The sequence below is a fragment of the Lysinibacillus sp. NPDC096382 genome, from assembly GCF_044762845.1.
GTDB lineage: Bacteria > Bacillota > Bacilli > Bacillales_A > Planococcaceae > Lysinibacillus.
Map to the genome: position 1 here is coordinate 57158 of NZ_JBIWFC010000009.1, position 115343 is coordinate 172500.

Below are 115343 nucleotides of genomic sequence, written 5' to 3' on the forward strand. Positions count from 1 at the left end.
TTTTTTAAAGCACGTTTACGCAATATAGCTTCACCGAAAACTAAATCCTCTTGCGTCGTCATCTTTACATTCTCGTAGCTACTTTCCACAATATGCACCTCATGTCCGAGACGCTCAACAAGCATTGCTTCATCTGTGCCAAGGAAGCCTACCTTCTCAGCTACATCCTCTGCCTCTACAATCAAATCAAATTGAAATGCTTGTGGGGTTTGAATCATCCATAAGCTTTCTCGATCAATAGTCTCTTCAATAACACCATCGCGCACTTTTTTCATCGTATCCTTCGCACGAACACCCGCAATCGCAGCGCCAAAGTTATACGCACTTTGTACAAGATTCGCAATAATATCATGCGTAATAAACGGACGCGCAGCATCATGCACAAGCACAATACCAACCTGCTTCATTTCTTTCATGCACGAATGGACGGAATGCTGTCGTTCTGCACCACCATCAGGTAAACCTTTAACTTTAGTAATTCCATACCTCTCTAGCATTTCTTGAATAAATATACGCTCTTCCGGCTTCACTGCAAGCCAAATACCTGTACACTGGCTATCCTGTTCAAAAACCTCTAGTGTGTGTATGAGGATTGGTTTTTCTAAAAGATTTAAAAACAACTTATTTTGCCCTGCACCCATTCGCTTTCCGCTTCCCGCAGCAGGTAACACTACTTCATATTGCACATTTCCCACTTCCTAGTCATCCTTTGGTTTAGCAAAAATCATACGACCCGCTGATGTTTGAAGAACACTCGTTACGGTTACTGTAATTGCCTGTCCTATATAGCTACGTCCCCCTTCAACAACGATCATTGTGCCGTCATCTAAATAGGCAACCCCTTGATTATGCTCTTTGCCATCTTTAATGACCATCACTTGCATATCCTCACCTGGAATAACGACAGGCTTTACTGCATTTGCTAAATCATTAATATTCAGCACTTTAACGTGGTGGAGCTCACAAACTTTGTTCAGGTTAAAGTCGTTCGTAACAATTTGTGTATCGTGCCCCATTTTCTTTGCAAGGCGTACTAGTTTTAAATCAACCTCTTGCACATCCTCAAAGTCCTCTTCAGTAATCTGTACCTTCGTCATACGTTCATCTTGTAATTTCTTCAAAATATCTAAGCCACGGCGACCTCTTGTACGCTTTAATGTATCCGAAGAATCAGCAATATGCTGAAGCTCAGTAAGGACAAATTGAGGTACAACTAGAGTACCTTCTATAAAGCCTGTTTCAGAAATATCTGCAATACGACCATCAATAATAACACTAGTATCTAACAGTTTATAGCTTCCTCGCGCTTCTTGAGGCTCTACACCTTCCGTTAATTTTTTCTTCGCATTATTACCACGTAACGTAAATAGCTGGATTAATTCATCTCGCTTTTTAAAGCCTACACGGAACCCTAAATAGCCGAGCACAAATGACAGTATTATTGGTAAAACCTTTGTAAATTTCGGTAAATCCATACTATCAATTGCAAATCCTAAGAAATAAGCAACGATTAGCCCGATAATAAGGCCAAGTGTACCAAATAATAAATCCCCAACAGGTACTTTAAATAGCACCTCTTCCATCCAACTAAGAAGCCTTACGAAGTAATCTGAAAAGGCAAACGATAGTGTAAACAGTAAAAGCGCTCCTAAAGCTACTGATACGTAGGGATTATCAAGCCAAGGATTAGATGATAAATGAAGCAATTCGTATAATGGCGGTAAGAAAACAAGGCCTAATGCTCCTCCAATCAGTAAAAAAGCAATTTGAACAAATTTTTTCATAAACTGTCACCTCCCATTTTTAATATATAATTATACATAGTTTACTGTAGAAAATCTTTTATGAACCCATCAAAGTATCATTAATATCTCTTCTTGTGATCGACCATTTCGATTCTAATGAAAGAGGAAAATCAATTATTGAAATCCTTCACACTCAAATTAGAAATGCTTAAGCATCTGCTGGACATTAAAGATGCCTTTTCACAGACGTTATCTTAGACGCCGTTTCCCCCCTTAGAGTTTCCTACCTTCTATCTATGAATTACAAAAGCTTGCAAATCAATTATGCATCGGCATAATTGCGTCCGGAATCGGCTTTGTGCATGCACAAAGAACTCCTTGCCGATTTCCGTGACATCCGCCGGAGGCTTTAATTTATTTCAGCGGGTGTTTGTACACCCGCTGAAATAAATTAAAAGTGCATGTCAGAACATTGTCCAACATGCACAAGCTTCTTTATAGCTCTCTAAAGCAAGCATTCAATGCATCCTTTATCGTTTCCACACCAACTATCTCAATACCTTGCGGGAAATCCCATCCACCTATATTCGAAGCCGGTATGAAGGCCCGTTTAAATCCGAGCTTTGCTGCCTCAATCACACGTTGTTCAATACGAGATACACGACGCACCTCGCCTGTCAAACCTACTTCCCCAATCAAGCAGTCCGTTGCTCTGACAGCTTGATCCTTAAAACTTGAAACGATGCTTGTCAACACCGCTAAATCAATTGCAGGCTCATCAAGTTTCACGCCGCCAGCAACTTTAATATATGCATCTTGAGCCTGTAACATGAGGCCCATTCTCTTTTCAAGAACAGCCATAAGCAGTTGTACACGGTTTTGATCGACACCTGTTGCCATTCGTTTTGGATAATTAAAACTTGTTGGTGTTACAAGTGACTGAATTTCAACTAGAATTGGCCGTGTACCTTCCATTGAGGCTACGATTGTTGACCCTGCCGCTCCCTGTGAACGCTCCTGTAAGAACAACTCAGACGGGTTTAACACTTCCTTTAAGCCCCCCCGAAGCATTTCAAAGATAGCAATTTCATTCGTAGAGCCAAAACGGTTTTTTTGGCTGCGTAAAATACGGTGATTATGATGTCGTTCTCCTTCAAAATACAATACCGTATCAACCATATGCTCCAATATACGTGGCCCTGCAATTTGTCCCTCTTTTGTTACATGTCCAACTAAGAAAATTGCAATTCCCTTTGTTTTTGCAATTCGCATAAGTTCTGCTGTACATTCACGCACTTGTGATACACTACCAGGTGCACTCGTTACCTCCGGATGAAAAACAGTTTGAATAGAATCGACAATAACAAACTTTGGCTGCACATCGTCAATGGTCTGATTTAAAAACTCTAAATTCGTCTCAGAATATATATACAGCTCCTGTGATACCACCCCTAAACGTTCTGCACGTAGCTTTGTTTGACGGATGGATTCCTCACCAGAAATATAAAGCACACGATGCCCTTTATTCGAAAGCAACGCAGATACTTGTAATAACAACGTCGACTTCCCAATCCCAGGATCTCCCCCAATTAATACAAGAGAACCCGGCACGATGCCTCCACCTAACACTCGGTTAAGCTCACCCATTTCTGTTGCAACTCGTGATTCCTCAGCTGCTTCAATTTGCATAATAGGGAGAGCCTTTTGGGTAACCGTAGCAGAATGTTGGAATGCACCACGTGGCCCTTTCGCGACCACCTCCACCTCTTCAACCATCTTATTCCATTCCCCACACCCTGGACATCTTCCCATCCATTTTGCGGATTCATAGCCGCAGCTTGAGCATACAAATTTTGTTTTTTTCTTCGCCAAAATGCATCCACCTCGAATATTTGTTCTTATATATATTGTACATCAATTTAAGCCTTGGCGTAATTTCGTCCGGATTTTAAATTGTGCCCGCACAATTTATTCCTTTTAAAATCCGTGACATCCGCCGGGGGCTTTGGGCCAACGTGATGTTGGTCACTCAGTCGTTGCCACAGGACGTGGTACTCTTAGACTGAGTTCCTCTATTTCAGTAGGTGTTTGAATACCCTCTAAAAAGGAATCACATTTGCATTCATCTCACTACCTTCAGAGGTGGGAGTCTTCTTCTAAATGACGATAAAAAAGAACAGCTTGGCACTATAGCCTGGCTGTTCTTTTCAAATAAACATTTAATGGGCAGATGGAGGACGAAAGCCCCCACTGTTGAAGATTATTTAGAAGTAGAAACTTCCTCTTTTTTCTTCACAACAAACTCTTCATTCACGTAATCAATGATAACTTGATTACCCTTCTCTACATTGCCTTTCAGCAGCTCTTCCGATAAACGGTCTTCTACTTGTTTTTGCAATGAACGACGTAGTGGGCGAGCACCGTATTGAGGATCGTAGCCTTCCTCTGCAATTTTCTCGAGTGCCGAATCCGTTAACTCTAAGGAAATGTCTTGCTCTTTTAGACGTTTTGTTAAAGCATTCGCCATCATTGCGACGATTTCTTTTAAATGTTCTTTTTCTAGTGAGTGGAAGACAATCATTTCGTCGATACGGTTTAAGAACTCTGGACGGAATGCTTTTTTCAATTCCTCGAGCATTGTACCCTTCATATCTTTATACTTCGTATCCGTACCACCTACATTAAAGCCAAGGTTTTTCTGATATTTTAAAGCATCTGCACCGACGTTTGATGTCATAATAACAACGATATTGCGGAAATCGACCACTCGACCCTTAGAATCTGTTAAACGGCCATCTTCAAGTACTTGAAGTAAGATATTGAAAACATCTGGATGAGCCTTCTCAATTTCATCTAGTAATACTACTGAATACGGTTTACGACGAACCTTTTCTGTTAGTTGACCGCCATCATCAAAACCTACATAGCCTGGAGGTGAACCAACTAAACGTGAAGTCGAATGTTTTTCCATGTACTCAGACATATCAACGCGAATCATTGCGTCCTCATCGCCAAACATAACCTCAGCTAGTGCTCTTGCAAGCTCTGTTTTACCAACCCCTGTAGGGCCTAAGAAAATAAATGAGCCAATTGGTCGTTTCGGATCTTTCAAACCAGCTCTTGCACGACGTATTGCGCGAGAAATTGCCTCTACTGCTTCTCCTTGACCTACAACCCGTTTGTGCAACTCTTCTTCAAGTTGTAATAACTTAGAAGATTCTTCTGACGCAATTTTCGAAACTGGAATTCCAGTCCACATAGATACTACCGCTGCTACATCATCCACTGTCACTTTTGACTCGGCTTTACCCTGTTCTTCCTTCCAATTTTTTCTTGTAGTTTCGATTTCATCTTTTAGCTTTTGCTCTGTATCTCTTAATGATGCTGCCTTTTCAAATTCTTGACCTGAGACAGCTGCATTCTTTTCAGAGCGCACATTTTCAAGCTTATCTTCAAGTGCCTTTAAGTTTGGTGGCACTGCGAATGAACGTAAGCGGACTTTAGAACCGGCTTCATCGATTAAGTCAATCGCCTTATCTGGTAAGAAACGATCAGAAATATATCGATCACTCATTTTTGCTGCCGCTTCAATTGCTTCATCAGTGATTTTCACACGGTGATGTGCTTCATAACGATCGCGTAAGCCTTGAATAATTTGAATCGCTTCTTCTACAGTTGGTTCATCAACTTGAATTGGTTGGAAACGACGCTCTAATGCCGCATCCTTCTCAATATATTTGCGATACTCATCTAGTGTCGTTGCACCAATACATTGAAGCTCACCACGTGCTAAAGATGGTTTTAAAATATTTGATGCATCTATGGCACCTTCTGCACCACCTGCACCGATCAATGTGTGCAATTCATCGATGAATAAAATAACATTTCCTGCTTGGCGAATTTCATCCATTACCTTTTTCAAACGGTCCTCAAATTCACCACGATATTTTGTTCCAGCAACAACTGTCCCCATATCAAGTGTCATAACACGTTTATCACGAAGAATTTCTGGGACTTCATTATTAATAATTTGCTGTGCCAAGCCTTCAGCAATAGCTGTTTTACCAACACCTGGCTCCCCGATTAATACAGGGTTATTTTTTGTACGACGTGACAGAACCTCAATAACACGTGTAATTTCCTTGCTTCGACCAATGACTGGATCTAAAGTGCCTTCACGAGCAATTTGCGTTAAATCACGCGCAAGGCTATCTAATGTAGGTGTATTGGCAGCCTGTGCAGCTTGTTGACCAGATTGAGCATTATCGTTATTACCTAATAACAATAGCACTTGCTGACGAGCCTTATTCAATCCGACACCAGCATTATTTAATACACGGGCCGCTATACCTTCACCTTCACGAATAAGCGCTAATAGTAAATGCTCTGTGCCGATATAGGAATGACCTAATTTACGTGATTCATCGACTGATAGTTCTATTACCTTTTTAGCACGAGGTGTGTAGTGGACAATTGGACCAACATCTTCTTTACCTTTCCCTACAAGCTCTTCAATACCTGATTCAATCATTTGAGGACTAATATCAATGGCTTCTAATGCTTTTGCAGCAATACCGCCACCTTCACGGATAAGCCCTAATAGAATATGCTCTGTTCCAATTGATTCGTGTTTCCAACGAATTGCCTCTTCTTGTGCAAGCTGTAATACTTTTTGCGCGCGTTGTGTAAAACGATTAAACATCAAATGAATCCTCTCCTTTTCTCCGAATAATAGGCTTACTCATATTTTCTCGAGATAGTGCCTCACGAAGCATTTCCGCTCGTACGCGATCTCGCTCAGTAGGTGGCAAAACGTCACCTGCGTAATTCTGTAAAAATCCAGGTTGCATACTAACTACGCATTCGTTTAATTTAGTCGCTTTAATACCTTCAATTAACCGTAAATCTACTCCTAAACGAACATTGGAAAGACAGGTAGCAGCTTCCTCACTCGTTAAAATTCGAGCATGTGTTAATGTCCCTAAAGCGCGGTATACACGGTCTTCTAAGGCAAGCTCTGCTTTTTCCATTAACTTACCTCTTGCATGTCGTTCTTTTTGAATTATTTTTTCAGCGACACTTTGGATATCGGCTATAATATCATCCTCTGTTTTCCCTAGTGTAATCTGATTTGACACTTGGTAAACATTCCCTATATTTTCACTACCCTCCCCATATATTCCTCTTACCGTCATTCCTAATCGTGTCATCGCATTAATGATTTGATTCATCTGACCCGTAAGTGTAAGGGCAGGCAGGTGCATCATGACAGATGCTCGTAAACCAGTACCAATATTTGTTGGACAACTTGTTAAATAACCAAATGTATCTCGAAATGCGTAAGGCAAAGCTTTCTCTAAGGTACGATCAATTTTATTGGCTTGCTCGTATGCCTTTTGAAGTTGAAAACTCGCTGTCATACATTGAATGCGTAAATGGTCTTCTTCGTTCACCATAATGCTAGTTGATTCTTCATCAGATAAGAGCATGGAGCCAACTCGCTCTTTTTTGGCAAGCTGAGGACTAATCAAGTGCTTTTCCACAAGTATTTGACGCTGTAAAGACGTTAAGTCTTTAATAGCAAAATATGAATAATTTTCTCGAAGTTCTGTACTATCCTTGATTGCATGTGTAACTGCCTGTTCCACCTTTAATGCTTCATCCTCTGTAAAGGCTAATGGAAAACGATAACCATCTAAATTTCGAGCAAGGCGAATGCGTGTACTTATGACAATATCTGAATAATCGTCCTCTACACTCATCCATATCGGTGTAGCACGCTCTAAAAATGACTCAATCATCACGACACATCACCACCTTCAAATTGTAGCTGCTTCTCAAGTTCCTTCGCTTCATCACGAAGCTTTGCGGCCTCTTCAAATTGTTCTTCATCTACAGCGATCTTCATACGTTTACGAATATCTTCAATTTGCTTTTTGATAACATAGACATTGTTTCGGGCACCGGGCATTTTTCCTATATGTTGAGGACCAGCCTGTATACGGTTAAAGAGCTTCGGTAAGTGTTCACTAAAGGTGTCATAGCAGCTAGGGCATCCAAATTTACCTTCTTTTAAAAATTGTTTATACGTAAATCCACATTGTGGGCATGTTTGCGGTTGTGGTGGTGCCTGCTGTTTTTCACCCGCTTGTTGTTGCTGCCATGTAGGGGAGCCAAACCAATTGGATAATAGCTGCTGAATAGATATTGGCTCCTGCTTAAATTCAGCATGAAATGGATGGAACTGCGAGGCACAGACGTCACAATAATGATGCTCTACTTTTTGACCATTTTGAACTTGTGTTACGGTAACTGTCGCATTACGCTGCTTACAATGTTCGCATATCATTCCCATCACCTCTTTTATTTTTGCCGTTCATATTTAATCGTTGTTAGCATCGCTTGTAAAATTCTTGCTCGAATGATATCCCGTAACGGGAGTTGCAAATCGATAGTTGAGCGATCAACTGCTGCTAACATTAATTTCGCTTCTCTCTTTGAAATTACCTGCTCATCAATTAGTCGATACACTAAATCTTCTGCCATTGTTTGCGATGCCCCACCTTCTATTTGCGTGAGGACATCATCGATCAAATCAATTTGTGAATTCGCGCGGACACGTAAAATTCGAATGTATCCACCACCACCACGTTTGCTTTCAACAAGGTAACCTCGTTCGACAGTAAATCTAGTATTGATTACATAATTTATTTGTGAGGGCACGCATTGAAATTTATCTGCGATTTCACTACGTTTTATTTCAATATGCCCTTCTCCACCTAATTCAAGCACTTGCTTTAAGTAGCCTTCTATGATGTCTGATATATTACGCATTTTAGGAATACACCTCGCTTACTTCACTGACTTTGACTATCTTTGACTTTCTTTGAGTATATTATACAAAACGCTTGAAAATAATTGCAATTAATTCGCACTTAGAAAAAATCAATTATGCCTATGCCGAGGAATAATTGCGTCCGGAATCGGCTTTGTGGTTAGGCCAGCAGGATGTTTTTTGCGCGAAAGCGTAGCGTCAGCAGCTTGATGCAGGTCAGTTAGCCGTTATCGCATGGAAGCGATGATTTTAGGCTAACATCCTTTACTAACCTCCTTTGCGATTGACATCCGCCAGAGGCTTAACTTATTTCAGCGGATGTTTGGACAACCGCTAAAAAATAAGTTTCTTAGTTATAAGGTACCCTTTTCAGCTATAGAAAAAACGCAAGCATATGCAACTAGCATATACTTGCGTCTATAAAAATTATACCCATCGACCAACTATTGGATAACGCCAAGGCTCATCAGATAGAGCCTTCACAATACCGATAATTGGCGCAATAAAATACATGATACCAAAAACAATTAAGAACGGTATACCAATAAGTAGGAAGCTTAAAATCCCCGAAATTGTAATTAATACCCCCATCACAACTTGGAACAATAAGGCTTGCACGGAAATACTTTTTACCTCTTCATCTGAGCTAATTAAGAAAAATATAATCGGTACTAACCATGGCGCAAAAAACGCACTTGCGTGTATGATTACCTTAGACCATTTAGTTTCCATTTATACCAATCCTTCCATTTAATTTTTTATTTTATGTACTACTATTTACGGACCTATCCCTTAAATAGTTTCAAATATAAATTGGATTTTAAAATTTTTTGAAAGGCATGTGATAACCAATGGAATTTAATAACAAACTTGTAAACGAATACGAAAAAGGTATTCGTCGCACGCTCCCTAGCTATGATGCAATGCTACGTTTGACACAAACCTTTTACCAATCTGCGTTACATGAAACAGCTGAATTTTTAGTAGTTGGCTCCGGAAGCGGCAATGAGATTTTACAGCTTGCTGAGAAAAGTCCTCATTGGTCATTTGTTGGTATAGATCCGTCAGAAGCGATGCTACAAATCGCTGGTGAACGTTTAAAATCTCTACCTAATAATATTTCTTTATATCAAGGAACTATACTGGATACTCAGTTACCTGCAGTGAAGTTTGATGCAGCAAGCTGTGTATTAGTACTTCACTTTATACAAAATGATCAAGAGAAGCTTGCAACATTAAAAGAAATAGCGAATAATTTAAAGCCTGGTGCTCCCTTTGTCCTGGTCTCAAAATATGGGCAGCAAGGTTCCTTAGAAACTGAGCTACAATTTGATTTATGGCGTGCTTATTGGCTACAGCATACAAAGCTAACACCATCGGAAGTAGCGGAAATGGAGAAATCCATACGTTCTCTTTCATTTATGCGTGAAGAGGACATTTTATCACTATTACAGCAGGCAGGTTTTACAAAACCATCTAGATTCTTTGCGACTACTTTATTTGGTGGTTGGATATGTTATAAAGAAAGTTTGTTGTGAAGATATATATACCTGTTAAGTTATAATTAACAGAATTGAGGTGAATGCTGTGATACGTACAATTGGCATTACAAAAGACCAAAAGCTTATAAAGGATTTTCCGCTTGAAGATATACACAAAAACGAATTTGAATGGTACTGGGTCGATTTTAATTGTCCGACCGATGAGGAAGAACTACTGTTAGATACATTTTTCCATTTTCACCCACTTGCTATAGAAGATTGTTTAATGCGTTTACAGCGGCCAAAGCTCGATTTTTATGATGATTTCCATTTCTTTGTTATCCAAAGAGTTAACGAAGAATTAACAGCTGAAGAAGTAAACATTTTTGTTTCTAATAAATTTATTGTCACATTTCATAAAAATTCAGCACCGGAGATAGATCGAGTACAAATGATGTTAGAAAAACAGCCAAAGAATTGGGAACGTGGCACAATATATTTAACATACCAGGTAATCGATAAAATCGTTGATAACTATTTCCCACTTGTCTATAAGATTGAGGATCATTTAAATGCACTAGAAGATGAGCTTACCTATCAAAGTAACCTCAACGCTATGAAAATTGTGTTTGAATTCCGTAGTGATTTGCTTGATCTACGTCGCACCATATTACCAATGCGTGATCTATTATATCGTATCCTTAACTCTTACCGATTTTCACTAAAAAAATCAGAACGAGCTTATTTCGGAGATATTTACGATCATCTGCTTAAACTCACCGAAATGATCGAATCCAACCGTGAGCTCACTGCAGATATGCGTGATAGCTATATGGCGATGAGCTCTAGTCGCATGAATGGCATCATGATGACCCTAACAATTGTTTCAACAATCTTTATTCCGCTAACATTTATTGCCGGTGTTTATGGAATGAATTTCGAATATATGCCAGAGCTACACGGGAGATTTAGCTACTTTATCGTACTCGGAATTATGATTTTTATCGCTTTATTTATGCTGGCAGTCTTTAAGCTTAAAGGCTGGTTCAAATTATTTAAACCTTAATTCCTTCGGGACCATCGTCATCGATGACGAGAAGAGCCCGCGCAAAGCATTTGCTCGGACAACATACTAAAGGCACCTAAGATTTTTCTAAGGTGCCTTTCCACTGTCAGTAAGGACCACGATCATCAATTTTATCTTCGCCTTGCTGTGGAAATAAAAAGTAAGCGAGTACCCCAGATACTAATGGTGCACAGATAGTAATTAATAGCTGATCAAAGTCTGGTACTTCAGCATAGTAGTTTCTTAACATGTAAACCGAGCCAATCGCTACAATTACCATAACCGGAATAACAAATTTGAAACGCTTCTTTTCCATGTAATACCTCCTCAAAACTATTGTTACGTTCAATCTAAACAGTTCGTATTTTACAGGTTTCCTATTTCAAATTCAATTTACCTATTACCTTTTTAATAGTCTATTTCATGACTTTTAATCGACGGTCGTCTATAATGCCTATAAAAAAATAAAGAAATACACTAAAATTTTAACCAAATTTACGACAAAAAATAGTAGAATAGACTAAATACCATATATTCCAAAAAATTAACAAACTAAGCAATTCGATTTTTTATATACTACTATGCATTTATAAAGAATGGAGCAAAAGACAATGAGTTGGTTTACAAAAAAGAACGATTCTAGCTACTCAATTACATTAGCACCTGAAAATTATAAAAACAATGTACAATTGGATGTATCAAACTATCCAAAACTTCAAAAACAGTTGCAACTTTTAGATTTAACAATTGAGGATTTAGCCATCATTAAACAACTACAACCTTTAGCTAAGGATTTAGTTCCTGAAATGGTGGATCAATTTTATGCAGCTATTAGTTTGAGCCAAGATTTGTTAGATATTATAAACAGAACGTCACAAATCAATCGTTTAAAAGTTACTTTACATAAGCACTTGAGTGATATTTTCGAAAGTCATATTAACAACTCTTATATTGATGAACGGAAGGCAATCGCTGAAACCCATGTTCGAATTGGTCTACAATCAAAGTGGTATATCGCCTCATTCCAGTCATTAACAACGACATTTACACGCTTTACAAATGAGTTGGATTTATCGAAACATGATGCCATACGTGCTATCAATGCCTTCTGCAAAATCATTAACTTCGAGCAGCAACTTGTAATCGAAGCCTATGAAAAAGAAGAGGAACGCATTCGAGCAGCTGATGATGACACAAAACACGCACTTGTCACTACCATTCAAAAAACGGCAGAGGAGCTCAATGGGATTAGTGAAGAAACAGCAGCTTCTTTATTAGTCATTTCTTCTCAAACGGACGATATCGCAGTAGCGACTAAGCAAGGCTTATCCTTCGTTGCTGATACACAGGAAAAATCCAGACGCGGACAGCAGCAGCTACAAGATCAAAATGATTTAATACAAGTTATTTTGCAAAGTGTAAACAGTCTCGAAGTTACGATGAACCAGTTACGCACATCTTCTCAAAAAATATCAGAGATTGTAGGGCTAGTTACAGGAATTGCCGATCAAACCAACTTATTAGCATTGAATGCTTCTATCGAGGCAGCCCGTGCAGGTGAGCATGGTAAAGGTTTTGCTGTTGTAGCAGAGGAAGTTCGTAAGCTTGCAGAAGAGACAAAAAATGCTGTACAAAATGTTTCTCATCTCATTAAAGAAACAGAAAGTAATATTACAACAATGTCTAATTCAGTTATTAACGTGGATCAAAAGATTCAACATAGCGTAGATACACAAAACAGTTTATCTAAATCATTTAATGATATCGCCGACGCTGTTTCTGGAATTCAACAGCAGTACGTAAATACATCCAGAGATATTTCAACAATCTCTAACTTGATTACTGAACTGTCACAAGGGGCTACACTAGTTTCTTCTTCTTCCGATTCACTGATTAATGTGGTAAATGAGTTAAAAATGTAAGCACAAAAAGGGAAACTGACAGTATACGTCAATTTCCCTTTTCACTTTTAATGCGGTAATTCCCGCTTTTGCTTACGATGTTCTCGTCTTGCAGGGCCGGTTTCAAACAGACGTTTTTCTGCATCTGTTTCAGGATAAATTGCAGGAACTGGCTTAGGTTTACCGTCATCATCTACTGCAACCATCGTTACAAAGGATTCCGTCGTTAATTTTTCCTCACGAGTTTCAATGTTTCGTGAAATAACCCGAACGTAAACTTCCATTGAAGAACGTCCAGTTGACGAAACAATACTTTCAATTTCTAAAATATCCCCTACATGTGCTGCCGATAAAAAATCGACTGAATCAATAGAGGCTGTAACTACATGCCCTTTCGCATGCTTCATTGCCGTAATTGCAGCAATTTCATCAATATAAGCTAACACTCTTCCACCAAAAATGGAGTTGTGATTATTTGTATCTGGCGGTAATACGAGACGCGTTTGAACAGTACGTGACTGACCCATCGGTATTGCGTTGTTTGTCATAGTTCTTGCAACTTCCCTTCATGAATGTTCTTTCGCCATCGTATCGTAGAAAAAGAGTTGATGCAAATTAGAACGATTTTTTCATTGTTATAAATTTCATATCTGTCATTTCCTCAATTGCCCACTTAATACCTTCGCGTCCGTAGCCACTCATTTTTACGCCACCGTATGGCATATTATCGACCCTAAATGTCGGAATATCATTAATAATAACAGCACCTGCTTGTATTTCATCTGCTGCACGTAATGCATCAGGTAACACATTCGTATAAATGCCAGCATTTAAACCAAGTTCCGACTCATTCACTAGTCGAATAGCGTCGTCTAATGTTTCATATGAAACAATTGAGACGATTGGCGCGAATGTTTCCTGGCAAACAACTTTCATATCCGACGTCACATTCGTCATAACAGTTGGCGTTAAAGTACGTTCCGTGAATGTTCCTCCTGTTGCAACTATCGCACCTTGTGACTTTGCTTCGTCAATCCATTGACGAATACGTTCAACTTCTTTTGGATGAATCATTGCACTAACATCCGTATTTGTATCTAGTGGATCACCTACCAATAATTTTTCTGTCTCAGCTACAAATGCCTGTGTAAATTCATCAATTATAGATGCGTGTACATAAATACGTTGTAAAGAGATACAAACTTGTCCAGCAAAATTAAAAGCACCACCGACACAACGCGCAATAATTTTATCAATCGGTGTCGATGGCTCGACAATTACTGCCGCATTGGAACCAAGCTCTAAAGTGACTTTACGCAAGCCTACTTTTTCTTTAATGCCCAAACCAACCTTACCACTTCCCGTGAATGTCACCTTTTTCACAAGTGGGTGGGTCACTAGTGTATCACTTAGCTCCCCTCCGCTACCTGTAATAATTTGAAGCGCACCATTAGGTAGACCCGCTTGCTGGAAAATTTCCGCCATCACGATAGAGCTTAATGGCGTTTGCGTCGCTGGCTTTAAAACTACCGTATTTCCAACTGCAAAAGCAGGTCCTAATTTATGTGCCACTAAATTGAATGGAAAATTAAATGGTGTAATGGCTGAAATTACACCTAGAGGTTCTCGTTTTGTCCAGCCGATACGATCTCCTGCCCCGGGTGCAGCATCCATCGGTACCGTTTCACCATTTGCTTGCTTAGCACCCTCCGCAGCAAATTGATAAGTTGCTATTGTACGTTCTATTTCAGTTAAACCTGCCGATATTGGCTTACCTGCCTCTAATGCCAAAATTTCAGCTAATTCCTCTTTCCGCTGGCGCATTATGTCAACCACTTTATATAATATTTCGGCACGTTCGTAGGCTGTTGTCTTTTTAAATGTTTGGAATGCCTCCTGTGCACCTTCAATTGCTTGCTCAACGTCAGAAATTGATGCCTTAGCTACCTTTGCAATAACCTCACCACTATAGGGCGATCTCAGTTCATATGTTTCCTTTGCGTTCTGCCATTGGCCATTCATCCAAAGCTTTGTTTCCTTCATCCTTCAAATGCACCTCCAAAATCAAGTTCTTCTTTATTTTATCACGAAGAACTTGATGCTACAGCTGCTGCACTCATTGCTGCGAACATCGCTGCTTGCTGTGCTTGAATCAATAATTCAATTGATGACATGATCGTCATTGATAAGGATTGTTGTACCTGCGCCATATCATAAATTGCAATTTGTATAGCCATAAATAACACAAATTCACGATGCCATTTTAAAAGTTTCATATCCTTTAACTCATTATATAAATCAACAATCTGTTGAAGCTGTACTTGATTCACTTTAAGGATTGCTAAAAAACCAAGTAAAGGATAATGCATCGTCTTGACCTTTACATCCTGATTCTTTAGTGTGTCACGGATTGTTACAACACTTGGCACTAGATTATTATCATATTGAGCTGATAAGAAAGTCAGTAATTGCGATAGCCATTGAAGCTCATTACCCGCATTAAAATTATACGTACGTAATTCTTTATAATAACGATTCATTGTTTCCGCACGTAGCTCTACATCATCAGATGAGCTACTTAGCAATACTGCATAAGGAATATCATCGTATGACGTTAAAAACTTATGATGTTTACGGATTGCATCAAATAATGCACGTGCTGCCTGTGCATGTGCACGCTTCTCACTTTCCTCTTCAGTTAAAAACTGTGCACCAATAAAACTAAAGTTCCCACTTCTAAATTTCGCTTCCTTCATTATATTAACGTTGTTCAGTAAATTTTTTACTGCTTGTTCTGTATCTTCTTGCTCCAATAAATTTGCAGCAATACTATAACCTATCGTTGTTCTTAACGGAGATGTCCATGAAGTTTGCTTTTTCATTTCTTGTAATACTTCTTTATATTTAACAGAATCAAAAGGTTTTCCAGATGCCACATATTTGCCAGCTATAGCTAACACAATTTTACGATCCACTGTCCGGCCAACAGCCTTCGAGACATCCTCCACCATATTTGTAAACTGATTTTCAATCATAACGAAATCCATGTTTAACACGCTCCTTTTCCATATTTACGTAATTAAACAAAAAAGGATTCATCCATTTTGGCTCATCATCATAACGTTGGATTGGTTTCATTCCTTCTAGCGTAGTGCTAACGAAGCGACAGCAGCAAATGTTTTTTGCGCGAAAGCGTAGTGTCAACGAAGCGACAGCAGCAAATGTTTTTTGCGCGAAAGCGTAGTGTCAACGAAGCGACAGCAGCATTTTTTTAGAAAAGCCCTATCAAGCAGCAATATAGCCTCACATAAACTTTTCAAATAAATCAACATAAAAAAACAGCGGCAATACTTTTTGCCGCTGTCACTAAAGTCTTTAAATTAAACCTAATTCCTTTAACTCCTCTGTTGAAAAGGCTCTTGATCTTGTTAAGAATCGTTTCCCTTCAACGCCTTCAAGTGAAAACATACCACCTCTACCCTCGACAACGTCCAAGATTATTTGTGTATGCTTCCAGTAGTCATATTGATTTTTATGCATATAGAAGGGGGCACCACCAATCTCTCCTAGGCAAACATCTTGATCACCTAATAGTAAGTCGCCCTCTGGATAACACATTGGCGAAGAGCCGTCGCAGCATCCACCTGATTGATGAAATATAACAGGACCATGCTTTTCTTTCAATAATTCTTTTAGTGCTAGCGCTTCTTCTGTTGCTATAACTCGCTCGACCAAGCTCATGCACCTCCCTATTGATTAGAAGAAACCAAGTTTGTTTTCACTGTAGCTAACTAATAGGTTTTTCGTTTGTTGATAGTGAGATAACATCATCTTATGGTTTTCACGACCAACACCCGACATTTTATAGCCACCGAATGCTGCATGTGCAGGATAAGCGTGGTAGCAGTTTGTCCAAACACGTCCTGCTTGAATACCACGACCAAAGCGATAGGCTGTATTCATATCACGTGTCCATACACCTGCACCCAAACCGTATAATGTGTCATTCGCAATTTCTAACGCTTCTTCTTTTGTTTTAAATGTTGTTACAGCAACAACCGGCCCGAAAATTTCTTCTTGGAAAATACGCATTTTATTGTGTCCTTTGAAGACAGTTGGCTTAATGTAGTAACCATTTTCAAAGCCTGATCCTACATTATTTTTCTCTCCGCCAATTAGACATTCTGCACCTTCTTGCTTACCAATATCTAAGTAAGAAAGGATTTTTTCCATTTGCTCACTTGAAGCTTGCGCACCCATCATCGTATTCGGATCAAGTGGATTTCCAACTTTAATCGCTTCAACACGCTGTAGGACGCGCTCCATAAATTTATCGTAAATAGATTCTTGAATTAATGCACGGGAAGGACATGTACATACTTCACCTTGGTTTAATGCGAATAATACAAAGCCCTCTACTGCTTTATCTAAAAAGGCATCATCTTCGTCCATAATATCCTCAAAGAAGATGTTTGGCGATTTGCCGCCCAATTCTAATGTAACTGGAATAAGATTTTGTGAAGCATATTGCATAATTAAGCGACCTGTCGTAGTCTCACCAGTAAAGGCAATTTTACCGATGCGTGGATTGGATGCTAGCGGCTTCCCTGCCTCTAAGCCAAAGCCATTGACAACATTTAGTACACCTGAAGGCAATAAATCTTCTATTAATTCAACGAGCACCATAATTGAAGTTGGTGTTTGCTCTGCAGGTTTTAACACCACACAGTTTCCAGCTGCAAGTGCTGGTGCTAGCTTCCAAACAGCCATTAATAACGGGAAGTTCCATGGGATAATTTGACCTACTACCCCAATTGGCTCATGGAAATGATAAGCGACAGTATCATTATCGATTTGGCTTACTGCGCCTTCTTGTGCACGTAAAGCTCCCGCAAAATAACGGAAATGATCAATTGCAAGAGGGATATCTGCATTTAATGTTTCACGTACCGCTTTTCCGTTATCCCATGTTTCGGCAACGGCTAGCTTTTCTAAGTTTTGTTCTATGCGGTCCGCAATTTTAAGTAAAATGTTTGCACGCTCTGTTGCGGATGTTTTCCCCCATGCATCTTTTGCGGCATGTGCTGCATCAAGTGCAAGTTCAATATCCTCAGTAGTAGAACGAGCTACTTGTGTAAAAACTTGTCCAGTAACAGGTGTCACATTGTCAAAGTATTGTCCTTTCACTGGAGGTGTCCATTCCCCACCAATGTAATTTTCATATTTCTCTTTGAATTGAACTACCGACCCTTCAGTGTTTGGAAATGCATAAACCATTTTACTTCTCCCCTTTACACAAAATGATGAGAAAATAATCTACAAATATCGTCATTTTTTATCGAAATAACGATATTTTCATAGATACCCTCTTACACAATATATTGTCAGAAACGAAAAATAATTTCAACTTTTTTAAATTTTTTTAGATTTATATTAAAATTCGTTTGTGATTAAGGAAGTAAGTTGGTATGAAAGCACAAGGAATGAAGTATGAACGACGAGGAGACCCACGAAAGTTGTTTTCCTAGAGTGAGTTATATTTCCTAGAAAAGCTTCTAGAATTCACGGTGTGACCAACTATAATGTATACTTAAAAATAATATAAATGTATAGGAGAACAGTATGCGCATTAATAAATATTTGAGTGAAACAGGCATCGTATCTCGTCGCGGTGCGGATAAATGGGTAGAAGAAGGTAAAGTAACAATTAATGGTGAACTTGCTACAGTCGGTAGTCAAGTAGAAGCTGGTGATATGGTTTGTGTTGATGGAAAAGAGGTAAAGAAAGAAGAACAGCTCGTATATATTGCCTTAAACAAACCAGTAGGAATTACAAGTACAACTGAACGTCATATAAAAGGAAATGTCGTTGATTTTGTCAATCACCCTCTTCGCATTTTCCATATTGGACGACTAGATAAAGAGTCAGAAGGGCTATTATTACTGACAAATGATGGTGACATCGTCAATAAAATTTTACGTGCTGAAAACCATCACGAAAAAGAATATATCGTGCAAGTCGATAAACCCATTACGGAGCAATTCATCAAAGAAATGGGAGCGGGTGTAGATATTTTAGATACTACAACCCTACCTTGTCATGTTGAAAAAATATCTGATAAAGTCTTTAAAATCATTTTAGAGCAAGGTTTAAATCGCCAAATACGTCGTATGTGTTCAGCACTTGGCTACTCCGTTAAGCGTCTACAACGCATTCGTATTATGAATATTAAGCTTGGCAATTTAAAAGTTGGACAGTGGCGCGATTTAACAGATAAAGAACGCACAGAACTATTTAGACTACTTAAATACACACCAAAATAAAGCAGTTTAAGGGGATAGAACTATGCTGTCAATTCACAGTACTGAGCAGTTAACTGGAGCACGTGTTAGCGGGGATTTTTGGGATTTAGATGAGCTTATTAATGCTATTTACAAAATAACTGGTGATGAAAACAAGTATTATGATTATCAAGGAGCGCGCCTTCGCATTCTTAGTGTTTGTTATAATCTACGTCAAGCTGCCCAGGGAGAGCATCAGCTTGAGTTTGTTAGCAATGGACTCAATAAAAGTGTTTTGCTACAGCATGAACTAATTTTTCCACACAAAAATGCTTATTTCGCAGCAGAGATTCTTTGGCCTGAGCTGATCTTTACTGCTATCGCTTTAAACGATTTCATTCGCCTACATCAGGAGCTAATTGATTCTTCTGATTGGAATATCGATGTTGCCGCCATTCGTAAATTCCAGGCAGCGGTTGCTAATTGTTTAGAGCAGGAGCTTAATGAGGAAGAATACTTAGTATTTTTAAGAATGCTCCATACTAAAAGTCCATTAACATTCCGGTATGCAACACAGTACATCGATGTTTTGAACTTAGAGTATATTCAACTAAGATCGGAGGAACGTAAAGCTCATTTAGCATCATTTGCTCTCCGATTAATGTTAGAAGACGATGAATATGTAATGCTAAAATCACAACTCATGGAAGCCGCGATTACTACAAAAAAATCGTTACATGAAATCGAAATTAAAGCGAAATATCCTGAAACTATTTTGTGGTAAATAGGAAGCGCCGTCTCAACTAATTTTGAGACGGCGCTTGTAAATAAAGTATGGCGATTGGGCTAAACGAGTAGCCCGGAACGAAAACTATCCTCATCTAGGTAAACAATATTTCCTTGATCATTTTGTCTTTCAACACTATGAGCCGACTCACCTAACTTTGAAACAGCTATCTTTCTTCCTTTAAATTGTTGTGTAAGCCATTTTTCTAATAACTTCCTCGTGCTGTGGATAGTCCTCTAAAAGCTCATCTTGTGTAAATAATTCGAAGTCTTCAAAATCAAAGCCTGGTGCAACCATACAGCCTACTAAACTAAATGCATCTGCATCTTCTACGGATGAGCCAAATATAGTATTTTTCGGTACTGCTATTTGTGGTACTTCTCCTGACTCGACATCTAATCCAAGCTTCTTCGCCTCATATGTACCATCAGGGAAAATCATATGGACTGTTAGCGGACTGCCAGCATGATAATACCAAAGCTCGTCCGATTTTAAACGATGCAAATGCGATATATCCTGTGAACGAAGTAAGAAATAAATACTCGTATAAATTGGTCTCTGTACATCTCTTACAGCCATATCCTCAGCTGCTCTAAACGAGGATATGTAATATCCTCCCTCAGGATGCTCTGCTAAATTTAATTTCTCAATAAAATATTGTGCTGTATACTTCATAAAACATCACTCCTTTTGTCCACATTACCAAATAATAAATGATGAATGCTACTGCTATCTGTTATTTTCAAACATCTATCTATAATATAAAAGGCATCTCATCTTCCGAGATGCCCTCATCTTTTATAAACCACCTAAATAAGCAGCCTTTACTTGTTCACTCTCTTGAAGCTCTTTTGCTGTGCCCGATAATACTATACGTCCTGTTTCAAGTACGTACGCACGATTTGCTACTGATAAAGCCATATTGGCATTTTGCTCAACAAGTAGTACGGTTGTACCTTCTTTATTAACTTGCTCAATAATATTAAAAATATTTTTTACCATGAGTGGCGCAAGCCCCATTGAAGGTTCATCCATTAATAACAATTTTGGTCTTGCCATTAATGCTCGACCCATCGCTAGCATCTGTTGCTCACCACCAGATAATGTACCTGATTGCTGTTTACGGCGCTCCAAAAGACGCGGGAATAATTCATACACATGCTCTAGATCCTTTTTGATGCCTGCTTTATCGTTACGGAGATATGCTCCAAGCTCTAAGTTTTCTTCAACGGACATATTTGCAAAAACACGGCGCCCCTCTGGAACATGTGAAATTCCTGATTTTACAATTGTCTGTGCAGCTTTCCCTGCGATAGAGAAGCCCTCATATTCAATGATGCCACCCTTTGGTTTTAATAAGCCTGACAATGTTTTTAATAATGTACTTTTACCAGCACCATTTGCACCAATTAACGTTACGATTTCACCCTCATTTACTTCTAAAGAGAGGCCCTTTAATGCTTGAATGTTATCGTAAAATACATCTATATTTTGTACTTTTAGCATTAGCTGATAACCTCCTCGCCAAGGTAAGCTTCAATTACCTTTGGATTGTTGCGGATTTCTTCTGGTGTCCCATCAGCGATTAATTGACCGTGATCGAGCACGTATATACGTTCACAAATTCCCATAACTAAGCTCATATCATGCTCAATTAGAAGAATTGTTAAGCCAAACTCTTTACGAATAAACGCTATTAATTCCATTAAATCATGCGTCTCCTGTGGGTTCATCCCTGCTGCTGGCTCATCTAATAAAAGTAGCTTAGGTTTCGTAGCTAGAGCACGAGCAATTTCTAGACGGCGCTGCATCCCATAAGGTAAATTTTTCGCAACTTCATCCTTATAAACATCTAAGCCAAAGATTTTTAGAAACTCAATAGATTGATGCTCCATTTCTGTCTCACCTTTAAAATGATTCGGCAAGCGGAAAATAGAAGACCACATGGAATGCTTTGCAAGTGAATGGTTCGCTACCTTAACATTATCTAAAACAGATAGCTCTTTAAATAAACGAATATTTTGGAATGTACGACTAATACCTTTTTGCGTTACTTGATATGGCGCAAGCCCGTTTAACTTTATACTGTCAAATGTAATCGTGCCCTCAGTTGGCTTATACACCCCAGTAAGCATGTTAAAGCTCGTTGTTTTACCAGCACCATTAGGCCCTATAAGACCTACTAGTTCTCCTTGATTTAGGTACATATTAACGCCCTGTACCGCCTTTAAACCACCGAATTGAATGCCCATGTTTTCAACATTGATAAGAAGGTTTCCAGTCATTATTTTGTACCTCCTTTTTTACCGAATTTAAACAAATCTGTAACTTCTTTCGTTCCCATCAAACCCGTTGGACGGTACAGCATTACCACTATTAAGACTAAGCTATAAATAATCATACGTGTTTCTGGGAAGTTTGCTAAATATGCTGAGACTACTGTTAAGAAAACCGCAGCTATGACAGATCCTGAAAGACTGCCTAAACCACCAAGAACTACATAGATTAAAATATCAAAAGATTTTAAGAAACTGAAAGTTGTCGGTTGAATAATGTAAAAATTATGTGCAAAGATGGCCCCTGCAAGACCAGCAAAGAAGGAACCAATTGCGAAAGCTACAACTTTATAGTAGGTTGTGTTAATACCCATTGCATCTGCCGCAATTTCGTCCTCACGAATCGAAATACATGCGCGTCCATGACGAGAATTTGTAAAGTTCGAGATTACTAAAATTGTTAAAACAACACCTATGAATGCATAAGTCCAATTAGATAAATATTCAACTTGCATCCCTGCTGCGCCACCAACATAATCCGTATTTAAAAAGATAATACGTATAATTTCCGCAAAACCAAGCGTTGCAATTGCTAAATAGTCACCCTTTAAACGTAACGTCGGGATACCTACAATTAAACCTGCTACTGCTGCTGCAAGTGCCCCTAAAAAAATAGCTAATGGGAACGGAAGCATTAATTTAGTTGTGATAATGGCAGAAATATATGCCCCTACCGCTAGAAAGCCTGCATGCCCAATCGAGAACTGACCAGTAATACCAATGACAATGTGCAAACTGACCGCAAGCATAATGTTAATACACATTGTGATCAACATATTTTGATAGTAAATATCGAGAAAGTTCGTTGAAATAAGCACCTGAACAACTGCATAGATGACTAGCGCTAATACTGCATAGCCCCAGAAAACTTTAGATTTTTTCATAATCACCACTCACCTACACTTTCTCACGGGCATTTTTACCAAAGATACCCGATGGTCTGAAAATTAAAATTAAAATTAAAATAACAAATGCTGCTGCATCACGCCATAGAGAGAAACCAAGTGCACTTACGAATGATTCCACAACACCGAGCAACATACCACCAACCATGGCACCAGGAATAATACCAATACCGCCAAGTACTGCCGCTATGAATGCTTTAACCCCTGGAATAACACCCATTAATGGATCGATTTTTGTGTAATATACCCCGAAGATAACACCTGCTGCACCCGCTAAAGCTGAACCTATTGCGAATGTCGCTGAAATTGTATTATCTACATTAATACCCATTAATCGTGCTGCATCGGCATCATGAGAAACCGCGCGCATCGCTTTCCCGATTTTTGTTTTATGTACGATGAATTGTAAAAGAATCATCAGTACAATTGAGACAGATAAAATTAATATTGATGTACTACTGATTTGAACACCAAAAATATCAAATGATTTACTTTTAATGACATCAGGATATGCCGCAGGTTGCGCACCTCTGAAGAAAATAGTTGTATATTCGATTAATAGCGATACACCGATTGCAGTAATTAAAGCAGCAATACGTGTGGCATTTCGCAAACGCTTATAAGCAATACGTTCAATTAAAACACCAAAGATTGCACAGACCACCATTGCCAATAACAGTGCTGGAAAGAAACCAAGCTCCCATTTAGCAATTGCATAAAAGCCAATAAATGCCCCAATCATGAAGACATCTCCGTGGGCAAAGTTAATCAGCTTAATAATCCCGTATACCATCGTATACCCCAGCGCTATTAATGCGTAGATACTACCTAGTGAAATACCATTCACAAGCTGCTGTATCCATTCCATGAGCGTTCACTCCTTTTTATTTTTTGAAAAGTGCAAAAATAGTACTTACTTCTACATATTATTATTGAAAATAGAGTAAATTGTGTCCTCTTAAAAATTTTTTCATAATCTATCCATTTCGCCTTGGTGTATCTGTAGCTGTCGCTACAGATACACCATATCCGCATTCATCTCATCACCTTCAATAGTTGGAGCCTTTACTGAATAAGAGAAAACATAAAAGGGAAGGCGTGTTTACCCGCCTCCCCTTGCCTAAAAAACATTAAGGATTAACTTTAGAGTTGAACACTTGTTTACCGTCTTTAAATTCAAGAACTGTTGCTGTTTTAATTGGGTTATGATTTTCGTCAACTGAGAAAGTACCTGTTACTAATGAAAGATCTTTTGTGCCAGCTAATGCATTTTTAATTGCTTCCCCATCCGTAGAGCCTGCACGTTTAATAGCATCAGCAATGTAGTAAATTGAGTCATAGCCAAGTGCATTAAATGCATCTGGTGCTTTATCATTGTTCGCTGCTTTAAACGCCTTTACGAAGTCTTGAATTTTTTGATCTGGGTCTTCTGCAGAGTAGTGGTTTGTGATGTACGTATTATTTAGCGCTTTCCCACCAGCTAACTCTACTAATGTTGGTGAATCCCAACCGTCAGCCCCCATCAGTGGTACATCAATACCCATTTCACGTGCTTGTTTAACAATTAAACCGACCTCTTCATAGTATCCTGGGATAAAAATAAAGTCTGGCTTCTCGCCTTTAATATTTGTCAACTGTGTACGGAAATCAGTATCCTTCGCTACATAAGCTTCTTCCTTTACAACTTTCCCGCCATTTTCTGTAATTGTTTCTTTAAATGATTTCGCTAGGCCTTTTGCATAATCAGATGCATTGTCCGCAAAAATAGCTACATTTTTAGCTTTCAATTCATTAGAAGCGAAGTTTGCTGCTACAATCCCTTGGAATGGATCGATGAAACAAGTACGGAATGCATACTCATTAATGCTACCGTTATCATTTACTGTAATGTTTGGAGCAGTACCAGAACCAGTAACGATTGGGATTTTATTTTTATTCGCAATTTGAACAGTAGCAACTGTATTACCAGAAGTTGCTGGGGCTAACATTGCTACTACTTTATCTTGCGTCGCTAGTTTAATAGCTGCTGCAGTAGCCTCCGCGTTTTCTGATTTGTTATCTACTTTAATAAGGTCAATTTTTTTACCATTGATTCCACCATTATCATTAATTTCTTTAACAGCAAGCTCTGCACCCAGAGCAATTGACGAACCATAGGAAGCTACGTTACCCGAAAGTTCTAAGTTTGCACCGATTTTAATAGTATCACCGTCAGAAGAACCGCCACCGCCTGATGATGATCCACCTCCTGAACTTGAACTACCTCCATTACCACAGCCCGCAAGAACGGCTGCAAGTAATGAAGATGCAACTAAAAGTGAGCCAAACTTTTTAAGTTTTTTGTTCTCTCGCATAATTTTATTCCCCCTAAGTTTTTTCAAATGTTAGATATTTCTGATAATTATAAACAATCCGCGGCATTTCCTCAATAACAAAAATAACCAAAATGATAATTTATAACTATCTATACTAATAGATATATTATTCAATTAAACCTTTTACATTGTAAAACATTCTTTATTTTTAGTCTAGAGTGATTTTTCTGTATAATTAGTAATTTAGGAATTATCTATTAATTTTGAGTGAACACTACTATAAAACGATCATTTTTGAATATTTTTTTCAATAAAATCTCGCCCTTTTTTCAAGAATACAAAGGCTAAAGCGTTTTCGCGAAGTATTAATACGGAATTAGAGTACTTAGAGGGCGCAATCGGAGTAAGATTTTTTTCTAATTTGTCATAGTCGAATCCAAAAAAAAGCTTAGAGCTAGGTATTTCTACAGCTCTAAGCTTTTTTCAATGCAAACACACAGAGGCGTTCGTTAATATTTGTTTCATTTTCAAGATGAACCTCATGGATTAATTCAAAAGGCGTCCCATGATGTAAAAACTGTAAATAATCATACGGTGGGTAATATAAAATAATATGAATTTCACGCATATGCTGCTCATAAGACTTCCATATATTATGAATAACTGTACGAAAAATATGAATTGAAAACGGATTAAAAAAAAAGAAAACTGTGTCGCTTGGCTGAATAGCATAGTCCTCCGCTATTGAATGAATAAAGGAAATCGGAGCTTGAGCACTCTTTTTTTGAAGATAGCTCCTTTTATTATTTTCAGCCTCTGCATAAAAACCTGCATCCATTTCTACCCCAATTGTCGGAATATGAAATTTATCATGTATATAAATAGGAACTCTCCCTTTTCCACATCCCATATCGATAAACACTGGATTATCAGGCATCTCATACTCTGCAAATAATTGATCTAAGCCAACATACGGTGTTGGCTCATAGCGATGATAATGAGCTAGTTTAGGGAAGCCGTATTGTTCACCTACTGTGTTAATATGTAAATATTTATCAAATTGATGTTCATTCATACTATTACTCCTAAAAAAAGAATGATTAATTTTAGCACGATAAAAAGAAAAAACCATACTCAAAAGTTTTGAGGGCACTGAAAAATTGGAGAGGCTTTTGTGTTGTTAGCGATTTTTTGATGTTTATCAGCGATTTATCTGGTTTTATCAGTGATTCTTTGTTGTTTATCAGCGATTTATCCGGTTTTATCAGTGATTCTTTGTTGTTTATCAGCGATTTATCCGGTTTTATCAGCGATTCTTTGTTGTTCATCAGTGATGTTAAAAGTTTTGGAATATGGTTTTTTAACGTCCTCCTCCGATAAATTTTAAAACAAAGAGCAGTGCAACTATTAATAAGGCAAGCAAACAAGAATCGTAAAACTGTTCCTTGCCTTAGTGCTCATCGCCTTTGTTAGGCCACATGGGTCCTCCATTTTGGTCAGGTCGTTGTATTGGACCACCATCATTTGGTCTTTCCCCCTGCTTATCACCATTTTGACGCTATTTGCAATTTACATTGCTCTTCTATTGACAATGTCTTCCCAGGCGAATTATCATTGATTGCGAATGATAATCATTGAAAATTCATTCATATGATTAACTAAAAAATGAATAGGGGGGAAAGTATGATTATTGTTACAAATCGTATTCAAGTAAAACCCGGCTTTGCTGCAAAAATGGCACCGAACTTTACAAAACCAGGACCTCTACAGCAGTTTGAAGGCTTCCATAAAGTGGAAGTATTAGTTTCAACTGATGATCCGACTTATGACGAAATGAGCGTCAATATGTACTGGGAGTCTAAGGAACATTTCCAAGCCTGGCGTAATAGCGATGCATTCGCTGCAGCTCATCACCGTCCTGGACAAAGTGCTGAGGGAGGAAAACCTGAAAACAGTCCACTTATCGGTAGCAAAATAGTTATAGCCGAATTAGCTTCTTCGATTGAAGCATTACGCTAATTTTTAACTTCTTTCAGCAGCTGAAAGAGTAACAACTAAAATATCTTCTGATTCTATCTAAAAAATCCTGCATTTTTGAAAATGCAGGATCTTTTTGAATTATTGCAGGAAAATAACTAGAAAATAACCAAGTATCGATAAGCAAACCGAACCGATAAGTCCTGCAATAAACGCTTTTACGCCTAATTGTTTAAAGGTTTTTATCTCTACATTTAAACCTAGTCCAGCCATCGCCATCCCAATTAAAATATAAGCGATATATACAAATGTTTGTGCTACATTAGCTGGTACAATCCCTAACGAATTAATAGCACTCATCGCTAAAAAACCAAGAATAAACCATGGAATTATCGACAGCGAAAACCTTTCTTTTTCCTGCCCCTTATCAATTCTTCGAAATAAAATACCGATGACAATAGCTACCGGTACAAGCAATGCGACACGTGTTAGCTTCACAATAACTGCCGTATCAACGGCTTCATTTCCACCAGCTGAGGCTGCTGCAATAACATGAGCAATTTCATGTAGAGTGCCCCCCGCAAAAATACCATATTCAGTAGGAGTTAAGTTAAATACTGAGTATAATACCGTGTAGACTAATGTGAATACAGTCCCTAGTAATGCGACTATCGCTGCACCCACTGCCGTCTCTTTTTCATTCGCCTTAATTTGAGGAGCAATAGCGACAACAGCAGCAGCCCCACAAATAGCCGTACCACAAGCTGTTAATATGCCTAGCTTCTTATCTACATGAAATACCTTCGTTAAGCCGTATACAACCACTAAAGCAAATACTAGATTAATAAAAGCAATAAGAAAAACATTCGCTCCAGCATTGTAAATATCCGCTAAGTTTAAACGCATCCCCAGAAAAATAATGCCGAGGCGTAACAATTTTTTACTTGAAAATGTTATACCTGTTTGCCAAGAATTCTGCACCCTAAAGGCTGCTCTCCAAGCCATACCTAATATAATGGCAATGACAAGCTGCCCTAATATTGAGAAGAACGGGAATGTCGAAATATATTTTGCTACTAAAGCAATAATGAGTGTCAACAATATCCCCTTCATAAACGCTGGGGTCAGGAAACTTTTTAACCTATGCTGCCTATTATCCATGTTGTTCACTTCTTTCATCCTTGATGATTTTACTTTATTAGAAAGTTAATCATCAGTAAAATACATATATATAATCATAATTATTAATATTTCTAATGATAGGAGTGATGATATGCAATTTGATGCTTTAAGAACGTTCATCACACTGGTGGAGGTCAATAATTTTACGAAAGCCTCCGAAATACTTCATATTTCGCAGCCAAGTGTCAGTTTACACATTAAAAATTTAGAGCAAGAATTTCAAACGACCTTATTTATCCGTTCGCCAAAATCTGTACAAATCACACCAACTGGAGAAATTTTATATAAACGAGCTAAGCAAATGATGGCCATTGCCGAGGCAGCAAAAGAAGATATTTTAACCTATCACCATGAAATTCAAGGTACACTTGTGATTGGCGCTAGCTTTACTATTGGGGAATATATATTGCCTCCTATCATAGCGAGCTTGCAACAGCAATTCCCTCAGCTAGAGCTTCAAGTTATTATTGGCAATACGAAAGAAATCATTCAATATACAAAATTGTTACAAGTCGATATCGGTCTTATTGAAGGTCAAGCACACGACCATGAACTTCTTATTAAACCGTTTATGCAAGATGAATTATTTATTGTCAGTGCGAGTAATCACCCTCTTGCAAAGAAGTCAACGATTACGGTTTCGGACTTGCAGCAACAAAATTGGGTTGCACGTGAAGAAGGCTCAGGCACACGTTATTATTTAGATCATTTATTTAGAGCAAATGGGCTCCAAGTACGTTCACTTCTTACTATTAGTAGTAATCAAGGTGTGAAAGAAAGCGTTATACAAGAGCTTGGAATTTCATTACTGTCCGCTAGTGTCATTGAGCGTGAATTAAATAATGGCGATATAAAAATCTTACCCCTCGAGGAACAGTATTTTATACGAACATTTTCTTATTTGTGCTCGCCTACAATGAAAAATAAACGCAATGTTGACATTCTTTTAGAGGCACTACTAAAGAAAGCTTAGCGGATTAAGTCGCTAAGCTTCATATTGTTGAAAAGCTATTATGTGTCAGAAGATATATACTATGTGAAGTGGTTGATTGGCATGGAGCCTGGGCGACTCCTTAGGGATCAGCAATAGCGGAACGAAGGTTAAAAGCATCACATCCTGTGATAACGCCTTCGTGACTAACCTCCTGTTGGTCCGAGACCCTGCAGCGGAGCGGCTCATCGGACACCCCAAGGAAGCTTTGCTTTGTGCGAAAGCGAAGCGGCAGCAACAAGTTTTCTGTGCGAAAGCGCAGTGTAACGTAGCGGCAGCAACAAAAAAGCGCCCAGTTGGAACGGAAATCAACCTCTCGTTTTGCAGAAGAGTCATACTTTATTGAATGTGACATAGATTCCCTTCACCATTTTGTTTTTCAACACTACTTGCTAATCTCACTTTATAATTCTTGGATTTAGACGTTTAAGCTCCTGCTTATGCTCAATAATTTCTACAAATTTCAATGCTGCTCGTGATAAAGGTACGCTTTTCAAATAACACATGCCAATGCTTCGTGTCGGTATACTTTCTGTTAATGTTAGCTCATATAAAAATCCTCGCTGCAAATAATCATTAGAAAATTCTTTCGTTACACAAGCAATTCCTAAATTACTGCGTGCAAATTCTAGCACTAGATCATGTGAACCAAGCTCAAACTCAGGTTCAATGAAGATCCCTCTTGCAAATAAATAATCTTCTACATACTTTCTTGAATTTGATTTTTTCTCTAAAAAAATAAGCGGAAACTTTAACAGATCCTCAAAGCTTAAGCTTTTTGATGCCAACGTTTTGTACTTCTCGCCGCATACAAAAATATCCTGAACCTCGGTGCAAGCGGTTAACTGTAATGTCTGATCTTCTATCGGAAAATTACAAAGTCCTATATCAACCTCACCAGATTTAATAAAGTTACAAATTTCCGAAGTCGTTCCATTTAACATTTGTAATTTTATATTTGGATACATTGTATGAAACATCTCTAGATAAGGCATTAAATAAAAACGAGAAATAGTGTCCCCAACGCCAATTTTCAATTGACCTGTTGTTAAATTTTTGAATTCTAGCAGCTTCTCCTCACCAGCATCTAAAAGGCCTAACGCGGAATTTGTATACTCATATAAAAGTTTACCCTCCGTTGTTAACGTCACCCCTTTAGGTGTGCGGTTAAAGAGACGTGTACCTAGCTCCTTTTCTAATTGCATCATGGCTTGGCTAACAGCTGGTTGAGTCATATATAAATCTTTGGCCGCACTTGAAAAGCTATTATTTTTAGCAACAATACTAAAAACGCGATATAAATCTAATTTCCCTATCATATAAGCACCTCTTATAGCTATTATACGAACTATTAATTTTACTTATATCACTAAAGGGGCGTATAGTAAAACTATATTGGTTTTATTTAACATAAATTTACCCGTTTAATAAGGAGAGATTATTTTGGAACGTGTAGTTGGTACAGTAGTAAGAGGTCTTCGTGGTCCAATCATTAACGAAGGCGATAATATTGAGCAAATCGTTGTTGATACAGTATTAAATGCAGCAAAGACTGAAGGTTATTCCATTGAAGATCGTGACATTGTCACAGTAACAGAATCTGTCGTAGCGCGTGCACAAGGTAACTATGCATCCATTGATGATATCGCAGCTGACGTAGCTGCTAAATTTGGTGATGATACTGTTGGTGTTATTTTTCCAATTCTAAGCCGTAATCGTTTTGCTAACTGCTTACGTGGTATTGCAAAAGGCGTAAAAAAAGTAGTTCTTATGCTTAGCTATCCATCTGATGAGGTGGGGAATCACCTAGTTGATATCGATGAGCTAGATGTAAAAGGGATTAATCCTTGGACAGATACTTTAACTGAGGTTGAATTCCGTGAGCATTTCGGGTATAAAAAACATACATTTACAGGTGTAGATTATATCGAATATTATAAAGAACTAATCGAAGCTGAAGGCGCTTCTTGTGAAGTTATTTTTTCAAATAACCCAAAAACAATTTTAGACTTTACGAAGAGTGTGTTAACTTGTGATATTCATACACGCTCACGTACAAAACGTATTTTAACGGCAAACGGCGCTGAAAAAGTATACAGTCTTGATAATATTTTATCTGAATCTAATAATGGTTCTGGCTTTAACGCGGAGTATGGTCTACTTGGTTCAAATAAAGCAACTGAAGATAGCGTAAAATTATTCCCACATACATGCCAACCGATTGTTGATGGCATTCAAGCAAAAATCAAAGAAGCTACTGGTAAAACAGTGGAAGTAATGGTTTATGGTGATGGCGCATTCAAAGATCCTGTAGGTAAAATTTGGGAGTTAGCAGACCCGGTTGTTTCACCAGCTTTCACCGCTGGATTAAATGGCACGCCAAACGAAGTAAAACTAAAGTACTTAGCTGATAACGATTTTGCGGATCTTCGCGGCGAAGAATTAAAAGTAGCAATTTCTGAGTATATCCAAAACAAAGATGAAGATTTAACTGGGAAAATGGCTGCTCAAGGTACAACGCCTCGTCGTTTAACAGACCTAATTGGCTCTCTTTCAGACTTAACTTCAGGTTCAGGCGACAAAGGAACACCGATGATTTATATTCAAGGTTATTTCGATAACTATACAAAGTAATTTTAAAAAAAGTGCGAGCTGGTTGCTCGCACTTTTTCCTATATACTAATTTACTTTTGAAGCACTAAATATTACACCAGCAGCTTCATCATATTTTAAGTTATACCGAATCGTATCTTTCTCTACAGTTGTTTCATTCTTTTGATAGTCATAACTTTCGTCAAACAAACGTAAATCCTTCAACACAGCGCCAATATCGTTTTGGCTTAAGCCCGGGTTTGTCATACCAATTAACAATCCCATAGAAAGTATGATATCCATCCCTTCACCTTGCCCCACCATAATCAACTCATGTACTGCGCCTTTTTCATCAATATTTTCAATTAAAGTAATATCCTTACCCAACTTTGAAGTAATTGTTTCTTCTTCTTTCTTTGTATTTTCAAGGGAATATGAGAAGTCTAGTTTTTTTACTTCTTTATTGAATGCCTCTATAAATTCTTCTTGATTATTATAAAGTGGCAGCGTTGTTGCCATTCCAATTATCATCGGAGAGACAAAGTAGACACCTGCTATTACGGTAGCTATAGTACGTTTCTTCTTAGTAAGCCGCCCCTGTTTCCACATAAGAAATACGCCCAAAGGAGGGAAAATGATTAACCAAAACCACATAAACCAAGCTGTTTTAACAATGGGGGTTCTAAGTTTTGACTCTGCTTTATGCATCATCTTTCTTTCCCCCTTTTAACAATTCTTCAATTTTAATAGTAAATATATATTTCCTAGCATTATCTGTACCTACATGCAAGGAGCCTTTTACTATATTTACAATATTTTTATCATATGGTGTGTTCTTTTCATCTTCCATTAAATGATTAAAAAGAGACTTCCCTTCAAAATTAGCCGTCTTAATATGAAAGCTTTTTTGTAGTAATTGTTCCCCTTCTAATCGTTGAAGTTTCTTTTGATATTGTGAGATTACGGTTGGTGTTTCTGTTTTTTTGATCAATAATTTATAAAGCTTTTTAGCATCCCCATATTGCTTTTGGTGAAATGCTTCTTCTGCATCGCTCGTTAAAGACTCTACCGTTTCATTATAAAAAGATTTAATCTTATCCAACTGTTTTATCTTCTGAGCCTCTTGGATAATGCTGAAAGTTTCTTCGTAATCTTTTTCATCCCTAGCATTTGTTGCTTTATAAAGTAATTCATCGATTTTTTCATCGTCTTTCATTTGGTTTAATAAACCACTAGCTTTTTGCTTAATCTCGTCATTAGAACGTCGATTTTCTTTAATATAAACTGCATAATCTTTAGCTACAGAATATTCCCCTGCATTAACCTTAGATTCAGCTAATTCATAAATAGCATTCACAGACTTTTGAATAAGACTATCTGTTTTACTACTACCTTTATTCAACTCGTAAATCTTTTCAAGTTCACTAATAGCTCCCTTATAATCTTTACTATTATATAAATTCGTTGCCATTGTGTAATAGTTTTCCGCCTTCACTTGATCCTCATCTATTTTGGGCTCCGGTGTTGAAGGCACAGGTTTTTTTGGAGCAGGTTTTGATATATTGCTACTGCCATTAGATGTACTACCACCATTATGATAATGATATTCTCCGTATTCTAATCCCCATTTTTCACAGTTAGTTCGACAAGTATGTCCTCCATTACTATCCGTTCTACCTGGATGGGCACTTGCTGTAAACGGTAATAGTAGTAAAAAACTGCATACTAAAACACTAATTTTTGACAAATAACCACTTCTCACCACTTATTCCTCCTATCTATAATAATTGACATATTTTATCTTATATCATATTTCCCATGACGCATAGTACGATTTTGCTATTTCTGTGTTGATTAAAAAAATCAAAGATAAAAGAGAGAAATAGGAGCGTATTTAGTTTTAAACCAAGAAGACGATTGTAACGATAAAAAACTCCCTAAGTGAGGATGACAGGAATCGAGCCTGCATGTCCCATTCTGTAAAGGGATACGCCACACTGCTTACTTCCTCATCATTATAAATTATTAACTTCATGTTAAAGAATTACATCTTTCTCAGCTCTTTTGTTTTCTATTAGATTAAAACCTTTTCAAATCACATTTATTTCAATTGATTAAAGTTTTACTTCATCATTTAACCAATGTTCGCTTGTTCGAACATGATTCTGTCTCACAAATTTCCCTAGGTATTATTCATAATGAACTGTTTTCATACATATATTTATAAAAAGCTCCTCATATGTGGGCCGGGTCTGGATTAGTGAAATAACTTGCTCTTTTTAGATTTCATACAGGCTCGCTTTATGCACCATATGAACCTCTTAAAACCCCTCCACAATATCAGAAACTCTAAATCCCTTCTCATTTTCTCCATTATTACTTTCGGAATTCTCCTCTTTTTTTATTATTATTTTGATACACATCATGAATATGGTATATCAAAATAATAATAAATAAAATTAGAACATAAGGATATTTCACCTATCTTAAATATCCTGCGCTCCATTCAATATTTTCCGAATCAACAATAACAAATTGATCTTTAATCATATTTAAACACCCACATAAAATACGGAATACCATTCGCAATTTCTACCTAGCGGCGTCCCAAAATAGCTCTTAACGCATAGCATCACTTGAAAGAATAAGCATTTTCCCGTCATTTCTTCATTCCCTTTCAAGTGTCTATATCATTTATAAAAACACATTCTTTTAACAACTATTCTTCTTATATATCAAAAATTAATCATCAAGTATGGAAATTAATTTCAGAAGGTTAAAATGATTTAAGTTGGGTGTGATATTTGTTCAAACAATACCCTGAATATAAGTCAGTTTGAGGGCGACTCTTCAGGAATCGGCGTCGCAGACGTGACCTGGGAACGAAGATCAACTTATAGACATACTAACACGATAGAATCCAACCACCTCCCACAAAATCAAAATTTTACTAAATCAGGAATCAAGCAAAAAAAAGACTGCCCCCAATTTTTCGGAACAGTTTTTTGTTAAATATTTGATTTTCTTTTACAACTTTATTATAGCATAAATTTGCCATAATTACTAGACTATACTTCTTTCTGAACTAGCTGTATGATAAATTTCCCGCATCAAAAACCATGCAAATAATTATATGGAGAGGAATGTGAGTAACATTGGAAAAACAATATGAATGGACAGAAGAAAAACAGTATCTTGTTCTTTGTTTAAACACAGTTGGTCACAAAAAGGAGGAGTTACTGCAAAAGGAAAAGGATGTTAGAGACAATGTTTTAACATTAAAGAGAACCTTTTGGGACGACGTCAGAGTGAACTTAGATACTCCGGAGGATATAGACGAGACCTATTATGCTATTAAACAACAGGCAGAGCTCTTATCAGATTCCCAGCATGCTCAGCAACGTGTCATCAAAGATGTAAAAATATATGACCGTTTACAGCAATCACCTTATTTTGCTCGCATTGATTTTTTACAGGAAAGTCATAACGAACCTTTAAAGATTTATATCGGTGTAGCAACCTTAATGGATGAAGAGAATGAAAACATATTAATTTATGATTGGCGAGCCCCTATATCAAGTATGTATTATGATTTCACGCCTGGCCCAGCTACTTATGACACGGCAACTGAAGACATTCAAGGTGAGATGCTTTTAAAACGGCAATTTATCATTAAGAATGGTCAATTACAATCGATGTTTAATACAGGTTTAACGATTGGTGATGATTTATTACTCGATATTCTCGCTCAAAATGCAAACGAACATATCCGTAGCATCGTTGCAACGATTCAAGCGGAGCAAAATAAAATTATTCGACATGTCAACACTCCTTATCTAATCGTAGAGGGTGTCGCAGGTAGTGGAAAAACGGCAGTCGCTCTCCAACGTGTTGCTTATTTGTTGTATCATTATCGAGATCAAATTACTGCTGATCAAATTTTATTGATTACACCTAATCAACTTTTTAATCAATATGTTCATACCGTTTTACCGGATTTAGGTGAAGACAATATGCAGCAATTAACCTTCTCCGAATATGCAAGAAAACGTTTAGGTCGACAGTTCCAATTGGAATATCCTTATGAACAATTGGAGTCACTTTTAACAGAGGGAGATGACTCACTCTACCAAACGAGGCTTACGATTATTTCTTTTAAAGCTAGCCTTCACTATCGAGAATTGCTGGACACATATATTGAACACCTTGCAAATGAAGGTTTGCTATTTAAAAATATTGTTTTTCGCGGAGAAAGAATTATTACCGCTCAAGAAATTGCTGAATACTTTTATTCATTCAATGCCACAATGCCCATCCCAAATCGACTGCAATTAGTGAAAGAATGGTTATTACAACAATTATCGAAAATTGAAAAGGCAGAACGGGCAAAAGAATGGGTAGAAGAAGCCAGCGAACTTTTAGACATTGAAGAGTACACAAAAGCCTATAGCGAGCTTTTGCATGAAGGTCGGTTTTCAGAAAACTCTTTTGATGATTTCGAGCAAGAGCGCAAGAAAATAACTAGCCAAATTGTCAAAAAGCAGTTCAAGCCTCTTCGTCAATCTGTGAAACAATTGAAGTTCGTTCATATGTTAGGCATTTATCGTCAATTGTTTGACATGAACAAATCTATTCATCGGCAATTGCAGAACCTTTTACCTGACCATTGGGAAGAAATCTGTCAGCATACACTCCCTAATTTAGCAAAGCGTATTATTTCGTATGAAGATGCCGCTCCATTTCTATATTTACAGGACAAAATAGAAGGTCAACGAACAAATACGATGATTCGTCATGTTTTAATTGATGAAGCACAAGACTATTCTCCATTTCAGCTATTTGTCTTACAACAATTATTCCCACGTGCACGTATGACTATATTGGGCGATGGGCATCAAACCATCCATCCTCATACCTTTAAAAACCCTTCACTGCTGACACCACAATTATATGGTGAACAAGCAGAAAAAATGATATTAACGAAAAGTTATCGCTCAACAAAACAAATTATTCACCTTACTTCGAAGATTTTACACGAGGATGCAAAAGTAGAAGCCTTTAATAGAACCGGTCCCGAACCAACTATCACCATTGTGTCGAGTGAAATACATTTAATTGAACAGCTTGTCGAAAAGATTAACGGCTTGTCCCTAAATTTCGAAACAATTGCAATCATCTGTAAAACAGAGCAAGAGTGTACGATGGTTTTTAATACAATGAAAGACCAAGTAGATATTCAACTCATTACCCATGATACAAAACAATTTAAAAAAGGCATTTTACTGTTACCTGCTTATATGGCAAAAGGAATTGAATTCGACGCTGTCTTGATATACAATGCCTCTCCGGCTAATTATTCGAGGGAAACAGAACGTAATTATTTCTACACAGCTTGTACACGAGCTATGCACGAATTGCATATCTATTCCATTAATGAATTAACACATTTTTTAAAGCTTTAATTTCAAAAAAAGAAGAGAATCCGCATGTTTCCATAGACACTCCATGGAACACTTGCAGCTTCTCTTCATCTATCAATTATGCCTCGGCATAATTGCATCCAGGATCGGTTAAAAGAAGTTAAATGTAGAACGTATAATCCTCTGGAATAACACGTTTTAAGAATTTCTTCGTGCGTTCCTCTTTCGGATTAACAAATATATCATGAGGATTTCCTTCCTCTACAACGACACCACCGTCCATAAAAATCACCCGATTTGCTACGTCTTTCGCAAAGCCCATTTCATGTGTGACTACAAGCATTGTTGTTCCTTCTGCTGCAATGTTCTTCATAACCTGAAGGACTTCTCCTACTAGCTCTGGGTCCAGTGCAGAAGTCGGTTCATCAAATAAAATAATATCAGGATTTAATGCTACTGCTCGTGCGATACCGACTCGCTGCTGCTGACCTCCTGACAATTGACTTGGATAGGCATCATATTTTTCTGATAAGCCTACTTTATCAAGCGCCTTTTTACCAATTTCAATCGCTTCTGCCTTCGGAATTTTACGTCCTATAATAAGCCCTTCTGTAACATTTTCTAGCGCCGTTTTGTTCGTGAAAAGATTGTAGTTCTGGAATACAAAGGCTACACGCTGACGAATCGAATGTACGTCCTTCTTCTTCACATTTTGAAAATCTACTTGGATATCGCCAAATGTCGCATGTCCTTGGTCAGCCTTCTCTAAAAAGTTAATGCAACGTAATAATGTTGTTTTTCCTGAGCCGCTTGGGCCTAAAATAACAACAACATCACCTTTATCAATGGCTAAATCAACACCTTTTAAAATTTCATTGTCACCAAATGATTTATGAATATTTTTAATTTCTAACATACTCGTTCACCCCTTAGGCTTTTGCCACTTTGAATTTACTTAAATGTTTTTCATATCGTTTAAAAATGTATTCAACCGTACTACATAAAATTAAGTACACAATGAAAATATCAATATATGCTTCTACGTAATTGTAACCAACATTAGCAGCTACCTTAGCCTTTAATGTAATTTCAGGTAAGGACATTGCATAGCCTAAAGACGTCGCTTTAATGAGATTGACTGTAGCCGTACAAATATTCGGCATAGCTACTACTAAAGCCTGTGGAATAATAATACGGCGATAGGCTTGAAATGTTGTTAAGCCTATTGCATGAGCAGCCTCTAGCTGTCCTTTTTCAATCGTACTTAAAGCAGAACGAAATACCTCAATTAATATTGCCGTTGTACTAAATGCGAAGACGATAAATGCATACCAAATCGGATTGATTTTATAAATATCGTAGACAATATTATATTTCTCAAAAGTCATTTTAAGTAGTAATGGGATACTACTATAAATAATAAAGATTTGAATGATTATAGGCGTACCTCGGACAAAGGAGACATAAATTTTCGCTATATGATGTATCACTGGGATTTTATTGATTCGTGTTAGTGCTAGTAGAAAGCCGAGTGGTAGAGCAACAAGCATAGCAACAATTGTCACAAGGAGTGCGATAGGTACACCTGATAATGCAACAAAAAATGTTTCAACTAAAAATTGATAATTCATGATTTCGCCTCCTTACGTTGTTTCTAATGTCTTTTTCCCTTTACCAAAGAACTTTTCTAGCATAGCGAAGAATTTTTCTATAATAATCGACAGCACCCAATAAACAATCGCTAAAGCAATATATATTTCTAATGCATGCGCATTAATATTACTTGCAATAATTAAATTTGCCTTTCCGACAATATCAATTAAGCCGATTGTATAAGCGAGCGCCCCTTCTTGTAATAAGGCAATCATTCCATTCCCAAAGTTCGGTAAGGCGATAACGAGTGCCTGTGGGAAAATAATACGTCGATAGGCCTGAAATGGTGTTAATCCCACACTAACAGCCGCTTCAAATTGCCCTTTATCAATCGCTAAATAAGCAGAACGAATAACTTCCGACATAATCGCCGCAAACTGTAAAGTAAACGTTACAACTACGAAAATGGCTGTTTCGATTGAATGGAGATTGATGCCGAAGTTTTCCGCTAACGCTGGAACACCATAATATACAAGGAATAATAAAACGATAGATGGTGTACAACGCATAATCGTTGTGTATAAGTTTGCTAATTTTCGCAGCAATTTTATTGAACTTAACTTAGCAGCCGCTAATAATAAGCCAAATATTGTGCCTAGTACAATGGAAGAACCTGCGACTAAGAAAGTTACTTTTAAAAAAGGCAATAATACAGGAATTGAGTTCCAAATGTATGATGCATCAAAATACTTCTCCATTTCCTCACCAACTTCTATATTTCTATAATTCTCTTTCTAATCATTTATTCCTCGGCATAATTGCGTCCAAAATCGGTTTTGTCCTTAGGCCTGCACGAGGGCCGACACGATGTCGGTCATTTCGGTAATGCCACAGGACGTGGCGTTTTTACCGATGCAGGTCAGTTAGCCGTTATCGCATGGATGCGATGGTTTTAGGCTAACATCCCCTAAAAACTCCTTTCCGATTCTGTGACATCCGCCGGAGGCTTTGGGCCAACGTGATGTTGGTCACTCAGTCGTGTGTTGTTGTTGTTGCTGTCGCTTCGCTTTCGCACAGATAAAACCGTGTTGCTGTCGCTTCGCTTTCGCACAGATAAATTGCCACAGGACGTGGCGGTCTTAGACTGAGTTCCTCTATTTCAGCAGGTGCAGGTGTTTGGACACCCGCTGAAAGTAGCTTAAATCTGCATTCATCTCACCACCTATAGGGATGGGAGGCTTCTGTTGCTGTCGCTTCGCTTTCGCTACAGAAAACTGCCGTTTCACTTTCGTTACAGAAAACATTTGCTGAAAGAAGTTAATAAAGACTGCTGAGTATACTGACTCAACAGCCTTTTATTTGATTGTAGCTGCTAACACCTTCTCTTCTAAAGAGGATCTTCTTTGATCAGCTACCGCCTATTAGCGCTTCACAGAATCTAACACTTCAAATAAATCTCGACCGTAAAACTTAGTGCTTAATTCATTTGTTTTCTTTTGCTCTTTAATTTTTGCTATAGCTTTATCGTAAGCATCTGCAAATTCTTGTTCCTTTTTATTGAACAACGGCCATGTTTTAATAACGGCAAATTCGTTGTAAACTACGTCATCCTTTAAATTATGATATGGGCCATCTTCTGCTAAAACTTGTTGTTTAAATGGACCTTCAATCATGACACCACCATCGACACGTTTTTCATTTACCCATTGCACAATATCGACAGTGAACGCATCACCAGCCTGTAATTTCACTTTATTGTCTGGGTTTGCTTTATTATATTCATCAATAATTGTGTATTGAGCATTATTCGCAGCAATTGGTGCTAATGAATAACCCTTTTTTGCAAAGTCGGCTAAAGCTTTTATCCCTTCATCTTCTTTACGTAATACTAAACCCGCACTACTTAAGCCTAAAAATTCTTTAGGGAAAATAAACTTCTCTGTCCGTTCTTGCGTAAAGAAGGCATTTTTTACTCCTACTTGATATTTCCCTTGCTCAACGCCAATTAGTAAATCATCACTAGTCGTGCCTACAAATTCAAACTTATATTCAGGTAACATCTCATCCACCAGCTTCATGACTTCCACATCGTAGCCTGTTGGATTTCCTTTATCATCTAAATAACTAATTGGCTTTGTCGCCTGGTCAAATGCAACCTTCACTGTACGTACTTTCGCGCCATCTTCTGAATCTTTATCAGAAGCTTCACCTGAATTACAGCCGGCTAAAATAGCAAGTGAAGCCACCCCGATTGCTGCCAATTGGAAAATTTTTTTCTTCTGTTTAAACATATATCATGTCCCCTTATATGGTTTTTTTCATTGATTTTCATTCGATTTTTGCTGTTCAATTGCGACATTTGCCAATTTAATAATTGTCATATCATCCATCGGTGGATTATGAAGTCCTGCACGAACATTTCGATAATAGCGCTGTAATGGGTTTATTAAATGTAAGCTTTTCGCACCTACCACACGCATTGCCTTATCGACGATTTCAATCGCCAAATTTGTTACTGTATGCTTAGCAACCGCCATTTCATTTGCTAAAAGTTCAAGTCTAGCCGGGTCATCGTAAGCGTCGGCAACTCCATACAGTACAAAGCGAGCTTGATATAGCTTCAATTCAATATCACCTAGAAGCTGCTGCACATTTGGTAATGTACTAATCGGAGCATTCAAGCTATTAGGTTGATGATGATTTGCAAAATGCAGCGCATAATCACGCGCTGCTTGCGCAATACCTAAGTATGTTGCTGGGATATGTAGAATCCAACCATTTATTTTGCCACCACTTGGATGATTCGGTAACTCTACTAAATGATTTGCAGGGACAATTACATCCTTTAAAACTAGGTCATGGCTACTTGTGCCTCGCATTGCAGACATTTCCCAGTTTTCTTCAATTGAAAGTCCTTGAGCATCTTTATGAATAAGGAAATAACCAATTTTATTTTTTTCCTCAATCCACGCTGATGTTAAGAAATAATCTAGCACCGGAGAGGCTGTCGTAAATATTTTACGTCCGTTTAAGAGCCACCCTTCCTCTCTTGAAACAGCATTTGTTCCTGGTCGCCCTCCACGTGTTGGACTCCCAGTTGCCGCTTCACTCGCAGCCCTATTTATAATGGCACCGTTCTTTATTTCCTGAGCAAATGAACTTAGTAAATCGTCCGACCAAAGCTTTTTCTCATATAGTTCGCCTACAACGCCTAATGTCCATCCTAGCGAGAGTGAAGCATTCTCGTCATAGCTTGCTAACGTTTCTTGAATGAGTACCATATCATAGACTGATAATCCTTCACCGCCATATTCTTTCGGTAAAGTTAGTTTGGGATAACCAATTTGCAGAAGCAGTTTATGTGCTTCGAATGGAAAACGAGATTGTTCATCTACTTCTTTAGCCTCAGCCTTGATTGACTCAGAAATAGATGCTAGCTGATCTAGCCAATACTGTTGTTGCTTTGTTTTAATAAATAAATTCTTCAAGAAAATCTCCTTCTTCCCAAAATGTATAAAACATATATATTTACTAAGAATTAAAGTTGTAAAAAAATCTCTAACTACGTATTCGTAGCGAGAGGATGCGTGGTACTGAATTTTCTGATTCGTTGACATTTATGATACTTTTCACATTTAAAAATGTCAATGGGTTAATTACAAGTTTTTTTATAAGTTTTATATCCATTACGAACACGTCTTCTTTTTTCACCAAGCCATGTTTACAACATATGCTACAACTAAAGAAAGAGGTGCATGTATGACTAATAATATGAATCCATCCTTGAATAATATGCCTATTTCAACTATGGCCCCTCAGGTTATTCAGACGAAATTTGGAGATATTAATGGAGATGGCTTACTTGAAACTGTTCTTTTGATGGGAACTAAAACTCCAGATAGCCCTTTGTGGAAAGACCTAACGCTTGCTATTTTTTACGGACAGACGCACCCATTCGAAAAAATAATGCTAAAACAAAGCGTTGGCTATAACCCAACTATATTTTTAGGTGACTTTACAGGTAATCATCTAGAAGATATTCTAGCTATTTCTGACACAGGTGGTAGTGGAGGCATTATCAACGGTGAAATATTTGCTTCAATAAACGGCAAAATACGCTCAATTTTTGATGCAATTTCTTTTAATAATAAGCTAAAGTACAGCGTTAATTATCAAAATCAATATAAAGTAGCCGTTCGTAGCATGAATCCCAAAAAGCAATATATCATCGACTTACAATACAAGGGTCCGGATTATTTAGCTGAAATTTACAATCAAGACGGTACACTAAAGCAGCCTATTGAAGGATGGGTAGATCCAATGAGTGGATTGTATCCAGTGGACTATGAACGCGATGGAATATATGAGCTATTAGCTTATCAGTCTATAGCAGGCCGATTTCATGCCGATGGATTAGGTTATGTAGAAAATATTTTAAAATGGGATGGTAATGAATTTATCGTTGATCGCCAAACTGTAGGGATTTTTGGAGAAGATATAAAATAAATTGCGTGCACTTAAATAGGAAAAATCTGTCCAATTCCCGCACAGAATAATCGAAATTGGACAGATTCGAACTTATTGACGAGATTTATTTTTCCACTAATGCAAAATAATTATTTTCGTGATCAGCAAAATTAAAAACCCTACCCATTGGCATCATTACTAAATCTCCTACTTTAACGCCCTTCGCTTGAAAATCCTGATATAGATTTTCTATATGATCGGCATAAAACATAATAGAAGGTGTCCCTAAATTTAATTCAGGCTGCATTTTCGCAATGATTTCTTTATTGTGTAGGACAAAGGTAGTTTGAGCTTCTTTAGTTGGAGAAATTTCAATCCAACGTACTCCTCCCTCTTCCTGGTCAGCAACCACAACAAATCCAACTTTTTCTGTCCAAAATTTAACGGCAGTTTCTTGATCATTTACATATAACATTACTTGTCCAATTTGTCGAATCATGAAACAATTCCCTCCTCTTTTGGCATTAGTATATATCAAAAAGTAGCTTTATATGTCATCTAATGGTTATTGTTTCAAAATATTAGTTTTTTAATGAACAGTTATAACAAAATACTTAACTTTTATTTTATTTTTGATAAAATGAGCCTAGTCGTCTATTATTTGCCTTAATCGGTAAAGTATATACTTTTACCATAACGTAGGGTGTCGATTATCCGATGTACCTCTTAGGATAGTAGGAGGTTGGTCACGAAGGGCGATATTACATAAGTTTTAAAATACAATATTATAGTGAGGATAATTCAAGTGAAACAACTAAGTTTAAGAAAAAAGCTCATTTTTTCATTTTTAGCAATGCTTATCATCCCAACACTGTTAATTGGAATTGTGTCTTACCAAAGTGCTGGAAAGCAAATTTCAGAAGAACAACAAGCAAGCGCAACCGAAAGTGTGCGTATGCTTAATACGAATATTACCAACACGATTGAGCCAAGAGTGAAGGACGTTCAATATTTTTCAAAAAAGCTCAATCAATCTTATTTACAAGAAGGTAAAATTTCAGAACTTAAATCTCTTTTCCACGAATATGTCAACATGCATCCAGAGGTAGAGCTGATTTATATTGGAACCTCTGATGGCAGACTACTAGATGAGCCTGCACAAAAATACCCTAGTGGGTTTGATCCTCGTACGAGACCTTGGTATAAACAAGCTTTAGATAACAAAAACCAAGTGTCTATTACAGCGCCATACATTACACAGTCAACAGGTGATATCGTTCTTACGATTACTCAAGCTTTACCAGATGGCTCAGGAGTAATAGGGTTAGATTTAAATATTTCTACACTAAGTACCATTACGAATGATATACGCATTGGAGAAACTGGCTTTGCTTCACTTTTAGATAGCAATAAAATTTATATTGCCCAATCAGATAAAGAAAGTGGTTCTGAAGCAGCAGAAAGCTATATTACTAAAATCTATGAACAAGATAGTGGTAACATTATTGAAAAAGATCGTCAGCTACAATTTGTTACAAATAAGCTAACAGGTTGGAAAGTTGTTGGTACAATGTTTACAGCCGAGGCTGCAGAAGCCGCAGCTTCGACCTTTAATATCAACTTAATAATCATCGCTATTTCTATTATTGTTGGCATTATTTTTATGCTATTCATGATAAAATCGATCGTTAATCCGATCAATCGACTTAAACAAAGCGCTATAAAAATTAGTGAGGGCGATTTAACAGAGTTTATTGACATTCATTCTAAAGATGAGGTTGGACAGCTAGGGGAGGCCTTTATCGCAATGAAGGTTAGCTTAAAAAAACTTATTCGCAACGTTGATCAAAGCTCCCAACAAGTACAGACTTCGGCGCATGGATTATCTGCGAATGCCGAACAAAATATAGCTGCTTCAGAGCAAGTTACAAAAGCTATGCAACAGGTTGCTATTAATACAGAAAAACAAACAACAGGTATTGACCAGAATGCTGTTTCTATTGAAGAAATCGCAAAAGGAGTCGTCGAGGTCGCCGATAGCTCTATGCAAGTTTCAGATTTATCTAGCCATGCTATAAAATTGGCCGATGAAGGCGGGCAAGCGGTAGATCAAACTGTGAATCAAATGGTTTCTATTCATGAATCTGTGGCACAATCAGATACAATGATTAAATCACTCTATGATCGAACAAAAGAAATCGGGTCTATTTTAGAAATTATTAGTGCTATTTCAGATCAAACAAATCTGCTTGCACTTAATGCTGCTATTGAGGCAGCACGAGCTGGAGAGCATGGGAGAGGCTTTGCAGTAGTTGCCGATGAAGTGCGCAAGTTAGCAGAGCAATCTCATCAATCAGCCGAGCAAATTTCTGCCCTAATTACAGGCATTCAGCAAGATACGGCTAAATCTGTTCAAACAATGATTAAGGCTTCAGCGGATGTCCAGGATGGTTTACAGCTAACAGAAGATACAAGTAAAAAATTCACCAACATTATTAAGAGTCTACACGATATTGCTCCGAAAATGGAGGATATATCTGCTTCCGCTCAAGAGATGTCAGCAGTAGTCGAAGAAGTTTCTGCAACTGCTATCGAGCTAACAGATCATGCAAAACTAAATACAGCAGCGTCAGAGGAAGTTGCCGCTTCAACTGAACAAACGTTGTCCTCGATGCAGGAAATGGCTGCAGCCTCAAAAGCACTTCTCGATATGGCTGATGAATTACAAAGCTATGTAAATCGTTTTAAATACTAAAAAGAACAGCACGATGTTAATGGAGATTTTCCAAACATCGTGCTGTTCAATATTAACTACTTTTTAGTAAATACTCATTGCTCTTTATTTATTTTCCTCATAACTAAATTGCCATTCAATACCGAATTTATCAGTAAGGGAACCGTAACATTTACTCCAAAACGTTTCTTGTAGCTCCATTTTAACCTCGCCACCCTCTTTAAGACCGTCAAAAGCTTTTCGCATCTGCGTCTCATCGTCTGAGACAACGGCTAATGTTACATTGTTCCCAGTCGTGAATGGATTGCCCGGGAATGTATCTGAGAACATTACTGTACTACCAAAAATCGAAAGTCGCGTATGCATCACAAGATCTTTTGCTTCCTCTGGTAATGGATAATTTGGATTTTGAGGTGAATCTCCAAATGTCATAATTTCAGGCTTGTTCGCATTAAAAACTTTCTCATAAAAAGATACAGCCTCTCGACAATTTCCATTAAAAATTAAATAGACTTCTACTGCCATTTCCAACACTCCCTTTGTCATTTTTCGAAACAATTCTATTTTACATGGATAGCAAATAGTAATACAAATTTTAGATAAGCCGATCAATAATCTTGCTTTCCTACAAATATTGCAGGATTTTTGCTAAGTACTTTCTTTTGAAACATTACGCTTATCCATCTATAACAAAAAATAGTATATCTTTATATTTCGGTTAATTCCCGTTCTTTCCTGCTAACTTTTTATTTATTTAGATAAAAGCTTTGACATTTACTCAAAAATAATGTAAATTACCAAATGACGAACGATTTAAATCAAAACTTAAAAAATATTCGTATTTTAGGAGTGTTTATAATGGATAATGTATTTGACTATGAAGATATTCAGCTAATTCCCGCAAAATGTATAGTAGAAAGTCGCTCAGAATGTGATACTTCTGTTACTTTAGGTGGTCATATATTTAAACTTCCTGTTGTACCAGCAAACATGCAAACAATTATCGACGAAAGTCTTGCTGTGAAGCTTGCTGAAAACGGTTACTTTTATATCATGCACCGTTTTAACCCTGAGACACGTATCAATTTCATTAAAGATATGCAAGATCGTGGATTAATCGCATCCATTAGTGTTGGTGTAAAAAATGAGGAATATCCTTTTATTGAAGAATTAGCAGCTGCTAATTTAGTGCCTGAATTTATTACAATCGATATTGCACATGGTCATTCAAATGCTGTCATTCGTATGATTCAACATATCAAAAAACTTCTACCAAATAGCTTTGTTATTGCCGGTAATGTAGGTACACCTGAAGCGGTACGTGAACTTGAAAACGCTGGTGCAGATGCAACAAAAGTTGGTATTGGACCAGGTAAAGTATGTATTACTAAAATCAAAACTGGTTTTGGTACAGGTGGTTGGCAGCTTGCCGCACTTCGCTGGTGTGCAAAAGCCGCAACGAAGCCTATTATTGCTGATGGCGGTATTCGTACACATGGTGATATTGCAAAATCGGTTCGCTTTGGTGCTTCAATGGTGATGATTGGCTCATTATTTGCAGGTCATGAAGAGTCCCCTGGCGAAACAATCGAAATCGACGGTAAAACTGTGAAGGAATACTTTGGATCCGCTTCTGAATTCCAAAAAGGCGAACGTAAAAATGTTGAAGGTAAAAAGATGTTTGTTGAACATAAAGGCAGCATCAAAGATACGTTAATTGAAATGCAACAAGACCTTCAATCATCTATTTCCTATGCAGGCGGCAATAAACTTGATGCCATTCGAAATGTAGATTATGTAATTGTGAAAAACTCTATTTTTAATGGAGATAAAGTATACTAAAAACTAGAAGAACCCAAACAAGAATGGAATAAATTCTTGTTTGGGTTTTTTGTTGGTTCCGTTTCTCCTGGGCAAAAATACTGAGCAATTTTTGCTCTTATCTGATCAATTTTCCGTACTACCCGAGCGTTCTCGGCTCTTGATTGACCGATTCTTTTGTTGAAAACATATCTTTTTGGCAAAAGAAAAAATGCTACCAATGAAGTGTAGCATCTCCCTTTAGATTATAGTTTGTTAATAACAGCGTGGATCGTTTCTTTTAATTCTTCATCATGATCAGAAAGGTCTACAAGGTTTGCTACACGCTCACGTAATACTGGACGTTCAATTACAAGCTTTTCATCAAGTACTTGTACTAGTAACTCGATAATAAGACGATCACGTACGTTTAATGCTTCTTCTAAACGCTCTGGTGTAATTTTTCCTGTTTTTGCTGCTTTAGCCATTTTTAAAACCCCTTTTAAATTTTATATTCATGCACATCTATTTTAGCATACAGCTAATTTATTTTGAAAACTTTCTTTCGCGAAAATATACCAAAACTTTACAAATATACACTATTATATTTACGGTGAAATGTTATATTCATAAAAAACGATTTATAAGATTGGAGGAATTCGATGAGCCATAAGGACTCGACTTTTTTACAATTAACAAAGGCTATACCTAAGATTTTACAATCATTTCTAAATATATGCCTTGTACTTCTAGCGCTCATTTTATCCTTCTTACTTAGCAAAGAGCTCATCCATTTTTTTAAAATTTCCATTTTCAATAACGAGGGTGGAGACTATAAGCTTTTTCTTGCTAATATTCTTATTTTCTTTTTGTATTTTGAATTTATCACTATGATTATTAAATATTTTAAAGAGAATTATCATTTTCCACTAAGGTACTTTATTTATATAGGGATTACAGCCATGATTCGATTAATTATCGTGGAACATGATCATCCCATTAACACCTTAATTTATTCACTTATTATTTTAATATTAATTGTAAGCTATTTTATTATTAATATTACGCCGCTGGAACGGCCTGTACGCTCATCACTCTTTATGAAAAAAGAACAATAACTTTATCCTATATAATTTTCCTAAAATGCTGTAATGCAAGTTGGTTTATCAAGGACAAAGAAGAAATGGTGCAATGACTGTACGTACTGTCCATCGCTAATCTTCACCTTGCTGAGCATAAATAATTCTTGTACTGTCACAACTCCTATGACAAGAGAAGAAAGCTCTGCGATATCGATCACCATTTCTACATCATAGTTAGTACTAGTAGAAATTTTTATATTACCATCAATAGCCTCGATAACAATTTGCTGATTATTTTCAGCCAATAACGAATCTTTCACAGTTAACTTAAATGTTAATGTTTGACCATTAAAATTATGTGTTGTAAGCTCCTCAAAAAAACCTCGAACATTAATAATGCGATACATTAAACCAACACCAGAAACAGCACTTGCATGATAGACACTTGGGATTAAATGATTTGTTCCATTACGTATATCTCCTAAAAAGAAGTGAATATTTTCTTCTTGTGTGTTCCATTCAATACGGTTCACTTGATCCACCTGACTATTTAAAAATGTACTGAACTCTAATAGAGCCTCTGATGTCTCATAGATCCATTCTTTAATGACTAGATTATTAAGTAAAAAATTCGTTTCACTTTGCTTATTGAAGGAAAATACCATATAACCTTGTATTGAGTCTCCCTTTTCAACAGCAATAATATAGTTTTGAGGGTTATTAAAAATTGATGCGAGCTCCGATTCTGTTTTTAAAAACATACCATGCTTTCTTAATGCAACTCTTCTATAGCAATCGGCTAATTTATGCTGATCCTGTGCTGTTAAAAAAGTAAGATGTTTTTTTGTTGCCCCTTTCGGAAAGCTTGATGGTTCCACTGAATATTGATGCATTTTCGGTCCGTATCCAAAGCCCATTTTTTTATAAAAGTCAGGTCTAAACGGATATAACGCAACAAAATGAACATTTTTCTCTAAAAAAACCTTAAAAAAATGATCGATTAATTCTTTGGCAACCTTTTCTTTTTTACGGAGTAAATCAACTGCAACTAGTCCTACTCCCCCGATTGGAATCATTTTAGAGAAGAGATTCATTTCAAAATCATGGAGTCGCATGCCACCAATTAGTTTGTTATCTTCCCATAGCCCATAATAATGAATAGCTTTGTCATTGTTTTGATTGTGCATAAAAAGCGCCTTTAGCTGCTCTTTTGTTGGTTGTAAACTACTCATCCTTCCTGGATAAGCACCAACCACAATATCAACAAAATGTATAAAATCCTCTTCCTTCAATAATTTTTCAACGACTTTCATATACATCCCCATCCTACACTAAATTATTTTAAGGCACGCTCTTTTCATAATTTTTTTCACATGAATTTCAACCCTCGATAATAACATATATTACCACATGCAAATAGTACTCGGTGGGCTCCTTATTTACAGAAAGGAAGCATGAGGCGGAACATTTAGTGCTTGTTGTTTTTGCATACAATGTTTTATAGCTACACCCTTATTCAACTTCTCAAGCAAGTTGGTAGTAACTAAAATACATTACTCTCGTTGGCTCGTTGATTAGGGCATCAAGAAGTGATTACAAAGTGGGATACAACTAAAGGTAAAGCCCGGAAATACGATGTGTTGCGCACACATATGACTTAACTAAAAAGGAATGGATTGAATTATTGAAGGGAGACGGAAAGAGTGAATCTGATTGATGCATATATTCATGAAGTAACTAAAAGGATAAGCAAGGATAAGCGTGATAAAACCCGTCTAGAACTAAAATCTACTATTGAAGATATGTTATCTGAAGATTACTCAGAATCAAATATAAAGGAAGTTCTAAAAAAACTCGGTAATCCTGTAGAAGTTGCAGCAAGCTATCAAAAAACGCCACGATTTATAATTGGTCCAGAAGTGTTTGACACTTATATTAGGACAATAAAATTAGTTATTCCTTGGGCAATTTTACTTACAATTATTGTACAGATGATAGAAAGTATTGTGCTCTATAACGGAGAAGGTGCACTCCTGACTGCTATTATTAAAACTATTTCTATCACTATCTCTCATATTATTTCAGTAATCATCTACGTACTGTTCTGGATTACAGTTGCTTTCATTGTCATCGAACGTTCTGAAGGAAAAAACGTTCGAATGCCCCTTATAAAAAATCATCCAGAATGGACACCGGATAATTTAGCAAAAGTTAAAATAATCCCTAAAGAAAAAACGATTTCACTTAATGATAATATTTTAAGCTTCTTAGGTATTGCTATTTTCTCCTTTGCCTATTTCAATGCTAATCACCTGTTAGGAATTTATACTTCTTACAATAAAGGCGGGTTGAAATTTGTTATGCCTATATTCAATCAGAATGTCTTACTGTCCTTCGCTCCAATCGTTTTATGTTGTATCATTTTAAGTGTAGCTTTAACATTATGGAAATGGAAAACTGGTCAATGGACAATGTTAGTCGCCGTAACTAATGCACTTCTTCAATGTACAGGAGTCATTGTTTTTATCCTTATGGCTATTCACCCTGATCTTATACACAGTCCAGCCGTACCTTATATTGCTGCAATTACGGGAACGACCTCTGCTAAGATTTTGTTTGCTATAGACCGAATATTATTCGTAAGCATTGCTATTGCCATCATTGCAAATGCATTTGATATTTATAATGGCTTTAAAAAGGCTAGGATTTGAAAAGAACTATAAGTTTTGAGAGCTGACTCTTTCTTGTTAGCTCTTTACTTATTCATCTATTTTCCACCTACATTCTCCTTAAAATACCGTTATTCCCCAATTTTTTGTATAATAATAACGTTCATACATTCCTGCACTAATTCAAACAGAATAAGGGGAATAATTATGACCATTCTTCTTGTAGGTGACAATCAGGTCAATCTAGAAAAAGTATTAAAATATGCAGGTTAGGATAACTGTGTTTCTCATCTGCCTATGAGTTTTTGATTATTTACAGTTAAGCTCGCGGAAGCACTCGATATCGGAGGAGTAGATTATATGACAAAGCCGATTAATATCTTTCCGACAAATACTTAACAAAATCTACTCATTTAAAGTTAATAAGTCCCCTATTTTTTTCATATACATTTTATATTGGACTACTTTAAATTAAGGAGAGAATAATTGTGGACATTTACGTAAGACCAGGGGATTCTCTTTGGCGTTTCAGTGAAGTGTTTAAAATACCTCTTCAACTAATTAAAGATTCGAACCGAAATATTAATTCTCAATTTTTAAGGGTTGGACAGCGCATTCGAATTCCGGGATTTGTTACGGTCAATTATCAAGTAAAACAAGGAGATAGTTTTTGGCAAATAGCCCAAAGCAGAAATCTCCCATTAGGAGCCATCTTGCTTGTCAACCCCGGGCTTAATCCAAATCAATTACACATTGGACAGACAATCCACATTCCCCAACGAATCACATGGAGGCTCGTCAATGGTAAACAAAATTATACTTACACGATTATGATGAATGATATCAAAAAGCTTCTCGATGCTTATCCATTTCTACAAAGCTCTACTATTGGACATTCTATTTTACAACATGAAATCCCAGAGCTTCTCATCGGGAACGGAACTAAGCGTGTCCATTATAACGGCTCCTTTCATGCGAATGAATGGATTACGACTTCGATTATTTTAACTTTTATAAACGACTATCTACTCTCTCTCACCAATCAAAGTACAATTCGCGGTTTATCTCCATTACCACTTTACCAGCAAACAATCCTATCTATAGTTCCGATGGTCAATCCCGATGGTGTCGATTTAGTATTACAAGGGCCACCTAATGACGAAGTATTAAGAAATCAGCTTCTTACTATGAATAACGATAGCACCGATTTCTCAGGTTGGAAGGCTAATATAAATGGTGTCGATTTGAACGATCAGTTTCCTGCAGAATGGGAACTCGAACGTGCACGAAATCCAAAAATACCTGGGCCAAGAGATTTTGGCGGACAACGACCTTTGTCCGAGCCTGAGGCCATTGCTATGGCTGACTTAACAAAGAAACGCGATTTTGCCAGAGTTCTTGCGTTTCATACACAAGGTAGGGTGATTTATTGGGGTTTTGAAAATCTCGAACCACCAGAGTCAGAAATCCTTGTTAATGAGTTTAGCCGGGTCAGTGGCTACGAGCCTATTAATTCAGCAGGCAGTTATGCGGGCTATAAAGATTGGTTTATTCAGGATTGGCGTAGACCTGGCTTTACAGTTGAGTTAGGTAGTGGTACAAATCCACTTCCGCTTAGCCAATTCGACGACATCTATGAAGAAACATTAGGTATATTCCTTGCAGCATTGTATATGTAATAAAAAGAGCCGTTCAATGCTAAATAAATATCCCCAATCCCCTTTTACTTCTGATGTAAAAGGGGATTTTTTGACCTCTAATAATTACACCTTGGTGAAAATATGGACGTATTTGGAAAAATTACTTTGACAGGCAGAGTAATGTTTGCTAATATTACTCTAACAGATAGAGCAATAAAAATTAAGTAGGTGACTTATGGTTCGAAGTGACATCATCCGCGGACACTTGGATTCCATTATTTTAAGGTTAATTTTAGAGAAAGACCGTTATGGTTATGAAATTTCTCAGGAAATAAGTATCCGCACAAATAATCGATTTCAAATTAAAGAAGCAACTTTATACGCAGTTTTTCAACGTCTTGAGAAAAAGGAAATTATTGAAGCCTATTATGGTGATGTTTCACACGGAGGCAAAAGAAAGTATTACCGTATTACCCCGTTAGGTAAAGCTTATTTAAATGAGCTAGTAAAAGAGTGGTCGGAAGTAAAAGAAATTATCGACTTATTTATGGAGGGCTTAGAATGAAAAAGATAAAAAATCATATTGATGAGCTTTTTAAAGACATTCCTCGTAATAAAGAAACAGAGATGGTGAAACAAGAAATCATTCAAAACCTTGAAGAAAAAGTATTTTATTTAATGGATCAAGGGAAAGAACAAGAGGATGCCATCAACAAAGCCATCGTGGAGTTTGGGGATATCGAGGATTTAAAAAAGGAATTAGGTGTTAAGGAGCCCGAAAAGAAAAACATGTCTAAATTAAATTTAGAATTCTCTATATGGGGTAGTGGCTTAATTATTGCATTTTTTATTTTTATTAATCTTTACTATACACCAAATACAATTTGGGCAATCTATCCAATCTTCGCAATATTATGGTGGCCATTATCTATGTACTTCGTTTGGTCACGTAAGAAATGGAGGGAATAAAACATGAAGAACCTTATTAGCTTTTCGATTGTTGGTAGTTTGATGACAATGATTTTTTTAGGAATCGTCAATTATACGACTTCACCTCAGACGATTTGGTTTATGTACCCGTGCTTTTTAGTTTTGCTATGGCCTATAACTTTATTTTTCATGTCTAAAAGAATGTATAAACAATATTCTCTTGTTTGTAGTGCCATGATTATTGCTTTTCTAATCATTGAAAATTATTTATACTCACCCGATTATATATGGTTCATTTATGCGATTTATCCAATTATCTGGTGGCCTATTCTTATGTATTTAGAGGAAAAAGCAAAAACATTAAAAATTGCACTAATAGGCTGTGCAAGTACCATTATTTATTACTCCTTATTAAATATTATTTTATCTCATCCATACCCTTGGGCGATCTATCCATCATTTTTAGTAATTTGGTGGCCTTTAGCTTTATACCACGCACAAAGAAAAACGTTTGTAGCCTTCTCTGTTACCGCTACAATTCTTATCAGTATCTTTTTTATTACAGTAAATATTGTCTCTTCACCAGGCGTAATATGGGCGATTTACCCAATTTTTATAGTCCTATGGTGGCCCCTTAGCATGTACTTTTATGTTTATAAAAGAAAAATATACAATTCAATAACTCTCCCTAAAAGAGTCTAAAAATTCCGATTATACTTCATGTTCGCAGGGGGAAATAGATGAAAAAGATAATGAAGTTTATAAAATATACTGGAATAATTACCATCGTATTAATCATAACAGCGCTTTTATTCCCTACATGGACTTCCCATATTAAAGGTAATAACAGTGTAAGTGCATTAGAGCAAGTAAAGATAAATGGAAGTAATCATGAAGTTATGATACGTGGCAAAGATAAGGATAATCCTGTTATTATTTTTGTCCATGGAGGGCCTGGATGTTCAGAAATACCGTATGCCAGTAAGTATCAAAACTTATTGGAAAACAATTTTACGGTCGTGAATTACGACCAAAGAGCAAGCGGAAAATCATATCATTTTTTTGAGGATTATTCTAATCTTTCATCAGACTTACTCGTAGATGACTTATTGGCCTTGACGGATTATATATCAGATCGTCTTGGCAAAGAAAAAGTAATATTAATTGGCCATTCTTATGGTACGTATATTGCAACGCAAGCTGCCTCTAAAGTTCCTGAAAAATTTACAGCATATGTTGGAATTGGACAGATGAGTGATACAGTAGGAAGCGAGATTGACGGTTTGAATTACGTTATTCAGCAAGCTGAATCCGATGGTAATACAGAGGATGTTCTATATTTACAAGGGTTAACTAAACAAGTTGAAAATGGCGAGATGTATACTCCACGGAAGTATATTGCAAAATATGGTGGAGCTTCAAGACTTATTGATATCCCTGATGGGAATATCATAAATATGTTATTCAGTCGTGAGTATAACTTATTAGATGTGATTCGTTACAACTATGGGCTATCCTATTCTCAAAAAACTCTATTAGAGGAAGCAATGGAAAATTCTATATCTACTAAAGTAAAAAAACTTGAATTACCATGCTATTTTGTTATGGGTAAATATGATTATCAAACTTCATCTAATGCAGCAAAAAAATACTTTGATATGATTGAAGCCGATAAAAAGGAATTTATTGCCTTTGAACAATCAGCTCATTATCCACAATTTGAAGAGAAGGAAAAATTTTATAAGTGGATGTGCGATACGTTTATAAAATAAATGTAATTGTGTTAATTTCATAATCTTGGATCCATTCAAATTATTAACGGGGGCATTCATTCAATAAGGGTTATTTATGAAGTTAATCTGCCCTATTTGTTTAATAAGAGCGTACTTTAATCAATTCTTTTTCATATGCCCTGGATATAAGTTGAGCCATCGAAGTTATCGATATAGTCAATAGCAACGATTGTAAGTAGCCCACATAATTCATTTGCTATATAATTTAGTTACTAAATATTTTAATGGGCAGTGATACTATGTCAAAAAATGAGCAATTGCACAATGTAGAAATGATTATGAAAGAGATGCTTGAAATACAGCATAAATCAAAAATGTTTGTAAATCTCTTATCTGAGGGAGAATCATTATCTCAAAACCAACTGGTCCTCCTACTTCAACTAAAAACTAATAGTGGTATGAAGGCAACAGAAATTGCTGAGTTCTTTAGTGTGACACCAGGAGCCGTTACATCGATGTGTGATAAACTGGAAAAGTTAGAATTAATAGAGCGGATAAGAGAGCAAGAAGATCGTCGTGTTGTAAAAATGGTATTAACTAATAGCGGTGAATTAAAGGTTCAAGACTTATTTTTAAAGTTTCCACAGGAAAAACTGATAGACATGGCAAAAATATTGCGTGAGGTTAATCAGTTAATGAATAAAATTTTTTAGGATTTCATGAAATTGAAATCCTTTTTTTATTGCCCAGAAAGTACATAAAAAGTTCATGGCGAGATTTTTGTTCTTGACAAAACAAAGCGACATATACTTTAATTAATATATGTTTTAATTATTGAAATATATATTAATTAAATTAACATGAGGTGATTATCCGTGATTCAAAAACTACGTACAGTAACCCTTACTAATGGCACTATTAAAGACTTAGCAGCAGACTGTGAGCAATTAAATATCCGTGGATTTGTTACTTTACATCAAGAAATACGCGTAAAAAAAATCTCTACTCAAGGCCATAGTTCTTTTCATTCCCGCGTTGAAGCACAAATTTTAAATAGTACAGGGTCATGCTCTATAAAAGATTTTTGTGAAATTAATGAGGTTAAAAATGCCGGGAACTTAAATATGCGTAATGGACGAATAACAAAGTTGAATAGTTCTGGAAAGTTGACCATTGAACAAAGCTTACAAACAGAACAGTTTCATGCAGTCGGTTTTGTTAAAGCGAATGAAATAGTGGCTAAACATTTTCAATTAAAAATGTCTGGTGGAAATGAGATTGGAAAGCTTATTGCAGATGTGATACATGTAGAAAAAGATACGTTATCTATATCTTTTCTAAAGAAAAAGCTGAAATGTACATGTATTAAAGGAGAACAAATACACCTTTCCTTCACAGATGCGGAAATTGTTGACGGAGAAATTGTAGCAATAGGCGATAGTTGTCATATACAAACACTTTATTATACAAAAAGCTATTCGATTGCTAAAAACGCTAAGGTGCAGCAAATTATACGGAGGGAAAAGGAATGACATTCATAAAAATCATTCAAGGCTTTTTTTACTCGTTAGCCCTTCTCGTATTATCTGTCCTCTATGCAGGGCTGATCCTAAGTGCATTACTGTCAATGGTAGCCGGTATTTTGCGAACATTCGGCTTGGAACAAATACAAATGAGCATTTGGAATGGTGTTGAGCTTCCGATCGCTTTCAGCATTCCCCTAGCGCTCTTATTTTCTTTGTTACTGTTCTTTTGTTCAATGTATATCAAACGCTCTATCCAATTTTGTTTTTCCAAGCTTAAATTTTAAAATTAGAAGCACACCTTTAGTTTGAAAATAAAAGGTGTGCTTCTAATTATTTATTTTACTTTTACATAGTCAATAAATTTTTTGCGCTTTTGTCATTAATTAACGCCTTTTTAAATATATTAGATAATATGGATAAAAATTTCTCGATATAACTTATTACCAAAAGTGTATATGAGAATCGATAAAGCATATGCTGTGAAATATAAGGTGATTTACGTTCTGATAATAGCTTATTTTTTTGCAAAATACTCTTCCTCAAGGATTTGAGAAATAAAAAAATAGAACCTTTCATCCAAAATTAGAATGAAGGCTCTATTTTATTTTGTAGAAACAAATCGTCTACATCCTTTGTTTCTACATCAGATTTTATTTTAAACGAAGCGCTTCGTCTGTTGTTTCGTTAACTTCTTTAAGAAGCTCTGGATTATCTACTAATGCCTTGCCGTATGATGGGATCATTTCTTTAATTTTTGACTCCCACTCGTTAACATGTTGAGGGAAACATTTATTAATTACCTCAAGCATAACGTGTACAGCAGTAGATGCACCTGGAGAAGCTCCAAGTAATGCTGCGATTGAGCCATCAGAAGCACTTACAACTTCCGTACCAAATTGAAGTGTCCCTTTACCGCCAGCTTCTGTATCTTTAATAACTTGAACACGTTGACCAGCTACAATAATATCCCAATCATCGCTCTTAGCATTTGGGATGAAATCACGTAGCTCTTCCATACGTTGTTCTTTAGATAGCATTAGTTGTTGGATTAAATATTTTGTTAATCCCATTTCTTTAACGCCTGCCGCTAATAACGTTGTAAGATTATGCGGTTTTATAGAAGCAAATAAGTCCATATTTGAACCTGTTTTTAAGAACTTAGGTGAGAAGCCTGCGAACGGTCCAAATAGTAAAGATTTTTTGTTATCAATATAACGTGTATCAAGATGCGGAACAGACATTGGTGGAGCACCAACTTTAGCTTTTCCGTATACTTTCGCATGATGTTGTTCAGCAACTTCTTGGTTTTTACATACTAAGAATAATCCACTGATTGGGAATCCACCAATATGTTTCCCTTCAGGAATACCTGATTTTTGTAGTAACTCTAGGCTTCCTCCACCAGCGCCAAGGAAGACAAATTTTGCTGTATGGTATTCCATTTTACAGCCATTTTTGTCATGCACTCGTACTTCCCATGAACCATCGCTAGTACGTTTCATGCTTTCAACACTATGATTGTAGTTGATGTCAACGTCTTTATTTTTTAAGTGGTCGAATAACATACGTGTTAATGCACCAAAGTTAACGTCTGTACCAGTGTCAATTTTTGTCGCAGCGATCGCTTCATCTGCTGGACGATCCTCCATAATAAGAGGAATCCATTCCTTTAGTGTTTCTGGGTTATCAGAAAATTCCATACCTTGGAATAAAGGATTTTTTGTCATCGTTTCATGACGTTTTTTTAGAAACTCTACATTGTCTGCACCTTGTACTAAACTCATATGAGGTAAAGGCATAATGAAGTCTTGCGGATTACTGATCAGTTGGTTGTTCACAAGATAAGACCAAAATTGTTTTGAAAGTTGGAACTGTTCATTAACTTTAATCGCTTTGCTGATATCGATTGATCCGTCTTTTTTCTCTGAAGTGTAGTTAAGCTCACAAAGTGCCGCATGCCCAGTTCCCGCATTATTTAATTCGTGAGAACTTTCTTCACCAGCTTTATCGAGCTGCTCAAACACTGTAATTTTCCAATCTGGCGCTAATTCTTTGAGCATTGTCCCCAAAGTCGCACTCATGATTCCGGCACCAATTAAGATAACATCTGATTTAATTTGTCTGTTACTCATTTTTACCTTCCTTATATATTAAGATTTGCAGAAAGGATGTAAAGCGCTCCTGCTTAGATGTCTCAGTAAGCCTAGGAGTAGCCTAGGAATACACCTTTTCTGTATCAATTATTACCTTATTGCAGTGTATCATAATTACATAAAGATTAAAATATCAACTATCTATATGAGAGTTATGTGCATTTTTCGAGCCTTCCCCTTAATAAATCAAGAGAAAAACCTCCTATTCCACCACAAAGAAACCTAACCTTTATTTAAGTTTTATGGAATAATTGACCTAAAATTGGCTAGCGTTTTCATATGATAATGCAGATTTTTTAATATTATATTTATATAATAACATAAAAATATGGAACCAGTCTTGTTTTTGCACCAGCTCCACCACATATAAAAATATAACGAATATTCTTAATCGTTTCTAGTGTTATCTTAAAATTATTTCTTTTTTATTCTAACCAAAAAATTAATTCTCATCCTATTTATTTTTCGACAGGGCTTTTTATTTTCCAACCATCTATTTTGAAACCACCCATCTGATTAAATACATGGTTTACTAACTGTTCATATGCCTCCATCATCTTTTGTTTGTTCACTTCTAATAATGCTTTTAAAAACAATTCTTTAAATATTGAATCGGGAAAAACATTTTTTAAATATTTTTTAATATATGTTGGATCTATAAGATAAGAATGTACTTGATAGTATGGAATGCTTTCTAACCTTAGAAACTGACAGTACTCAGAAAATAAATTAGCTAATGAATTAAAATATACAAAGGGGAAATCCACTCTTTGTTGTTCAAAACAATCCTTTAAATTATCTAGTGAATCCCATAGTGAATATTTTTTAATTTCTAAAACTGTTTTATTTAGTTCATCATAATCATTGTTTAGCCAATATTCCGCTTCGATTTTTAATTCATTAAGCGTCCCCGTGTTATCAAATAAAATCTTTCCTGTAATAAATTGAACCATGGACATTGTTCTTTGGTTTTGAAAATCTTGTTGAAAGTATTTGCGAATTTGTTTTGGTGGATTAGCGAAATATTCTATAAGAAAACCATTCATAATCCTATTCCCTCGCTCTCGCCAATCAACATCTTCAGATAAAATAATATGTACATCTATATCAGAACGCTTTGAAGGATCTCCTGTTATATAGCTCCCACATACGAGTGCCCCTACAACATCATTTCGATTCTTCCAATCTTTTAAAAACTCTTCCAGTGCCATTTTCCATTCTTCCATAAAACTATCATCACCCTTCTTAAAAATCGGACTTTGGAATACAACAATATATTCAAGATTTATTCAAGAAAACCTTTTACTTTTTATAAAAAAAACACAGCCCATTAGCTGTGTTAAATTATGAAATATTATCTTTTTTATGATGTTCCCTTTGTTTTCAGGATCTCTTTTGTTCAATTAGATGAATATCTTAATTGTCTCTAAAATGATGTCGTTATTCTAATTAGAACACCCATCTAACCTTTATTTTTTTCTAGCAGCTGCTCCATTTTATGATCAGCACGTAGCAAGACTTGCTTTATTTGTTTAATCTCATTTTCTCTTTGAATCATCTGTTTATACTTATTTTGAAATAATATTTTCAGCTGTTGAACGTTTTGGATTTCCGCTTCTGTCAATTCATCATTTTCATCCGTATTTTGCGACCATTCAAAAAGCATTTTAATTTCTTGAAGTGAAAAACCACATTGTTTTAGTTTACGAATTGCACTAATGATTTCAATATGTTCCTCGTTATACTCACGATATGTGTTTTTTATTTCCGGATGTAATAAACCCATTTTTTCGTAATAACGAATCGTATCTTTACTAAGATCCGTACATGTAGCAAATTCGCCAATTTTTATGATCATCACCTACTACATTATAAATTTATAAACCAATAATAGTAATATACAATGGAATATGAAACGAACGATATGGTGACTATATCTTAGCTGTTTATTTGTTAATAACCCTTCCGCAACTGTTAATACATGTAACAGAACAAATTCTAGAATTAGTAACATCAGTACTAGAGCTTTGTTTGGTAAAAATATTGTTACAAGAATACTGATAGATATGACCACAAATAAGAATGTTCGTACTTGAAATCCATTCTCTTTCCATTGATGCAAGCCTGCAATCCCTGTTAATAATGCGTATACCCCTATCAATACATAAACAATAATATCCATTTACATCACCCCATCCTTTTAATACTTTCACTTTAAAAGATGGAGTTAACTCCATGTCAACAGATTAAAATCAGAAGAGCAGTAATCATTCTTTTAGAACTACTATCTATCGTTAGTACAAGAAATATACTGCTGTTACTAATTAAGTCATAAACCCAATTTCAACTATGAATAGATCAGTCTCTTTCTCCTAATCCTACTTATTTAAAAATATCAGCTAAATAGTTTTGAATAGATCCTGGTAATAGTTGAAAAAATAATCCTTCATATTTGATATCGAGTATACCAGCAATGAAAATAATAATAATGGTGAATAGTAAAAGGGGCTTCTTATTTTTAGAAATCCACTTCAATAATCTCCCCTCCTCTGAAATATAACATTTATAGTTTGCAAATTAAGTATATATTGATTCATGTAATATAGAAACCTAACCTTTTGATCATAAAATCATTCTGTCACCCAAATTGGAGATGTTACATAAATTAAAATGACGCTGCTTATTATAAAGTCGGTTTTCTTTTAGCTTGTTTCACCAATTTTTGATTTTAATAAAGAAAGGAATAGCAATGGTAAACTTTAAATCATTTCGTGGGGTCGTTACTCAGATTGATGATTTTCCGATCGGGCAAAATGGGGAAAAGGAAGGCTGTTATAAACTTATGACGGTAGAAGATAGTACTCAGGGCATTATCAATTTTGTCGTCTCACCTTCTACTTATTTTGTAAACCAAGAAATTGTAACAATCGGTGATCCGATTACTGGATATTATGATGGGAATGCACCTGTTCCTTTGATATATCCACCTCAATATCGAGCCCTCGTCGTCGTAAAGGAAAATAGCTTTCAAAATGTCAAAGTCGACTTTTTTAATAATCAATTAGTGAGTAGTGATGGTCAATTACAACTAAATCTTTCTGCTTATACACTTATCTTGCTTAAAAATGGGCAACCTTTTTCAAAAAGCCCGGCAAATCGAAACTTAATTGTTATTTATGGTCCTACTACAAGGAGTATTCCTGCACAAACTACACCGTATAAAATAATCGTTTGGTGTTAAGAATAGGTTCGTCACCATAACGTGGGGTTAATTTCCGTTCCGACTGGACGCTTTGTTGCTGCCGCTTCGCTTTCGCACAGAGCAAAGCTTCCTGGGGGCGTCCGATGAGCCGCTTCACTCGCGAGGCTCGCTCCAGGGTCTCATCTGTGACGCTAATCCCCAAGGAGTCGCCAGCCTCCACTCCAATCAACTTATATGGCATACGTTTTTAATAAACATCATCCCTAACTTTTAGTAATGATACAAAAACTAAATTAAATGTAAAAAAACACTGAAAATATTTCCCAGGAAAGATGCTCAGTTTTGGAGAGAGTGTATTCCAATTCGTTGGATTACAGCCCAGGATCCATCGGAAAAGAAAACGTTATGTTTCCTCTTCTGCGCAATATAGCACTAATAATCGACTAAAATGTAAAGTTACTACAAGCAAAAGGAATACAATTAAGCGGCTCAAGTCCTTTTAGGCTTAAGCCGCTTAATTGTATTATTTTTATATCCTCTGTCTACTGTTTGCCTTGCATTTCGTGTAATTGCTGCTTGATTTGCTCTAAGTATTCTTTATTTTGCTGGACTGTATCCAAATGCTCACCAAATTGCTTTGCATTCATGAATGCATTTTCTGCATGTTCGATTTGATTGAAAGCATGCTCAATCGCTATCTCCTCCGGATGTGACTTTGCATGCTTCAACAAACGCTCTGCCTTTTGGACAGAGTTCCCAAACAAAGTGCTTGGATGATCCTGTTTCCAGCTCATATCTGAGTGCTTAGCCAATTTTGCCTCTTCCCTTCGTGCCAATTTGATATAAGTAATCTAGATATAGTATTGGAAAATGTGCAGAAAATATGTACGGAAAATTTAATGAATATCTATGTAATCTAAGCTTAAGATAAATTCATATTTGAAAGGGGATAATGTCATTGGAAATGAATAGGATTCAAAACAAATCGGAATTCCAGTTAAAGAGTTAGATCGAGCTATACATTAGGGCTTTCACTTTTATTTAATACTGACAGCATGGCATTCTTTGATTGTAATGGATTACGTATTTTGTTAATCCTGCCAGAAAAAGACGAATTTTCAAGTTGAAAATATGAGCATGACTTATGAGGATTTAGTAAATAAAAATGTTACGTTTATCGACGAACCACATGTATTAGCAAAAATGGGACAAACAAGAAACATGGATGGTATTTTTTAAAGATACAGAAGATAATACTCATGCATTCATGAGTGAAGCGCAAGTTTAAGAAGAAAGGAAACCGTCTAATATGCGCGTCTCCTTTAATAAGCCTTTTAATACTTCACTTTCTAGAGTAAATTGCACTATTTTCGATACGGTACTTCAAGTACATTTCCTCTAGCGTGTATCAATTACATCTACCAACCTCCTTTACTTATGATACGATTCTCCATGACTAGTTTTGATGTAGAGTACTATTCCTTTGTTACCGGTCATTATTCAAATTATAATCAAGCTCACCTATCATTTAGGTTGAAATCATCAAGGAGAACCAACATGAACAACAATAAGGACAACACAGAAATCATCTTACTTTCTGATCCATCCGAGTGCTTGATGCATCCGTTTTATAATAAACAAATCGTTTTTACAGGGGCCCTTTCCACGATGACACGTTCAGAAGCTGCGAAAAGAGTACGATCTTGTGGAGGAATTATGCAAGGGACTGTGACACAAGATACAGATTTCGTTATTCTCGGGGACAAACGTCGCGGTATAAGTACGAAACAATTAAAAGCGGAGAAATTAATTAGCCTCGGCCAAGACATTCAAATTATTATTGAAGATGATTTTATTTGGCTCATTTCAATGCCAAAAGAAAAGCTGCCTCCAATTTAAATACCATTCTTTAATCCATCTCATCTTAAAAGGTATGGAAAACAACTATGTTCACATACCTTTTCACCTATTTTATTACTTCAAACTTATGATCGTAAGTCTAAATGATTTTAATTTGAAAGCTCATAATTCCATAAAAACTAGAACAGTTCACTAGACGAAGTTTAAAAAATAACACGGCTTAGTTTACTACACAATTCAACTCTAATATAGAACATATCTTATAGTATCCTAGCAAAAGGAGGTGATAAAATGGTACAAATTCTTGATTACCAAGCAACTGAACCTCTAAGTACGTTTAACCCAGCAACTGCTTTTCCAATTCCGCAGGCACCATTTAAAATTCTTTTAGCTTCGATTCAAATAAACATCCCAGGCACCGCTTCAAGAAACAATAGTGTTGAGCTACTTGCAAGCATCGGCGTGGCAGGAGTTACTGATATTTCCCAAATTGTATTTAGAGTCTTCCGCAACGGGAAAGAAATCTATAATACGCAAGATGGAGTAGAGTCAGCTGATTCAGAACAAAATTACATCTTTACCTTCCAAGCTATTGATTCCAATTTGATAGCTGGCGCTAACTTCTATCAGGTTTTTGCTGAGAATATTACACCCAACACACAAGCAAACATTGTTGGACCGATTTCTTTTAGTGGCCTAGCTATAAAAAATTAACGAATAGTTCTTACTATGCCTCTTGATTATGTTTATGCCCCATGCAAATTTAAGGCATACATGATCAATTTTTTAAGAGTGTTGATAGAGTGAGACGTATGCTTTAAGGCATATTAATTAAAAAATAAGCTGTACAGAAGTTATTAAAATTTAACTTTCTATACAGCTTATTTTTTCGTTTATATTATACTTCCCAAGATCTTCATCTCTATAGATGTCCATTGTGAGAAATTGATAAAAATTATTTTTAAACAAATTGGCGATAACTGCTTAGCAATTGGTGTAAAGTAGCGCTTTTCAAATCAGGCTAACCAATAGTTTTATATTTTTTCGTTTTTCTTTAAATCGATCAAAAATTTTAAATAGATTACAAGTAACGACATATAGAGGACTTAATAAAAAAACGTATCTACTTTCAGGAGCCAAATAAGCTACAAGAAAAGTCATTGCCTGTTTGTCATCACTTATTATCGATATGTACTTATTGATCAGTTCTTAAAGAAATAGCTTCCCTCGGAAAATCTGTTACAATGGTTTCTACGTTATTCATTTTTAATAGTTGTTCCATTTCTTTTCCATTATTAACAGTCCACACTCGGATATTAAAATCAGCGCCACTTTTTTTATCATATACTCCATTTAATAATAAATCCTTATGAAGATGTAGTCCTTCTAAATATAAACTTTTAACGTATTCAGAAGGGCGGCTCAGCTCATATTCTAATAACCAGGCGATTTTTGCACTTGGTTCCATTTGTTTCAATTTTAGAATAGAAGGTAAATGAAATGATGAGTAAACTACTTTATCAGCATAGTCAAATTGATTAACTATAGCTATCACTTTTTCTTGAATACCATCGTACGGAAAAATATTCGTTTTCAATTCTATGTTTAACTCAATCTGATAGGGGACAATTAATTCTAAAACTTCTTCTAGTGTCGGTATCCTCTCTTTACTCCAAACATTTTTATCAAACAATGCTAAGTGGGAAAATTTAATACCTGTACTAAACTGTTTTAATTGGGCTAAAGTATAGTCTTTGACATAGCCTGAACCATCTGTCGTTCGATCAATTTGTTCATCGTGAATCACGACTAATTTTCCATCTTTTGTTAAATGCACATCAAGCTCAATACCGTCCACACCTAAATCCAATGCATGACGGAATCCTAATAATGTGTTTTCTGGCATAGTCCCCATACTCCCGCGGTGACCAAAAATTTTCGTATGATTCATAAGCTATAGCATCCTTTCTTGGAAAAGGAGATAGAGAACAAAGCATATATTATCACTTCATTCTCTACGTCTATTACCTTAATCTTTTATTATGGAAATTTATTTACCTCTTGCTGCGTTTGATTGTTCGATGGCTGCATTCACTTGTTTAACCGCATTATCAAAGGTTTCGTCTACGCCTCCACCGTTATAAACTGTTTCAAGTGCCGTTTCCATGATTTTACGTTCTTGAGGAATCATATCCATTAATGCTCCTTGTGTCGCATAAGATGGTTTTGTTGCTTGAAGTTGTTGTACAGAAACTTGTAATTGCGGCATTTTTTTATAAGCATCTTTAACGACTTGCTGATCATAAGCAGCTGGGTTGATGGCGAAATAACCTGTACCTACATGCCATTTAGCTTGTACTTCTGGAGTTTGCAAATATTTCATAAATGCCCATGCTGCCTTTTGTTCTTCCTCATCTTTACCACCTGACATCCATAAACTTGCTCCTCCAATTGCTACACCTTGGCGTTCTTGACTTTCAGGGTGAGGGAGGAATGCTACACCTACTTTAAATGGTGCGTTATCTATAACATCTCTTGAAGAAGCTGAAGATTGTAAGAACATAGCAACATCGCCTGCTAAGAAACCTGAAACCATATTATCAGAGTTTGTTCCATAATTGGCGAAAGTTCCATCGTCATTCATTCTTTTCGCCCATTCAAAGATTGATTTCCCTTTTTCATTATCAAATGCTACTGCTGTAGGTGTTTTGGAGCGGCCATTGTCGTTATTCATAAGCAATCCACCTTGATTGGCTAATAATTCTTCAAATAACCAGCCATATGCTTGTAAGGCGAACCCTTTCATATGATCATTACTGGCAACGATTTTCTTACTTGCTGCTTCCACTTCTTCAAACGTTTGTGGAGCTTTTTCAGGATCTAACCCTGCCTTTTTAAAAGCATCTTTATTGTAGTACATGACAGGTGTTGATGAGTTAAATGGCATGGAGTAGAATTGACCATCCACTTTATAATAATTTATGATGTTTTTTTCAAGTCCACTCATATCATAGTTTTCAGCGTCGATAAATTTTTGAATCGGTTCGACTTTACCACTATTAATCATTGACATTGTCCCGATTTCTTGCACTTGAATCATTGTAGGTGCATCTTTTGTTCCAGCAACACTATGAAACTTCGGTAATGACTCTTCATAGGTTCCTTGGAACTCTGCATTCACTTGAACTTTATCTTGAACGTTATTATATTCTTCAACAATACTATTTAATGTTTCTTGAGGTACACCATTCATCGAATGCCAAAATGTTACGACTGTTTGTTCCTTCGTCTTTGTTGCAGCCTCATTACTTGAACTACATCCTGCTGCGATCAATAATAAACTTGCCATAGATAAGGATAAAAGCTTTTTCTTCATGATCATCTCTCCTTTAGATTATTTATCTATTGATATTCTTAAAACCGATAATTATTGGACATTGCTAAATAGGAGTGTTCATTCATTCATTAACAAAACCAATTATTTAAGCGCACCTTCAGCTAATCCTTTTTGCAGTTTCTTCTGACCAAAGAATAATAAAAGCAACGTAGGGATAGCTACAATCATGGCACCTGCCATAACAACTCCCCATTGATTGACTGTTTCCTGTGATTGTAATTGCTTTAAGCCAATTTGAACGGTTCGTACTGTATCATTTGTTGTGGATAGAAGCGGCCATAAGTACATATTCCAAGCCGATAAGAAGCCATAAATCCCTAAGGTAACTAAGCTTGTTTTTGCGACAGGTAAAACGACAGTTAAATAAAATTTAAAATCACCCATACCTGCAACTTCACTCGCTTCTTTCAGTTCTTTTGGAATTTGTTTAAAGGTTTGTCTTAATAAAAATGTACCAAATGCTGTAGCCAAAAAGGGTAAGGCTAGTCCTGGATACGTATCAATTAAATTCATCCCTTTAATCGTTTGAAAGTTCGGGATGATGGATGCTTCAAATGGAATCATCATCGTTGCAATAAACAAGTAGAATATCACATCTCTACCTTTAAATTTTAGAAACACAAAAGCGTAAGCTGCTAAACTAGATAAAACTAACTGACCAATCATGATCAACAGGGAACTAATAAAACTGTTCAATAAAAATTTCAGCAATGGTAAGCGTTCAAATGCCTTCACATAATTCTCTATTGTCCAAGTAGAAGGTATGATTTTACCTAACATGACATCTTGATTGTTCATAAAGCTCATTAAAAAAGCCAAAATGATAGGTAGAAAGATGATCAGCGCTGAAATTGTGAGCAATATGTATAAGATAATTTTTTTGGAAAGAGACATCCTCATTGATAGTGGACCTTCCTTTCTCCGAGCTTAAACTGAATCACGGTCATAATTAAAATAATAATAAATAGGATTACCGCTTGTGCACTGGCTGACCCGTACTGATAATTCACAAAGGCTTCACGATAAATCGAGTAAACGATTAGGTTCGTTTCATTACTTGGTCCCCCTTTAGTCAACATATCGATTTGACCAAAGGTTTGAAAGGCATTGATGATGGACACAGTCGTCACAAAGAATAGGGTCGGAGAAAGCATAGGAATCGTAATCCGACGCAATTTGTAAAAATAACTGGCGCCATCAATATCGGCACTTTCATAAAGGTGAGAATCGATAGATTGCAAACCGCCAAGTAAAATTAAAAAGGTAAAGCCGATATTCATCCAAACCGTAGGTAATGAAACAGAAAGGAGTGCCCACGACGAATCTGTTAACCAAGCAATTTTGTCAAAACCAAATGTCACTAATAATTTATTAAAGAATCCAATACTAGGATGAAATAAGAACAACCAAAATACAGACGCAGCGGCTACAGAAACTCCCATTGTAGATGAGAAAATCATTCGAAAAATGCCAATACCTTTTAACTTTTCATTGGCCATAACGGCCAAAAATAAGCTTATGATAATCGTACCTGGCAAGGTGTATAGAACAAATAAAAAGGTTGATCCCAAACTTTTCATAAAAATCGGAGATGTAAAGAGATCTAGATAATTTTGTATGCCGACAAAAACCGTTGTGGCACCCGCTTGATTGGTTAAAAAGAAACTTAAATAGATTGTACGAATCATTGGATAAAAGATAAAAACACTAAATAAAAAGATGGATGGTAATAAGAATAGAAGTCCCTTTACAAAGTTTTTCCTACGTTGTTGTTTCTTTACCCTCTCATAATGAACTTGATTATGTTTAACCATCAATGCCGCTTCGTGATTCATTGTGCAACGACCTCTTGTTTCTGCTCTTTATATGCAGCTTGTAATAATTGACCGGTTTCGAAATCAAAGAAACAAAAATGTTGAACGGATAGTTTAACTGGAACTTTATCACCCGGATAAATCATCCATTGCCCTGGCCATTTAGCATTCCATAATTGGCCGCCTAATTCTTCAAAGACGATCATCGTTTCATTTCCTAGTTGCTCTACACCTACAACATTCAACTTATGCGTTGCTTCGTGTTCAGCTGCCGGAAAAATATGTTCTGCTCTAATTCCAATCGTTGTCTTTTTGGCCGATGGTATATTTCTTAAGTCTGATGGACTTAATTTAAACGTAAGCTTACCTTCAACCATAATTTGTTGTTTTTCAACGGATAGTTCAGCATTTCCCATATTCATCTTTGGAGAACCGATAAAAGAGGCGACAAATGTATTGGCCGGTTCGTTATATAACGTAATCGGTTTCCCAACTTGCTGAATTTCCCCGTCATTTAACACCATAATTCTGTCGCCCATCGTCATGGCTTCAACTTGGTCATGGGTCACATAAATCATCGTAAGTCCCAATTCTCTTTGTAATTTGCGAATCTCAACACGCATATGTGCACGCAATTTAGCATCTAAATTAGAAAGCGGTTCATCCATTAAGCAAAGTGGCGCTTCACTTACAACTGCTCTAGCTAGGGCCACCCTTTGTCTTTGACCACCTGATAGTTCCCTCGGTTTTCTTTTCAATAATTCACTTAATCCAATCATTTCTGCCGTTTCTTGGAGTTTTCTTTGTTGTTCTTTTTTATCAACTTTTTTAATATCTAAACCAAAAAGAATATTTTGTTCGACTGTTAAGTGAGGATAGAGTGCATAATTTTGGAAAACCATCGATAGATTTCTATGTTTAGGAGACAGATGATTGGCTACTTTATCATTGATCTTCAGTACACCCCCAGTTATTTCTTCTAATCCCGCAATCATTCTTAATAAAGTACTTTTCCCACAACCAGAAGGTCCGACTAAAACAAAGAACTCCCCCTTATTAATTGAAAGGTTTATTTCACTTAATACATGGGACTTTTCATCATATGATTTTGAAACATTAACCAGTTCAGCGTGCGCCATTTAATAATCTCCTTCTTTCCTTTTACTATTTGTTTATAACTCTCTTTTCTTAAATTGTTGTAAAAATGAGACCAATTCATCAATAGTATGAACCTTATGATCCCAAGGAGTCTGATCTACTTGTCGATAATCCGAAATAAAAATTGTCCTAGCTCCTAATTTACGAGCCGGGTATAAATCATTAATGGGATTATCGCCAATAGAAAGAATTTCTTCTGGTTTATATCCTTTTTCCATTAACATTTTTAGAACTTGCTCCATACCATTCGGTTTTTTTCCATCATAAATGGCTTGATCAAAATAAGGGAGCACCTCTAAATATTCTAAAAATACCTCTCCTGACTCAAAGGGAGCATTCGTAAGAAGCACTTTCATCTCCACATCGATATTCTTTAACACTTCGACCAAAGACTCACTTTTTGGAATCTCATAGTCAGCCGTTAACATCTCAGCCCTCACTCGGCTATAAGCATTGGTTCTAGTTTCTTCACTGATTCCTAACTTCTCTCCAAACAAATAGGCTATACACCACGGATCTCCGATATAAAACAATTGGCTTTCTCTAGAAAAATGATGATTCAGTTTCTGACCATCCCAATCGAAAGCACAATTTGGGACTAATTCCGAATGCGTAAAAATACTATTTGTTGCAAAATCGTAGTAATGACCTAAAGAGACGCTATGCTTGCCGTTTAAGATGTCATAAACTTCGTTAATGACCCGCTCGATTTCCTTGTCGCTATATCGATCATCTAACATATAAGTTATGTATCTTTCTAAAAAGGAATCTTCTTGATAGAGCGTTCCATCCATATCAAAAATCAATACCTTGATGTTATTTTTCCACATGGTAAACTCCTTTGTTCATGATTATAGAAAATGCAAAGCGTAACAAAAAAGAGAGACCTCAAATATATGTATATATTCATATACATGTATTTGAGGTCTCTCTGCCCGCACCATTTGTCTATTCACTTTATAGTTATAATATAGACGGTGTGTATTAAGTAAGTATTAATGATATGTAAATTTTGTTTATAATTCATTTAAGTTCATTTTCCACATTTCTGAGTTTGACGTCGAAATCGCAACGGCACCATTCTCGAGTGCTTCCTTAGCATGTTCAGGTTGGTTTAATAATCCACCCGTGATAATAGGGACTGACAACACATTTGTTAACTTTTTTATATATTCTGGTGCTCGACTGGGCATAATCTCAATGATATCTGAGCGAATCTGACTAGCATCCTCCACTAAGTTATTATAAACATCCGTATCAATTAAAAAGATTCGCTGAATCACAAAAAGTCCGCTTGATTTTGCCTTTTTTATAATTCCAGTCCTCGTTGTGACGATTGCGGACGGCTGAACATTTCTTTTTATAAATTCAATTCCAGCACGATCCATTTCTAATCCACCTATTTTTTCAACATGTAAAATAACTGGAAGCCCCTCAGACTGTATGAAATCCACATATCTCTTTACTGTTAAAATCGTTCCCGTCATTAATAATACAGCGCTTAAATTTTCTTTATACTTAATAGCTCGTTCAATATACTTTGGATCCTTTACCGCTGCCACCATTTTATGCTTTTCTAACCTTTCTTGCAAAACTCGCCCCACGGCGTATTTTTCCATAGACAAATTCCTCTCTTTGAAACATCTTCTGTTGAACGATGTTACATGTATTATTTCAATGTCATTGTAAAGCCTAGCTAAAAAAAAGAAAAGATACGGCCAATGTCCCATTGGAATCTGGTATACCAGATTCCAAATGTTTTTTCCCTCATTTCTTAGCGTATTAACTATACTGATAATCTCTTAAGATCTATCTAACGCAGGGCAATTTTTTGAGAAAAAAGATAAGGAATGCAGCAAGTTCTCTTCGCATTCTGTATGATTTTTTAACTGTCATGCTTATTTTTTGATGATTCAATGATATAAACGGTATTCTTCCTCATATACTATAATCTAAGGATGTGATTGTAATGAATTTAGGGATTGGCTTTTTACCCAAAAAGTATTATGAAAATGCACCTTCAACTGGGGGCTATTACTTTTTTATAAATGAAGGCATTCAATATTCCATTAATATTGGCGAGATGTATTATCCAGACTATACAGACGAACAACTTGCTTTATTTACAGAAAGCTTAGCCCCATTTCCACTTTATTATTTATTCGAGCAGAATAATAGAAAAATTATTGAAGAGATTAAACAAGAATTACATGATGCACAGCTACCATTTGAAGTATTTTATCAATCAAAAAAGAACACTTATTTGATGATTACTGTCATAAATCATCAAGAACTAATGCGCCTAATTCCTATCATGATTTGGCAGCATAATTATAATATGTGCTCTATTTGGTCAAATCGAAAAGACACGTTTATGATAGAGAGCAAAATTTGGGACGCGAAACGTACGGATGGGATAGATGCTTCGATAGAGGAGACCATTTGCATTCATTTTAACGAACAAACAACCGCTTTTTCTTTTAGTCATGACTTCAAAGGTACAGATATTTTTTCAAACGAAAATCGCTTTTCAACATTAGAAAATGTACAAAAGTTACTACCCTCATTTATTAAAACTGACATTATTGAATTTGGATAAATGAAAACCACCTAAAACGCTGACACTCAAAACGTTCTAGGTGGTTCTTTTCATAAACTGCACTTACTTATGATACGGTTCTCCGTAACTAATGTAAGTGCGGTTTTAACCAGTAACCTACTTTACACGGAAACGGTCAACACTCTGTTTCAATTCATCCGCCAGCCCATAAAGCATAGCTGCAAAACTGGCTACCTCTTGCATGGCTGCAAGTTGTTCTTCTGATGAGGCGGCGACGTGAGCGGAGTCGGCTGAAGATGAATTTGCGATACCCTCCAGCACTGTTAGTGAAGCCGCAACTAACTCGCTTCCTGATGACAGTTGTTCCGAAGCTGCAGATACTTCATCAATCTGATCAGACACTTTCTGAATCGACTCCACGATCGAACTAAATGTTTGCCCTGCCTTATTCGCAATGTGTGTACCTGCCTGAGCTTCTGTCATTGATTTATCCAAAGAAACCACTGTTTTACTCGTGTGATCGCTGATACCTTGGAGTATGTCAGTTATTTTCTCCGAAGAGGTTTTAGACCGTTCAGCGAGTATACGAATTTCTTGAGCCACAACGGCAAAACCTTTACCATGCTCACCTGCTCGCGATGCCTCAATCGATGCGTTAAGTGCAAGCAAATTGGTCTGATTAGCAATGCTACCTATTAATGTAACCATTTCACTAACTTGATCGCTTAATTTCTTCAGTCCATGGATTGCTTCGACCGATGTTTTCAAGTTTTGTTCAATTGTGCTCATTTGAGCAACTGTTGTTTCTATATCCTTCATTCCTGCATTTGCGCTATCTGCTGTAACCGAAGCCAATTCTGAGACGACAGAGGATGCATCTACGATTCTATGAATACCCACTCCCATTTCCTTCATTGATTGTTGACACTCATTAGTATGACGAAGTTGTTCATCGAGACCAACAGCAATGTTTTGAATGGCACCTGTGATTTCTTGCGTAGCTGCTTCGGTCTGGGCAGCGCTTTCTTGTAATTGAGAAGAAGATACTGCAACTTCATTCGAAGAATTTTGTATGTTATGGGTCAATATCCTAAGTCCGCTAATCATCTGATTAAATGAACTTGCAGCCTTACCAATCTCATTATGGTCCAGTACAGGAATTTCAACGGTTAAATCGCCTTTCGAAGCATGTTCAGACACTTCAGCTAAACGTGCAAGCGGACGCAACATTTTACGAAGAATGAATACTACCAACGCGATTAACATAAGTACAAAAAAAATACCAACCGTGATATTCGTCCATAGAATTCGTTGGAGTTCCTTTTTAACAATCCCATAATCGAAATCGACACCGAGCAACGCAACTGGTTTCCCGCTTCCGTCATTAATCGGTGCTAAATACGAGATGAAAGTTCCACCTTCATCAGTGTAAACATCAGTTAAGGTGCTACCGTTTCTCATTGTATCTTCGTAACTTTTAAGAAATTCCGAATCTAATTCATATAACGTACCTAACTCTTCAGCATATTCAACTGGATCCCGACCATATTCTGAGTTATATAAGTATTCTTTGCCATCCTTCTTGATAATGTCCGGTGTTAATAAATAGACATCCACTACCATATGATTGGATTTCATAGAATTCAAAATATTGGGGAGTTCCTCGAATGGTTTTCCCTCCAATGGTTGATGCTCAAGAATTGTCTTCGTTGCTTCGGCAACAAGAGGTTCATTTTGTTGAGTTATGGATTTAAATACTTTTCCATATTCATCAAATTGGCGAAAGTACGCCCCACGTTGTTCGCGGATGGACAGGGAAATCATTAATCCGATAACGATAATTATGAGAGCGGAGAGAAATAACGAGCTCGTAAATACTAAACTTCTAGAATTCGCTTTTTTAGAGCGCTTAGTTGTCCTCCTGGTATTTAATATTTTTTTTCTTCCAATCAAGGGAAAACCCATTTTCATTACACCTTCTATTTAACTTTGATTATTAATTACTTCTTTTGAATCTAAATTATGATATTTCCTTACAATGTCCTCAATACCCATCTTATCGTCATTGATAGTCACTTTTTAAATTATTTGTATACTACTCCTTCAGTTTGGTCATAAGTAAAAGCGAGAGCTGTTGGTACAACCAGCGTAGCTGCTGCATATCCTAGAGATTTATGATCAATTAAATTATATTTACCTAATTTAAGAGTAAGTAAAAATCAGTCCGTTTTTCCGAAATAATAGGTCCTCCAAAACACTATATAGTTCCCACATTAGCAGTGGTTTTTGTTGGATTAATTTTAGAATGGTGGAAATATCGTGATTGGAAAAAAGAAAATCATCTATAAAATAAAAAACTATCTAGAACGTTGATATGTCAACGTTCTAGATAGCTTTTTTTTTATAACCGCACTTATTTATGATACGGTTCACCGTTGCACCTTTAATGGAGGTTATTTTCAAAATGTTAATTTTCTAATTCTAATGTTAGGTACATATAGTCACCTTTTGACGTAACCTCTCCATTTCTAACCTTTAAATCTTGTTTAAAAAGTGGCCCACTTATAACTGTAGTATGGAACTCTCCTGCTTCACCACAAGGGTCGATACCCTTTCTTCTAACTCTTTCATATAGTCTAAAGTAAGTACACGTCCAAGATCTTCTTCTTTCATTCCTTTTTGCAAATTAACTGTCACTACTTTTGTTACAAATCCTAAATGTATAAACTCCTCTACTACATCTTTATGGCTTTTTTGCCAAAGTGGCATACCAAGTTCAAGCCCTACACTGCTTGTAACTCTTTCATGCCAACAATCTTGTTCGGGTACATCAATATCACCTGTCATCTATCCTAGAAAGTAATTTTATTATCTATTATTTTGAATTTTTTAAGAAGACCTGTCAGCATTTTATATTGCACATCCCTACATTAAATTGTCGCTGCTGAGGAAGCAGCTGCATGGTCAGCCTTCACACAATCAATTGCAACAACGAACGCAATAATGATGGCCTCCATCTCCTCATCCAATATTTGAACCTTATAGCTATCTCCCCAAGTGAACCACTCCTTGTTCACTTTACCGATGACTACACCATGCTGTAAGACCTGAAAATCCATATCCCACCAGTTACCATGTATCTCAATGTCTGCTCCATCAATCGTATAGCGTGCTTTAAAGAAAGAAAACTCTTTCTTAATCGTTAGCACCTCTCGACCATTTACCTCAACAAAAAACTTCGGTAAAAAGCTGAACACCTTTTTCGTAATAAGTGCTACTTCATCTCTTGTTTTATTCATAATGGAGAAAGTCTTTGGAATTTGCATAAAACTACCCTCTACATAATAAACATCCTTTTCCTGCTGATCCTTTATTGTGAATTTGCCACTTAGACTGAATACCTTTTGCTTTATATAAAGTTGCTTCATTCTACACCTCTTTCGAAATAGCATATCAATATAGCGCAGATTTCATCATCGCTATTAATAATTATCGAAATAGTTTTTTGAAATTTGAACTTATAAATTTATTTATTCAGAGCATTATATGTAAGTACCTTCTTAACAAAAAAGATATGCAAGTAAAGAAATTTGCATATCTTGCTAATCTATTCACACTACGGTTCTTTGTAACAACACTAAAGCAGAGTTTCACTTTTTCATATATAAGTAAATTTTATAAAAAAAGTAGTTCCTTCAGATCCTGTCTGAAATTCAATTTTTGCGTTATGACGGGCAGCAATTGCATAGCATATGCCTAGTCCTAAGCCAGTGCCATTATCTTTGGTCGTGTAAAATGGAGTACCCAATTTCTCTACTATCGCAGGACTGATACCTTCTCCTTGATCCTGTACTGCAAGAATTACACAATTTTCATCTCCTTTGTAGGTACTGATGGATAGAACCTTACCTGTGCTCATTGATTCTAAGCCATTACGATATAGATTTATTATCAATTGTCGTATTTCGTTACGATTTAAAAGTAAATCTGGAATGTCTTTCAGATTAAATTGAATAATTTTATTTTGATTAAATGTATCTATCTTTATTAAAGGAGTAATATCTCGAATTATAGAATTTAAATCTAACATCTGTAAATCGGATGTCTTTGTATTACCTATAGAAAGGAATTCAGTAATAATAGAATTGGCACGGTCAAGCTCTTCGATCATTACATTAAAGTAATCATTATGTTTTTCGAATTCGCTCTCTTTTTTTAATAGCTGCAAAAATCCTCGTACTGTTGTCATAGGATTTCTAATCTCATGGCTAATACCTGCTGCCATCTGACCTATTAAGTCTAGGTTTGATAATCTTTTCAATTCCTTCTCATATTTCTTTTTTTCGGTTATGTTTTTTAAAAGGCAGCAGATTCCCTCATCATATGGGTAAGCAACTGCTTCGTACCAATAATCACCATATGCTGAGGTCATTTCGAAATGTACTGCTATTCGCTCTGACATCGCACGATGAAATTCCTTATACATGACCGTATCTACACATTTCGGGAAAATCCCCCATATATTCTGGCCTAATACATCTTTTGCCGTTTTCCTTTGCGGCAAATATTGATGTTTATTCATGTAAAGAAATTCCCACTCTTTGTTCAATGCAAAGAATCCATCCGTTATACTTTCAATAACACTTGTAACCTTTTCATTAGCAGCAGCCAGTTCCCTCGTTCGCTCTTCTACCATATTTTCAAGTTGGCCCATATATAACAAGTTTGAAATTGTAGGGGCTGTGGCATCGACTATCGATTTTGCTAATTGAATTTGAGATTCATGGAAATTACATGTTTCCCCTCCTAAATTGACAACTGTTATAACCCCTAATACTTCCCCCATTGAAACCAGTGGCATCATAAGTAGACTCATACTATCTATATTTGGAGTGAGAATTATACTTTTTGTTTCAATAATCTGTTGAATCATAGCTTCGTAGCTTTGGTTCATTCTTATGCTTTTAAGATTCTCCATCCAATTGGCTTCTGTCCAATCACAGTCTTTATTAAACTTCATGAATGTGATTGTGTTTTTTCCCAACGGATCCAGGATGTGGGCTGCACTTTTTTTGCTACCTAAAACCTTTCCTAAGTAGTAAAAACATTTATCAAGACTTTTCTGCACGGAGGAACACATCGACAAATCACGTGTAACATTGAGTAACAACTGCTTTTCTGCAATAAGGTTTTCCTTTTGCTTTAAATTATTTGCGTTTTGAATTGCAACTGCAGCCATATTCACATATGCTTCAACACTCTGAATTTCTGATTCTGTTAAATTCATCGGCGTTCCATAATCAAATAAAAAAACTAAACCAAATATCTCTTGCTCATATGAGATAGGCAGTGCTAATAAGGATTTAATTTTGAAGGCTTCTACCGATCTCGGGTCCGGCCGATTATCCTTTGAGGTATCAGAGATATAGATGGTTTTTTTAGTTTCAATAACCTCTTTGGCCAGTAAGTCTGTTTCAATATCAATTACCTGTGTATCGAGCGTTATGCCATTCATATCTTCTGGTTTTCCTACAAATCCTCTAAATGTGCCATCTTTTTCGGGTAAATAAATACCAACCGAGTTACATTGCACAATTTCCTCGGATATTGCCTGCGTTACACGCTGTAAAACTTCACGTAGTTCTAACTTTGTATTAATTACTTTGGTTATACTCGCGAGCCTAGAATATCTCGTCTGTTCACTTAACATTCACAATTTCTCCAATCAAAGCCTACTAAAATTAAAAGTAAAAGTATAATTTCTAGCTAGCAGTCTAGTTCTAGATCAGTTTACTATTTTTAATTTTATATCTGTATCCTATTATACATGGAAAACCTCTATTACTTATGATACGGTTTACCGTGATAGAGCTAGACTGTTTCGACCCGATGATAGGAACGACCATAAGGACTTCTAATAACTTCAATTCGCTTTTGTGAGTTCCTGATATCCTTCCATTGCCAGTCACCTTCAATGGCTCTATCCACTTAACAGACCATTCATATGATACCAATGAATAAGAACTGATTGTTGATTCTGTTTGCATGAGCTACATTCTCCGAACGATTTTTATTGTCATTTGTTTCCTTTCAGCAGTAATATTTAACACTCGCACCAAAACACATTTAAAAATGAAAGTAACGTTTGATTCATAAATCTACTAAATTCCCATTTTATGCTTATACTCAGTTTGGAGAAAAAGGACTATCCAACAAATTCTTAAATGGAAACAGGTATAGAAAAAGAGAACTTTTTCTATACCTGTTTTTTGTATACTTTTTAGTAAATCACTATTTTAGTTGGTGATGGATTGTAGTGGAAGGGGGCGACTCCAGCTGGAATAGCATGAGCTGAATGCCCCGCAGGAGCGGTGCGACGAGGAGACTGAAGTTATGCCCGCTAAACGCGTCCGTCTGAAACGGAAATCAATACATGAATAAAGGAGACCATCTCTCAGTCACTAAATGACTTAGGAGAATCCCTTCTAAAACCGCACTTATTTATGATATGGTTCACCCTTCATAATCCTAAAACTTCTATAAATCTGCTCCACCAAAACAAGCTTCATTAGCTGATGCGGTAATGTCATTTTTCCAAAGGATTGTTTCTCATCAGCACGTTTCAACACATCATCGTGTAAACCAAGGGAGCCACCGATGACGAATGCGATTTTACTTTTGCCGTAGGTCATGAGGGATTCAAGATCTGCCGCCATTTGTTCAGAGGTTTTCATTTTGCCATTAATGGCTAAGGCGATAACGTATGTATCTGGGCTGATTTTAGATAGAATACGTTCACCCTCTTTTTTCTTTACAATTTCCATCTCTGCTTCGCTTAGCTGCTCGGGTGCTTTTTCATCTGGTACTTCGATTAAATCCATTTTTGCGTAGCCACCGAGGCGTTTTACGTATTCATCTATTCCCATTTTTAAGTACTTTTCTTTTAGTTTTCCGACTGATACAATCGTTATATTCACACGTTATCCACCTTTACATTTCATTTACAAACAAATTATCCACAAAAGTTATCAACATATCCACAAGCGATTCCTATATCTTGTGTAAAGTTATTTACTTGATACAAGATATTCTGCAGGTCGTTCACAGTAGCTACATTTTGTGGATAACTTTTCATCCTCTTCGATTTTATCCATAATTGGGAACTCTTTTTGCTCAGCCACAAACATGTCTAAAGCGTGTTCTATATGGTTTTCACAGCTGTATTTTTCCATTTTTGCACCTCTTCTTATTTTCCGAAATTTCCACAAACTTATTCACAATTCAGTCTATGTTATCCACAATCTATTGTAACAAAGGTCAGGCGAGTATGGAAGAATAGGCTTTCTACCGCCACTCGCACTGTATATATTATTATTCACAATTTTCTAGTTATCCACAATATTTTCTAAATAATTTAGTGAACGTTGCGGCGAGGTGACTTTCAACTCAGAGGTTACTCGTTCTCACTACTCACCAAACTTGAGCAAAATAGACTCATAACAGTGATGCAATTGTACTTATATTGCTGTTGTCGCTTTCACACATAATCAACCTCTTGTTTTGCTGAAGAGCTATACTGTAATATGACACCTTACTATCATTGACTCAACAACAAAAAAAATCAGTGGAGATCATATCATCCCCACTGATTTTCAATTTACAACGAATCGCTATTTGTTAATGTTAGTGATAGATCCACTAATTTACCTTGGCGATATACTTTCATCGTTAATTTATCACCAATTTTTTTGTGGTTATATAAATGTTTGCGTAAATCGATTGCTGTTTCGATTTTTTGGCCATCCATTTCAACAATAACATCGTATTGTTTAACGCCTGCTTTTGAAGCTGGAGAGTTCGACACAACATCTGTAATAACAACACCTGTTGTTACGTCTTTTGGTAATTTTAACGTTTCTTGTTGGTAGAATGACGGAACATCCGTTAAGTCTACTAATGAAATACCCATTGTTGGACGCTTCATTTCACCATTTTTCTCTAATTCCTCGATAATTGGAATTGCTGAGTTAATCGGAATTGAGAAGCCTAAACCCTCCACAGAGGATTGTGCAATTTTCATGGAGTTAATGCCGACTAATTCACCAGCAAGGTTTACAAGTGCACCACCACTATTACCAGGATTGATAGCTGCGTCTGTTTGTAATACTTCTTGCTGCCAATCTATAGTACCATCACCGTTTATGTCAACTGGTACAGAACGGTCCTTACCAGAAACAACACCTGTAGTAACTGAGCCATAGAATTCTAAGCCAAGTGGATTACCAATCGCAATTACTGTTTCACCTTGTTTTAATACGTCTGAGTTACCAAATGTCGCTACTGTCTTAACATCTTTAGAGCTGATTGAAATGACCGCTAAGTCTGTCCAAACATCGTGACCAACTAATTGTGCTACTTCTTTCGTTCCATCAGGCATTGTTACTTCTAACTGCTTTGCACCTTCAATAACATGATTATTTGTCACGATAAAGGCTTTATCACCTTCAACTTTGTAAATAACACCTGAACCGCTTCCCGCAGGCTGTTCTGATGAGGATCGTGGACTCCAGAATCCGCCACTTGACACTTCTTGAATATTTGTAATCCCTACAACAGCCCCTGAAGCCTTATCTACTGCTTTTGTAACGTCAGTTGTCACTTCTGTTGCCACTTGATTAATGGTTGTTTCACTTTTATTACCTGCGCTACTTGTTGTTGTACCTGGCATTTGATTGACAAGTCCAGGCATCATGAGCCAAACGAGTAAAGCGCCTATGATAACGCCGATAAAACCGGTAAATAAATAACCACCTTTACCTCCGCCACCGCCTTTCTTTTTATGACGCTTCTCTTGCGTTTCTCGCTCCTCTTGTTCGAGTCGCTCCTGAAGAGGTGACTTCTGTATTTCATCATTTTTTAATAAATCATTATTTTTATCATCATCTTGAAAATAGCCCATTTACCTCATCCTTTCCTTTATTAAGTATTTGCTAGTTGTTACCCTAATATTACAATTCAAACATTAAAATCAGATGAAAAATAAATAAAATGGACATAAAAATGGCTGTTCAATGCATTTTCTATAAATGCCATTGAACAGCCTCATTAAAGCTTCGATATTTTATCATTAAACGGTTACTAACTTCGTCGGCTCTTCTGCATCTGTATCAAATAAATTTAAATACTCACCGACAATAATGCCGCAAGATTGCAAAGTTTGTGTAACACTCATGCGTGCAAGCTCTTTCATATTATTATCTTTACTTAAATGTGATAAATATATATTTGTTGGCTTTTCAAATACTACTTCACTCATTGCGATAGCTGCATCCTCATTTGAAACGTGCCCTACATCACTTAAAATACGACGTTTTATAGACCATGGGTAACGTCCCATTTGCAGCATATTCACATCGTGGTTACTTTCAAATACAAAGGAATCAGCACCACGAATAATCCCTTTCATACGATCACTGACATAGCCTGTATCCGTAATAACAACAAGCTTACGCCCATTTTCATGAAAGCTATAAAACATTGGATCTGCTGCATCATGTGATACCGCAAAAGATTCGACAGCCAATGAACCAAAATGCTTTACAGTATCCATTTCAAATTCAAAACGTTGCTCTAAAGGTATATCGCCAACTAGCCCGTCCATCGCCTGCCACGTTTTGGCGTTAGCATAAACAGGTACATTATATTTTCGTGCCAATACACCTATTCCTTTAATATGATCACTATGCTCATGTGTAACGAAAATGCCACTTAGCTGTTTCATATTGCGGTCGACTTTTGTAAATAGTTGCTCCATCTTTTTGCCACTAAGACCCGCATCGACAATAAATGCATGCTCATCATTCTCTACATAAATCGAATTTCCTGTACTGCCACTTGCTAAAACACTAAATCGCATTATTCAACTCCCCAGTCTTCCTCTTCAGCCTTTTGCTTGTCTCCTTGGATTTCAATAATTTTTCCATCAATAGCATCCACGAAGTACTCTTCTATTTCTCCGTCCGGTAATTCCACTTGTACTTCCCATGTTGGTATCAACACTTGTGTTTGCGTTAAATTACTAAATGTTGAGTAACCTAACTTCACATGCTTAATACGCGATTCTGATTTTAATAGCCCTTTATTATAAAGTGTCTGGAAAATTTGAAGTGGTGGTATGACCGTTTCCTGTTGCTCCATCTCTTCGATATTATCAATCATTGTCTGCTCATACATTGTCACTTCGTTATCTAAATTCCACTGTACTTTTAATAAGGCACTATCATTGTAATAGAACATTCGATTATTTTTCTTTTGGAAGAAGATTGCGACTCGTTCCTCACGATCTACCTTCCATAATGCATAAGAATCTCCATCTTTAACGTTTAAATGGACAAAATCAGTAAAGCTTGCATCATCACTAATATTTCGTAATTTCACAGGGTTAATAAAATTAACACGTATATGTGCATGTGTCTCATCAGTGAAACTTACTCGCTGATTGTCATCGTTAACAATATTTTTAAAATTATGCACTTTTCCTGTAATGTAAGAAGCTGATTCATTACTATTCGGCAGTGGTCCATACGTAATATTATCATCTTTCAAACGGGCTTCTATTGTTTTTTCACCTAGTATTTCTACGCTCTGCGCTTCATTATAGCGATTTAAATATAACCAATACAAGAAGATATTTAAGATTAAAAAAACGAATATAAAAATAGACTTTGTTCTATTCCAATCCATTTTTGACACCCCCTAATATGTCAGGCGTCAGTTTTGTCGATATACCATTACGAATAACAAACCAGCATGGCTCTAATGTCACTATTGTGCTTTGATCATAGGTTAAATAGAAACCTACAACAATATCATCTATATCTGATAAAGCAATGTTATTTAGCTTTTTAATCTTTTCAACGATTTCCGATCCTGACGGAAGTTCCTTCATCTCTTTTTCGGATGGAATATCTTTCTCAAAAGAAAAGTATGGACGTTTGTAGCGGAAAATACGATTTTCTCCCCAAACGGTTGTAATTCGGTTTATAGCCTGATCACTATAAATCGGTAATCCATGTAAATATAGCTGATAATCCAATTGATTATTGCTTGTACTTGTTGAGGCTAAGCGATAATCATCTGTAAAACCTCCGTGTTCATTGATAAATTCAAAGCTATCCGTAAAGAGCTTGGAAGGCTCTATTCTTACACTACTTTCTGCAGCTGGATATACATAGGTTAATGATTTCACCTTCGAATCAATCACCATCCGTGACATTCCATCGTGATATTTTTCAGTAGTTGCACTTTCATCAGTGCGCACGACATTGTTTAGATTTGTAAATACCACATTTTTAAATAATTCAGGTTTCTCTTCGATAAAATACGTATATTTTGCAGATTCAATTTTATCATTTGCAATATATAGTGAGGTAAAGCCATCTCGCTCCACTTCTTTAAAAGTGCTGTATGTTTTCGCTGGCTCAATAATATCTCTTACAAATTGATTAGCATTTTCTAGACTTACACGTGAACCCATTAATAATTCATTATTGCCACTAATGAAAAATACCTGTAATACTTTGCTATTATAATTGCTCCAATCTATAATCATACGATTGAAGGTTGTTTCAGGTAGCTCCTTATCGGCGAACTGAAAAATCGTGTTAAAGGCAGAGTAAGGAATCTCACCAGGGAAAAAGACAGTCATATAATTGTTAGAACGAATCATATCGTTTACAGAGTCCGCCTTAAGATTATTGTCAACGGGCATTAAATCCAGGATATTCCACCCATGAAATGCGTCCATAATATCTACCATTGCACCATTAGATACTGTTCCGGTAAATTCTTTATCAAAACGGTAAATAGCTTTATAAGGACGAATTACATCCTCCGGTTTTTTTTGTGGTCCGATTAGAATTTCTTTTCCTTCAGTCTTTTCAATAAATTTATAATCTGGCGTGTATGTCCAAATTATAAAGGTTAAAACAACACTTAGCACAACAAGTAGGAATAAAACAACTGATTTAACTGGTTCTATATATTTCATTCCCACTCACCTGCCTCGTCAAAATCATCTAAATTAAGTGGTAATGTGAAGAAAACCGTTGTTCCATGCCCTTCTTCACTTTCAGCCCATATTTTACCGCCATGAGCTTCAATCATTTCCCTGGCAATAGCTAGACCTAGACCTGTGCCTCCCATAGAACGAGCTCGAGCTCGATCTACTCGATAGAAACGCTCAAAAATACGTCCTACATTTTCCTTAGGAATTCCCATACCATCATCGGAAATCATAACCTTTAGCATATCTCCTTGCGCTGTAAAGCCAAAGCGAATATTACCGCCATCGGGTGAATACTTAATAGCATTAGAAATAATATTATCGATAACTTGTGTCACCTTATCCGTATCGATTTCTACATAATAAGATGCCTCTGGGAATAAACGTTCAAACATCACTTTATCTGACTTAGACATTTCAAAACGATCGATAATACGGTTAAAGAATGAATTAAATAGAACAATGTCTTGATTCAGTTCATAATCTGAACTATCCATTCTTGATAACTGCAATAAGTCATTCACTAAGCGGATCATACGCTCTGTCTCTGTTTGTGTGACATTCAAAAATGTTGGAGCAATATTTTCATCTTTCCATGCACCATCTGCTAACGCCTCTAAATAACTGCGCATCGTCGTTAACGGTGTCCTTAATTCATGTGACACATTTGATACAAATTCCCTGCGATCCATCTCTATTTTTTCCTGTTCCGTAATATCGTGCAGTACGGTAATTAGACCATTAATAAAGCCCGTTTCTTTTTGAATAACAGAGAAATTCGCACGTAAAATATATGGTGCGTCTGCTGTACTAAAATTTAAATTCACCGCATCATTCATGTGAATTAAATCCTCAAAACTATACTCTTGGTCAATTCCTAAAACAGATGCAATCGGTCGGCCTAATGTAATATCTCTTGAAATATGCAGCAGCTCTAGTGCGGGGTCATTAATAAGAATGATACGCCCTTTTCGATCTGTTGCAATAACGCCATCCGTCATATTACTAAGGACCGAATCGAGCTTTCGTCGTTCCGCCTCAGTAGTAGATTGCGCCTCCTGCAAGCGATTTGTTAAATGATTAAAGGTTATAGCAAGCTGCCCTATCTCATCTGTACCATAAACCCGCACTTTTCGAGAATAGTTACCCTTTGCCATCGCCTGAGCCTGCTTACGCATATCTGAAATTGGCTGTGTAATTGTTCGTGCCACTAAGATTCCTAAAAAGATAGTAATTACTAAGGACACTGCTGTACCACCAAGGAAAATACGGTTAATGTCATTCACTTGTTCAAAAACAGATTCAATATTTGCCTCAATATAGAGTACCCCTATGATTTCATCATCAGGTCCTGCACCATCTCGAATTGGCGAAGCTAACACCCACACTCGATTTCTTGTTTTATTATCAAGTTTAATGTTTTCAAATAATGTTTCTGCAGAGATAGCACGGCGTACGAGGTCATTATTCGAGCGCTGTCCAATCAAACTTTGATTGTCTATCTCAGATGTGGCGCGAATACGCTGCCTATTATCGATGACACGGATTTCTAAAATATCCCCTTTAGAAAGTTCCTTCAATCCTGTGGAAAATTCCATGACAATCGTTTTCAAGCTCTCTTCAAGAGTTGGCATACTTTCATCGCGCTCTTTTAACATTTCTTCACGAATGCTATATTGCATTAAATCGACACGTTGAAAAATGGATTGTCGGAAGTTGTCTTTTAAATTTTGCTCTAATTCACGCGCAAAATAAATTCCTATTATTTGCAAAGCAAGTAGGATTAGCAAAATGTAAATTAGTACTAGCTTGACATGAATTGATTTAAAGAAGCTAACTTTCTGCATTCCTTTTTACTCCTGTTCAGGATTTCGTAAATAATAACCTACACCACGGCGTGTTACAATCCAAGCCGGATGACTAGGATTGTCCTCTATTTTTTCTCGTAAACGGCGAATTGTTACATCTACTGTTCGTACATCACCGAAATAGTCATAGCCCCACACAGTTTGTAGTAAATGTTCACGCGTCATTACTTGACCGATATGCTTCCCTAAGTAATGTAATAGTTCAAACTCTCTGTGTGTTAGTTCAATTGCTTCATCACGTTTCAATACTAAGTAAGCATCTGGCTGAATAACAAGCGAGCCTACTACAATTTCATTGGACTCTTCTTCAACCTCTTCGGCAGTAGGGGCTACTACCTGTAAGCGACGCATATTTGCCTTTACACGTGCAATAAGCTCACGTGTACTAAATGGCTTTGTCACATAATCATCTGCGCCCATTTCTAGTCCTAATACTTTATCAATCTCAGACCCTTTTGCAGTTAGCATAATGATAGGGAAATCATATTTTTTTCGTACTTCTCGACAAACTTCCATCCCATCACGCTTAGGTAACATTATATCTAAAAGCATTAAATCTGGTTGTTCTTCCTCAACCTTCTCTAGTGCCTCATCTCCATCATAAGCACAAATAACTTTGTAGCCTTCTTTTATTAAATTAAACTGTAAAATATCTGCGATTGGTTTTTCATCGTCAACAACTAAAATGGTCTTGTCCATATTTTTTCTCCCTTTCGCTTTTTATCTATTTTTAAACGATTGTATTTTTAAAGTCACTACTCTAACTCTACCATGCTTTTAACTTCTATGCATTATTCTAAATCCTAAGACATTTTACGATATTGTTATAATCAATTATGCCTCAACAAATTGCTTCCGGAATTGGCCTTTGTGCTTAGGCCTGCGTGATGCAGGTCAGTTAGCCGTTATCGCATGGATGCGATGGTTTTAGGCTAACTTCCTATATAAGAGCTCCTTTCCGAACCCGTGACATCCGCCGGAGGCTTTAGGCCAACAGATGTTTTTTGCGCGAAAGCGTAGTGCTAACACAGCTTCAGCACGGTGTTTTGTCTGTGCGACAGCGGCAACAGTACAAAGTTGGTCACTCAGCCGTTGCCATAGGACGCAGCGTTCTTAGACTGAGTTCCTCTATTTCAACGGATATTTGGATACTCTCTGAAAATTGACTTAAAACCGCATTCAACTCATCACCTATAGAGGCGGATGACTTCTGTACCTGTCGCTTTGCTTTCGCTACAGAAAATAGTTGCTAAAAAAAGTTAAATTATATTTCGACAAATATTTCTCGGGAAATAACATAGATTTACATACGAAGTATATAAAAAGACAGCCCTATTTTGGACTGCCTTCTATTCGAATTGATTAACGCCCTGCATATGATAATAGGTTTTCTAACGAACCCTTATTCTTAACTTCAAAGTGTAGATGTGTACCTGATGGATTTCTAGTAGTGCCTATAATTCCCCTAACAGATTTCCCCTACTACTTACTTGTCCTAACTTTGCGCTTTAATTGATGATAGGTGACCGTAAAGCACCTTCCACCTTTTCTATAGTAGTATTAATTACCCACAATTTTTTTTTGCACCAATATACTGTACCATAAAGAAAATACAGTTTAACTGTTTTCATCTTTTTGTAATGTAAATGTATTAATTCTCTACTAATTGTTACATCATTCCTTTTTTTATAGCTATTAAAAAGTATAGTTTCAGACGTAGATTTTGTTCCTGTCTTGTACTTTTCATGAGGTATTTAGACCCTAAGCCTCTCAACCTCTACTCCAAGCGATTAGTTGAGTTCTTTGAATAAAGCCGCTAGTATTCCATTTATTTTTACTATAATTTTAAACTTATCACTTTTTGTTTATTAAATATTCTGATAAAATAAAGATTAGATACATTAGTTGAATGGAGCGATTAATTTGAATGTTTTACAAACATCTGAAATAACCCCTAAAGTAAGAAAGCCTCAATGTAAAAATCCCGTTCGAAAACTTATCATTAGGACCATTATGGTAGCATTAGGTGCAGTCATTATGGCACTGGGGCTAGAGCTATTTTTAGTACCAAACCACATTATGGATGGTGGAATCGTAGGTGTTTCCATTATTACTTCTCATTTATTAAATTTACCTCTTGGTATTTTCATCTTCATTTTAAACTTACCTTTCATCTTTTTAGGCTATAAACAAATCGGTAAAACCTTTGCACTTTCCACAGGGCTCGGAATTACAGTACTCTCATTAACAACTCTTTTCTTACATAATCTAAACCCGTTTACTCAAGATACGCTATTGGCCACAGTTTTTGGTGGCATGATTTTAGGTATTGGTGTCGGCATTGTCATTCGTTATGGCGGCTCATTAGATGGGACAGAAATTTTAGCTATTTTATTTAATAGTAAAACACCGTTTTCCGTTGGTGAAATTATTATGTTCTGCAATTTACTCATCTTTGCAGTAGCGGGGTTTGTGTTCACATGGGAACAAGCCATGTACTCTATCCTGGCATACTATATTGCCTATAAAATGATTGATATCGTCATTCAAGGGATGGAGGAATCAAAATCCGTTTATATCATTAGTGATGAAATTGATGAAATTGGGCAAACGATTATGGACCGACTAGGTCGAGGTGTAACCTTCCTTCATGGTGAGGGGGCTTATACAGGTAACGATAAAAAAGTTATTTTTACCGTCATTACCCGATTAGAGGAATCCAAGCTTAAATCAATCGTCGCTGAAATTGATGATCATGCGTTCCTAGCAATTGGTAATATTGCAGAGGTTAGAGGTGGCCGCTTCAAGAAGAGAGATATCCACTAATGACAAAAGGGGCGTACCGTATATGGCACGTCCTTTTAATGTTGTTGAAATACATCTATGAAAGTGAATATTATGGCTACTTACCATAATCAAATTGAATAGGCTTATTACAGTGACGCTATTTTACATTTTGTGTAGCTACACTTTGTAAAAAGAATCTATTGCTGCTTCGCTTTCACACAAAAGACATCTATTACTACCACTATATTTTCACATATTATCACTATAAATTTAGAGTAATATGCCAGAAAATATACGCTAAGTGAAGTGGTTGATTGGAGTGGAGACTGAGCGACTCCTTGGGGATCAGCGTCACAGATGAGACCCTGGAGCGAGCAGCGCGAGTGAAGCGGCTCATCGGACGCCCCCAGGAAAGCGCTCAGTCGGAACGGAAATCAACCCCTCGTTTTGCCGAAGAGTCTTACTAATTTTGAATACATAAAATATAATGGACAATAATTGCGTCTCGCCCCAAAATTCAAAGTAAGGAAAGAGGTATAAAAAAGGACGTACCGCATATGGTACGCCCTTTTATGATTTATATTTATTTCGCTTCCCAAACATCCACTAAAACGTTCGTTTGTTCACGTGCAGGACCAACAGAGAAAGTAGCAATTTCAATACCAGTTAATTCACTTACGCGTTCTACATAGCGACGTGCATTCTCAGGTAGCTCTTCTAATGTTTTGCAGCCTGTAACATCTTCTGACCAGCCTGGAAGCTCTTCATAAATTGGTTCACATTGTTCAATAATATGAAGATTTGCTGGATACTCAGTAATCGTTTCATCTTTATATTTATACGCTGTACAAATTTTAACTGTTTCTAAACCAGATAAAACATCGATTGAGTTAAGCGCAAGATGCGTAATACCACTTACTCGGCGTGAGTGGCGCACAACTACCGTATCAAACCAACCTACACGACGTGGACGGCCAGTTGTTGTACCGTATTCACGACCAACTTCACGAATTTGTTGACCAACTTCATCAAATAATTCAGTAGGGAACGGTCCATCGCCAACACGAGAAGTATAGGCTTTAGATACACCAATAACATTTGAAACTCGTGATGGGCCAACACCAGCACCAATCGCTACTCCGCCGGCAACAGGATTTGAAGATGTTACAAATGGATACGTACCTTGATCGACATCAAGTAAAATACCTTGTGCTCCTTCAAATAACACTTTGCCGCCTTCATCTAGTACATCATTTAAGATTTTAGACGTGTCTGTTACATATTTTGCGATTTCTTGTCCATAGTTGTAATATTCCTCGAAAATCTCTTCGAATGTTACGCCTTCAACTTCGTAAAATTTCTCAAATAACTTATTCTTAATTGCTAAATTTTGACGTAGTTTTTCTTCAAATACATCCTTGTCTAGTAAATCAGCCATACGGATACCGATACGTGCTACTTTATCCTGATAACATGGTCCAATCCCTTTACAAGTCGTACCAATTTTATTATCGCCACGGCTTTCCTCATCAGCGATATCTTGCTTTATATGATATGGCAAAATAACATGCGCACGGTTAGAAATTCGTAAATTATCTGTATCAATGCCACGCTCTTGTAAACCTTTAAGCTCCGTCACTAATGACTTTGGATTAACAACCAGACCATTTCCGATTACTGAAGCTTTTTCTTTATAGAAAATACCTGATGGGATTAAATGTAACTTATAAGTTTCACCATCAAATTTAATTGTATGTCCTGCATTATCACCGCCTGCAAAACGAGCGATTGCATCAGCTTTTTGTGAAAGGAAATCCGTAATTTTACCTTTTCCTTCGTCTCCCCACTGTGTTCCTACAACTACAACTGATGTCATAGTCAGCACCTCCGTTAGATACCATTTGTATCTCAATTTTTAAGCCGTTAATTATTGTATCAATGATAGAAACGCCTAGTCAACAAAAATACTTAAAAACACGAACATAAAATCAAAAAATATGATTCAACGTTCGTGTTTAATGACAGAATGGTATGAATATTATCTAACATTCAGATTAATTCCGTCTTGGTGTAATCTCCAACGTTGAGTTCCTCTAAAAGAAGGAACTTTTTCTTATGAATGAAGATAAATATTTACTCACGTGGAGGTGGTGGCGGCATTTGCGACCAATCCACATTAATGAATTTATTGAATTCTTTTTTAAAAGCAAGTGTAACTGTACCCGTTGGACCGTTACGCTGTTTAGCAATAATAATCTCAATCATATTTTTACTCTCGGACTCCTTATCGTAATAATCATCACGATATAAGAAGGCAACAATATCAGCATCTTGCTCAATACTTCCCGATTCACGTAAGTCACTCATCATTGGTCGCTTATCTTGACGTTGCTCAACGCCACGAGATAGCTGTGATAATGCAATGACTGGAACCTTTAATTCACGCGCTAAATGTTTTAAAGAACGTGAAATCTCAGATACCTCTTGCTGACGGTTCTCCCCTGCTTTACCACTACCTTGAATAAGTTGTAAATAGTCAATCAAAATCATACCGAGGCCATGCTCTTGTGCTAAACGTCGACATTTTGCGCGAATTTCATTGATACGTACACCCGGTGTATCGTCAATAAAAATTCCTGAATTTGATAAACTCCCCATTGCCATAGTTAGTTTACCCCAATCTTCTGTTGTTAAAGCACCAGTACGTAAAACTTGTGCATCTATATTTCCCTCTGCACAAAGCATACGCATAACTAGCTGCTCAGCACCCATCTCTAAGGAGAAGATCGCAACATTTTCCCGCGCTTGAACGGCAACACTTTGTGCGACATTCAATGCAAAGGCTGTTTTCCCTACAGATGGACGTGCCGCAACAATAATTAAATCGTTACGCTGGAAGCCAGCTGTTATATGGTCTAAGTCACGGAAGCCTGTCGGAATACCTGTAACATCACCTTTTTGTGATTGAAGCTTCTCAATGTTATCAAAGGTTTCCACTAATACGTCTTTAACATGCTTAAAGTCACCCGCATTTTTACGACTGGCTACCTCCATCATTTTCTTCTCTGCTTCACCAAGTAATGCCTCTACCTCATCTTCACGAGTATAGCCATCTTCTACTATTTTAGTAGCAACACGAATTAAACGACGTAATAATGCCTTTTCTTCGACAATTTTCGCATAGTGTGCGACGTTAGCAGCTGTAGGGACAGCATTGGCGAGCTCTAGTAAATAAGATAGCCCGCCAACATCCTCAATTTCTTTTTTAGCTGATAATTCTTCAGTAACTGTGACAACATCTATCGCTTTTCCTTGATCACTTAAACGTAGCATCGTTTCGAAAATTGTTTTATGTGCATTATGATAAAAATCATCTGCTAGTAAAATTTCAGATGCCGTGATTAACGATTGAGGATCGAGGAAAATTGCACCGATAACCGATTGCTCCGCTTCCCGGTTATGCGGTGGGACGCGGTCCATCATCGGTTCGTTCATGGTTCGTCGCCCCTTACTCTTCCGTTACATGAACTTTTAATGTTGCAGATACTTCATGATGTAGTTTTACAGGTACATTTGTAAAGCCTAGCGCACGAATTCCATCACTTAAAGTCATTTTACGTTTATCAATTTTTATGCCATGCGTTTTTTGAAGCCCATCAGCAATTTGCTTTGTAGATACTGAACCAAATAGGCGACCACCTTCACCTGATTTTGCTTTTAATTCTACTGTTAAAGCTTCTAATTTTTCTTTTAACGCTTTCGCTTCAGCTAATTCTGCAGCGGCGTTTTTAGCTTCTAATTTCTTTTGACCATCTAATTGACTTAATGCTTGTGCATTTGCCTCAGCAGCATAGCCATTTTTAATCAAGAAGTTTTGTGCATAGCCGTCAGCTACATTTTTTATTTCCCCTTTTTTCCCTTTTCCTTTAACATCTTTTAAAAATACTACTTTCATGATTCAGAACTCCCTTCGAGTACCTCATTTATGGCCTCTTCTAAATATTTTTTTACTCCAGCAATGGAACTTGCTTCGACTTGGCAAGCTGCATTCGTTAAATGCCCACCGCCGCCTAGCTTTTCCATAACAAGCTGCACGTTTACTTCGCCAAGTGATCTTGCACTTATGCCGATTTTGCCATCTGAACGATGTGCAATGACAAAGGAAGCACCAACATCCTTCATTGTTAGTAAAATATCTGCTGTTTGCGCAATTAGTACAGAATCATACACTTTCGCTTCCTCACCTACAGCAATAGCAATACCCGGCTTCACGAACTTAACAGTTTGCACTATTTTAGAACGCTCAATATACGTATCGACATCTTCTTTTAATAATCGCTGTACTAGCACTGTATCGGCACCATTTGTCCGTAAATAAGAAGCCGCTTCAAACGTACGGGCTCCTGTGCGCAGTGTAAAACTCTTTGTATCGACTATAATTCCCGCCAGCAATGCCGTAGCCTCTAGCATATTAATCTTCGCACGTTTTGGTTGGTACTCGAGTAACTCTGTTATAAGCTCAGCTGTGGACGATGCATATGGCTCCATATAAACAAGCGTTGGATTTTCTATAAAATCCTCACTGCGACGATGGTGATCAATCACCACAACTTTTTCTGCCAGCTTCAATAGCTGTGATTCGATGACTAAATCCGGTTTATGCGTATCGACTATAACGAGTAAAGATTTTTCTGTCATTCTTGCTGCAGCTTCCTCTGGCGTTAGGAAATTTTCATAGAAATCCGATTTACTCTCTATTTCATTCATTAGACGTGTTACACTTCCGTTTAATTCTTCGAAATTCACGATCACATAGCCCTTCACATCATTCATCTGTGCCATTTTACGTACACCAACAGAGGCACCAATAGAGTCCATATCAGGGTTTTTATGTCCCATAACAAATACTTGGTCACTATCCTGAATTAAATCACGTAGTGCATGGGAAATAACACGTGCTCTAACGCGTGTACGTTTCTCAACAGGGTTCGTTTTCCCACCATAGAATTTCAGTTTCCCTGTAGGTTGCTTGATGGCAACCTGATCACCACCACGACCTAAAACAAGATCTAAACTTGATTGTGCAAGTTCACCAAGCTCTACTAATGAAGATGATCCTGCGCCAACACCAATACTTAATGTTAGTGACATATTTTTTTGCGCTGTTTTTTCTCGGATTGTATCTAAAATGGCAAATTTTTTCTTCTCAAGCTCCATTAAAATAGATTCGTTTAATACAGCTAAAAAACGATCGGATGATATTCGTTTGACAAATATCCCTTGCTCAGCCGCCCAATCATTAACAATTGATGTCACCATCGTATTCGTTAAACTACGTGGCTGGTCATCCATTGCTTGCGTAATTTCGTCATAATTATCAACAAATAATATCGCAATAACTGTACGATCTGCATAGTATTGTTTTTCAATAGCTATCTGCTCTGTGATATCAAAGAAATAGAGTAAATTCTCTTCTTTTTTATAATAAACTCGATATTTACGATCACGGAGTGTAATCGTATCTTCGTTTGTCTCTTCACTCTTCATTAGCACGTAAATGTCGTCAGATATATTAACGATTCCTTCACCTACTAAACTCTCCATATTTAAAACGCCTTGCATATATGGATTCGACCATTCTATTTCATATTGATCATTGACAAGTAAAATCCCAATTGGCATTTCAAGCAATGCCTCTTCCCCTACTTTTTTCATGCGGAAAGAAATGGATTCAATATGCCTTTCTGTTTCATCAAAGGTAATCTTTTCTACCTTCCACGTATAGACCATTAATAGTACAAAACCTACTCCATAACCGACACCTATCCCGATATTCCAAATACATAGAAGCACGAACGTCACAATGCCAAAAATGGAAAGAACAAAAAGCGGATAGCGGATTGGTCGTTTTCTAAAAGTCCCCATTACATCAGCCCCTTATTCTTTAGTTTTTCCCTTCACAAGTGAACGTACGTCGAAACCTAAATCTACGATGCCTAGCAATATCATAAAGGATGATAGTGGTAAGGCTAACAAAGTAGCTATCCATTTTACAGCATTCGGCATTCCCTTTTTAGAAATAAGGTAATGTATAAAGGAAATCCCCTGCAGGATTAATAACATCCATAAAACATAAGAAACATTTAAAACAATAACATCTAATGTAGATCCAGCTTCTGGACGCATAAATAAGTTAATGCATAAAACAATCATGTAATACCATAAAATAGATCGTGGTAGACGCATATGTTGGAACGGTGCAAATTTCGGTACGTCGAAACCAAGACGTTTTAATACAGGTAAATTGAACGTCATGACAATAAATGCTGTCATAAATGCAGAGAGTGTTACTATTGCAGGTATTGTCAGTTCAACTGTTTTTAACAGAGCCTCAATTAGCTCTGGCTGAAACGCTTCTTGACCTGTCATAGTTTTTGTCAGTTCATTTGATTGCTCATAACTTGCGCGGAACAACTCCATGCTTATGTTAATCATATTGATACCAGTAAATTGAACATAGGCTACATAGACAATTGTCATTGACAGAAGAACAGCAACCCCTGATGACATGAATAGGTAAAGTTTGCTCTTCTTTTGATTAATTGCATTTCCTATTACGACACCAAGTAATGCCAATACAAAGGCAAATGGTAACATAATTAAGCCAGTTGTTAGAGTGGTTAAAATACAGCCTACTACTGCTACAAATACTGATGATGAACGCTTATAATTTGCGCTATACCAAGCAATTGGTAATGGGGCAAATATTAGACTTACTATACGAATGAATGGTACATATGCAGAAATAAGCATAAGAAGCGTAAAGATTGCGACCATCATTGAGCCATGTAAAAGCGCCTTTGTTTGATTATTCGGCATTGAAAACCTTCCTTTTTTCAGTCAAACTTACTGACCTTTATTGTACCATTTTTTTAGGTTATTGAACAAAAAACGCTAAGAACAACTGAATGCTTTGCCATTAATTTTGTAGAACCAATGACTAAAGCGTGAAATACATAGCTATATAGGAGATTTTTTACCGAAAAGGCATAACAAATTCATTATTTATGTTCTTATATATATTGTTGAAATTTTTCAATGATGCATACGACCGTTACTACTGCATGAAAAAAGGCTTTTAATCGAAATGATTATAAGCCGTTTGTTTTTAAAAATGTTACTTAGTCGATTGTTCTTCTCATTCATACGTTTTAGCAATTTGTTTCTCAATCTCTAACATTCATTTTTTCGTTATTCATGTCTCTTAAAAGTGTAATAAATTCTTATACTAATGGCAAATGGTAATATATAGAGTAATTACTGAGGTAAAATAAGGTCATCTTTATAGTATTAGAGATGACAAGATCAGCAACCCCAGTTTTATAAATAAAAAGGCACAACTAAAGTTAATTAAACCTCGTTGTGCCTTTATTATCTTATTTGTCTTCTGCTACGAATGGAAGTAATCCCATGATACGAGAAACTTTGATAGCTGAAGTTAATTTACGTTGGTACTTAGCGCTAGTGCCAGTTACGCGACGTGGTAAGATTTTACCGCGCTCAGAGATGAATTTTTTAAGTAAATCCACATCTTTATAGTCGATATTCGTAATGTTATTAGCAGTGAAGTAGCAAACTTTACGGCGTTTGCGGCCTCCGCGACGTGGTGCCATAGTATGTCTCCTCCTTATCATTTTTTATTTTAGAAGTATTAGAATGGTAAGTCATCCTCAGATACTTCTATCGGTCCTTTGCTATTAGCAAATGGATCCTCATCTACACGTGTATAATTCGGCTGATTCATAGGTGGTTGATTTTGCTGATAAGCATCGCCGCCAAATGAACCCTGCCCTGGCATAGCACCACCAAACTGTTGCTGTGGTTGTCCACCGCCATATGACGGTTGATTATTACCGTAAGTATTCTGCCCACCATATTGAGGAGCAGGAGCACCGCTAGTATTACGAGGCTCTAAAAACTGTACGCTATCTGCCACTACATCTGTTGTGTATACTCGTTTACCATCTTGTCCTTCATAGCTGCCTGTTTGAATGCGACCTTCCACTCCAATCAAACTTCCTTTTCGCATGAAGTTTGCTAAGTTTTCAGCCTGTTTGCGCCATGCAACACAGCTAATGAAATCAGCTTCGCGATCACCTTGTTGGTTTGAGAATGTTCGATTCACAGCAACTGTAAATCTTGTAGACGCAACACCATTAGGCGTATAGCGTAGCTCAGGATCTTTTGTTAGTCTTCCAACTAATACGACACGGTTTATCATCAGAAATGCAACCTCCTTTTCAGCATTTTGTTAAATGATTATGCTTCTTGACGAACCGCAATGTGACGAATGATATCTTCGCTAATGTTAGCAAGACGTGTGTATTCGTTAATTGCTTCTGAAGTAGCGTTTATTTTCACGATTTGGTAGAAACCTTCGCGGAAGTCTTGAATTTCATAAGCTAAGCGGCGTTTGCCCCACTCTTTTGATTCGATGACTTCTGCACCGTTAGAAGTTAAGATTTCGTTGAAACGTTCAACTAAAGCTTTCTTCGCTTCGTCTTCAATGTTCGGACGTACGATGTACATTAATTCGTATTTTCTCATCTGTTTACACCTCCTTATGGACTTAGGCTCTCCTGTATACAGGGAGCAAGGAGCAAGTAATAATTATTACTCACATCAATGAATTGTAACATATAGATACGTGTCTTTCAAGTCGCAACCAAACAATTCTTTCTATATAATGAACTTAATAATGAACTTAATTCATGAATGAGAGGAGGATCTTCATGCTACCAGATAAAGAACCTATCGTAATCGAGTTGGATATAAAAAAACTAATGATGGATAATATTGTTGGTACAAGTGGTCTCGTCATATTATTTGTAGCTATTCAATCTATTTGCTTTAAAGATTTTGATTTTTCATTTTGGAATATGATTATTGGATCTATCCTTTTTGTTATTCTGTATATTATTTTCATTGTCTTACATGAAGCCTTTCATTTAATTGGCTTTATGGTCTTTGGAGGCGTACCCTTTAAATCGTTAAAATATGGCCTGAATTTAGAGCTTGGCATAGCGTACGCAACAACTGAACAACCGTTACCGAATCATGCAATGAAAAAAGCTTTATTACTTCCATTTTGGACAACTGGCGTTCTCCCGACAATTGCTGGTTTCTACTTTAACAGTACTGTTTTAGTATTAGTAGGTGCTTTTTTAATCGCTGGAGCAGTCGGTGATTTTTCCATGTATACAGAATTACGTAAATACCCAAAAAATGCGTTAATACAAGATGATCCTCATTTACCTAAGCTTTATGTATATTTGCCCGAGGAAAAGAAATAACTTTGCTAAGTGTCACGTGACAAATAGAATCTGCTTGTCCCCAAGCAGGTTCTATTTTTTAACACAAATTTATGGCGTTAAAAAACTATGCTGTGCAGCTGTATATAAATTTCTCCAAATATAATTAATGGAAGATGTCTCCGTAATTGCATCCATGCCAAGTCTACGTATTAAGCTATTGGCAATGTCTATACAAGCCGCTGCACTATCTTTACTTATTCGTGAAAATTGTTGGAGTTGTTCTTCAGTCAACTCATGACCTTCTTTATGTTTTTGCCAGTATTCGTTCAACAGTAGATAATATCGCTCTTCAAGCTGTCTAAAGTTCTTCTGTTGCTGCATCAATAAAAATTGTATTGCACCCATACGTTCGGTACGGCTTGGATCATGCTTTCTTTGCTTTACTAAAATAGACGCCTCTTCTAAGAAATTTTCTGTTATCCCAAGACAAACACTTAGAAATGAGGCTTCTGCAAATGCTCCAAACGGAAAACTATGTACCGCACTTCCATACTTGTTTTTAATTATACCCCATTGGAATGTTTCCTCTTGTGGTACCCAAACATTTTGCACACGGATCGTATGACTAGCTGTCGCTTTTAAGCCCATTGCTCGCCAATCATTATAAATCTCTACTTGATCACGATTTACTGAGCAACTAATTATTTCATCTGTTCTATTACCTTCATCCTCGACAAAGCAATTCATCGTAAAAGTTGTAGCATAATCTGATCCACTACAATACTTCCATTGACCAGTGACACGATAGCCCCCATCTATTTTTACTGCTACGCCAGTAGGATAGCCACTGCCTGCTATGACTGCATTTCTTGGTGAAAACATTTTTCCAACAATCTCTTTGTTCAATGTTGGAATAAACACGTTACCCCCTGTTCCTATTGTGACAAGCCAGCCAAAGTTACCATCAAGTGCAGACATCTGCTGAAATACTTTAATACCCTCTAGTAGATCTAAATCTTTACCGCCTAATTCCTTTGCGGTGAATAGCTTAAACAATTGATGCTCATAAATAAGATCTAATATGTCTTCTGGTAATTTACCTAACTCCTCCATTTCTAAACCACGATCTTTTATTTGTAATATGTTCATACTAATCCTCCTAATTGAAAATTCAGATAAAATTATATACAAAAAAAGGCAATCTTTTGAAAGATTGCCCCTGGCGTTTTTTACACATTGAAACGGAATAACATAATATCGCCGTCTTGTACAACATACTCTTTACCTTCAAGACGTACTTTCCCAGCTTCTTTAGCAGCAGGTTGAGAACCGGCTTCTACTAAATCTGCGAAAGCAACTGTTTCTGCACGAATAAATCCACGTTCAAAGTCTGTATGAATGATTCCTGCACATTGTGGTGCCTTCATACCTTTACGGAATGTCCATGCACGTACCTCTTGTACCCCGGCAGTGAAATAAGTTGCTAGCCCTAGTAAATCATATGAAGTACGGATTAACTGGTCTAAACCAGATTCTTTAATACCTAGTTCTTCTAAGAACATTGATTTTTCTTCATCATCAAGCTCAGAAATTTCTTCCTCAATTTTTGCACAAATTGTGATAACTTGAGCTCCTTCAGCAGCTGCATACTCACGTACCTTTTGCACATATTCGTTATTATCTGCATCAGCTACTTCATCTTCTGAAACGTTTGCCACATAAAGCATAGGTTTAATTGTTAAAAGATGAAGTCCTTTAATAACCTTTAGCTCGTCTTCTGAAAGCTCTGCAGCGCGTGCTGGTCGACCGTTTTCTAATTGTTCTTTAATTTTCACAAGAATTGGTTCTTCGATCATGGCTTCTTTGTCTTTTTGCTTAGCCATTTTGCTAACACGTTGTAATCGCTTATCAACAGATTCTAAATCAGCAAGTGCAAGCTCTAAATTAATGACCTCAATATCGTCAATCGGATCAACTCCACCTGATACGTGCGTAATATTTTCATCAACAAAACAACGTACAACTTGGCAAATTGCATCTACTTCACGAATATGAGCAAGGAATTTGTTCCCTAACCCTTCACCCTTTGAAGCGCCTTTTACGATCCCAGCAATATCTGTAAACTCAAATGCTGTTGGTACTGTTTTTTTAGGTGTTACTAATTCTGTTAATTTATCTAAACGTGCATCTGGTACTTCAACAATACCGACGTTCGGATCGATTGTTGCGAATGGATAGTTTGCAGCCAATGCGCCCGCTTTTGTAATTGCGTTAAATAATGTTGATTTTCCAACGTTAGGTAAACCAACGATTCCAGCTGTTAATGCCATGTATGGACACAACCTTTCTATGATCTGTTCAAATTTGCTCTTAATAACGGATACTGTGAGGTTACAGAAATCCTCACTGATTCATCACTGTATAACCCTATCTATTATATTGATTCACTTCTAAAAAGTCTAATACACATCAATTTCGTCTTGGCATAATTGCGTCCGGATTTTGAATTGTGCCCGCACAATTCATTCCTTTCAAAATCCATGACATCCGCCGGAGGCTTTATCTTTATTCAGTGGGTGTCAGAACACCTACTGATTGAAGATAAAAACTAGTCCTCACTAGCCGAAATTAAAACCTTTTTCATTTTTTTCTCAAATTCGCGGCGTGGAATCATGACACTATGCTGACAGCCTTCACATTTAATGCGTACATCCGCCCCCATCCGAATAATTTTCCATTCATTTGTACCGCATGGGTGCTGCTTTTTCATTTCAACAATATCGTTTAAACCAAATTTCTTTGCTTCCATATTACTCACTTCTCCCCTCTTCATTAACACCATAGAACATCATTTTCGGTTGAGCCATTGGTATATTATTTTCTTCAAAGAGTTTTGTAACATCACGACGAATCGTACGAGCCACTCCATGTTGTTGCTGTGGTAATGTTTCTGCGGCTATACGAATCGTTACCTCTGTCCCCTTAACACTTTGTACACCTAAAAAGACAGGTACTGCTACAAGCTCCTTATGAATTTCAGGTAAAGTATTTAAATACTTTTGAATAATAGATTCGGCTCTGTCAAAATCGGCATCGGTCGTCATTTGTAAATCTATATAAATTTTAGAGTTGTTGACAGAGTAATTGACAACATCGCCGATCGAACCATTCGGAATAATAAACTGCTCTCCTGTAGAACCATTAATCTTTGTCGTACGTAAACCGATTTCTACAACAGTTCCTTCGGCTGAATTTATTTTTATATAATCGCCAACACCAAATTGATCTTCAAAAATAATAAAGAATCCAGTAATGACATCCTTCACTAAACTTTGCGCACCAAAACCAATGGCTAAACCAACAATCCCTGCTCCGGCCAATAACCCTGCTATCTTAATCTCTAAGATAGAGAGAATAGCAACGATTGCTGAAAAATAAACAACATAGGAAATGACACTTTGTAATAATCTTGAAATTGTTGTTTGTCGACGTTCTGAATGATCTAAAGGTGAACGCATACGCATTAAAAACACTTTTTTAATAAACTTCTTTCCTAATCGTACAGCTAGCCACGATGCAATCAAGATAATAGTAATCTTAACCGAAACTTTTGTTATATTTATCCAGAGTTCCTCTGACATCAGCTTATCCCAACCGTTTTTTAATACCCTTTCACTAAACCAATCCATTATTACCACCTCTTGAATAACTTGCTAAAAATTTGCGTATACTGCATAAAAATCGAGCACTTCTTACAAATAAAAAGGAAAGCGAGTTTTTTTATGAATACTATACCTAAATTGTTACTCCCTTATTCTCTTCATCATGAAAGTAAAAATACCGTTTGGCAATTAAGTACATTATTTTTAGAGCATATACCCTTTCATCATGAACGCCTTATTTTCTGTTGTATTGGAAGTGACCGTTGTACAGGTGATACGCTTGGGCCGTTAACAGGTAGCTTCCTAAAAAAGTCAGTTAGTTTCCCCTATGAAATTGTAGGCTCTTTAGACAATCCTTTGCATGCCCTTAATTTAGACACTACTATGCAACAGCTACACAATCATACTATAAAACCTTTCATTATTGCGATTGATGCATGTCTTGGAAGTGAACAAAATGTTGGACATATTTCTGTACAGAGTGGACCTATCTTTCCAGGAAAAGCTGTAAAAAAACAATTACCCCCAATCGGTGACATTTCCATTAAGGGAATCGTCAATGTTGGAGGCTTTATGGAAATGCTTGTTTTACAAAATACAAGACTTCATATTTCTTATGCAATGGCGGAAAAACTTTCAAGGGCTCTATTGCTCGCTACACATCGTTACTCACTAAAAAATATAGAAGATAGCAACCACAATACCGACAATGATGAGACCTGGCAACAAGTTAGCAGCCTTGATCTTAGTTAAGCCTGCTATATTTAAACCAATGGCAAAAATCATAACACCACCTACTGCAGTCATTTCTTGAATAAACATTTGTAGTGCAGCATCTGGTATAAAAGAGCTAATAACACCTGCAAAAAGTGCAATTAATCCTTGATAGACGAATACAGGTACTGCAGATAATAGCACGCCAATACCTAATGTAGATGTTAAGATTATCGATATAAATCCATCGATTAGTCCTTTCGTAATAAGTATATTATGATCGTTACGCAGACCACTATCGAGTGCACCAATGACGCCCATAGAGCCAACTACAAATATTAAAGATGCCGTTACAAAACCTTCTGCTATGCCAATTTGATTATTATCAGCTCGATTTTTACTAAATAGAGATTCTACCCATTTCCCAAGTCTATTCATTTGCTTATCTAAATCTAACCACTCACCAATTACTGTACCTACCACTAAACTAATCATTAAAATAATAAAATTATCACTTTCAAAGCCCATTTTAATCCCTAAAAGTGCAACTGCTAAACCAATAATCGATAATACAGTAGATTTCATCGATTCAGGAATATTTTTAAAGATGCGTCCTACTAATGCACCCGTCATAATAAGCAAAGCGTTAATTAATGCCCCTAGTAATACCACGTCCCAACCTTCCTTCTCTCTAGAAAAATAGAGAGCGCCTTGTAGTTCGGCGCTCTGATCACGTTATTGATATTTCTCTTATTCTTCCTCTTCCTGTAAATTTAATATTTCTAAAATACGTTCTAAATCATCTTCAGAGTAAAATTCAATTTCAATTTTCCCTTTATTATTAGATTTTCTAATTTGTACATTTGTTCCAAAGTAATCACGTAACTGTGTTTCCTTAGCTGCCACGAATATATCTTTTTTCTTTAGTTGAGTTGTTTCACGTGAAACTTCTTCATTCAAATTGTGTACTAACATTTCAACTTGCCGTACGTTTAAACCTTGTTTGATGACCTTATTTGCCACTTCTGATATTCTTCTTTTATTTTTCAACCCAAGTAACGCTCGTCCTTGCCCCATCGATAGTGTTCCATCATTCATAAACTCACGAACATCCTCTGGTAATGCAAGTAAACGAACATGATTGGCAATATGCGGTCTACTTTTCCCTAATCTTTTGGATAGCTCCTCCTGCGTTAAATGTAAGCTTTCCATTAAGCTTTGATATGCCTCAGCCTCTTCAATAACTGTCAAATCTTCACGCTGTAAATTTTCTAAAATAGCTAGTTCCATCATTTGCGCATCTGATAGCTCTTTTATAATAGCTGGAATAACCTCTAAACCTGCTAATTGAGTCGCTCTATAACGGCGTTCTCCGGCAACGATTTCATATTTACGTCCTTTTTTACGTACAGCAATTGGCTGTAAAATACCATGTTCCTGTATAGAGTCAGCTAATTCTTGTAAAGTTTCTTCATCAAAAATTTTACGAGGCTGAAATGGGTTTGCGATGATAAGCTCTAATTGTATTTCTTCCACTTGCCCACTTTGTTCTATAGACTCTCCAGGAAATAATGCACCTATGCCTCTTCCTAGACCTTTAGCCATTTTTAATCACTTCCCTCGCCATCTCTAAATACACTTCTGCACCTCTTGATTTTGCATCATAAATGATAATTGGCTGCCCATGACTTGGAGCCTCACTTAATCGCACATTACGAGGAATAATTGTTTTGTATACTTTATCTTGGAAATACTTTTTCACTTCATCAATAACTTGTAAGCCTAGGTTTGTTCGTGCATCAAGCATCGTCAACAATACGCCATCAATGTATAATTGCTGATTTAAATGTTTTTGCACTAAACGGACAGTTGATAACAACTGACTTAACCCCTCTAATGCGTAATATTCGCATTGTACAGGAATAATAAGCGCATCCGAAGCAGTTAAAGCATTAATTGTTAGTAGCCCTAACGAAGGCGGGCAATCAATAATAATATAATCATAGTTTTCTTTTACATCTTGAAGTGCGTGCTTTAAACGTACTTCTCTGGAAATTGTCGAAACTAATTCAATTTCTGCTCCTGCTAGTGAAATGGTTGCTGGAACGATTGCTAAGTTTTCAACATTTGTTTGTTGAATGACATTTTCAACGTTTTCATCATCAATTAATACATCATAAATGCAGCCTTGAAGTTCTCCTTTATTTACACCAAGTCCACTTGTTGTATTTCCTTGTGGATCAGTATCGATTAAGAGCACTTTCTTCCCTAAGTATGCTAGACAAGCGCTCAAATTGACCGATGTCGTTGTTTTTCCTACGCCACCCTTTTGATTGGCGATTGCTATAATTCTACCCATTTAAAAGCACCTGCTTTCATCTATCAAAGGTTCACTTTGACAAATCATTTGTAAAATCACTGATCAATTATGCCTCGGCATAATTGTGTCCGGATTCGGCTTTGTCAGTTAGCCGTTTTCGCATGGATGCGATGATTTTAGGCTAACATCCTTTATTAACTCCTTTCCGAATCCGTGACATCCGCCGGAGGTTTTGGGCCAACAGATGTTTTTTGCGCGAAAGCGTAGTGCTAACGCAGCGTCAGCAGCAAGATGTTGGTCTCTCAGTCGTTGCCACAGGACGTGGCGTTCTTAGACTGAGTTCCTCTATTTCAGCGGATGGTTGGACACCCCACCCGCGAAAAATAACTTAGACCCGCATTCATCTTACCACTTATAGAGGTGAGAGACTTCTGTAACTGCCGTTTCACTTTCGTGACAAAAAACACTTGCTCCAAAGAAGTTAAATATCTCTATCTAACTTTCATTCTATCAAAAAAACAGAAAATAGTTGTATAAAATATTAAGAATATATGCAAAAAAGGAGACATCTCCCAGAATTATTACTGAGATGCCTCCTCCGTACAGAGATATATAAGTAGTTCATCATCATATCGCGAGGTTGATTTTCGTTCCGACTGGATACTTCCCTGGGGGCGTTTATCCTCCACTCCAATCAACTTATAGAAATATCATCCTTTGATGATGCTATAAAAGCCAATTCTTTATTTTTCTAATATAACTTCAATCACTACTTAAGACTTTTTCTTTTTAGGTATTTTCACTGTAATTTGATAATATTCCTCTGTGTCTTCTTCTTCGGTCTTAACTGTTATACCGCTCTTTGTTACCATAGATAACGATTGTTTAATCGTATTTAAAGCAATGCGTACGTCTTTACTAATGGCCTTACGTTTCGGCTTTACTTTCTTTGGCTCCGCTTCTTCTTGAGTTACTACCTCCGGATGTAATAAAACATAAATCTGTTCTTCTAACTGGCGAACATTCCAATCATTTTCAATCGTTTGTTGTAAAACTTCTAACTGTAATGGCCGATCTTTAATTGCAATTAATGCACGTGCATGTCGTTCAGAGATTTCACGCTTCAAAATAGCTTGCTGCACTTCTTCAGGAAGCTTTAGTAAACGTAATTTATTGGCTACCGTGGATTGTCCTTTTCCAAGTCGTTGGGCCAGAGCTTCTTGTGTCAGCTCATGAAGCTCTAATAATTTTTGATAGGCAACAGCTTCTTCAATTGCTGTTAATTCCTCACGTTGTAGGTTCTCGATTAACGCGATAGAGGCTGTTTCCTTATCAGTTAAATTTCTTATAATTGCCGGGACTTCTGTCCATTGTAGCTTCTTCATTGCTCGATAGCGACGCTCACCAGCAATGATTTCATATTGATTTTCTGCTGTTTTACGTACAACAATTGGCTGAATTACACCATGTGTATGAATGGTTCTTGATAATTCTTCAATTTTTTCATCATCAAAAATAGTACGTGGCTGAAAACGGTTAGGTACAATTTGATCAATAGGCAGCTTTATAACTTCTTCTGCTGCATGAACCGTCTCTGCTTGTTCTACTTCATTTTTCACAATAGGCTCAGTTTTATTTCCGCCTCCAAAAAAACGTGAAAAAGGACTTTTCATCCAAGTGGCACCACCTTTAAGTAACTATCTTGCTCTGTTTCATTCTATTATTATTTATTATATTTCTTAAAATGTATATAGTTCGTAGATGTCATTTGCGTGAACCATCCATAACTAGTATGTATGCTCAAAATAGAAAAAATATTTTCTACTTTGAGAAGTTTCACATGAAACACTAATTATTGTATTGGTGTTTTATTTGGTACACCTGGTTTTCGCGGGTATTTTTTCGGTGTTCCTTTTATTTTATCAAAGATATATAACATGCGGTCACTTTCTTCAACAGGTAGTAGGAAAGAAAATTCTTCTTTTAGTGCAACCCCTAATGTGGCCAATGCTTTTTTTGCATCTTTTAATTCTTCCGCACCAGCTGCCGCTTTTAAAGCAACAAAATAGCCACCTTGCTTCGCTAGTGGTACACATAACTCCGATAAGACTGATAATCGGGCTACCGCACGAGCTGTTACAACATCAAACTGTTCACGATATTTCGCATTTTGTGCAAATTCCTCTGCACGGGCATGTACGAAATTCATATTATCTAATTGTAACTCATCACTTAAATGATTTAAAAATGTAATTCTTTTATTTAAAGAATCGACAATTGTTACATGTAAATGTGGGAAGCAGATTTTAATTGGAATACTTGGGAAACCAGCACCTGCTCCAACATCACAAACTGTCGTCACTTTTGAAAAATCAAAATAAAAAGAGGCACTAATCGAATCATAAAAGTGCTTTAAATAAACTCCTTCTAAATCCGTAATAGCAGTTAAGTTCATCTTTTCATTCCACTCAACAAGTAACTCAAAGTATTTTTTGAATTGAGCCATCTGCTTTTCAGAAAGTTCAATGCCCTTTTCCTTCAGAGCCTCGATAAATTGTTGTTCGTTCATGTAAAGTCTCCTTTTTCTAACTGGCTTTACTATCCCTATTTTTGATTTGTAAGCATGTACTCGTTCCCATTTACAAATCAACTATATAAAAATAAGACTAGCCTTAAAAATAGGAAGCGGGCACAAAGGTATGCCCGCCTCTTATTCACTTTACTGTTGTTAATTATTCGCCGCTGACACGTGCAATTTTACCTTGCTCAATATAAACAAGTAATATTGAAATATCTGCTGGGTTTACACCAGAGATTCGCGATGCTTGGGCAATGGAAAGTGGTGTAACTTGTTTTAATTTTTGTCTAGCTTCTGTTGCTAGACCTGAAATAGCGTCATAATCAATATTTTCAGGGATTTTTTTATTTTCCATTTTATGAAGCTTCTCAACTTGTTGCAATGCTTTTTCAATATAACCTTCATACTTAAGCTGAATTTCAATTTGTTCCTTCACTTCATCCGAAAACTCTATGTCTGCTGGAATTAACGAAGAAATTAACGCATAATGCATTTCTGTACGTTTTAATAAATCTGCTCCACGGATACCATCTTTTAGCTCACTACCACCTACAGAGCGAATAGTAGCTTGTGTTGCTTCATTTGGTTTAATAATCACTTCACGGAGACGTGCAATTTCGTTTTCAATCAGCTCTTTTTTCTCATTGAATGCTGCATATCTTCCTTCAGTAATCATTCCTATATTATAACCTAGCTCTACCAAACGTAAATCAGCGTTATCATGACGAAGTAGTAAACGATATTCTGCACGAGATGTTAATAAGCGATACGGTTCATTTGTTCCTTTAGTTACTAAATCATCAATTAATACGCCAATATAAGCATCCGAGCGGCTTAAAGTTAATTCTTGTTTACCAAGCACATTAGCAGCAGCATTTATCCCAGCCATTAAGCCTTGAGCAGCCGCTTCCTCGTAACCTGATGTTCCATTAATTTGACCAGCTGTATATAAACCTTTAATACGTTTTGTTTCTAAAGTTGGCCACAATTGTGTTGGCACAATCGCATCATACTCAATAGCATAACCAGCACGCATCATTTCTGCTTTTTCTAAGCCTGGAATTGATTTTAGTAAACGCGTTTGCACATGCTCTGGTAGGCTAGTTGATAAACCTTGTACATATACTTCACGTGTATTGCGACCTTCTGGCTCTAAGAAAATTTGATGGCGCGGTTTATCGTTAAATCGCACAACCTTGTCTTCAATAGAAGGGCAATAACGTGGACCCGTACCTTTAATCATCCCTGAATACATCGGTGAAAGATGTAAGTTCTCCTCGATAATTTCATGTGTTTCTAGGCTTGTATAAGTTAACCAGCAAGGTAGCTGATCCATGATGAATTCAGTTGTTTCAAAGCTGAATGCACGTGGAACATCATCTCCTGGTTGAATCTCTGTTTTATCATAATCAATTGTTCGGTTATTCACTCGTGGTGGTGTACCTGTTTTAAAACGCACAAGGTCAAAACCAAGCTCTTTTAAGTTATCAGCTAAACGAATTGACGGTTGTTGGTTATTAGGACCACTTGAATATTTTACGTCACCAATAATGATTTCACCACGAAGGAATGTACCTGTTGTGATAACAACTGTTTTAGCGCGATAAATAGCACCAATTTGTGTAATAACACCTTTTACTTCCCCGTTTTCAATGATTAGCTCTTCCACCATTCCTTGGTGAATTGTTAAATTTTCAGTTTCCTCCAACACACGTTTCATTTCTTGTTGGTATAAAACTTTGTCCGCTTGTGCACGTAATGCACGCACAGCAGGGCCTTTCCCTGTATTTAACATCCGCATTTGAATATGCGTTTTATCAATAACTTTCCCCATGACGCCACCTAATGCGTCAATTTCTCGTACTACGATTCCTTTGGCAGGACCACCAATGGAAGGATTGCATGGCATAAATGCAATCATATCTACATTGATTGTTAACATCAGTGTGTTAGCACCCATTTTGGCAGCAGCATGTGCAGCTTCAGAACCTGCGTGACCTGCGCCAATTACGATAACATCAAACGTGCCTGCCTCATAATTTGTTGGCATAGCTCGTATCTTCCTTTCTTTAGTAAAATTATTTTCCTAAGCAGAACTGTGAAAATAACTGATTGATTAGGCTTTCTTGTACTGTGTCGCCGATAATTTCCCCAAGTATTTCCCAAGTTCTAGTAACATCTATTTGCACCATATCAACAGGTACACCAGCTTGTGCTCCAGCTAATGCATCCTCGACCGTTGCTTGTGCTTGATGAAGTAATGCTATATGTCTTGCATTTGAAACATATGTTAAATCGCCCGCTTCAATTTGCCCTTCAAAGAATAGCGCGGCAATTGCTTCCTCTAGCTCTGCGATGCCCTCTTCCTGTAAAAGAGAAGTTGTCACAATGCGATGATTGCCTGCTAGCTCTTTGACACGAGCTATATCTATTTTTTGCGGTAGATCTGTTTTATTGACAATAACGATGTAATCCATCGCTTGAATTGTTTCGAATAGACGTTCATCCTCGGCAGTCAATTCCTCTGCGTAGTTTAAAACAAATAAAATTAAATCTGCGCCACGCAACGCCTCACGTGAACGTTCAACACCAATTCGTTCGACGATATCCTCTGTCTCTCGAATACCAGCTGTATCGACTAAACGAAGCGGAACACCACGTACATTCACGTACTCTTCTATAATATCACGAGTTGTACCAGCTATATCTGTCACAATAGCCTTGTTCTCCTGTACTAAGCTATTTAAAAGAGAAGATTTCCCAACGTTTGGGCGGCCTAAAATAACAGTTGATAGACCCTCTCGTAATATTTTTCCCTGAGAAGATGTTTGCAAAAGTTTAATAATTTCATTTCGTACCCATGTACATTTTTCTACTAATACTGGTACCGTCATCTCTTCTACATCATCATACTCCGGATAATCTATATTAACCTCTACTTGTGCTAATGTCTCTAGTAATGCTTGGCGTAAGTCACCAATTAAACGCGATAATTTGCCATCCATTTGTCCCAACGCAACATTCATCGCTCTATCAGTTTTTGCTCTTATTAAATCCATCACTGCCTCAGCCTGTGATAAATCGATACGTCCATTTAAGAATGCGCGTTTTGTAAATTCACCTGGCTCTGCGAGTCTTGCTCCATTTGTTAATGCTAGCTTTAATACACGGTTCACCGAAACTAGTCCCCCGTGACAGTTAATTTCTATTACATCCTCACGAGTGAATGTTTTAGGCCCACGCATTAATGACAGCATTACTTCCTCTACAATCTCATCTGTTTTTGGATCAACCAAATGTCCATAATGAATTGTATGTGAAGCCTTCGTTGTTAAACTTTTACCACCAGGCGATCTGAATATTTTATCTGCAATCGCGACTGCTTCGTCCCCACTTAAACGAACAATAGCAATAGCTCCTTCACCCATAGGTGTGGATATCGCAGCAATTGTATCGAACTCCATTTAATGACCTCCTTAACGTTATCCACATGTGGATAAATAAAACCGACCAATACTTACTAACACCTTAGACTAACATATTTTCTGCAAAATCTAAAGTAAGGATAATTTCCAATTGTGGATAATCAGAAAGCTCTACATTATAGCCCGTATTTCGACAAAGGCTACAAATGCTAAAGCGTTCACACTTGATTTTAAAAATATCGTGCCAATGAATAAAGTATGCTTTTCGGCAAAATGAGGGGTTGATTTCCGTTCCGACTGAGCGCTTTCCTGGGGGGCGTCCGATGAGCCCCGAGGAGTCGCTCAGTCTCCACTCCAATCAACTACTTCCCCTGGCAGATATCTTCTGGCAGGTCACTCAAAATTTATAGTAATAAAACGAAAACTTCAGCATTGTTTATCTTTGCGAAAGCGAAGCGGCAGTAATAATAAATGTTGTGTAATTCATGTTACAGGTATAAGTCTTTTCTTTTCGATTATGGTGAATAGATATAGTGTTCACTTTAGAATTGAATAATAAAACTTATAAAAGTTCTACACTATCGCGAATTGGAGTGGAAGGCTACTCGACTCCCGTGAGAAAGCGAGACAGGCAAGACCCTGCACGGAGCGCAGCGGAGGAAGCCTTACTCTGAGCGAAAGCGAAGCGTCAGCGAAGCGTCAGCGACAAGCAAGTAACCTGGAACGGAAATTACCCTCATCTGAGACACCACAACATTCATAAAAATCCCTTAACCATCTAGTTTTTCAACAACATAAAAAAAGTCATTTTATCATGACGATAAAATGACTTTTTATTTTTGTCTGTATGTTTTTTACGAAGTTTAGCCGTTCTTTACAGGTTCAATAACTAAATAACGATTAGGCTCCGTTCCTTCTGAATATGTTTCAATATCAAGGCGATTTGCCAATTGATTATGAATAACTTTTCTCTCGTACGACTGCATTGGCTCAAATGTCACACGCTGATTTAAGCGAAGTGCTTTATCCGCCATACGATCTGCTAGTAATTCTAAAGCTTCTTGACGACGTTCACGATAGTTTTCTACGTCTAATTTCACCATTAAGAACTGCTTGGCACTTTTATTTAACACAAGATGTGTTAATTGCTGTAGGGAATTTAATGTTTGACCACGTTTCCCTATAAGCAGTGCAGCTTTCTCGCTTTTCAGTTGAAATAATACATATTTCCCTTCACGTGTCGTTTCAATCTCAAGATCATGAATACCCAATTGTTCAGCAATATTTACTAAATAAGTCTTTGCATCTTCAATTGGGTTTATCGAGGTTTCTTCTTCCTCTTTTTGTTCCTCTACGATTTGTTGAACAGTTTCGATATCACTTGGTTGTTCAGAAACTTGTGAACTTATTGTTTCAACATCATCTATTACTGTTGGTTCGACAAATTGAGTCGTATTTTGCTGTTCAGCTTCTTCTACTTCAATTGTTGATCGAACCTGTACTTCCTTTACTGTTACACGAACTTCTGCAGATCGTGCACCAAAACCTAAAAATCCTTTTTTACCTTCTTGTAAAACTTCAACATCTACTTGTTCACGGGTTTTGCCAAGTTTCTGTAACGCCAATGAGATCGCTTCTTGTGTTGTTGCGCCTATTTGCGTATGTTGTTTCACTTTTTAGCCCCTCCATTTTGAGCAGGTTGTGTTTTATTTTTTTCCCAAGGTTTGTAAATAAACAGGTTTTGAGCAATCGAAATAATGTTACCGATTACCCAGTATAGTGATAATGCTGCTGGTAATGCCATACCGAAAGCAATAATCATAAATGGCATAATGTACATCATTATTTTCATTTGTGGGTTATCCATCGCTGGGCCCGTACGTAAAACGATAAATTGCATTAAACCAGCCGTAATTGCTAGTGTCGGTGCAGTTTCTGCTAACGGGAAAATAAAGAAATTCCCTAAATCAAAAGCAGGTGTAGCATTCATACGACTAATCGCATGGTAGAAACCAATTAAAATTGGCATTTGAATGAATACAGGTAAACATCCAGCAAGTGGATTGACACCAGACTCACTCATAAGTTGCATCATCTCTTTTTGATACTGTTGCTGTGTCTGTGCATCCTTAGAAGCATACTTCTTTTGCAATTCCTTCAATTTTGGCTGAATTTCTTGCATTTTCTTAGAGCTCTTTGTTTGTTTAATCATCAATGGAAGAATTGCTAAACGAATGATAATCGTTACAACAATGATCCCCCATGCATATGAACCGAGCAACTCAGCAAAGTATTTAATCGCTGACACTAAAGGCCAAACAATGAATTCATTCCAGAAGCCTGTGCTTTCTTTGGAGATTGGTTCTTTAAATTCTGTACAACCAGATAGTAGTAATGCTACTGATGCTAGCGACAAAATTACCCAAAGTTGTTTCTTCAACCTTTTTCCCCCTACAAATACTATTCACTTTTTCTAAA

Annotated in this window: 108 protein-coding genes and 2 pseudogenes (1 of these 110 cut by a window edge); 30 read left to right on the forward strand and 80 right to left on the reverse strand. The window is 36.7% G+C overall.

The window, feature by feature from the left end; all coding sequences use genetic code 11:
- The 8 genes from ispD to ACIQZA_RS14060 form a co-directional block, all read right to left on the reverse strand.
- A protein-coding gene (gene ispD / locus ACIQZA_RS14025) for a 2-C-methyl-D-erythritol 4-phosphate cytidylyltransferase (protein ID WP_142509944.1) crosses the window boundary here: on the reverse strand, positions 1-686 show its 5' portion. Its footprint begins 7 nt before the window's first position; only the first 686 of its 693 coding nucleotides appear in the window; the start codon lies at positions 684-686; its stop codon lies off the left edge, out of view.
- A 12-nt stretch (positions 687-698) separates the two neighbouring features.
- A complete protein-coding gene (locus ACIQZA_RS14030; RefSeq protein ID WP_142509916.1) occupies positions 699-1784 on the reverse strand; it encodes a PIN/TRAM domain-containing protein in 1086 nt (361 codons plus the stop codon).
- 456 nt (positions 1785-2240) lie between these two features.
- Complete coding sequence (radA, locus tag ACIQZA_RS14035) at positions 2241-3617, reverse strand: DNA repair protein RadA (RefSeq protein WP_402881940.1); 1377 nt, start codon at positions 3615-3617, stop codon at positions 2241-2243.
- A gap of 388 nt (positions 3618-4005) precedes the next feature.
- Positions 4006-6450 (reverse strand): ATP-dependent Clp protease ATP-binding subunit, encoded by a 2445-nt coding sequence (locus ACIQZA_RS14040; protein WP_400937646.1) that lies wholly within the window; start codon positions 6448-6450, stop codon positions 4006-4008.
- Positions 6440-7549 carry a protein-arginine kinase McsB gene (gene mcsB / locus ACIQZA_RS14045; protein ID WP_402881942.1) on the reverse strand — a complete coding sequence of 370 codons (1110 nt, stop codon included), beginning with the start codon at positions 7547-7549 and terminating at the stop codon, positions 6440-6442. The genes ACIQZA_RS14040 and mcsB overlap by 11 nt, the downstream gene beginning before the upstream one ends.
- A complete protein-coding gene (locus ACIQZA_RS14050) occupies positions 7546-8094 on the reverse strand; it encodes a UvrB/UvrC motif-containing protein (RefSeq protein ID WP_400937641.1) in 549 nt (182 codons plus the stop codon). Before ACIQZA_RS14050 ends, mcsB begins: the two co-directional genes overlap by 4 nt.
- A 14-nt stretch (positions 8095-8108) precedes the next feature.
- The gene (locus ACIQZA_RS14055; RefSeq protein ID WP_402881944.1) at positions 8109-8579 is read right to left on the reverse strand and encodes a CtsR family transcriptional regulator; all 471 of its coding nucleotides are present in this window, start codon (positions 8577-8579) and stop codon (positions 8109-8111) included.
- A 427-nt stretch (positions 8580-9006) separates the two neighbouring features.
- Positions 9007-9312 (reverse strand): magnetosome magnetite crystal formation protein family, encoded by a 306-nt coding sequence (locus ACIQZA_RS14060; RefSeq protein WP_400937636.1) that lies wholly within the window; start codon positions 9310-9312, stop codon positions 9007-9009.
- A 119-nt stretch (positions 9313-9431) separates the two neighbouring features.
- On the opposite strand from ACIQZA_RS14060, the gene ACIQZA_RS14065 reads away from it, so the two are divergent.
- Both ACIQZA_RS14065 and corA read left to right on the forward strand, forming a co-directional pair.
- Positions 9432-10118: a class I SAM-dependent methyltransferase gene (locus ACIQZA_RS14065; RefSeq protein WP_400937634.1), complete on the forward strand. Its 687-nt coding sequence runs from the start codon at positions 9432-9434 to the stop codon at positions 10116-10118.
- A gap of 49 nt (positions 10119-10167) precedes the next feature.
- Positions 10168-11127: a magnesium/cobalt transporter CorA gene (gene corA / locus ACIQZA_RS14070; RefSeq protein ID WP_402881947.1), complete on the forward strand. Its 960-nt coding sequence runs from the start codon at positions 10168-10170 to the stop codon at positions 11125-11127.
- A gap of 106 nt (positions 11128-11233) precedes the next feature.
- Here corA and ACIQZA_RS14075 read toward each other — a convergent pair whose 3' ends face one another.
- Positions 11234-11443 carry a hypothetical protein gene (locus ACIQZA_RS14075; RefSeq protein ID WP_402881949.1) on the reverse strand — a complete coding sequence of 70 codons (210 nt, stop codon included), beginning with the start codon at positions 11441-11443 and terminating at the stop codon, positions 11234-11236.
- Between the two features lie 295 nt (positions 11444-11738).
- Here ACIQZA_RS14075 and ACIQZA_RS14080 point away from each other — a divergent pair, with 295 nt between their 5' ends.
- Positions 11739-13049: a protoglobin domain-containing protein gene (locus tag ACIQZA_RS14080; RefSeq protein WP_402881952.1), complete on the forward strand. Its 1311-nt coding sequence runs from the start codon at positions 11739-11741 to the stop codon at positions 13047-13049.
- A 47-nt stretch (positions 13050-13096) separates the two neighbouring features.
- On the opposite strand, the gene ACIQZA_RS14085 is transcribed toward ACIQZA_RS14080, so the two are convergent.
- The 5 genes from ACIQZA_RS14085 to adh form a co-directional block, all read right to left on the reverse strand.
- A complete protein-coding gene (locus ACIQZA_RS14085) occupies positions 13097-13576 on the reverse strand; it encodes an acyl-CoA thioesterase (protein ID WP_053482846.1) in 480 nt (159 codons plus the stop codon).
- A gap of 67 nt (positions 13577-13643) precedes the next feature.
- Positions 13644-15071 (reverse strand): aldehyde dehydrogenase family protein, encoded by a 1428-nt coding sequence (locus ACIQZA_RS14090; protein ID WP_400937625.1) that lies wholly within the window; start codon positions 15069-15071, stop codon positions 13644-13646.
- Positions 15072-15112: 41 nt separating this feature from the next.
- Positions 15113-16075 (reverse strand): DUF4003 family protein, encoded by a 963-nt coding sequence (locus tag ACIQZA_RS14095; RefSeq protein ID WP_400937622.1) that lies wholly within the window; start codon positions 16073-16075, stop codon positions 15113-15115.
- Between the two features lie 328 nt (positions 16076-16403).
- Entirely contained in the window at positions 16404-16763 is a 360-nt protein-coding gene (locus ACIQZA_RS14100; RefSeq protein ID WP_400937620.1) for a DUF779 domain-containing protein, read from the reverse strand.
- Between the two features lie 21 nt (positions 16764-16784).
- On the reverse strand, positions 16785-18305 hold the full coding sequence (gene adh / locus ACIQZA_RS14105) for an aldehyde dehydrogenase (RefSeq protein WP_323654764.1): 1521 nt from the start codon (positions 18303-18305) through the stop codon (positions 16785-16787).
- Between the two features lie 345 nt (positions 18306-18650).
- Between adh and rluF the strand changes: the two genes are divergently transcribed.
- Positions 18651-19352: a 23S rRNA pseudouridine(2604) synthase RluF gene (gene rluF, locus ACIQZA_RS14110; protein WP_142509930.1), complete on the forward strand. Its 702-nt coding sequence runs from the start codon at positions 18651-18653 to the stop codon at positions 19350-19352.
- 22 nt (positions 19353-19374) lie between these two features.
- Positions 19375-20094: a DUF6904 family protein gene (locus tag ACIQZA_RS14115; RefSeq protein WP_400937615.1), complete on the forward strand. Its 720-nt coding sequence runs from the start codon at positions 19375-19377 to the stop codon at positions 20092-20094.
- Between the two features lie 183 nt (positions 20095-20277).
- On the opposite strand, the gene ACIQZA_RS14120 is transcribed toward ACIQZA_RS14115, so the two are convergent.
- The 7 genes from ACIQZA_RS14120 to ACIQZA_RS14150 form a co-directional block, all read right to left on the reverse strand.
- Positions 20278-20772: a cupin domain-containing protein gene (locus ACIQZA_RS14120; protein WP_402881956.1), complete on the reverse strand. Its 495-nt coding sequence runs from the start codon at positions 20770-20772 to the stop codon at positions 20278-20280.
- A 123-nt stretch (positions 20773-20895) separates the two neighbouring features.
- Positions 20896-21603, reverse strand: coding sequence for an ABC transporter ATP-binding protein (locus ACIQZA_RS14125; protein WP_402881957.1), 708 nt, complete (start codon positions 21601-21603; stop codon positions 20896-20898).
- Positions 21603-22382, reverse strand: a complete 780-nt coding sequence (locus ACIQZA_RS14130; RefSeq protein ID WP_400937609.1) for an ABC transporter ATP-binding protein — start codon at positions 22380-22382, stop codon at positions 21603-21605. The genes ACIQZA_RS14125 and ACIQZA_RS14130 overlap by 1 nt, the downstream gene beginning before the upstream one ends.
- Positions 22382-23317 carry a branched-chain amino acid ABC transporter permease gene (locus ACIQZA_RS14135; RefSeq protein WP_132362613.1) on the reverse strand — a complete coding sequence of 312 codons (936 nt, stop codon included), beginning with the start codon at positions 23315-23317 and terminating at the stop codon, positions 22382-22384. Before ACIQZA_RS14135 ends, ACIQZA_RS14130 begins: the two co-directional genes overlap by 1 nt.
- A 13-nt stretch (positions 23318-23330) precedes the next feature.
- On the reverse strand, positions 23331-24206 hold the full coding sequence (locus tag ACIQZA_RS14140) for a branched-chain amino acid ABC transporter permease (RefSeq protein WP_400937606.1): 876 nt from the start codon (positions 24204-24206) through the stop codon (positions 23331-23333).
- Positions 24207-24468: 262 nt separating this feature from the next.
- Positions 24469-25692 (reverse strand): ABC transporter substrate-binding protein, encoded by a 1224-nt coding sequence (locus ACIQZA_RS14145; protein ID WP_400937604.1) that lies wholly within the window; start codon positions 25690-25692, stop codon positions 24469-24471.
- 433 nt (positions 25693-26125) lie between these two features.
- Complete coding sequence (locus ACIQZA_RS14150) at positions 26126-26728, reverse strand: class I SAM-dependent methyltransferase (protein ID WP_402881961.1); 603 nt, start codon at positions 26726-26728, stop codon at positions 26126-26128.
- Positions 26729-27336: 608 nt separating this feature from the next.
- Here ACIQZA_RS14150 and ACIQZA_RS14155 point away from each other — a divergent pair.
- Positions 27337-27672, forward strand: a complete 336-nt coding sequence (locus ACIQZA_RS14155; protein ID WP_142509939.1) for a heme oxygenase — start codon at positions 27337-27339, stop codon at positions 27670-27672.
- A gap of 99 nt (positions 27673-27771) precedes the next feature.
- Here ACIQZA_RS14155 and ACIQZA_RS14160 read toward each other — a convergent pair whose 3' ends face one another.
- Entirely contained in the window at positions 27772-28791 is a 1020-nt protein-coding gene (locus ACIQZA_RS14160) for a YeiH family protein (protein WP_400937711.1), read from the reverse strand.
- A gap of 112 nt (positions 28792-28903) precedes the next feature.
- Between ACIQZA_RS14160 and ACIQZA_RS14165 the strand changes: the two genes are divergently transcribed.
- A complete protein-coding gene (locus ACIQZA_RS14165; protein WP_400937596.1) occupies positions 28904-29785 on the forward strand; it encodes a LysR family transcriptional regulator in 882 nt (293 codons plus the stop codon).
- Between the two features lie 416 nt (positions 29786-30201).
- On the opposite strand, the gene ACIQZA_RS14170 is transcribed toward ACIQZA_RS14165, so the two are convergent.
- A complete protein-coding gene (locus tag ACIQZA_RS14170; protein ID WP_402881963.1) occupies positions 30202-31122 on the reverse strand; it encodes a LysR family transcriptional regulator in 921 nt (306 codons plus the stop codon).
- 124 nt (positions 31123-31246) lie between these two features.
- Between ACIQZA_RS14170 and ACIQZA_RS14175 the strand changes: the two genes are divergently transcribed.
- Positions 31247-32437 carry a coenzyme F420-0:L-glutamate ligase gene (locus ACIQZA_RS14175; RefSeq protein ID WP_400937592.1) on the forward strand — a complete coding sequence of 397 codons (1191 nt, stop codon included), beginning with the start codon at positions 31247-31249 and terminating at the stop codon, positions 32435-32437.
- A gap of 45 nt (positions 32438-32482) precedes the next feature.
- On the opposite strand, the gene ACIQZA_RS14180 is transcribed toward ACIQZA_RS14175, so the two are convergent.
- Both ACIQZA_RS14180 and ACIQZA_RS14185 read right to left on the reverse strand, forming a co-directional pair.
- Entirely contained in the window at positions 32483-33106 is a 624-nt protein-coding gene (locus ACIQZA_RS14180; protein ID WP_402881965.1) for a hypothetical protein, read from the reverse strand.
- A complete protein-coding gene (locus ACIQZA_RS14185; protein WP_400937587.1) occupies positions 33096-34157 on the reverse strand; it encodes a YHYH domain-containing protein in 1062 nt (353 codons plus the stop codon). Before ACIQZA_RS14185 ends, ACIQZA_RS14180 begins: the two co-directional genes overlap by 11 nt.
- Positions 34158-35550: 1393 nt before the next feature.
- Here ACIQZA_RS14185 and helD point away from each other — a divergent pair.
- Positions 35551-37857 (forward strand): RNA polymerase recycling motor HelD, encoded by a 2307-nt coding sequence (helD, locus tag ACIQZA_RS14190; RefSeq protein WP_402881968.1) that lies wholly within the window; start codon positions 35551-35553, stop codon positions 37855-37857.
- A 118-nt stretch (positions 37858-37975) separates the two neighbouring features.
- On the opposite strand, the gene ACIQZA_RS14195 is transcribed toward helD, so the two are convergent.
- The 5 genes from ACIQZA_RS14195 to ACIQZA_RS14215 all read right to left on the reverse strand — a co-directional run bounded on the left by ACIQZA_RS14195 (position 37976) and on the right by ACIQZA_RS14215 (position 42896).
- Complete coding sequence (locus ACIQZA_RS14195) at positions 37976-38731, reverse strand: amino acid ABC transporter ATP-binding protein (RefSeq protein WP_402881970.1); 756 nt, start codon at positions 38729-38731, stop codon at positions 37976-37978.
- 13 nt (positions 38732-38744) lie between these two features.
- Positions 38745-39446 carry an amino acid ABC transporter permease gene (locus tag ACIQZA_RS14200; RefSeq protein ID WP_400937581.1) on the reverse strand — a complete coding sequence of 234 codons (702 nt, stop codon included), beginning with the start codon at positions 39444-39446 and terminating at the stop codon, positions 38745-38747.
- A 12-nt stretch (positions 39447-39458) separates the two neighbouring features.
- Positions 39459-40166, reverse strand: a complete 708-nt coding sequence (locus ACIQZA_RS14205; protein WP_197142622.1) for an amino acid ABC transporter permease — start codon at positions 40164-40166, stop codon at positions 39459-39461.
- A 663-nt stretch (positions 40167-40829) separates the two neighbouring features.
- A complete protein-coding gene (locus ACIQZA_RS14210) occupies positions 40830-41699 on the reverse strand; it encodes a transporter substrate-binding domain-containing protein (protein ID WP_402881973.1) in 870 nt (289 codons plus the stop codon).
- A gap of 27 nt (positions 41700-41726) precedes the next feature.
- Positions 41727-42896, reverse strand: a complete 1170-nt coding sequence (locus tag ACIQZA_RS14215; RefSeq protein WP_402881974.1) for an acyl-CoA dehydrogenase family protein — start codon at positions 42894-42896, stop codon at positions 41727-41729.
- Positions 42897-43167: 271 nt separating this feature from the next.
- Here ACIQZA_RS14215 and ACIQZA_RS14220 point away from each other — a divergent pair, with 271 nt between their 5' ends.
- Positions 43168-43914 (forward strand): hypothetical protein, encoded by a 747-nt coding sequence (locus ACIQZA_RS14220; protein ID WP_400937572.1) that lies wholly within the window; start codon positions 43168-43170, stop codon positions 43912-43914.
- An 85-nt stretch (positions 43915-43999) separates the two neighbouring features.
- Here the strand turns inward: ACIQZA_RS14220 and ACIQZA_RS14225 are convergent, their stop codons facing one another.
- Complete coding sequence (locus ACIQZA_RS14225; protein WP_400937570.1) at positions 44000-44374, reverse strand: VOC family protein; 375 nt, start codon at positions 44372-44374, stop codon at positions 44000-44002.
- A gap of 306 nt (positions 44375-44680) precedes the next feature.
- On the opposite strand from ACIQZA_RS14225, the gene ACIQZA_RS14230 reads away from it, so the two are divergent.
- A complete protein-coding gene (locus tag ACIQZA_RS14230; protein ID WP_400937568.1) occupies positions 44681-46630 on the forward strand; it encodes a methyl-accepting chemotaxis protein in 1950 nt (649 codons plus the stop codon).
- An 84-nt stretch (positions 46631-46714) separates the two neighbouring features.
- Here ACIQZA_RS14230 and ACIQZA_RS14235 read toward each other — a convergent pair whose 3' ends face one another.
- Complete coding sequence (locus ACIQZA_RS14235; protein WP_400937565.1) at positions 46715-47134, reverse strand: VOC family protein; 420 nt, start codon at positions 47132-47134, stop codon at positions 46715-46717.
- A gap of 333 nt (positions 47135-47467) precedes the next feature.
- Between ACIQZA_RS14235 and guaC the strand changes: the two genes are divergently transcribed.
- The gene (gene guaC / locus ACIQZA_RS14240; RefSeq protein WP_400937563.1) at positions 47468-48451 is read left to right on the forward strand and encodes a GMP reductase; all 984 of its coding nucleotides are present in this window, start codon (positions 47468-47470) and stop codon (positions 48449-48451) included.
- Between the two features lie 224 nt (positions 48452-48675).
- On the opposite strand, the gene ACIQZA_RS14245 is transcribed toward guaC, so the two are convergent.
- Entirely contained in the window at positions 48676-48897 is a 222-nt protein-coding gene (locus tag ACIQZA_RS14245; protein WP_068985751.1) for a phosphate-starvation-inducible protein PsiE, read from the reverse strand.
- 174 nt (positions 48898-49071) lie between these two features.
- On the opposite strand from ACIQZA_RS14245, the gene psiE reads away from it, so the two are divergent.
- On the forward strand, positions 49072-49527 hold the full coding sequence (psiE, locus tag ACIQZA_RS14250; protein WP_400937560.1) for a phosphate-starvation-inducible protein PsiE: 456 nt from the start codon (positions 49072-49074) through the stop codon (positions 49525-49527).
- A 20-nt stretch (positions 49528-49547) separates the two neighbouring features.
- Here psiE and ACIQZA_RS14255 read toward each other — a convergent pair whose 3' ends face one another.
- A complete protein-coding gene (locus tag ACIQZA_RS14255; protein ID WP_402881980.1) occupies positions 49548-50804 on the reverse strand; it encodes a GNAT family N-acetyltransferase in 1257 nt (418 codons plus the stop codon).
- A gap of 390 nt (positions 50805-51194) precedes the next feature.
- Here ACIQZA_RS14255 and ACIQZA_RS14260 point away from each other — a divergent pair, with 390 nt between their 5' ends.
- From ACIQZA_RS14260 to ACIQZA_RS14300, 9 genes are all read left to right on the forward strand, one after another.
- Positions 51195-52202, forward strand: coding sequence for an HAAS signaling domain-containing protein (locus tag ACIQZA_RS14260; protein ID WP_402881982.1), 1008 nt, complete (start codon positions 51195-51197; stop codon positions 52200-52202).
- Positions 52203-52648: 446 nt separating this feature from the next.
- On the forward strand, positions 52649-53839 hold the full coding sequence (locus ACIQZA_RS14265) for a M14 family metallopeptidase (protein ID WP_402881985.1): 1191 nt from the start codon (positions 52649-52651) through the stop codon (positions 53837-53839).
- 196 nt (positions 53840-54035) lie between these two features.
- Positions 54036-54365 (forward strand): PadR family transcriptional regulator, encoded by a 330-nt coding sequence (locus ACIQZA_RS14270; RefSeq protein WP_053482886.1) that lies wholly within the window; start codon positions 54036-54038, stop codon positions 54363-54365.
- On the forward strand, positions 54362-54769 hold the full coding sequence (locus ACIQZA_RS14275; protein WP_400937552.1) for a permease prefix domain 1-containing protein: 408 nt from the start codon (positions 54362-54364) through the stop codon (positions 54767-54769). Before ACIQZA_RS14270 ends, ACIQZA_RS14275 begins: the two co-directional genes overlap by 4 nt.
- Positions 54770-54772: 3 nt before the next feature.
- Positions 54773-55432 (forward strand): hypothetical protein, encoded by a 660-nt coding sequence (locus ACIQZA_RS14280; RefSeq protein ID WP_400937550.1) that lies wholly within the window; start codon positions 54773-54775, stop codon positions 55430-55432.
- A gap of 38 nt (positions 55433-55470) precedes the next feature.
- On the forward strand, positions 55471-56502 hold the full coding sequence (locus ACIQZA_RS14285) for an alpha/beta fold hydrolase (protein ID WP_402881987.1): 1032 nt from the start codon (positions 55471-55473) through the stop codon (positions 56500-56502).
- A gap of 260 nt (positions 56503-56762) precedes the next feature.
- Positions 56763-57176: a MarR family transcriptional regulator gene (locus ACIQZA_RS14290; protein WP_400937544.1), complete on the forward strand. Its 414-nt coding sequence runs from the start codon at positions 56763-56765 to the stop codon at positions 57174-57176.
- A 162-nt stretch (positions 57177-57338) separates the two neighbouring features.
- Positions 57339-57995 carry a hypothetical protein gene (locus ACIQZA_RS14295; RefSeq protein WP_402881990.1) on the forward strand — a complete coding sequence of 219 codons (657 nt, stop codon included), beginning with the start codon at positions 57339-57341 and terminating at the stop codon, positions 57993-57995.
- On the forward strand, positions 57992-58273 hold the full coding sequence (locus ACIQZA_RS14300; RefSeq protein WP_142510059.1) for a hypothetical protein: 282 nt from the start codon (positions 57992-57994) through the stop codon (positions 58271-58273). Before ACIQZA_RS14295 ends, ACIQZA_RS14300 begins: the two co-directional genes overlap by 4 nt.
- A 366-nt stretch (positions 58274-58639) precedes the next feature.
- Here the strand turns inward: ACIQZA_RS14300 and ACIQZA_RS14305 are convergent, their stop codons facing one another.
- From ACIQZA_RS14305 to ACIQZA_RS14325, 5 genes are all read right to left on the reverse strand, one after another.
- Positions 58640-60121, reverse strand: coding sequence for a malate:quinone oxidoreductase (locus ACIQZA_RS14305; protein ID WP_400937536.1), 1482 nt, complete (start codon positions 60119-60121; stop codon positions 58640-58642).
- Between the two features lie 479 nt (positions 60122-60600).
- Positions 60601-61368, reverse strand: coding sequence for a nucleotidyltransferase domain-containing protein (locus ACIQZA_RS14310; protein ID WP_400937534.1), 768 nt, complete (start codon positions 61366-61368; stop codon positions 60601-60603).
- A gap of 236 nt (positions 61369-61604) precedes the next feature.
- Complete coding sequence (locus ACIQZA_RS14315) at positions 61605-62000, reverse strand: MerR family transcriptional regulator (RefSeq protein WP_400937531.1); 396 nt, start codon at positions 61998-62000, stop codon at positions 61605-61607.
- 6 nt (positions 62001-62006) lie between these two features.
- A complete protein-coding gene (locus ACIQZA_RS14320) occupies positions 62007-62324 on the reverse strand; it encodes a hypothetical protein (RefSeq protein ID WP_400937529.1) in 318 nt (105 codons plus the stop codon).
- 200 nt (positions 62325-62524) lie between these two features.
- Positions 62525-62677 carry a hypothetical protein gene (locus ACIQZA_RS14325; protein ID WP_185903528.1) on the reverse strand — a complete coding sequence of 51 codons (153 nt, stop codon included), beginning with the start codon at positions 62675-62677 and terminating at the stop codon, positions 62525-62527.
- Between the two features lie 214 nt (positions 62678-62891).
- On the opposite strand from ACIQZA_RS14325, the gene ACIQZA_RS14330 reads away from it, so the two are divergent.
- Positions 62892-63383, forward strand: coding sequence for a hypothetical protein (locus ACIQZA_RS14330; RefSeq protein ID WP_402881993.1), 492 nt, complete (start codon positions 62892-62894; stop codon positions 63381-63383).
- Between the two features lie 503 nt (positions 63384-63886).
- Here the strand turns inward: ACIQZA_RS14330 and ACIQZA_RS14335 are convergent.
- Positions 63887-64156 carry a hypothetical protein gene (locus ACIQZA_RS14335; RefSeq protein ID WP_142510053.1) on the reverse strand — a complete coding sequence of 90 codons (270 nt, stop codon included), beginning with the start codon at positions 64154-64156 and terminating at the stop codon, positions 63887-63889.
- Between the two features lie 172 nt (positions 64157-64328).
- Here ACIQZA_RS14335 and ACIQZA_RS14340 point away from each other — a divergent pair.
- The 3 genes and pseudogenes from ACIQZA_RS14340 (at position 64329) to ACIQZA_RS14350 (ending at position 65918) form a co-directional block, all read left to right on the forward strand.
- Positions 64329-64632, forward strand: a pseudogene (locus tag ACIQZA_RS14340) (VOC family protein).
- 269 nt (positions 64633-64901) lie between these two features.
- Entirely contained in the window at positions 64902-65243 is a 342-nt protein-coding gene (locus ACIQZA_RS14345) for a BRCT domain-containing protein (RefSeq protein WP_142510052.1), read from the forward strand.
- A gap of 252 nt (positions 65244-65495) precedes the next feature.
- Positions 65496-65918 (forward strand): exosporium protein C, encoded by a 423-nt coding sequence (locus ACIQZA_RS14350; protein WP_402881995.1) that lies wholly within the window; start codon positions 65496-65498, stop codon positions 65916-65918.
- 481 nt (positions 65919-66399) lie between these two features.
- Here ACIQZA_RS14350 and ACIQZA_RS14355 read toward each other — a convergent pair whose 3' ends face one another.
- From ACIQZA_RS14355 to ACIQZA_RS14385, 7 genes are all read right to left on the reverse strand, one after another.
- Complete coding sequence (locus tag ACIQZA_RS14355; protein ID WP_400937517.1) at positions 66400-67155, reverse strand: glycerophosphodiester phosphodiesterase; 756 nt, start codon at positions 67153-67155, stop codon at positions 66400-66402.
- A gap of 99 nt (positions 67156-67254) precedes the next feature.
- Positions 67255-68580: an ABC transporter substrate-binding protein gene (locus ACIQZA_RS14360; RefSeq protein ID WP_402881996.1), complete on the reverse strand. Its 1326-nt coding sequence runs from the start codon at positions 68578-68580 to the stop codon at positions 67255-67257.
- Positions 68581-68682: 102 nt separating this feature from the next.
- Complete coding sequence (locus ACIQZA_RS14365; RefSeq protein WP_400937709.1) at positions 68683-69495, reverse strand: carbohydrate ABC transporter permease; 813 nt, start codon at positions 69493-69495, stop codon at positions 68683-68685.
- 2 nt (positions 69496-69497) lie between these two features.
- Positions 69498-70436, reverse strand: a complete 939-nt coding sequence (locus tag ACIQZA_RS14370; RefSeq protein WP_142510047.1) for a carbohydrate ABC transporter permease — start codon at positions 70434-70436, stop codon at positions 69498-69500.
- Complete coding sequence (locus ACIQZA_RS14375) at positions 70433-71554, reverse strand: ABC transporter ATP-binding protein (protein WP_400937512.1); 1122 nt, start codon at positions 71552-71554, stop codon at positions 70433-70435. Before ACIQZA_RS14375 ends, ACIQZA_RS14370 begins: the two co-directional genes overlap by 4 nt.
- Positions 71555-71587: 33 nt before the next feature.
- Entirely contained in the window at positions 71588-72403 is an 816-nt protein-coding gene (locus ACIQZA_RS14380; RefSeq protein WP_142510045.1) for an HAD family hydrolase, read from the reverse strand.
- Between the two features lie 186 nt (positions 72404-72589).
- A complete protein-coding gene (locus ACIQZA_RS14385; RefSeq protein ID WP_400937508.1) occupies positions 72590-73192 on the reverse strand; it encodes a glycerol-3-phosphate responsive antiterminator in 603 nt (200 codons plus the stop codon).
- 350 nt (positions 73193-73542) lie between these two features.
- Here ACIQZA_RS14385 and ACIQZA_RS14390 point away from each other — a divergent pair, with 350 nt between their 5' ends.
- The gene (locus tag ACIQZA_RS14390) at positions 73543-74172 is read left to right on the forward strand and encodes a hypothetical protein (RefSeq protein ID WP_400937505.1); all 630 of its coding nucleotides are present in this window, start codon (positions 73543-73545) and stop codon (positions 74170-74172) included.
- 117 nt (positions 74173-74289) lie between these two features.
- Here ACIQZA_RS14390 and ACIQZA_RS14395 read toward each other — a convergent pair whose 3' ends face one another.
- The 12 genes and pseudogenes from ACIQZA_RS14395 to yycF form a co-directional block, all read right to left on the reverse strand.
- Positions 74290-76104: a methyl-accepting chemotaxis protein gene (locus ACIQZA_RS14395; RefSeq protein WP_402882000.1), complete on the reverse strand. Its 1815-nt coding sequence runs from the start codon at positions 76102-76104 to the stop codon at positions 74290-74292.
- Between the two features lie 496 nt (positions 76105-76600).
- Positions 76601-76980, reverse strand: a pseudogene (locus ACIQZA_RS14400) (Dph6-related ATP pyrophosphatase); the annotation flags it as partial.
- An 83-nt stretch (positions 76981-77063) separates the two neighbouring features.
- Positions 77064-77561 carry an LURP-one-related/scramblase family protein gene (locus tag ACIQZA_RS14405; protein WP_400937499.1) on the reverse strand — a complete coding sequence of 166 codons (498 nt, stop codon included), beginning with the start codon at positions 77559-77561 and terminating at the stop codon, positions 77064-77066.
- Positions 77562-77791: 230 nt separating this feature from the next.
- Entirely contained in the window at positions 77792-79843 is a 2052-nt protein-coding gene (locus tag ACIQZA_RS14410; RefSeq protein ID WP_400937496.1) for a GAF domain-containing sensor histidine kinase, read from the reverse strand.
- Positions 79844-80630: 787 nt separating this feature from the next.
- Positions 80631-81110: a 23S rRNA (pseudouridine(1915)-N(3))-methyltransferase RlmH gene (gene rlmH, locus ACIQZA_RS14415; RefSeq protein WP_400937493.1), complete on the reverse strand. Its 480-nt coding sequence runs from the start codon at positions 81108-81110 to the stop codon at positions 80631-80633.
- Positions 81111-81200: 90 nt separating this feature from the next.
- A complete protein-coding gene (locus tag ACIQZA_RS14420; protein ID WP_132362535.1) occupies positions 81201-81365 on the reverse strand; it encodes a CxxH/CxxC protein in 165 nt (54 codons plus the stop codon).
- A 425-nt stretch (positions 81366-81790) separates the two neighbouring features.
- Positions 81791-83092: a S1C family serine protease gene (locus ACIQZA_RS14425; protein WP_142510041.1), complete on the reverse strand. Its 1302-nt coding sequence runs from the start codon at positions 83090-83092 to the stop codon at positions 81791-81793.
- A 168-nt stretch (positions 83093-83260) separates the two neighbouring features.
- Positions 83261-84049 carry an MBL fold metallo-hydrolase gene (locus tag ACIQZA_RS14430; protein WP_132362531.1) on the reverse strand — a complete coding sequence of 263 codons (789 nt, stop codon included), beginning with the start codon at positions 84047-84049 and terminating at the stop codon, positions 83261-83263.
- Positions 84049-84876 carry a two-component system regulatory protein YycI gene (locus ACIQZA_RS14435; RefSeq protein ID WP_400937489.1) on the reverse strand — a complete coding sequence of 276 codons (828 nt, stop codon included), beginning with the start codon at positions 84874-84876 and terminating at the stop codon, positions 84049-84051. The genes ACIQZA_RS14430 and ACIQZA_RS14435 overlap by 1 nt, the downstream gene beginning before the upstream one ends.
- Complete coding sequence (locus ACIQZA_RS14440) at positions 84863-86182, reverse strand: YycH family regulatory protein (protein ID WP_400937486.1); 1320 nt, start codon at positions 86180-86182, stop codon at positions 84863-84865. The genes ACIQZA_RS14435 and ACIQZA_RS14440 overlap by 14 nt, the downstream gene beginning before the upstream one ends.
- Positions 86179-88044: a cell wall metabolism sensor histidine kinase WalK gene (walK, locus tag ACIQZA_RS14445; protein WP_132362525.1), complete on the reverse strand. Its 1866-nt coding sequence runs from the start codon at positions 88042-88044 to the stop codon at positions 86179-86181. Before walK ends, ACIQZA_RS14440 begins: the two co-directional genes overlap by 4 nt.
- 6 nt (positions 88045-88050) lie before the next feature.
- Positions 88051-88764, reverse strand: a complete 714-nt coding sequence (yycF, locus tag ACIQZA_RS14450; RefSeq protein WP_049662630.1) for a response regulator YycF — start codon at positions 88762-88764, stop codon at positions 88051-88053.
- Positions 88765-90078: 1314 nt separating this feature from the next.
- Here yycF and ACIQZA_RS14455 point away from each other — a divergent pair.
- Positions 90079-90891, forward strand: a complete 813-nt coding sequence (locus ACIQZA_RS14455) for a YitT family protein (protein ID WP_255505247.1) — start codon at positions 90079-90081, stop codon at positions 90889-90891.
- Between the two features lie 544 nt (positions 90892-91435).
- Here the strand turns inward: ACIQZA_RS14455 and ACIQZA_RS14460 are convergent.
- The 8 genes from ACIQZA_RS14460 to rpsF form a co-directional block, all read right to left on the reverse strand.
- Positions 91436-92728: an adenylosuccinate synthase gene (locus tag ACIQZA_RS14460; RefSeq protein WP_400937482.1), complete on the reverse strand. Its 1293-nt coding sequence runs from the start codon at positions 92726-92728 to the stop codon at positions 91436-91438.
- A 257-nt stretch (positions 92729-92985) separates the two neighbouring features.
- Positions 92986-94347 carry a replicative DNA helicase gene (dnaB, locus tag ACIQZA_RS14465; protein WP_400937480.1) on the reverse strand — a complete coding sequence of 454 codons (1362 nt, stop codon included), beginning with the start codon at positions 94345-94347 and terminating at the stop codon, positions 92986-92988.
- A gap of 13 nt (positions 94348-94360) precedes the next feature.
- Positions 94361-94807 (reverse strand): 50S ribosomal protein L9, encoded by a 447-nt coding sequence (gene rplI / locus ACIQZA_RS14470; protein WP_142510034.1) that lies wholly within the window; start codon positions 94805-94807, stop codon positions 94361-94363.
- On the reverse strand, positions 94804-96777 hold the full coding sequence (locus ACIQZA_RS14475; RefSeq protein ID WP_402882003.1) for a DHH family phosphoesterase: 1974 nt from the start codon (positions 96775-96777) through the stop codon (positions 94804-94806). The genes rplI and ACIQZA_RS14475 overlap by 4 nt, the downstream gene beginning before the upstream one ends.
- A gap of 12 nt (positions 96778-96789) precedes the next feature.
- A complete protein-coding gene (locus ACIQZA_RS14480) occupies positions 96790-97731 on the reverse strand; it encodes a YybS family protein (RefSeq protein ID WP_402882006.1) in 942 nt (313 codons plus the stop codon).
- Positions 97732-98288: 557 nt separating this feature from the next.
- Complete coding sequence (gene rpsR / locus ACIQZA_RS14485) at positions 98289-98525, reverse strand: 30S ribosomal protein S18 (RefSeq protein WP_049662616.1); 237 nt, start codon at positions 98523-98525, stop codon at positions 98289-98291.
- Between the two features lie 38 nt (positions 98526-98563).
- Positions 98564-99133, reverse strand: coding sequence for a single-stranded DNA-binding protein (ssb, locus tag ACIQZA_RS14490; protein WP_142510031.1), 570 nt, complete (start codon positions 99131-99133; stop codon positions 98564-98566).
- 38 nt (positions 99134-99171) lie between these two features.
- A complete protein-coding gene (rpsF, locus tag ACIQZA_RS14495) occupies positions 99172-99459 on the reverse strand; it encodes a 30S ribosomal protein S6 (protein WP_400937470.1) in 288 nt (95 codons plus the stop codon).
- Between the two features lie 185 nt (positions 99460-99644).
- On the opposite strand from rpsF, the gene ACIQZA_RS14500 reads away from it, so the two are divergent.
- Positions 99645-100205, forward strand: a complete 561-nt coding sequence (locus ACIQZA_RS14500; RefSeq protein WP_400937468.1) for a DUF3267 domain-containing protein — start codon at positions 99645-99647, stop codon at positions 100203-100205.
- 69 nt (positions 100206-100274) lie between these two features.
- On the opposite strand, the gene ACIQZA_RS14505 is transcribed toward ACIQZA_RS14500, so the two are convergent.
- The 4 genes from ACIQZA_RS14505 to ACIQZA_RS14520 all read right to left on the reverse strand — a co-directional run bounded on the left by ACIQZA_RS14505 (position 100275) and on the right by ACIQZA_RS14520 (position 103855).
- Entirely contained in the window at positions 100275-101315 is a 1041-nt protein-coding gene (locus ACIQZA_RS14505) for an acyl-CoA dehydrogenase family protein (RefSeq protein ID WP_402882008.1), read from the reverse strand.
- Between the two features lie 80 nt (positions 101316-101395).
- Complete coding sequence (gene ychF / locus ACIQZA_RS14510; protein WP_402882010.1) at positions 101396-102496, reverse strand: redox-regulated ATPase YchF; 1101 nt, start codon at positions 102494-102496, stop codon at positions 101396-101398.
- 278 nt (positions 102497-102774) lie between these two features.
- Complete coding sequence (locus ACIQZA_RS14515) at positions 102775-102975, reverse strand: DUF951 domain-containing protein (RefSeq protein ID WP_100541906.1); 201 nt, start codon at positions 102973-102975, stop codon at positions 102775-102777.
- 1 nt (position 102976) lies between these two features.
- On the reverse strand, positions 102977-103855 hold the full coding sequence (locus tag ACIQZA_RS14520; RefSeq protein ID WP_400937460.1) for a mechanosensitive ion channel family protein: 879 nt from the start codon (positions 103853-103855) through the stop codon (positions 102977-102979).
- A 93-nt stretch (positions 103856-103948) separates the two neighbouring features.
- On the opposite strand from ACIQZA_RS14520, the gene yyaC reads away from it, so the two are divergent.
- Entirely contained in the window at positions 103949-104581 is a 633-nt protein-coding gene (gene yyaC, locus ACIQZA_RS14525) for a spore protease YyaC (RefSeq protein ID WP_400937457.1), read from the forward strand.
- Here the strand turns inward: yyaC and ACIQZA_RS14530 are convergent.
- From ACIQZA_RS14530 to yidC, 9 genes are all read right to left on the reverse strand, one after another.
- Positions 104501-105214, reverse strand: a complete 714-nt coding sequence (locus tag ACIQZA_RS14530) for a DUF554 domain-containing protein (RefSeq protein ID WP_402882012.1) — start codon at positions 105212-105214, stop codon at positions 104501-104503. The two genes, yyaC and ACIQZA_RS14530, sit on opposite strands and share 81 nt — an antisense overlap.
- A gap of 78 nt (positions 105215-105292) precedes the next feature.
- On the reverse strand, positions 105293-106147 hold the full coding sequence (locus ACIQZA_RS14535) for a ParB/RepB/Spo0J family partition protein (protein WP_400937452.1): 855 nt from the start codon (positions 106145-106147) through the stop codon (positions 105293-105295).
- Positions 106140-106901, reverse strand: a complete 762-nt coding sequence (locus tag ACIQZA_RS14540; protein WP_142510024.1) for a ParA family protein — start codon at positions 106899-106901, stop codon at positions 106140-106142. The genes ACIQZA_RS14535 and ACIQZA_RS14540 overlap by 8 nt, the downstream gene beginning before the upstream one ends.
- A gap of 734 nt (positions 106902-107635) precedes the next feature.
- Positions 107636-108535, reverse strand: coding sequence for a nucleoid occlusion protein (gene noc, locus ACIQZA_RS14545; RefSeq protein ID WP_402882016.1), 900 nt, complete (start codon positions 108533-108535; stop codon positions 107636-107638).
- Between the two features lie 179 nt (positions 108536-108714).
- Positions 108715-109431: a 16S rRNA (guanine(527)-N(7))-methyltransferase RsmG gene (gene rsmG / locus ACIQZA_RS14550; RefSeq protein WP_402882017.1), complete on the reverse strand. Its 717-nt coding sequence runs from the start codon at positions 109429-109431 to the stop codon at positions 108715-108717.
- Positions 109432-109594: 163 nt separating this feature from the next.
- Positions 109595-111490, reverse strand: a complete 1896-nt coding sequence (gene mnmG / locus ACIQZA_RS14555) for a tRNA uridine-5-carboxymethylaminomethyl(34) synthesis enzyme MnmG (protein WP_400937448.1) — start codon at positions 111488-111490, stop codon at positions 109595-109597.
- Positions 111491-111518: 28 nt separating this feature from the next.
- Positions 111519-112904, reverse strand: coding sequence for a tRNA uridine-5-carboxymethylaminomethyl(34) synthesis GTPase MnmE (gene mnmE / locus ACIQZA_RS14560; RefSeq protein WP_400937446.1), 1386 nt, complete (start codon positions 112902-112904; stop codon positions 111519-111521).
- 824 nt (positions 112905-113728) lie between these two features.
- Entirely contained in the window at positions 113729-114538 is an 810-nt protein-coding gene (gene jag / locus ACIQZA_RS14565) for an RNA-binding cell elongation regulator Jag/EloR (protein ID WP_402882018.1), read from the reverse strand.
- On the reverse strand, positions 114535-115305 hold the full coding sequence (gene yidC, locus ACIQZA_RS14570) for a membrane protein insertase YidC (protein WP_142510018.1): 771 nt from the start codon (positions 115303-115305) through the stop codon (positions 114535-114537). Before yidC ends, jag begins: the two co-directional genes overlap by 4 nt.
- Positions 115306-115343: the final 38 nt, after the last annotated feature.

Bases quoted from the DNA above. Each gene is read 5' to 3' on its own strand.
- ychF (WP_402882010.1), bottom strand. From the start codon at position 102,496: ATGGCATTAACAGCTGGAATCGTTGGTTTACCTAACGTTGGAAAATCA.
- ACIQZA_RS14375 (WP_400937512.1), bottom strand. From the start codon at position 71,554: ATGGCGCACGCTGAACTGGTTAATGTTTCAAAATCATATGATGAAAAG.
- ACIQZA_RS14130 (WP_400937609.1), bottom strand. From the start codon at position 22,382: ATGACTGGAAACCTTCTTATCAATGTTGAAAACATGGGCATTCAATTC.
- ACIQZA_RS14055 (WP_402881944.1), bottom strand. From the start codon at position 8,579: ATGCGTAATATATCAGACATCATAGAAGGCTACTTAAAGCAAGTGCTT.
- ACIQZA_RS14150 (WP_402881961.1), bottom strand. From the start codon at position 26,728: ATGAATGAACATCAATTTGATAAATATTTACATATTAACACAGTAGGT.
- ACIQZA_RS14345 (WP_142510052.1), top strand. From the start codon at position 64,902: ATGAACAACAATAAGGACAACACAGAAATCATCTTACTTTCTGATCCA.
- ACIQZA_RS14245 (WP_068985751.1), bottom strand. From the start codon at position 48,897: ATGGCTAAAGCAGCAAAAACAGGAAAAATTACACCAGAGCGTTTAGAA.
- ACIQZA_RS14315 (WP_400937531.1), bottom strand. From the start codon at position 62,000: ATGATCATAAAAATTGGCGAATTTGCTACATGTACGGATCTTAGTAAA.
- mnmG (WP_400937448.1), bottom strand. From the start codon at position 111,490: ATGCCAACAAATTATGAGGCAGGCACGTTTGATGTTATCGTAATTGGC.
- rsmG (WP_402882017.1), bottom strand. From the start codon at position 109,431: ATGAACGAACAACAATTTATCGAGGCTCTGAAGGAAAAGGGCATTGAA.
- ACIQZA_RS14125 (WP_402881957.1), bottom strand. From the start codon at position 21,603: ATGCTAAAAGTACAAAATATAGATGTATTTTACGATAACATTCAAGCA.
- dnaB (WP_400937480.1), bottom strand. From the start codon at position 94,347: ATGAACGAACCGATGATGGACCGCGTCCCACCGCATAACCGGGAAGCG.
- ACIQZA_RS14440 (WP_400937486.1), bottom strand. From the start codon at position 86,182: ATGAAATATATAGAACCAGTTAAATCAGTTGTTTTATTCCTACTTGTT.
- ACIQZA_RS14505 (WP_402882008.1), bottom strand. From the start codon at position 101,315: ATGAACATATTACAAATAAAAGATCGTGGTTTAGAAATGGAGGAGTTA.
- adh (WP_323654764.1), bottom strand. From the start codon at position 18,305: ATGGTTTATGCATTTCCAAACACTGAAGGGTCGGTAGTTCAATTCAAA.
- ACIQZA_RS14180 (WP_402881965.1), bottom strand. From the start codon at position 33,106: ATGATGCATAAAGCAGAGTCAAAACTTAGAACCCCCATTGTTAAAACA.
- ACIQZA_RS14115 (WP_400937615.1), top strand. From the start codon at position 19,375: ATGCTGTCAATTCACAGTACTGAGCAGTTAACTGGAGCACGTGTTAGC.
- ACIQZA_RS14380 (WP_142510045.1), bottom strand. From the start codon at position 72,403: ATGTGGAAAAATAACATCAAGGTATTGATTTTTGATATGGATGGAACG.
- ACIQZA_RS14390 (WP_400937505.1), top strand. From the start codon at position 73,543: ATGAATTTAGGGATTGGCTTTTTACCCAAAAAGTATTATGAAAATGCA.
- ACIQZA_RS14355 (WP_400937517.1), bottom strand. From the start codon at position 67,155: ATGAATCATACGAAAATTTTTGGTCACCGCGGGAGTATGGGGACTATG.
- ACIQZA_RS14500 (WP_400937468.1), top strand. From the start codon at position 99,645: ATGCTACCAGATAAAGAACCTATCGTAATCGAGTTGGATATAAAAAAA.
- ACIQZA_RS14455 (WP_255505247.1), top strand. From the start codon at position 90,079: ATGGTAGCATTAGGTGCAGTCATTATGGCACTGGGGCTAGAGCTATTT.
- ACIQZA_RS14285 (WP_402881987.1), top strand. From the start codon at position 55,471: ATGAAAAAGATAATGAAGTTTATAAAATATACTGGAATAATTACCATC.
- ACIQZA_RS14140 (WP_400937606.1), bottom strand. From the start codon at position 24,206: ATGGAATGGATACAGCAGCTTGTGAATGGTATTTCACTAGGTAGTATC.
- yyaC (WP_400937457.1), top strand. From the start codon at position 103,949: ATGAATACTATACCTAAATTGTTACTCCCTTATTCTCTTCATCATGAA.
- noc (WP_402882016.1), bottom strand. From the start codon at position 108,535: ATGAAAAGTCCTTTTTCACGTTTTTTTGGAGGCGGAAATAAAACTGAG.
- ACIQZA_RS14420 (WP_132362535.1), bottom strand. From the start codon at position 81,365: ATGGAAAAATACAGCTGTGAAAACCATATAGAACACGCTTTAGACATG.
- ACIQZA_RS14460 (WP_400937482.1), bottom strand. From the start codon at position 92,728: ATGACATCAGTTGTAGTTGTAGGAACACAGTGGGGAGACGAAGGAAAA.
- ACIQZA_RS14205 (WP_197142622.1), bottom strand. From the start codon at position 40,166: ATGGAGAAGTATTTTGATGCATCATACATTTGGAACTCAATTCCTGTA.
- ACIQZA_RS14165 (WP_400937596.1), top strand. From the start codon at position 28,904: ATGCAATTTGATGCTTTAAGAACGTTCATCACACTGGTGGAGGTCAAT.
- ACIQZA_RS14515 (WP_100541906.1), bottom strand. From the start codon at position 102,975: ATGGAAGCAAAGAAATTTGGTTTAAACGATATTGTTGAAATGAAAAAG.
- ACIQZA_RS14080 (WP_402881952.1), top strand. From the start codon at position 11,739: ATGAGTTGGTTTACAAAAAAGAACGATTCTAGCTACTCAATTACATTA.
- ACIQZA_RS14405 (WP_400937499.1), bottom strand. From the start codon at position 77,561: ATGAAGCAACTTTATATAAAGCAAAAGGTATTCAGTCTAAGTGGCAAA.
- ACIQZA_RS14200 (WP_400937581.1), bottom strand. From the start codon at position 39,446: ATGAATTATCAATTTTTAGTTGAAACATTTTTTGTTGCATTATCAGGT.
- ACIQZA_RS14475 (WP_402882003.1), bottom strand. From the start codon at position 96,777: ATGGGGACTTTTAGAAAACGACCAATCCGCTATCCGCTTTTTGTTCTT.
- ACIQZA_RS14385 (WP_400937508.1), bottom strand. From the start codon at position 73,192: ATGGAAAAATACGCCGTGGGGCGAGTTTTGCAAGAAAGGTTAGAAAAG.
- ACIQZA_RS14540 (WP_142510024.1), bottom strand. From the start codon at position 106,901: ATGGGTAGAATTATAGCAATCGCCAATCAAAAGGGTGGCGTAGGAAAA.
- ACIQZA_RS14170 (WP_402881963.1), bottom strand. From the start codon at position 31,122: ATGATAGGGAAATTAGATTTATATCGCGTTTTTAGTATTGTTGCTAAA.
- psiE (WP_400937560.1), top strand. From the start codon at position 49,072: ATGAGCCATAAGGACTCGACTTTTTTACAATTAACAAAGGCTATACCT.
- ACIQZA_RS14075 (WP_402881949.1), bottom strand. From the start codon at position 11,443: ATGGAAAAGAAGCGTTTCAAATTTGTTATTCCGGTTATGGTAATTGTA.
- ACIQZA_RS14235 (WP_400937565.1), bottom strand. From the start codon at position 47,134: ATGGCAGTAGAAGTCTATTTAATTTTTAATGGAAATTGTCGAGAGGCT.
- ACIQZA_RS14030 (WP_142509916.1), bottom strand. From the start codon at position 1,784: ATGAAAAAATTTGTTCAAATTGCTTTTTTACTGATTGGAGGAGCATTA.
- mnmE (WP_400937446.1), bottom strand. From the start codon at position 112,904: ATGGAGTTCGATACAATTGCTGCGATATCCACACCTATGGGTGAAGGA.
- yycF (WP_049662630.1), bottom strand. From the start codon at position 88,764: ATGGACAAGACCATTTTAGTTGTTGACGATGAAAAACCAATCGCAGAT.
- ACIQZA_RS14085 (WP_053482846.1), bottom strand. From the start codon at position 13,576: ATGACAAACAACGCAATACCGATGGGTCAGTCACGTACTGTTCAAACG.
- rplI (WP_142510034.1), bottom strand. From the start codon at position 94,807: ATGAAAGTAGTATTTTTAAAAGATGTTAAAGGAAAAGGGAAAAAAGGG.
- ACIQZA_RS14310 (WP_400937534.1), bottom strand. From the start codon at position 61,368: ATGGAAGAATGGAAAATGGCACTGGAAGAGTTTTTAAAAGATTGGAAG.
- guaC (WP_400937563.1), top strand. From the start codon at position 47,468: ATGGATAATGTATTTGACTATGAAGATATTCAGCTAATTCCCGCAAAA.
- ACIQZA_RS14360 (WP_402881996.1), bottom strand. From the start codon at position 68,580: ATGAAGAAAAAGCTTTTATCCTTATCTATGGCAAGTTTATTATTGATC.
- ACIQZA_RS14305 (WP_400937536.1), bottom strand. From the start codon at position 60,121: ATGAGTAACAGACAAATTAAATCAGATGTTATCTTAATTGGTGCCGGA.
- ACIQZA_RS14095 (WP_400937622.1), bottom strand. From the start codon at position 16,075: ATGGATTTCGTTATGATTGAAAATCAGTTTACAAATATGGTGGAGGAT.
- ACIQZA_RS14320 (WP_400937529.1), bottom strand. From the start codon at position 62,324: ATGGATATTATTGTTTATGTATTGATAGGGGTATACGCATTATTAACA.
- ACIQZA_RS14395 (WP_402882000.1), bottom strand. From the start codon at position 76,104: ATGAAAATGGGTTTTCCCTTGATTGGAAGAAAAAAAATATTAAATACC.
- rluF (WP_142509930.1), top strand. From the start codon at position 18,651: ATGCGCATTAATAAATATTTGAGTGAAACAGGCATCGTATCTCGTCGC.
- ACIQZA_RS14065 (WP_400937634.1), top strand. From the start codon at position 9,432: ATGGAATTTAATAACAAACTTGTAAACGAATACGAAAAAGGTATTCGT.
- ACIQZA_RS14370 (WP_142510047.1), bottom strand. From the start codon at position 70,436: ATGAATCACGAAGCGGCATTGATGGTTAAACATAATCAAGTTCATTAT.
- ACIQZA_RS14135 (WP_132362613.1), bottom strand. From the start codon at position 23,317: ATGAAAAAATCTAAAGTTTTCTGGGGCTATGCAGTATTAGCGCTAGTC.
- ACIQZA_RS14520 (WP_400937460.1), bottom strand. From the start codon at position 103,855: ATGGATTGGTTTAGTGAAAGGGTATTAAAAAACGGTTGGGATAAGCTG.
- ACIQZA_RS14155 (WP_142509939.1), top strand. From the start codon at position 27,337: ATGATTATTGTTACAAATCGTATTCAAGTAAAACCCGGCTTTGCTGCA.
- ACIQZA_RS14210 (WP_402881973.1), bottom strand. From the start codon at position 41,699: ATGTTTAAACAGAAGAAAAAAATTTTCCAATTGGCAGCAATCGGGGTG.
- ACIQZA_RS14160 (WP_400937711.1), bottom strand. From the start codon at position 28,791: ATGGATAATAGGCAGCATAGGTTAAAAAGTTTCCTGACCCCAGCGTTT.
- ACIQZA_RS14480 (WP_402882006.1), bottom strand. From the start codon at position 97,731: ATGCCGAATAATCAAACAAAGGCGCTTTTACATGGCTCAATGATGGTC.
- ssb (WP_142510031.1), bottom strand. From the start codon at position 99,133: ATGATAAACCGTGTCGTATTAGTTGGAAGACTAACAAAAGATCCTGAG.
- ACIQZA_RS14255 (WP_402881980.1), bottom strand. From the start codon at position 50,804: ATGAAAGTCGTTGAAAAATTATTGAAGGAAGAGGATTTTATACATTTT.
- ACIQZA_RS14145 (WP_400937604.1), bottom strand. From the start codon at position 25,692: ATGCGAGAGAACAAAAAACTTAAAAAGTTTGGCTCACTTTTAGTTGCA.
- ACIQZA_RS14275 (WP_400937552.1), top strand. From the start codon at position 54,362: ATGAAAAAGATAAAAAATCATATTGATGAGCTTTTTAAAGACATTCCT.
- rpsF (WP_400937470.1), bottom strand. From the start codon at position 99,459: ATGAGAAAATACGAATTAATGTACATCGTACGTCCGAACATTGAAGAC.
- walK (WP_132362525.1), bottom strand. From the start codon at position 88,044: ATGCAGAAAGTTAGCTTCTTTAAATCAATTCATGTCAAGCTAGTACTA.
- ACIQZA_RS14225 (WP_400937570.1), bottom strand. From the start codon at position 44,374: ATGATTCGACAAATTGGACAAGTAATGTTATATGTAAATGATCAAGAA.
- ACIQZA_RS14535 (WP_400937452.1), bottom strand. From the start codon at position 106,147: ATGGCTAAAGGTCTAGGAAGAGGCATAGGTGCATTATTTCCTGGAGAG.
- ACIQZA_RS14280 (WP_400937550.1), top strand. From the start codon at position 54,773: ATGAAGAACCTTATTAGCTTTTCGATTGTTGGTAGTTTGATGACAATG.
- rpsR (WP_049662616.1), bottom strand. From the start codon at position 98,525: ATGGCACCACGTCGCGGAGGCCGCAAACGCCGTAAAGTTTGCTACTTC.
- ACIQZA_RS14090 (WP_400937625.1), bottom strand. From the start codon at position 15,071: ATGAAGGAAACAAAGCTTTGGATGAATGGCCAATGGCAGAACGCAAAG.
- ACIQZA_RS14290 (WP_400937544.1), top strand. From the start codon at position 56,763: ATGTCAAAAAATGAGCAATTGCACAATGTAGAAATGATTATGAAAGAG.
- ACIQZA_RS14050 (WP_400937641.1), bottom strand. From the start codon at position 8,094: ATGATATGCGAACATTGTAAGCAGCGTAATGCGACAGTTACCGTAACA.
- ACIQZA_RS14060 (WP_400937636.1), bottom strand. From the start codon at position 9,312: ATGGAAACTAAATGGTCTAAGGTAATCATACACGCAAGTGCGTTTTTT.
- ACIQZA_RS14435 (WP_400937489.1), bottom strand. From the start codon at position 84,876: ATGGATTGGAATAGAACAAAGTCTATTTTTATATTCGTTTTTTTAATC.
- ACIQZA_RS14410 (WP_400937496.1), bottom strand. From the start codon at position 79,843: ATGTTAAGTGAACAGACGAGATATTCTAGGCTCGCGAGTATAACCAAA.
- ACIQZA_RS14270 (WP_053482886.1), top strand. From the start codon at position 54,036: ATGGTTCGAAGTGACATCATCCGCGGACACTTGGATTCCATTATTTTA.
- ACIQZA_RS14365 (WP_400937709.1), bottom strand. From the start codon at position 69,495: ATGTCTCTTTCCAAAAAAATTATCTTATACATATTGCTCACAATTTCA.
- ACIQZA_RS14120 (WP_402881956.1), bottom strand. From the start codon at position 20,772: ATGAAGTATACAGCACAATATTTTATTGAGAAATTAAATTTAGCAGAG.
- ACIQZA_RS14330 (WP_402881993.1), top strand. From the start codon at position 62,892: ATGGTAAACTTTAAATCATTTCGTGGGGTCGTTACTCAGATTGATGAT.
- ACIQZA_RS14350 (WP_402881995.1), top strand. From the start codon at position 65,496: ATGGTACAAATTCTTGATTACCAAGCAACTGAACCTCTAAGTACGTTT.
- ACIQZA_RS14430 (WP_132362531.1), bottom strand. From the start codon at position 84,049: ATGCGATTTAGTGTTTTAGCAAGTGGCAGTACAGGAAATTCGATTTAT.
- ACIQZA_RS14425 (WP_142510041.1), bottom strand. From the start codon at position 83,092: ATGGGCTATTTTCAAGATGATGATAAAAATAATGATTTATTAAAAAAT.
- ACIQZA_RS14220 (WP_400937572.1), top strand. From the start codon at position 43,168: ATGACTAATAATATGAATCCATCCTTGAATAATATGCCTATTTCAACT.
- ACIQZA_RS14195 (WP_402881970.1), bottom strand. From the start codon at position 38,731: ATGTTAGAAATTAAAAATATTCATAAATCATTTGGTGACAATGAAATT.
- ACIQZA_RS14300 (WP_142510059.1), top strand. From the start codon at position 57,992: ATGACATTCATAAAAATCATTCAAGGCTTTTTTTACTCGTTAGCCCTT.